This is a genomic window from Hafnia alvei (assembly GCF_900095695.1).
Taxonomy (GTDB): Bacteria; Pseudomonadota; Gammaproteobacteria; order Enterobacterales; family Enterobacteriaceae; genus Hafnia; species Hafnia alvei_B.
Map to the genome: position 1 here is coordinate 1 of NZ_FMIQ01000081.1, position 115,343 is coordinate 115,343.

93 protein-coding genes, 1 tRNA gene and 6 pseudogenes (1 of these 100 running past the window's edge) are annotated in these 115,343 nt (G+C 47.7%); 39 read left to right on the plus strand and 61 right to left on the minus strand.

All coding sequences use genetic code 11. The annotated features are described in order from the left end of the window. The 3 genes from BN1044_RS21255 to BN1044_RS21265 form a co-directional block, all read right to left on the minus strand. Positions 1–2,061, minus strand: a 2,061-nt coding sequence (locus BN1044_RS21255) for a type VI secretion system Vgr family protein (RefSeq protein ID WP_072310351.1), incomplete at its 3' end; no start/stop codon positions are given. Between the two features lie 222 nt (positions 2,062–2,283). Then, positions 2,284–3,105, minus strand: a complete 822-nt coding sequence (gene ppsR, locus BN1044_RS21260; protein WP_072310352.1) for a posphoenolpyruvate synthetase regulatory kinase/phosphorylase PpsR — start codon at positions 3,103–3,105, stop codon at positions 2,284–2,286. Between the two features lie 117 nt (positions 3,106–3,222). Beyond that, complete coding sequence (locus BN1044_RS21265) at positions 3,223–3,570, minus strand: DUF3024 domain-containing protein (protein ID WP_061554605.1); 348 nt, start codon at positions 3,568–3,570, stop codon at positions 3,223–3,225. 528 nt (positions 3,571–4,098) lie between these two features. Here BN1044_RS21265 and ppsA point away from each other — a divergent pair. Further along, positions 4,099–6,474, plus strand: a complete 2,376-nt coding sequence (gene ppsA, locus BN1044_RS21270) for a phosphoenolpyruvate synthase (RefSeq protein ID WP_072310353.1) — start codon at positions 4,099–4,101, stop codon at positions 6,472–6,474. Positions 6,475–6,991: 517 nt separating this feature from the next. On the opposite strand, the gene ydiK is transcribed toward ppsA, so the two are convergent. Next, a complete protein-coding gene (ydiK, locus tag BN1044_RS21275; RefSeq protein ID WP_072310354.1) occupies positions 6,992–8,092 on the minus strand; it encodes an AI-2E family transporter YdiK in 1,101 nt (366 codons plus the stop codon). 696 nt (positions 8,093–8,788) lie between these two features. Between ydiK and ydiJ the strand changes: the two genes are divergently transcribed. From ydiJ to zntB, 3 genes are all read left to right on the plus strand, one after another. Then, positions 8,789–11,845: a D-2-hydroxyglutarate dehydrogenase YdiJ gene (ydiJ, locus tag BN1044_RS21280; protein WP_072310355.1), complete on the plus strand. Its 3,057-nt coding sequence runs from the start codon at positions 8,789–8,791 to the stop codon at positions 11,843–11,845. Further along, a complete protein-coding gene (gene menI / locus BN1044_RS21285; RefSeq protein WP_072310356.1) occupies positions 11,842–12,261 on the plus strand; it encodes a 1,4-dihydroxy-2-naphthoyl-CoA hydrolase in 420 nt (139 codons plus the stop codon). The genes ydiJ and menI overlap by 4 nt, the downstream gene beginning before the upstream one ends. A 134-nt stretch (positions 12,262–12,395) precedes the next feature. Further along, complete coding sequence (gene zntB, locus BN1044_RS21290) at positions 12,396–13,403, plus strand: zinc transporter ZntB (RefSeq protein ID WP_211095773.1); 1,008 nt, start codon at positions 12,396–12,398, stop codon at positions 13,401–13,403. A gap of 383 nt (positions 13,404–13,786) precedes the next feature. On the opposite strand, the gene ttcA is transcribed toward zntB, so the two are convergent. Continuing rightward, the gene (gene ttcA / locus BN1044_RS21300) at positions 13,787–14,725 is read right to left on the minus strand and encodes a tRNA 2-thiocytidine(32) synthetase TtcA (protein ID WP_072310359.1); all 939 of its coding nucleotides are present in this window, start codon (positions 14,723–14,725) and stop codon (positions 13,787–13,789) included. A 138-nt stretch (positions 14,726–14,863) separates the two neighbouring features. Continuing rightward, a pseudogene (locus BN1044_RS24245) lies at positions 14,864–14,965 on the minus strand (site-specific integrase); the annotation flags it as partial. A gap of 256 nt (positions 14,966–15,221) precedes the next feature. On the opposite strand from BN1044_RS24245, the gene BN1044_RS21305 reads away from it, so the two are divergent. Next, positions 15,222–15,602, plus strand: a complete 381-nt coding sequence (locus BN1044_RS21305) for a hypothetical protein (RefSeq protein WP_139130991.1) — start codon at positions 15,222–15,224, stop codon at positions 15,600–15,602. A gap of 168 nt (positions 15,603–15,770) precedes the next feature. On the opposite strand, the gene BN1044_RS24140 is transcribed toward BN1044_RS21305, so the two are convergent. Beyond that, positions 15,771–15,902 (minus strand): hypothetical protein, encoded by a 132-nt coding sequence (locus BN1044_RS24140; protein ID WP_282100183.1) that lies wholly within the window; start codon positions 15,900–15,902, stop codon positions 15,771–15,773. A 388-nt stretch (positions 15,903–16,290) separates the two neighbouring features. Between BN1044_RS24140 and BN1044_RS21310 the strand changes: the two genes are divergently transcribed. The 4 genes from BN1044_RS21310 to BN1044_RS21325 all read left to right on the plus strand — a co-directional run bounded on the left by BN1044_RS21310 (position 16,291) and on the right by BN1044_RS21325 (position 18,901). Next, entirely contained in the window at positions 16,291–16,797 is a 507-nt protein-coding gene (locus BN1044_RS21310; RefSeq protein WP_072310361.1) for a GNAT family N-acetyltransferase, read from the plus strand. Between the two features lie 140 nt (positions 16,798–16,937). Beyond that, on the plus strand, positions 16,938–17,699 hold the full coding sequence (locus BN1044_RS21315; protein WP_072310362.1) for a helix-turn-helix transcriptional regulator: 762 nt from the start codon (positions 16,938–16,940) through the stop codon (positions 17,697–17,699). Continuing rightward, positions 17,699–18,499 carry a PhzF family phenazine biosynthesis protein gene (locus tag BN1044_RS21320; RefSeq protein WP_072310363.1) on the plus strand — a complete coding sequence of 267 codons (801 nt, stop codon included), beginning with the start codon at positions 17,699–17,701 and terminating at the stop codon, positions 18,497–18,499. Before BN1044_RS21315 ends, BN1044_RS21320 begins: the two co-directional genes overlap by 1 nt. Before the next feature lie 27 nt (positions 18,500–18,526). Further along, positions 18,527–18,901, plus strand: coding sequence for a RidA family protein (locus BN1044_RS21325; RefSeq protein WP_072310364.1), 375 nt, complete (start codon positions 18,527–18,529; stop codon positions 18,899–18,901). Positions 18,902–18,957: 56 nt separating this feature from the next. Here BN1044_RS21325 and BN1044_RS21330 read toward each other — a convergent pair whose 3' ends face one another. The 6 genes from BN1044_RS21330 to BN1044_RS21355 form a co-directional block, all read right to left on the minus strand. Then, positions 18,958–19,374, minus strand: a complete 417-nt coding sequence (locus BN1044_RS21330) for a DUF2000 domain-containing protein (protein ID WP_072310365.1) — start codon at positions 19,372–19,374, stop codon at positions 18,958–18,960. 220 nt (positions 19,375–19,594) lie between these two features. After that, positions 19,595–19,876, minus strand: a complete 282-nt coding sequence (locus tag BN1044_RS21335) for a hypothetical protein (RefSeq protein WP_072310366.1) — start codon at positions 19,874–19,876, stop codon at positions 19,595–19,597. Between the two features lie 268 nt (positions 19,877–20,144). Further along, positions 20,145–21,287, minus strand: a complete 1,143-nt coding sequence (gene ompC / locus BN1044_RS21340; RefSeq protein WP_072310367.1) for a porin OmpC — start codon at positions 21,285–21,287, stop codon at positions 20,145–20,147. Between the two features lie 349 nt (positions 21,288–21,636). Beyond that, positions 21,637–23,688 carry a formate-dependent uric acid utilization protein AegA gene (gene aegA, locus BN1044_RS21345; protein WP_072310368.1) on the minus strand — a complete coding sequence of 684 codons (2,052 nt, stop codon included), beginning with the start codon at positions 23,686–23,688 and terminating at the stop codon, positions 21,637–21,639. 434 nt (positions 23,689–24,122) lie between these two features. Then, positions 24,123–27,656, minus strand: a complete 3,534-nt coding sequence (gene nifJ / locus BN1044_RS21350; protein ID WP_072310369.1) for a pyruvate:ferredoxin (flavodoxin) oxidoreductase — start codon at positions 27,654–27,656, stop codon at positions 24,123–24,125. A 318-nt stretch (positions 27,657–27,974) separates the two neighbouring features. Next, complete coding sequence (locus tag BN1044_RS21355) at positions 27,975–28,631, minus strand: MgtC/SapB family protein (protein ID WP_072310370.1); 657 nt, start codon at positions 28,629–28,631, stop codon at positions 27,975–27,977. Positions 28,632–28,922: 291 nt separating this feature from the next. Between BN1044_RS21355 and BN1044_RS21360 the strand changes: the two genes are divergently transcribed. Further along, positions 28,923–29,186, plus strand: coding sequence for a putative hemolysin (locus BN1044_RS21360; RefSeq protein WP_072310371.1), 264 nt, complete (start codon positions 28,923–28,925; stop codon positions 29,184–29,186). A gap of 88 nt (positions 29,187–29,274) precedes the next feature. Here BN1044_RS21360 and BN1044_RS21365 read toward each other — a convergent pair whose 3' ends face one another. The 5 genes from BN1044_RS21365 to BN1044_RS21385 all read right to left on the minus strand — a co-directional run bounded on the left by BN1044_RS21365 (position 29,275) and on the right by BN1044_RS21385 (position 34,501). Beyond that, positions 29,275–29,703, minus strand: coding sequence for an META domain-containing protein (locus tag BN1044_RS21365; RefSeq protein ID WP_072310372.1), 429 nt, complete (start codon positions 29,701–29,703; stop codon positions 29,275–29,277). 118 nt (positions 29,704–29,821) lie between these two features. Continuing rightward, positions 29,822–30,670, minus strand: coding sequence for a 4Fe-4S binding protein (locus BN1044_RS21370; RefSeq protein ID WP_072310373.1), 849 nt, complete (start codon positions 30,668–30,670; stop codon positions 29,822–29,824). Beyond that, complete coding sequence (locus tag BN1044_RS21375) at positions 30,670–31,512, minus strand: dimethyl sulfoxide reductase anchor subunit family protein (protein WP_211095759.1); 843 nt, start codon at positions 31,510–31,512, stop codon at positions 30,670–30,672. Before BN1044_RS21375 ends, BN1044_RS21370 begins: the two co-directional genes overlap by 1 nt. Beyond that, positions 31,509–32,129, minus strand: coding sequence for a DMSO/selenate family reductase complex B subunit (locus BN1044_RS21380; RefSeq protein ID WP_072310374.1), 621 nt, complete (start codon positions 32,127–32,129; stop codon positions 31,509–31,511). The genes BN1044_RS21375 and BN1044_RS21380 overlap by 4 nt, the downstream gene beginning before the upstream one ends. Beyond that, positions 32,126–34,501 carry a DMSO/selenate family reductase complex A subunit gene (locus tag BN1044_RS21385; RefSeq protein WP_072310453.1) on the minus strand — a complete coding sequence of 792 codons (2,376 nt, stop codon included), beginning with the start codon at positions 34,499–34,501 and terminating at the stop codon, positions 32,126–32,128. The genes BN1044_RS21380 and BN1044_RS21385 overlap by 4 nt, the downstream gene beginning before the upstream one ends. Before the next feature lie 302 nt (positions 34,502–34,803). Here BN1044_RS21385 and BN1044_RS21390 point away from each other — a divergent pair, with 302 nt between their 5' ends. Together BN1044_RS21390 and BN1044_RS21395 are read left to right on the plus strand one after the other, a co-directional pair. Further along, positions 34,804–35,343, plus strand: coding sequence for a GNAT family N-acetyltransferase (locus BN1044_RS21390; protein WP_072310375.1), 540 nt, complete (start codon positions 34,804–34,806; stop codon positions 35,341–35,343). Positions 35,344–35,450: 107 nt separating this feature from the next. Next, positions 35,451–35,672 (plus strand): glycogen synthesis protein, encoded by a 222-nt coding sequence (locus BN1044_RS21395; RefSeq protein WP_072310376.1) that lies wholly within the window; start codon positions 35,451–35,453, stop codon positions 35,670–35,672. A 111-nt stretch (positions 35,673–35,783) separates the two neighbouring features. Here BN1044_RS21395 and BN1044_RS21400 read toward each other — a convergent pair whose 3' ends face one another. Further along, positions 35,784–36,776 carry a 2-hydroxyacid dehydrogenase gene (locus BN1044_RS21400; RefSeq protein WP_072310377.1) on the minus strand — a complete coding sequence of 331 codons (993 nt, stop codon included), beginning with the start codon at positions 36,774–36,776 and terminating at the stop codon, positions 35,784–35,786. Positions 36,777–37,001: 225 nt separating this feature from the next. On the opposite strand from BN1044_RS21400, the gene BN1044_RS21405 reads away from it, so the two are divergent. Genes BN1044_RS21405 through BN1044_RS21415 form a run of 3 tightly spaced genes read left to right on the plus strand, consistent with a single transcriptional unit; the run spans position 37,002 to position 40,144 of the window. After that, entirely contained in the window at positions 37,002–39,626 is a 2,625-nt protein-coding gene (locus tag BN1044_RS21405) for a YdbH family protein (protein WP_072310378.1), read from the plus strand. Further along, positions 39,613–39,807, plus strand: coding sequence for a YnbE family lipoprotein (locus BN1044_RS21410; RefSeq protein ID WP_025801325.1), 195 nt, complete (start codon positions 39,613–39,615; stop codon positions 39,805–39,807). Before BN1044_RS21405 ends, BN1044_RS21410 begins: the two co-directional genes overlap by 14 nt. A gap of 10 nt (positions 39,808–39,817) precedes the next feature. Continuing rightward, positions 39,818–40,144 carry a YdbL family probable chaperone protein gene (locus tag BN1044_RS21415; RefSeq protein ID WP_025801326.1) on the plus strand — a complete coding sequence of 109 codons (327 nt, stop codon included), beginning with the start codon at positions 39,818–39,820 and terminating at the stop codon, positions 40,142–40,144. A 136-nt stretch (positions 40,145–40,280) separates the two neighbouring features. Here BN1044_RS21415 and BN1044_RS21420 read toward each other — a convergent pair whose 3' ends face one another. Next, the gene (locus BN1044_RS21420; RefSeq protein WP_072310379.1) at positions 40,281–40,886 is read right to left on the minus strand and encodes an FMN-dependent NADH-azoreductase; all 606 of its coding nucleotides are present in this window, start codon (positions 40,884–40,886) and stop codon (positions 40,281–40,283) included. A gap of 354 nt (positions 40,887–41,240) precedes the next feature. Between BN1044_RS21420 and hrpA the strand changes: the two genes are divergently transcribed. After that, a complete protein-coding gene (gene hrpA, locus BN1044_RS21425) occupies positions 41,241–45,128 on the plus strand; it encodes an ATP-dependent RNA helicase HrpA (RefSeq protein ID WP_072310380.1) in 3,888 nt (1,295 codons plus the stop codon). On the opposite strand, the gene BN1044_RS21430 is transcribed toward hrpA, so the two are convergent. Continuing rightward, a complete protein-coding gene (locus tag BN1044_RS21430; RefSeq protein WP_081329643.1) occupies positions 45,106–45,954 on the minus strand; it encodes a trypsin-like serine peptidase in 849 nt (282 codons plus the stop codon). The two genes, hrpA and BN1044_RS21430, sit on opposite strands and share 23 nt — an antisense overlap. Before the next feature lie 449 nt (positions 45,955–46,403). Between BN1044_RS21430 and BN1044_RS21435 the strand changes: the two genes are divergently transcribed. Further along, positions 46,404–47,174 carry a class I SAM-dependent methyltransferase gene (locus BN1044_RS21435; protein ID WP_072310382.1) on the plus strand — a complete coding sequence of 257 codons (771 nt, stop codon included), beginning with the start codon at positions 46,404–46,406 and terminating at the stop codon, positions 47,172–47,174. 175 nt (positions 47,175–47,349) lie between these two features. Here the strand turns inward: BN1044_RS21435 and BN1044_RS21440 are convergent, their stop codons facing one another. From BN1044_RS21440 to folM, 4 genes are read right to left on the minus strand one after another with little or no spacing between them, the layout of a single operon-like run. Beyond that, positions 47,350–48,834 carry a carboxypeptidase M32 gene (locus BN1044_RS21440; RefSeq protein ID WP_072310383.1) on the minus strand — a complete coding sequence of 495 codons (1,485 nt, stop codon included), beginning with the start codon at positions 48,832–48,834 and terminating at the stop codon, positions 47,350–47,352. 55 nt (positions 48,835–48,889) lie between these two features. Continuing rightward, positions 48,890–50,212 carry a two-component system sensor histidine kinase RstB gene (rstB, locus tag BN1044_RS21445; protein ID WP_072310384.1) on the minus strand — a complete coding sequence of 441 codons (1,323 nt, stop codon included), beginning with the start codon at positions 50,210–50,212 and terminating at the stop codon, positions 48,890–48,892. 6 nt (positions 50,213–50,218) lie between these two features. Beyond that, on the minus strand, positions 50,219–50,932 hold the full coding sequence (gene rstA, locus BN1044_RS21450) for a two-component system response regulator RstA (RefSeq protein WP_072310454.1): 714 nt from the start codon (positions 50,930–50,932) through the stop codon (positions 50,219–50,221). A 52-nt stretch (positions 50,933–50,984) separates the two neighbouring features. Beyond that, positions 50,985–51,707: a dihydromonapterin reductase gene (gene folM, locus BN1044_RS21455; protein ID WP_072310385.1), complete on the minus strand. Its 723-nt coding sequence runs from the start codon at positions 51,705–51,707 to the stop codon at positions 50,985–50,987. 846 nt (positions 51,708–52,553) lie between these two features. Here folM and BN1044_RS21460 point away from each other — a divergent pair. After that, complete coding sequence (locus BN1044_RS21460) at positions 52,554–52,985, plus strand: hypothetical protein (RefSeq protein WP_072310386.1); 432 nt, start codon at positions 52,554–52,556, stop codon at positions 52,983–52,985. Between the two features lie 75 nt (positions 52,986–53,060). Here BN1044_RS21460 and BN1044_RS21465 read toward each other — a convergent pair whose 3' ends face one another. Both BN1044_RS21465 and ydgH read right to left on the minus strand, forming a co-directional pair. Continuing rightward, positions 53,061–54,452 carry an amino acid permease gene (locus BN1044_RS21465; RefSeq protein WP_072310387.1) on the minus strand — a complete coding sequence of 464 codons (1,392 nt, stop codon included), beginning with the start codon at positions 54,450–54,452 and terminating at the stop codon, positions 53,061–53,063. 282 nt (positions 54,453–54,734) lie between these two features. After that, complete coding sequence (gene ydgH / locus BN1044_RS21470; RefSeq protein WP_072310388.1) at positions 54,735–55,685, minus strand: DUF1471 family protein YdgH; 951 nt, start codon at positions 55,683–55,685, stop codon at positions 54,735–54,737. A gap of 620 nt (positions 55,686–56,305) precedes the next feature. Here ydgH and pntA point away from each other — a divergent pair. Together pntA and pntB are read left to right on the plus strand one after the other, a co-directional pair. After that, positions 56,306–57,835 (plus strand): Re/Si-specific NAD(P)(+) transhydrogenase subunit alpha, encoded by a 1,530-nt coding sequence (pntA, locus tag BN1044_RS21480; RefSeq protein WP_072310390.1) that lies wholly within the window; start codon positions 56,306–56,308, stop codon positions 57,833–57,835. A gap of 10 nt (positions 57,836–57,845) precedes the next feature. Continuing rightward, on the plus strand, positions 57,846–59,237 hold the full coding sequence (pntB, locus tag BN1044_RS21485) for a Re/Si-specific NAD(P)(+) transhydrogenase subunit beta (protein WP_025801339.1): 1,392 nt from the start codon (positions 57,846–57,848) through the stop codon (positions 59,235–59,237). A gap of 78 nt (positions 59,238–59,315) precedes the next feature. Here the strand turns inward: pntB and uspE are convergent, their stop codons facing one another. Together uspE and BN1044_RS21495 are read right to left on the minus strand one after the other, a co-directional pair. Continuing rightward, on the minus strand, positions 59,316–60,275 hold the full coding sequence (uspE, locus tag BN1044_RS21490) for a universal stress protein UspE (RefSeq protein WP_072310391.1): 960 nt from the start codon (positions 60,273–60,275) through the stop codon (positions 59,316–59,318). 192 nt (positions 60,276–60,467) lie between these two features. Beyond that, positions 60,468–61,223: an FNR family transcription factor gene (locus BN1044_RS21495; protein WP_038502821.1), complete on the minus strand. Its 756-nt coding sequence runs from the start codon at positions 61,221–61,223 to the stop codon at positions 60,468–60,470. A gap of 573 nt (positions 61,224–61,796) precedes the next feature. Between BN1044_RS21495 and BN1044_RS21505 the strand changes: the two are divergent. After that, positions 61,797–62,375 (plus strand): annotated as a pseudogene (locus BN1044_RS21505) (LysR substrate-binding domain-containing protein); the annotation flags it as partial. Between the two features lie 44 nt (positions 62,376–62,419). Here the strand turns inward: BN1044_RS21505 and BN1044_RS21510 are convergent. From BN1044_RS21510 to BN1044_RS21530, 5 genes and pseudogenes are all read right to left on the minus strand, one after another. Next, positions 62,420–63,478, minus strand: a pseudogene (locus BN1044_RS21510) (methionine ABC transporter ATP-binding protein); the annotation flags it as partial. 2 nt (positions 63,479–63,480) lie between these two features. Beyond that, complete coding sequence (locus BN1044_RS21515) at positions 63,481–64,293, minus strand: MetQ/NlpA family ABC transporter substrate-binding protein (protein WP_072310394.1); 813 nt, start codon at positions 64,291–64,293, stop codon at positions 63,481–63,483. A 39-nt stretch (positions 64,294–64,332) separates the two neighbouring features. Continuing rightward, positions 64,333–65,704, minus strand: a pseudogene (locus tag BN1044_RS21520) (LLM class flavin-dependent oxidoreductase). Next, the gene (locus BN1044_RS21525; protein ID WP_072310395.1) at positions 65,704–66,909 is read right to left on the minus strand and encodes an SfnB family sulfur acquisition oxidoreductase; all 1,206 of its coding nucleotides are present in this window, start codon (positions 66,907–66,909) and stop codon (positions 65,704–65,706) included. Before BN1044_RS21525 ends, BN1044_RS21520 begins: the two are co-directional and overlap by 1 nt. A 23-nt stretch (positions 66,910–66,932) precedes the next feature. Further along, positions 66,933–68,102 (minus strand): SfnB family sulfur acquisition oxidoreductase, encoded by a 1,170-nt coding sequence (locus tag BN1044_RS21530; protein WP_247650384.1) that lies wholly within the window; start codon positions 68,100–68,102, stop codon positions 66,933–66,935. A 411-nt stretch (positions 68,103–68,513) separates the two neighbouring features. Here BN1044_RS21530 and BN1044_RS21535 point away from each other — a divergent pair, with 411 nt between their 5' ends. Further along, positions 68,514–68,771, plus strand: coding sequence for a class I SAM-dependent methyltransferase (locus BN1044_RS21535; protein WP_072310397.1), 258 nt, complete (start codon positions 68,514–68,516; stop codon positions 68,769–68,771). Between the two features lie 17 nt (positions 68,772–68,788). On the opposite strand, the pseudogene BN1044_RS23185 reads toward BN1044_RS21535, so the two are convergent. Together BN1044_RS23185 and BN1044_RS21550 are read right to left on the minus strand one after the other, a co-directional pair. Then, positions 68,789–69,082, minus strand: a pseudogene (locus BN1044_RS23185) (Tn3 family transposase); the annotation flags it as partial. Between the two features lie 199 nt (positions 69,083–69,281). After that, positions 69,282–69,536 carry a hypothetical protein gene (locus BN1044_RS21550; protein ID WP_072310399.1) on the minus strand — a complete coding sequence of 85 codons (255 nt, stop codon included), beginning with the start codon at positions 69,534–69,536 and terminating at the stop codon, positions 69,282–69,284. A gap of 209 nt (positions 69,537–69,745) precedes the next feature. Here BN1044_RS21550 and BN1044_RS21555 point away from each other — a divergent pair, with 209 nt between their 5' ends. Further along, positions 69,746–71,761: a peptidase U32 family protein gene (locus BN1044_RS21555; protein ID WP_072310400.1), complete on the plus strand. Its 2,016-nt coding sequence runs from the start codon at positions 69,746–69,748 to the stop codon at positions 71,759–71,761. A 79-nt stretch (positions 71,762–71,840) separates the two neighbouring features. Here the strand turns inward: BN1044_RS21555 and BN1044_RS21560 are convergent, their stop codons facing one another. Further along, complete coding sequence (locus BN1044_RS21560) at positions 71,841–72,047, minus strand: DUF1127 domain-containing protein (protein WP_081329644.1); 207 nt, start codon at positions 72,045–72,047, stop codon at positions 71,841–71,843. 194 nt (positions 72,048–72,241) lie between these two features. Here BN1044_RS21560 and BN1044_RS21565 point away from each other — a divergent pair, with 194 nt between their 5' ends. Both BN1044_RS21565 and BN1044_RS21570 read left to right on the plus strand, forming a co-directional pair. Continuing rightward, positions 72,242–73,684: an aminotransferase-like domain-containing protein gene (locus tag BN1044_RS21565; protein WP_072310402.1), complete on the plus strand. Its 1,443-nt coding sequence runs from the start codon at positions 72,242–72,244 to the stop codon at positions 73,682–73,684. A 147-nt stretch (positions 73,685–73,831) separates the two neighbouring features. Continuing rightward, the gene (locus BN1044_RS21570) at positions 73,832–75,124 is read left to right on the plus strand and encodes a type III secretion system effector (RefSeq protein ID WP_072310403.1); all 1,293 of its coding nucleotides are present in this window, start codon (positions 73,832–73,834) and stop codon (positions 75,122–75,124) included. Here BN1044_RS21570 and BN1044_RS21575 read toward each other — a convergent pair. Together BN1044_RS21575 and BN1044_RS21580 are read right to left on the minus strand one after the other, a co-directional pair. Continuing rightward, the gene (locus BN1044_RS21575) at positions 75,121–75,588 is read right to left on the minus strand and encodes a tetratricopeptide repeat protein (RefSeq protein ID WP_072310404.1); all 468 of its coding nucleotides are present in this window, start codon (positions 75,586–75,588) and stop codon (positions 75,121–75,123) included. The genes BN1044_RS21570 and BN1044_RS21575 overlap by 4 nt on opposite strands. A gap of 13 nt (positions 75,589–75,601) precedes the next feature. Next, a complete protein-coding gene (locus BN1044_RS21580) occupies positions 75,602–76,789 on the minus strand; it encodes a sugar transporter (RefSeq protein ID WP_072310405.1) in 1,188 nt (395 codons plus the stop codon). A gap of 253 nt (positions 76,790–77,042) precedes the next feature. Between BN1044_RS21580 and BN1044_RS21585 the strand changes: the two genes are divergently transcribed. Further along, complete coding sequence (locus BN1044_RS21585; protein ID WP_072310406.1) at positions 77,043–78,830, plus strand: methyl-accepting chemotaxis protein; 1,788 nt, start codon at positions 77,043–77,045, stop codon at positions 78,828–78,830. Positions 78,831–78,874: 44 nt separating this feature from the next. Here BN1044_RS21585 and BN1044_RS21590 read toward each other — a convergent pair whose 3' ends face one another. Continuing rightward, positions 78,875–80,800: an aliphatic sulfonate ABC transporter substrate-binding protein gene (locus BN1044_RS21590; protein ID WP_072310407.1), complete on the minus strand. Its 1,926-nt coding sequence runs from the start codon at positions 80,798–80,800 to the stop codon at positions 78,875–78,877. A 278-nt stretch (positions 80,801–81,078) separates the two neighbouring features. Here BN1044_RS21590 and ssuD point away from each other — a divergent pair, with 278 nt between their 5' ends. Together ssuD and tehB are read left to right on the plus strand one after the other, a co-directional pair. Then, positions 81,079–82,260, plus strand: coding sequence for an FMNH2-dependent alkanesulfonate monooxygenase (gene ssuD, locus BN1044_RS21595; protein WP_072310408.1), 1,182 nt, complete (start codon positions 81,079–81,081; stop codon positions 82,258–82,260). Positions 82,261–82,361: 101 nt separating this feature from the next. Next, complete coding sequence (gene tehB / locus BN1044_RS21600) at positions 82,362–82,976, plus strand: tellurite resistance methyltransferase TehB (RefSeq protein ID WP_072310455.1); 615 nt, start codon at positions 82,362–82,364, stop codon at positions 82,974–82,976. A gap of 78 nt (positions 82,977–83,054) precedes the next feature. Here tehB and BN1044_RS21605 read toward each other — a convergent pair whose 3' ends face one another. Both BN1044_RS21605 and BN1044_RS21610 read right to left on the minus strand, forming a co-directional pair. Further along, positions 83,055–83,327 (minus strand): hypothetical protein, encoded by a 273-nt coding sequence (locus tag BN1044_RS21605; protein WP_072310409.1) that lies wholly within the window; start codon positions 83,325–83,327, stop codon positions 83,055–83,057. A gap of 120 nt (positions 83,328–83,447) precedes the next feature. Further along, complete coding sequence (locus tag BN1044_RS21610) at positions 83,448–84,287, minus strand: DMT family transporter (protein ID WP_072310410.1); 840 nt, start codon at positions 84,285–84,287, stop codon at positions 83,448–83,450. Between the two features lie 96 nt (positions 84,288–84,383). Here BN1044_RS21610 and BN1044_RS21615 point away from each other — a divergent pair, with 96 nt between their 5' ends. The 3 genes from BN1044_RS21615 to BN1044_RS21625 all read left to right on the plus strand — a co-directional run bounded on the left by BN1044_RS21615 (position 84,384) and on the right by BN1044_RS21625 (position 87,320). Further along, entirely contained in the window at positions 84,384–84,875 is a 492-nt protein-coding gene (locus tag BN1044_RS21615; RefSeq protein WP_072310411.1) for a MarR family winged helix-turn-helix transcriptional regulator, read from the plus strand. 75 nt (positions 84,876–84,950) lie between these two features. Further along, positions 84,951–86,411, plus strand: coding sequence for an AMP nucleosidase (locus tag BN1044_RS21620; RefSeq protein ID WP_072310412.1), 1,461 nt, complete (start codon positions 84,951–84,953; stop codon positions 86,409–86,411). 291 nt (positions 86,412–86,702) lie between these two features. Then, positions 86,703–87,320: a CatB-related O-acetyltransferase gene (locus tag BN1044_RS21625; RefSeq protein ID WP_072310413.1), complete on the plus strand. Its 618-nt coding sequence runs from the start codon at positions 86,703–86,705 to the stop codon at positions 87,318–87,320. Between the two features lie 303 nt (positions 87,321–87,623). On the opposite strand, the gene BN1044_RS21630 is transcribed toward BN1044_RS21625, so the two are convergent. The 4 genes from BN1044_RS21630 to BN1044_RS21645 are packed head-to-tail and all read right to left on the minus strand — an operon-like array spanning position 87,624 to position 91,164. Beyond that, positions 87,624–87,893 carry a YdgH/BhsA/McbA-like domain containing protein gene (locus BN1044_RS21630; RefSeq protein WP_072310414.1) on the minus strand — a complete coding sequence of 90 codons (270 nt, stop codon included), beginning with the start codon at positions 87,891–87,893 and terminating at the stop codon, positions 87,624–87,626. Between the two features lie 22 nt (positions 87,894–87,915). Then, positions 87,916–89,046, minus strand: coding sequence for an ABC transporter permease (locus BN1044_RS21635; protein ID WP_072310415.1), 1,131 nt, complete (start codon positions 89,044–89,046; stop codon positions 87,916–87,918). Then, complete coding sequence (locus tag BN1044_RS21640) at positions 89,039–90,199, minus strand: ABC transporter permease (protein WP_072310416.1); 1,161 nt, start codon at positions 90,197–90,199, stop codon at positions 89,039–89,041. The genes BN1044_RS21635 and BN1044_RS21640 overlap by 8 nt, the downstream gene beginning before the upstream one ends. Then, on the minus strand, positions 90,181–91,164 hold the full coding sequence (locus BN1044_RS21645; RefSeq protein WP_072310417.1) for an HlyD family secretion protein: 984 nt from the start codon (positions 91,162–91,164) through the stop codon (positions 90,181–90,183). The genes BN1044_RS21640 and BN1044_RS21645 overlap by 19 nt, the downstream gene beginning before the upstream one ends. 248 nt (positions 91,165–91,412) lie before the next feature. Between BN1044_RS21645 and ompC (BN1044_RS21650) the strand changes: the two genes are divergently transcribed. Further along, entirely contained in the window at positions 91,413–92,528 is a 1,116-nt protein-coding gene (ompC, locus tag BN1044_RS21650; protein WP_072310418.1) for a porin OmpC, read from the plus strand. 49 nt (positions 92,529–92,577) lie between these two features. Next, on the plus strand, positions 92,578–93,009 hold the full coding sequence (locus BN1044_RS21655; RefSeq protein WP_072310419.1) for an adenine nucleotide alpha hydrolase family protein: 432 nt from the start codon (positions 92,578–92,580) through the stop codon (positions 93,007–93,009). 198 nt (positions 93,010–93,207) lie between these two features. Here the strand turns inward: BN1044_RS21655 and selB are convergent, their stop codons facing one another. From selB to BN1044_RS21715, 11 genes are all read right to left on the minus strand, one after another. Then, complete coding sequence (gene selB / locus BN1044_RS21660) at positions 93,208–94,989, minus strand: selenocysteine-specific translation elongation factor (protein WP_072310420.1); 1,782 nt, start codon at positions 94,987–94,989, stop codon at positions 93,208–93,210. Beyond that, a complete protein-coding gene (selA, locus tag BN1044_RS21665; protein WP_072310421.1) occupies positions 94,977–96,380 on the minus strand; it encodes an L-seryl-tRNA(Sec) selenium transferase in 1,404 nt (467 codons plus the stop codon). The genes selB and selA overlap by 13 nt, the downstream gene beginning before the upstream one ends. Positions 96,381–96,428: 48 nt before the next feature. Then, positions 96,429–96,519, minus strand: a tRNA-Sec gene (locus BN1044_RS23635). Positions 96,520–96,573: 54 nt separating this feature from the next. Continuing rightward, positions 96,574–96,978 carry a GrdX family protein gene (locus BN1044_RS21670; protein ID WP_072310422.1) on the minus strand — a complete coding sequence of 135 codons (405 nt, stop codon included), beginning with the start codon at positions 96,976–96,978 and terminating at the stop codon, positions 96,574–96,576. Between the two features lie 67 nt (positions 96,979–97,045). Continuing rightward, on the minus strand, positions 97,046–98,344 hold the full coding sequence (gene grdB, locus BN1044_RS21680; protein ID WP_081329646.1) for a glycine reductase complex selenoprotein B: 1,299 nt from the start codon (positions 98,342–98,344) through the stop codon (positions 97,046–97,048). 12 nt (positions 98,345–98,356) lie between these two features. Continuing rightward, complete coding sequence (locus BN1044_RS21685) at positions 98,357–99,646, minus strand: glycine/sarcosine/betaine reductase component B subunit (RefSeq protein ID WP_072310425.1); 1,290 nt, start codon at positions 99,644–99,646, stop codon at positions 98,357–98,359. A gap of 10 nt (positions 99,647–99,656) precedes the next feature. Continuing rightward, complete coding sequence (gene grdD, locus BN1044_RS21690) at positions 99,657–100,802, minus strand: glycine/sarcosine/betaine reductase complex component C subunit alpha (protein WP_072310426.1); 1,146 nt, start codon at positions 100,800–100,802, stop codon at positions 99,657–99,659. 1 nt (position 100,803) lies between these two features. Then, positions 100,804–102,402, minus strand: coding sequence for a glycine/sarcosine/betaine reductase complex component C subunit beta (gene grdC, locus BN1044_RS21695; protein WP_254663945.1), 1,599 nt, complete (start codon positions 102,400–102,402; stop codon positions 100,804–100,806). A gap of 30 nt (positions 102,403–102,432) precedes the next feature. Continuing rightward, positions 102,433–102,909 carry a glycine/sarcosine/betaine reductase complex selenoprotein A gene (gene grdA / locus BN1044_RS21700; protein WP_081329647.1) on the minus strand — a complete coding sequence of 159 codons (477 nt, stop codon included), beginning with the start codon at positions 102,907–102,909 and terminating at the stop codon, positions 102,433–102,435. A 60-nt stretch (positions 102,910–102,969) separates the two neighbouring features. Further along, positions 102,970–103,284 carry a thioredoxin family protein gene (locus BN1044_RS21710; protein ID WP_072310430.1) on the minus strand — a complete coding sequence of 105 codons (315 nt, stop codon included), beginning with the start codon at positions 103,282–103,284 and terminating at the stop codon, positions 102,970–102,972. Further along, positions 103,277–104,533, minus strand: a complete 1,257-nt coding sequence (locus tag BN1044_RS21715) for an FAD-dependent oxidoreductase (protein WP_072310431.1) — start codon at positions 104,531–104,533, stop codon at positions 103,277–103,279. The genes BN1044_RS21710 and BN1044_RS21715 overlap by 8 nt, the downstream gene beginning before the upstream one ends. An 848-nt stretch (positions 104,534–105,381) precedes the next feature. Here BN1044_RS21715 and BN1044_RS21720 point away from each other — a divergent pair. Together BN1044_RS21720 and BN1044_RS21725 are read left to right on the plus strand one after the other, a co-directional pair. Next, a complete protein-coding gene (locus BN1044_RS21720) occupies positions 105,382–106,779 on the plus strand; it encodes an alanine/glycine:cation symporter family protein (RefSeq protein WP_072310432.1) in 1,398 nt (465 codons plus the stop codon). A 503-nt stretch (positions 106,780–107,282) separates the two neighbouring features. Further along, positions 107,283–107,630, plus strand: coding sequence for a hypothetical protein (locus BN1044_RS21725; RefSeq protein WP_072310433.1), 348 nt, complete (start codon positions 107,283–107,285; stop codon positions 107,628–107,630). A gap of 70 nt (positions 107,631–107,700) precedes the next feature. Here BN1044_RS21725 and BN1044_RS21730 read toward each other — a convergent pair whose 3' ends face one another. The 3 genes from BN1044_RS21730 to wzzB form a co-directional block, all read right to left on the minus strand. Further along, complete coding sequence (locus tag BN1044_RS21730; protein ID WP_072310434.1) at positions 107,701–109,197, minus strand: C69 family dipeptidase; 1,497 nt, start codon at positions 109,195–109,197, stop codon at positions 107,701–107,703. A gap of 205 nt (positions 109,198–109,402) precedes the next feature. Next, positions 109,403–109,930 (minus strand): GNAT family N-acetyltransferase, encoded by a 528-nt coding sequence (locus tag BN1044_RS21735; RefSeq protein ID WP_072310435.1) that lies wholly within the window; start codon positions 109,928–109,930, stop codon positions 109,403–109,405. An 88-nt stretch (positions 109,931–110,018) separates the two neighbouring features. After that, positions 110,019–110,978 carry an LPS O-antigen chain length determinant protein WzzB gene (gene wzzB / locus BN1044_RS21740; RefSeq protein ID WP_072310456.1) on the minus strand — a complete coding sequence of 320 codons (960 nt, stop codon included), beginning with the start codon at positions 110,976–110,978 and terminating at the stop codon, positions 110,019–110,021. 300 nt (positions 110,979–111,278) lie between these two features. On the opposite strand from wzzB, the gene ydfG reads away from it, so the two are divergent. The 3 genes from ydfG (at position 111,279) to BN1044_RS21755 (ending at position 112,879) form a co-directional block, all read left to right on the plus strand. Next, on the plus strand, positions 111,279–112,025 hold the full coding sequence (gene ydfG / locus BN1044_RS21745) for a bifunctional NADP-dependent 3-hydroxy acid dehydrogenase/3-hydroxypropionate dehydrogenase YdfG (protein WP_072310436.1): 747 nt from the start codon (positions 111,279–111,281) through the stop codon (positions 112,023–112,025). Positions 112,026–112,213: 188 nt separating this feature from the next. Then, positions 112,214–112,561 (plus strand): DUF1283 family protein, encoded by a 348-nt coding sequence (locus BN1044_RS21750; protein WP_175421637.1) that lies wholly within the window; start codon positions 112,214–112,216, stop codon positions 112,559–112,561. 45 nt (positions 112,562–112,606) lie between these two features. Beyond that, a complete protein-coding gene (locus tag BN1044_RS21755; RefSeq protein ID WP_072310437.1) occupies positions 112,607–112,879 on the plus strand; it encodes a DUF1161 domain-containing protein in 273 nt (90 codons plus the stop codon). Between the two features lie 49 nt (positions 112,880–112,928). On the opposite strand, the pseudogene BN1044_RS21760 reads toward BN1044_RS21755, so the two are convergent. Then, a pseudogene (locus tag BN1044_RS21760) lies at positions 112,929–114,418 on the minus strand (MDR family MFS transporter). Positions 114,419–114,737: 319 nt separating this feature from the next. Between BN1044_RS21760 and BN1044_RS21765 the strand changes: the two are divergent. Continuing rightward, a protein-coding gene (locus BN1044_RS21765; RefSeq protein WP_072310438.1) for a cytochrome-c peroxidase crosses the window boundary here: on the plus strand, positions 114,738–115,343 show its start. 783 nt of this gene lie beyond the right edge of the window; the window shows 606 of its 1,389 coding nt (coding positions 1–606); its start codon is at positions 114,738–114,740; its stop codon lies beyond the right edge, outside the window.

A 115,343-nucleotide genomic window follows, 5' to 3' on the forward strand; every position in this document is an offset into this window, starting at 1 on the left:
GCCGCTTCCGCCGCTTCCGCCGCTTCCACTGCCTCCTCCGGATCCTCCGCCATCACCAAATCCACAGCCGCCGTCTTTGCATTTTTCACACTCTTCACAATAGGGGGCTTCGGCTTCAAATGTTTCTAACTGGGCCGGCGTCAGCGGTGGCGGCACGGCTAATTTCAGCGCCTCGAGAGGGGATTTTATCGAGAGCGCAGAGCCGCTTCCCGCGGAGCCCGAGCCGATGTGTACCCCTGCTGACATATAGATCCCAGACGGGTTGAGCGTGATAAATTTCCCACCGGCTTTGAGGGTTAACTCGGTTCCTGCGTCAATGACTACTTTGCTGCCTGCGCTGTAGTGAATTTCTTTACTGGCCTTCACGATGTGCGATTTGCCGATTTTTTGTTGCAGGCTTGCGCCGATCTCTAATGAGACATCACCGCTGATTTTGCTGCGCATTTCTCCTTGAATGATTTCATGGCGGTCGCGGGTTAGCTCGGTGATCTGGTCTCGTTCTATTTTGTGGTGCTGGTCGCGCAGAATTTGCCATTGCGCATCGTTTTCAACGCGGGCGTGAAAGTCTTTTTGGGCGCGTAAATAGAGCTCTTCTTTGCCTGAGCTATCTTCGAAAGAGAGTTCGTTATAGCCTTGGCCTTTTAGCGTTTTACTGCGCAAAACCGTTTTGGTTTTATTAGCAGGCAAGGCATACGGTGGATGATTGAGCGCGTTGTAGGTCATTCCGGTGACGATAGGGCGATCGACATCGCCGTTAAGGTAAGAAACGATCACTTCTTGCCCGATGCGCGGGATCGCCATCATGCCGAAGCCGCTGCCGTTCCAGCCTTGTGATACGCGTATCCAGCACGAGGCTTTTTCATCTGCGGGGTTGTAGCGATCCCAGTGAAAATGCACGCGAATGCAGCCATCTTCATTAACGTAAATCTCTTCACCGGCCGGCCCCACCACGGTCGCCACTTCATCGCCATCGGCGGTGGGTTTGTAGCGGTAGGGCGCGCGCCAATCAGTTTTTCCCGGAATGAAGCGAAAATGATTCGTCAGCGTGGTTCCCTGATGACGCTCGCCGTTATCTTGCTCAAGCGCTTCAGGCATTTTGCCATGATGTTCAATGGCGATGATTTGCCATTTGTCGTTCATCGCAGCGACGGGATGCTCGGTAAGCGTGAAGATTTCTCCGGGCATCAGGGCGGCACAGTTAGACTGACCGGTTCCCGTGCGGCTGTCGGCTTGCAGCTGCTCAATACGATATTTGGTTAACGGGGTTGCCTCGCCGTCGTTTTGAAAACGGCCATAGCTTTCAAACACTGAGAACGAAGTGGGCTTACGCGCGCTGCCGCTAGGCCAGCCATCGAGCTGCAAACGGTCGGCAGGGTTGAGATAGTTACGGTCTTTTTGCACGGTTTTTTGCGGGCGCATGTGGGCCCCAAAGCGCCATTGAGAGACGATATCGCCAGAAACTGCGCCTTTGGGATGGGGGTTATAGGTCAGCGTGCTGCCCGTTACCATGCCTAAATAGCTGTCGCTATAGCACAACCCTTTGGGTTCAAACCAGAAGACAAAACCTTCTTCTGCTGCCATGCGGGTGAAGAACTCGAAGCCCGACTCGCGTTTTTGTGTCACATACTCATGAACTGGATGGGTATCCTTCATCATCACGCAACTGGCCTGGACGCAGTGCTGCTTGAGTAATTCCGTTAGCAGGTCAGGTACGGATTTTTGGTGATAAATGCGGCTGTCTTGGTCGAGCGTCATCACCCACATGGCGGGGCGTACGGTGAGATAATAATAGGTGCGGCGAAAACCAGAATCGCCCTGTTCGGCGCTGGTGACCACGCCGGTGACGATGCGTTTAACATCGCCATCTACGGTAATGGTCAACACGGCACTTTGTAGCAGTTGTGACTGCATATCGATGCTATCCGACGTGCTGACCAACGTGAGGGTGAGCGTGAACAGCTCAGATAGGCCCTCGCTCAAATTGAATTCAGCAACGTCAAACGTCTCAATCGGCAGGTCGCCGATTTGACAAGAAAAATAGAGACCCGTATCCATTGGCATGGTGCAACGTTCCTTATAGAAACTCTATTGGGGAAGTAGAAAATCGTGAGGGGGAAAATATCGTGCTTGGTGGGCTTTGTATGCAGTTAATTAATTATGCTAATGATTTTAACTATTTGATTGTAATGAATATTAATGATTGTTTAATGCAGATTTAATGATGGGGCAGCAAAGGTATAAACGCCGAGCAGCCAACCTCGGCGTTTTTATAGAATAGATGAACTAATACATCCGCCGGCTCAGCCCCAGCGTATCGAGGATCTTGGTGGCAATCTCTTCAACTGAATGATTGGTGGTGTTGAGGTAGCGGATTTGATTTTTGCGATACAAGGCTTCAACTTCGGCTAATTCTAGTCGGCACTGGCGCATCGAGGCATAGCGGCTGTTTTCTCGGCGGCCTTCGCGGATCGCGGCAAGTCGGTCAGGGTTTATCGTTAGGCCGAAAAGCTTATGTTGATAGGCTTTAATCGCGGGCGGCAGTTGGAGGTTATCCATGTCATCGGCGGTAAAAGGGTAGTTTGCGGCGCGGATACCGAACTGCATGGCGAGATAAAGGCTGGTAGGCGTTTTTCCACAGCGAGAAACGCCGAGTAAGATGACCTGAGCCTGATCGAGATTACGCAGTGAAATGCCATCATCGTGCGCTAACGTGTAGTCAATGGCGGCGATACGGGCATCATACTTTAATAAGTTATGCTCAGTCAGACCGTGGGTGAGGTTTGCGACGTGAACCGGATTCATCCCTAGTTCATCTTGCAACGGCGCCACCAGCGCCCGAACGATGTCCTGACAAAACCCTTTGCTACTGTGAATAATTTCGCGAATTTTGGGTGAGACAATGGAATAGAACACCAGCGGGCGTGATCCGGTGCGCTGGTAGATATCGTTAATTTGCTGGCACACGGCTTCGGCGCGAGTTTCAGTTTCTACAAAGGGTAAGGTAAATGAGGTGATGTCGACGGGAAATTGTGACAGTACTGCGTGTCCGAGAACCTCGGCGGTGATTGCCGTACCATCTGAAATATAAAATACGCTTCTTTCCACTCCGCGCTCCTGTAGGGACTTTTCTGACGTAGTTCCTACTCTAGCGCACTCACATTTTATTTACATATTTTATATTTCAAACTGCAGGGTGCGAAAGCATGCTTTAGCGCGAGGCTTTTAACCGAAGAAGCAGCCAAATTCATCGCGATCGACAATACGCATGGCAATGCTGAAAGACGGTACGGCATCGTCTTGATAAAGATGCCACTCGGCATTAGGGCGCATCCAGTAGAGGGTCCATTGTTTGGAGTCTTCTACATAGGTCACCTTTATAGAAGGCTGTTCAACCATTTTGGTTTTTTTACCTTCGTCTGAGGCGTGTAGCTCAAAAATGTCGATGTCATGGCCCGTAATCCGATATGAAAGGTCGTTTTCATGGCGCAAATTTTCTGCAGGGCGACGCTTCGATAAAAATAAATCCATACAGCGTTTAATATCTTGGAGCTCTAAATCGGTAAAAATCATGGCAATAACCTTAAATGTAAAATCTTTTGCTGTGATGTTTAAATAGCTAACTCGATAGAACGGGATAAAAACAGATACGGGTGGTGACGGACCGATCAGCCAGAAGGATAACGTTCGAGGGGAAAACGTGTCAGGAACTCATTCACTGATGATAATTATTGAATGCGTTTAATTACTGAAATTGACTAATCACGCAGTAAATTAACACTAAAATTGATTAATAGCTATCCAAAGCCATCTGTCCTGTGGTTTTTCAGTTTTATCTGTTTGGATATGGACTAATTAACCAAGGAAATCGTTTGCTTGTATCAAACCGATTGTCCTTCAGCTTTCTATGGCTTTTTGCTGACGGATTTCAGCCATCCTGAGTATAAAAGTGCGGTTTGAAGAAAATTCATGATATTCACCAATAGGTGGATCGATTCACCTGTCTTGGCGAAACCCCACATTGTGCTAGTCTGAAAACGCCGGATTTACGGCCACAATTATTTTCTGTACCCATCTTTGAATGTGAAAAGGATTGTCTCGATGTCTAGTAATGGCCCTGACTTGCATAACGTGCTTTGGTACAACCAGCTCGGCATGCACGATGTTGATCGGGTGGGGGGCAAGAATGCCTCTCTGGGAGAAATGATCACCAATCTGTCTGAACTTGGTGTTTCGGTGCCTAATGGTTTTGCTACTACCGCACAGGCATTCAATGATTTTCTGGAACAAAGCGGTGTTAACCAACGTATTTATGATTTGCTGGATAAGACAGATATTGATGACGTGACACAACTGGCCAAAGCGGGCGCACAGATCCGTCAGTGGGTAGTAGAAACGCCATTTACTCCAGCCTTAGAGCGTGACATTCGCAGTGCCTATCAGCAATTGGCACAAGATAATGCCGATGCCTCTTTTGCCGTCCGTTCATCTGCAACGGCTGAAGATATGCCTGACGCATCGTTTGCCGGTCAGCAAGAAACTTTCCTCAACGTTCAAGGTATCGACGCGGTGATGGTCGCGGTGAAGCATGTTTTTGCCTCGCTGTTTAACGATCGCGCCATTTCTTATCGCGTGCATCAAGGCTATGACCACCGCGGCGTAGCGCTTTCGGCGGGTGTTCAGCTGATGGTGCGTTCCGATTTGGCGGCTGCGGGTGTGATGTTCACCATTGATACCGAGTCAGGCTTCGATCAGGTTGTTTTCATTACTTCAGCCTACGGTCTGGGTGAAATGGTGGTGCAGGGGGCGGTAAACCCTGATGAGTTTTACGTTCACAAACCGACGCTGCAAAAGGGTAAACCTGCGATTGTGCGTCGTACGATGGGATCGAAGAAAATTCGGATGGTGTATGCCGCAAGCCAAGAGCACGGCAAACAGGTTCGCATTGAAGATGTTGAAGAAAACGCACGTAATCGCTTTAGTTTGAACGACCATGAAGTGGAGCAGTTGGCGCATCATGCGCTGATGATTGAGCAGCACTATGGCCGTCCGATGGACATTGAATGGGCGAAAGATGGGCACACTGGCAAGCTGTTTATCGTTCAGGCACGGCCAGAGACCGTTCGTTCCAACGAACAAGTGATGGAGCGCTACCAGCTGACGGGCCACAGCGAAGTGCTAACCGAAGGCCGTGCCATCGGTCATCGTATTGGTGCTGGGCCGGTAAAAGTGATCCATGACATCAGTGAAATGAACCGTATTGAACCGGGCGATGTGCTGGTGACAGATATGACCGATCCCGATTGGGAGCCGATCATGAAGAAAGCATCGGCCATTGTCACTAACCGTGGTGGACGTACTTGTCACGCGGCGATTATTGCGCGTGAACTGGGTATTCCTGCGGTGGTGGGCTGCGGTGATGCCACGGAACATCTGCGTGACGGCCAGAAAGTCACGGTTTCCTGTGCCGAAGGCGATACCGGTTATGTTTACAGCGATATGCTGGACTTCACGGTGCATAGCTCTCAGGTTTCAACCATGCCCGATTTGCCGTTGAAAATCATGATGAACATCGGTAATCCCGATCGTGCCTTTGACTTTGCTCGTTTGCCTAACGAGGGCGTTGGTCTGGCGCGCTTGGAGTTCATCATCAACCGCATGATTGGCGTGCATCCACGTGCGCTGCTCGAGTTTGACCAGCAAGACGCTGAGACTCAGGCCGAAATTAAGCAGATGATGCAAGGCTATGATAGCCCAGTCGAGTTTTACATCGGCCGTTTGACGGAAGGGATCGCGACGCTGGCGGCTGCATTCTGGCCAAAACGCGTTATCGTGCGTCTGTCTGATTTTAAGTCCAATGAATATGCCAATCTGGTTGGCGGCGAACGTTATGAGCCACATGAAGAAAATCCAATGCTGGGGTTCCGTGGCGCTGGCCGTTACGTTGCAGAGAGCTTTAAAGACTGCTTTGCGTTGGAATGTGCAGCGGTAAAACGCGTACGTAATGAGATGGGACTGACTAACGTTGAAGTGATGATCCCGTTCGTTCGTACGGTGGCGCAGGCCGAAGCGGTGGTTAAGCAGCTGGCTTCGGAAGGGCTTAAACGTGGCGAGAACGATCTTAAGGTCATTATGATGTGTGAAATCCCATCAAATGCCCTGCTGGCGGATCAGTTCCTTGAACATTTTGATGGTTTCTCTATTGGTTCCAATGATATGACTCAGCTAACGCTGGGGTTGGATCGCGATTCCGGTGTGGTTTCTGAGCTGTTTGATGAACGCAATGATGCTGTTAAGGCATTGCTTTCCATGGCTATCAGAGCGGCTAAGGCTCAAGGGAAATATGTTGGAATTTGCGGGCAAGGGCCTTCAGATCATGAAGACTTCGCACGTTGGTTGATGGATGAAGGTATTGATAGTTTATCCTTAAATCCAGATACGGTAGTTCAAACTTGGATTAATTTGTCAGAGAAATAGATTCGGCTATAAATTAGACGAATCTAAAATCGAGCGACTGTTTTATACAGTCGCTTTTTTAATTTAAGATGTTTTTGATGATTTGTTAGGCTGGGAAAATTATAAAAAAAAGCCCATCATAGGGAGATGGGCAAAGACTACACACAGCAATTCGGTAAGAAGTTACGCTTGAACAAAGCGGCTCTTTTAGGGGTACTTAGCAATCTAAGTTACTGAACATGATAGGTATGCTGGCTTAGATCGTCTTTAAGAATCATCTGAATCAGAATGGGTTATATTATATAACCCATTTTTAGTTATTACGATAGTTTGTTTTTGGCATATTTAAGAATAATCTCTAATGGTTGGAAAATTAATCATAAATAAAAAAGACAAATATTTATTTATGATTAATTTAAGAGAGAACTTAAGGATATTCTTAATTGTGTCGCTTGCTGTTGCAAATAAGCGTTATGCGGAATCTTAATTAAAAACGGGGCCATTGGCCCCGTTGCAATATATCTGCTATTAACTGTTGTTACAGTTGGTCTAATTCACGTGCCACCTGTTCGGCGTCTTTTACCGGCTCCGGTGCTTCATGTACCCATGCAGAGACCAAGCGATAAGAAACGGCAAGCACCACCGGACCGATAAATAGACCTATCATGCCGAAAGCCAACAGGCCGCCGATAACGCCAGACAAAATGAGGATCATTGGCAAATCTGCACCCATGCGAATAAGTGCAGGACGCAGGAAGTTGTCCAGCGTACCTACCACACAGCTCCAGACTAATAGCACCGTCCCCCATGTGGTATCACCGCTCCAATATAGCCAGATGATGGCGGGGATCAGTACTAACAACGGTCCAAGCTGCGCCAAGCAGCAAATGAACATGAGCACCGTGAGCAGCGTGGCGTAGCCAATCCCGCTAATCGCCAAGCCAATACCGCCGAGAACCGATTGAACAAGGGCGGTAACCACCACCCCGAGCGCAACGGCGCGGATCGCTTGAGCTGCAAGCACCACCGCCGCATCGCCACGTTCTGAGCCTAGACGAACCGCAAAGTGGCGAATACCTAAGGCGACATCTTCGCCGCGGCTATAGAGCAGTGCGCTAAATAGCAGCATAAGTGAACAATGCAATACGAATGAACCGACATGCGCGGCCTGCGCAACAAACCACGTGATGGTTTGGCCAATGTAAGGCTGTATTTTGGCGATAATAATGCTGCCGCCACCGGCTAGCATTGAATGCCAGCTGTTATACAGTTTGTGCCCAACGGCAGGAATGCTTTTTAGCCACAGCAGATCGGGAATAGACCAGTTTTTCGCGGACGATGCCCACTCAAGAACAGGGCCGCTATTATCGATAAGGCTGCCTATCACGAGTGCAATAGGAATAATGAAGAGTAGCAGTAATAATAATGTCATGAGCAACACCGCAATCCAGCGTTTGCCCCAAAATATATTCTGCAATTTAATGAGCACTGGCCAAGTTGCGATAACAATCATGCTGGCCCATGCAAATCCAAGAATAAATGGTCGTACCACCCAAAGGCAGGCGACAATCATTAACGATACAAACAAAACCCCGAACATAATGCGGGGGAGATCGTATTTGTGCTGCGGTTTATACATTTGAAATCCATCCTAAAATAGAACATTGAGTTCCCTATGCCTATGATGACCCATCATGGGTAAAAACCCTAGCGTCACTATGTAAGAAAGCATAGCAGGTGGATGTTATTTAAGCGTGGATATTCAATCTAATAAGCCTATACCTCACTGCAGATGAATGCGATGAGCGAGAGACTTCCTGAGTTGTCATTTAGTTGCTGGTGAAATAATGGACGATAAACGCCACCGTAGTGACTGCTGCAAAAAGCTGAGCACAAAATTCCACAGAGGTTTTAGGGAAATAAGACATAAAATGCACCTAATGAGATAATCAGAGTTGCAGTATCCATTTCGAACCTTAAAGAAACATTAAGAAAACTGAGATTCCGATTTTATATGCAAAGTGAGAAGGCGCAGGCGTTCAGTCGAATGTTCGACTAAGCTCCCGCTTAGGCAGTGATATGTTTTGCATAGTTGCAATCGCATTGTTATCAAAGGGTAAATTTTGTTGCTACTGACATCGGCATCCACGCTTTTTTTGTGATAGCTTCTAAGGCTCACGCTTTGTACTTAAGCCATTCAGCGAAGCGCATGAATAATAAAAAAGGGTGGATCTGCCTTTCAGATTCAGGAACTGCGCATAGGTGCAGACAGTTTTGATGTAAGCAAGCTTTGATAAGCCTTATTTGATAAGCAACCATGACAGGGTTGAGACGGATGATCCCACAAATTTCGCAGGCACCAGGACTCGTTCAGCTGGTGCTAGATTTCTTGCAAACGCTGAAAAATAACGGTTTTACCGGCGACATGGACACCAGCTATGCGGCGCGCCTAACCATGTCCACCGATAACAGTATTTATCAACTGTTGCCCGATGCGGTGTTGTTTCCGCGCTCCACGCCGGATGTGGCATTGATTGCTCGCGTAGCAGGAGAAGAACGCTATCGTTCGCTGGTGTTTACCCCGCGCGGCGGCGGTACGGGAACGAACGGACAATCGCTAAACCGTGGCATTGTGGTGGATATGTCTCGCCACATGAACCGTATTTTGGAGATTAATCCGCAAGAAGGGTGGGTAAGGGTTGAGGCTGGGGTTATCAAAGATCAGCTTAATCAATATTTAAAGCCTTTTGGCTACTTTTTTGCCCCCGAACTTTCTACCAGTAATCGTGCCACACTCGGCGGAATGATAAACACCGATGCTTCAGGGCAGGGTTCACTGGTGTATGGCAAAACCTCTGACCATGTATTGGGGCTGCGAACCGTGTTGCTAGGCGGTGAGCTTCTCGATACAGCCCCCGTTCCGGTTGAGCTGGCGGAAAACCTTGCACAAAGTGGCTCGCAAGGAGGGAGAATCTATCGCGTAGTGGTGGACTCCTGCCGAGAAAACCGCGCGCTGATTATCGATAAATTCCCCGTGTTAAACCGCTTTCTAACGGGCTACGATTTGCGTCACGTGTTTAGCGATGATATGCAAACGTTTGACCTGACACGCATTATCACAGGCTCTGAAGGAACCTTGGCGTTTGTGACCGAGGCCAAACTCGATATTACCCCGATCCCGAAAGTGCGGCGTTTGGTGAATATTAAATATGACTCCTTCGATTCTGCGCTGCGTAACGCTCCCTATATGGTTGAGGCGAAAGCGCTGTCGGTAGAAACCGTGGATTCACGGGTTTTGAATCTGGCGCGTGAAGACATTGTTTGGCACTCCGTTAGCGAAATGATTTTGGATGTTCCCGATAAAGAGATGCTGGGACTCAATTTCGTTGAGTTTGCCGGTGACGATCTCATGTTGATTGATGCGCGTGTTGCATCATTATGCCAACGCATGGACGAGCTGATGGCGGCACAGCAGGCCGGGGTGATTGGCTATCAAGTTTGCGAGGATCTTGCGGGTATTGAGCGTATCTACGCGATGCGGAAAAAGGCGGTGGGATTACTGGGAAATGCGAAGGGGCAGGCCAAGCCGATCCCTTTCGTGGAAGACACCTGCGTGCCACCACAGCATCTGGCCGATTATATTGCTGAGTTTCGCGCGTTGCTCGATAGCCACAATTTAACCTATGGCATGTTTGGTCACGTGGATGCGGGCGTTCTGCATGTTCGACCAGCCTTAGATATGTGCGATCCTCAGCAAGAAATGCTGATGAAAACGCTATCCGATAAGGTCGTTGAGCTCACGGCCAAGTACGGCGGCTTGCTGTGGGGTGAGCATGGTAAAGGTTTTCGTGCTCAATACAGCCCTGAGTTCTTTGGCGACGCGTTGTTTACCGAACTGCGTCGTATTAAAGCCGCATTTGATCCTGACAACCGCCTGAATCCGGGGAAAATTTGTTCTCCACTCAACTGCGATGAGCCAATGATGCAGGTCGATGCCCAAAAGCGTGGAACCTACGACAGACGCATTCCGCTTCAGGTACGAACAGAATATCGTGGTGCGATGGAGTGCAACGGCAATGGCCTGTGCTTTAACTTTGATGTGCGTAGCCCCATGTGCCCGTCAATGAAAATCACCGGCGATAGAATTCATTCCCCTAAAGGCCGAGCAACGCTGGTGCGTGAATGGCTACGGCTGCTTTCCGAGCAGGGAGTAGACCCGTTAACGCTTGAGCAAAAATTGGGTGAGCGCACTACAGTACGCGGAATGATCGAAAAAACGCGTAATTCTTGGCACGCCAAAAAAGGCGAATACGATTTCTCGCATGAGGTCAAAGATGCCATGTCAGGCTGTTTGGCCTGTAAAGCCTGTTCAACCCAATGTCCGATCAAAATTGATGTTCCCGGCTTTCGAGCCAAGTTTTTACAGCTGTACCACACGCGTTATCTGCGGCCTGTACGCGATTATTTGGTCGCCGGTGTTGAAAGCTACACACCGCTGATGGCGAAGGCACCGAAAGTATTTAACTTTTTCTTCAGCCAGCCGTGGCTACGTAGTATGAGTGAAAAACGTGTTGGCATGGTGGACTTGCCTTTGCTGTCGACGCCGACGCTTAAGCAGTCGCTAGCAGGGCACAGTGCCTATCAAACCAACTTGGAACAGCTCGAAAAACTGGGTGAGCAAGATCGTCAGCGCCATGTGTTGATCGTGCAAGATCCCTTCACTACATACTATGACGCTCAAGTGGTGGCCGATTTTGTCCGTTTGGTTGAACGCTTAGGATTTCAGCCCGTTCTGCTACCGTTTTCGCCTAATGGTAAGGCGCAGCATATCAAAGGCTTCCTGACTCGTTTTGCAAAAACCGCACAAAAAACGGCAGATTTCCTCAATCGCGTTGCGCGCTTGGGCATGCCGATGGTGGGTGTCGATCCTGCTTTGGTGCTGTGCTATCGCGATGAGTATCGTGAGATTTTAGGTGAGCAGCGCGGAGATTTCAGCGTGCAGCTGGTTCATGAGTGGCTGCAAAAAGCGCTGCCTCAGCCGCAGGAAACACCGCCACAAACGGGTGAATCGTGGTATTTGTTCGGTCATTGCACTGAAACGACGGCCTTGCCCGCCAGCACACAGCAGTGGCAGAAAATATTTGCCCGTTATGGCGCGACTTTGGAAAATGTTAGCGTTGGATGCTGTGGAATGGCGGGAACTTACGGCCATGAAAGTAAGAATCTGGCTAACTCGCTGGGCATTTATGAGCTATCGTGGCATCAGGCACTGCAACGCTTGCCGCGTCAGCGCTGTCTTGCTCCGGGATATTCTTGCCGCAGCCAGGTTAAACGCATTGAGGGAAATGGATTACGCCATCCTTTACAGGCACTTTTGGAGATTGTTCGATGATTTGGAAACGTGCAGCAACGCTTGAGCAGCTTAATCAAACCGGTGCGGATTGTATGGTCGGCCATCTTGATATCCAAATTACCCGCATGGGTGATGATGAACTCGAAGGAACGATGCCGGTCGATCGCCGTACGACGCAGCCTTTCGGTCTGCTGCATGGCGGGGCTTCCGTGGTATTGGCTGAAACGCTAGGCTCGCTGGCTGGTTATCTGTGCAGTGAAGGCAAGCAGCAGGTAGTTGGGCTTGAAATTAATGCCAACCATATTCGCTCGGTGCGTGAAGGTCGAGTTCGTGGGGTGTGTAAAGCAGTACACGTTGGCCGACGCCATCAGGTATGGCAGATTGACATTTTTGATCAGCAAAATCGCCTATGTTGCACGTCTCGGCTAACGACAGCGGTGATTGACCCCGCCTAAAGAATGATAATTATCGCTACGCCCTTTAGCCAAACTGAAGGGCGTATTTATTTGCGTGATATGTTGAGCGAAATTTCTCTGAAGGTTTAAATTTCAAAACGTTAAGGCTAGTATTAGATATAGTTTTTTTGCTACTGAAAGAGGGTGCCGTGACAGATACTAATGTCATTTCGGGTGAACAGTTAAAAATTCAGGATGCTGTTTATGCTTTGCAGCTCGACGGCAAAGGCGGCAGCGTTCCTGTTACGGATCTCACGCAGGCAACCTGCGAACATCCTTGCTGGCTGCATTTGGACTATGCTCGCCAAGAAACCCAGCGCTGGCTGACAAACTCTGTGCTGTTACCTGACTCCGTTCGCGAGTGTCTGGCTGGTGAAAGCATGCGTCCACGGGTGACTCGCTTGGGCGATGGCACCATGATTACGCTGCGTAGCATTAACTTTAATAATGATTCGCGCCCCGATCAATTGGTGGTAATTCGCCTGTATATGACGGGTAAATTGGTGGTGTCGACCCGCCATCGTAAAGTGTATGCCATTGACGAAGTGCTGACCGATCTGCAAAACGGCACCGGCCCGGTGAGCAGCGGTGATTTGTTAGTACAGGTCGCCGATGCGTTAACTGACCATGCCAGCGAATTCATTGAAGATCTGCATGACAAAATTATCGATCTGGAAGACAACCTGCTCGATCAACAGGTTCCTGAGCGTGGACAACTCGCACTGATCCGTAAGCAGCTGATTGTGCTACGTCGCTATATGGCTCCACAGCGTGACGTTTTTGCCCGCTTGGCCAGCGAACGTTTGCCGTGGATGACCGATGACGACCGCCGTCGTATGCAGGATATTTCAGATCGTCTTGGCCGTGGCTTGGATGATTTAGACGGCAGCATTGCGCGTACCGCAATTTTGGCCGATGAAATTTCGAACCTGATGGCGGATGCGATGAACCGTCGCACCTATACCATGTCGTTGCTGGCCATGCTTTTCCTCCCCACCACGTTTTTAACCGGGTTGTTTGGGGTAAACTTAGGCGGTATTCCCGGTAATACTTCGCCGGTTGCGTTTGCCACGTTCTGCTTTTTGCTAGTTTTATTGTGTGTTTTCGTTGTGGTCTGGTTAAAACGCAGTAAATGGTTGTAAATACTCTCGGCGGAATTTTTGTGGCAAATCAAAGAAATCGGCATGAATGACCAAAACAGCCCGCGATATTGAGCCATATCAACATTTATCCTTTAGAGGTAGGGCAAACTTCATTTCGCAGGTGAATGCAACGCCAAGCGATGGGCGTTGCGCTCCATATTGTCTTACTTCCTAATTTTTTGAATTATTGCATAGCACATTTAATTCGTAACATGCCGACTTTTAGTCGGCATTTTTTTTGCCTGCACGGAGTAACTGTATATAAATACAGTTACCCGAGAAAAAGAGACAAACAACGTGAATTTAGCTCTTATTACGCGCTGTTTTGAATTTTAAGTATAAAAAAACGCCACATAAGCGGCGTTCACTTTATCAAAAAGTCTTTATTTCACTTCAACGACGTCCAAACGTACCGCGTTGTCAAAGTTTGGTGCATCTTCATCATCGGCTAATCCAACGGGGATTAGCGGCAGTTCTTCGCGGTCAAACGCCAAATCACCGCCGTCGACAACTTCGCCGCCGTGCTGAATGCCTTTAAAATCAAACAGATTAATATCAGCAAGATGCGAAGGTACTACGTTCTGCATCGCGCTAAACATGGTTTCGATGCGGCCAGGGTGACGACGATCCCAATCACGCAGCATATCTTTGATGACCTGACGCTGTAGGTTCGGCTGTGAGCCACACAGGTTGCAAGGAATGATTGGGAAAGCACGCGCCTCAGCGAAACGTTCAATATCTTTCTCGCGGCAGTAAGCCAGCGGGCGAATAACAATGTGTTTACCGTCATCGCTCATCAATTTAGGTGGCATACCTTTCAGCTTGCCGCCGTAAAACATGTTTAAGAACAGCGTTTGCAGCATGTCATCACGATGATGGCCTAACGCAATCTTGGTAGCGCCCAGTTCGGTCGCGGTGCGGTATAGGATCCCACGACGTAAGCGAGAGCAAAGTGAGCAGGTGGTTTTACCTTCTGGAATTATTTCTTTCACTATTCCATAGGTATTTTCTTCTACGATTTTATATTCCACGCCGATGCTGTCTAAATACGCAGGCAGGATATCTTCGGGGAAACCGGGCTGTTTCTGATCAAGATTCACAGCGATCAAGCTGAAATTGATAGGGGCGCTTTGTTGCAGGTTACGCAGGATTTCCAGCATGGTGTAGCTGTCTTTGCCACCGGATAAGCAAACCATAATACGGTCGCCTTCTTCGATCATGTTGTAATCGACGATGGCTTCACCCACATTGCGGCGCAGGCGTTTTTGTAGCTTGTTAAGATTGTATTGTTCTTTTTTGTTGATGGTTTGTTCTTCTGACATTGAATATGTATCCGGTGTTATGAGGCTCGCAGGGCTAGGCTCCCAACGCGCAATAGTCATTTTCTGGTCTGGCAGGCTCAGGCTTGATGAGCAAAGCCCACAGCATCCAACCTACGCGTTTATCGCCAGTTCTACTTCGTGGCCTGTATGGTACGGATTACGGCGACGAATTCCAGCGAGTTTTACTGCTTTGTTCCACAAAGCACTGATAGCAGAAATGGAAGCGTGCGGGTTTTGCTTGTGTATGGTTGGTCTGAGCATCATTTTTAAACCCCAGAGCTGTGTTATTCGCCGTGTTGGAATGCTATCTGCTGCAATCAATGTCCACAATCGGTGAACTAACATTGATCTGCCTAAGTAAATGCTGCACTGCTTCATTTGTTTTCGGTACATCGCGGATAATTAACAAAAAAATGCCTACACAAAAAATGTATAATTGGGCTAATAGCAATAGCATGGTTGTCATATTGATATGATTTATAGGGTTTTAGTTATATTGCTAACGTTGTTTACACTCAGTGCTTGTATCGTACAAGAGCCTAAAGATATTTCGCTAGACGATGCTGCAATTATGGTTAATGACACTGATGTGAAAAATGACGGTATGGTAAAAAATCAATTTGGTGTGACAACGGGAGCCCGTTGTTTAGAGACTTTAAGCTTTTTGATTAATGAAGATCCAAAGAAATACAATGGGTTTGCTGGGGCCTACCATGACCTAGCTGAGAGATATCGATTTTTAAATGAAAACAGCGCTGTTATGGATCCTGATGCTCGTGAAATGTACTCGATGTCACTCAGTATGAGAAAAGACTTACTTTGCTCTAAGCTGAGATTTGCAGGTTATCAGCTTATAAAAGATAAAATGAATTTTTAACAATATATGCCATGCTCTTTCAACTAATATGAAAGCAATAAAAATTCACTACTAGGCTAAACAGGCTATAGAGTGGCTTTGGGTTTTAGATAAAAATTTTTGCTCTATGTTTCCTTCACTTTATGAATAATTACTATTCAAACCCTCCCGCAAGAGGGCTTATATATGTTACGCGCAATACCCGCCTTTATGATGAGAACCTGAACCACCATACGGATGTTCGCCTTTTGGGCACGCAATTGCTGATGCAGAAGCGGTTCCAAGGATTGCTACGATCAATAATGCTAAAACTTTTTTCATTAATCCGTCCTTAATTAATATCGAATTCATTTGCAATGGATATGTTTTATTACTAACTATAAATATCCACACAATGAGTGTATAGATTTATTGCTTAGCAATCGATTAGAAAGTAGTAAATAAATTAATATTTAGTTATCTAATTTAAGTGGTGAAATCATTGATCACTCATAAATTAATTCTTGTGGTGAATTTGTTATCGCGATAATTATTGTTAAATGGATTAGTTACTGTGGGGTAATAAGAGCAGTGCTCGGCTACATAAGCTTAATGAATAACAAAATGGAGAGAGCGATCGTTGTTTGGTGACATCCAATTACTGACGTAAAAATAGATAAAATGTATAATTTAAGTGTTTTTTATATAACTCACACAGAGAAACACACCAATGACCATAACGCTTCGTCATGAAACGCCGCAGGATATCGATACCATAGAATCAGTCACTGCCAGTGCATTTTTAAACGCGGAACATACCGATCATAACGAACATTTGATTGTTAACGCACTCAGAAATGCTGGGGCACTCACGCTTTCGCTGGTGGCGTTGGATGCTCAACGCATTGTGGGGCATGCTTCTATCTCGTCTGTCATCATTAGCAGCGGTGATTCAGGTTGGTATGGTCTCGCTCCGGTTTCCGTTGTCCCAGATTATCAGGGGAGAGGGATTGGCTCTGCGCTGGTTGAGCAAATTCTGAGTGAGTTAAAATCCCTCGATGCCGCAGGATGTGTTGTACTCGGCGATCCGGCGTTCTATGGCCGCTTTGGATTTGTTGCCGACGATTCATTGGTCTTGCCTGGGGTTCCGGCTGAATATTTTCAGGCCTTGGCATTTAAAGGGCGGGTTCCTGTTGGCGACGTTGAGTTTCATCCTGCTTTCAGCGCAACGAACTAGATTTATCCGAACTTACGCGCCACAAGGCCTGAGCGGTGGCCTTAGGGCTTTTTCAACATAATGTTGAAAATATGATTTTTCGTTGATATTGTATTCATCATTCTCTGTATGCGTCTCGGCGCTATCTGGTATTAGCCTCTATGAAGACTTCGGTTAACAATGCTTGTATTTCTGATGTCACTGATCCTGTCATCATCAGTGAACGTACACTAGTTGTTAAAGTATTACGCAGTGCGTTGCAAATGCTGGGGTGCGTTGTTGGGCGCAATACCGAAGTCGTATTGCATGATCTGACGAATCCTCAGAACTCAATACTGGCAATTGCGAATGGACATGTTTCTGGGCGTCAAATTGGCAGCTCTGTTTTGGCTGGGCCGCAAAATGACAGGGGCTTTTCTGCCGTGATGCAGGAGATCCAGGATGTTTCAAACGATGAGCCTTCTGTGGTGGGGGGTTATGATACGTTGACTCGTTCTGGCAAAAAGCTGCGCAGTGCAACTGTGGTTTACCGTGACGCCCAGGGACATCCATTTGCCAGTTTGTGTGTTAATTCTGACATTAGCGGTATTGAAGCGGCTCAGGCGTGTTTAGCTCAGCTTTTAGCGACTGGCATGCAGCCTGAAAATCAGGTGTCGGAACCGCCCGACATGGAATATCTGATGACGGAAATTATTCAGGGTGCAATGCAGCATAGTGGCACTAAAAACGGTGTCATGAATAAGAAGGCCAAGCTTGAGGCTGTTCGCCAAATGCAGGATCGCGGCATATTTATCGTGAAAGGTGGAGTAGAGAAGGCCGCAAAGGCGCTGGGCGTGACTCGCTATACAATTTATAACTATCTGGAAGAAATCAGACAGAGCCAAACTGTCGCCAAGACTCAGACATCATCGAGGAAAAAATAATGCAAATTGAAATCTTTCAGGTAGATGCTTTCACTGCTCGTGCGTTTGGGGGTAATCCTGCAGCCGTATGTCCGCTAGAAGAATGGCTGGATGACAACACGTTGCAGCAGATTGCGACTGAAAATAATTTGTCTGAAACTGCGTTTTATGTGCGTAAAAATGAAATTATAGAGCTTCGCTGGTTTACCCCGTTGGTTGAGGTTGATCTCTGTGGCCACGCGACGCTAGCGACGGCTTGGGTCTTGTTCAACCAGTTCGATGAAAAAAGCCGTGTATTGAATTTTTCAACGCGCAGCGGTGTGCTGAGCGTGACCCGAGACGGCGATTTTTTAGCAATGGATTTTCCTGCTAAGGATCCTATTCAGGTTGATATTCCTGATGGGCTTGCTCAGGCACTCAATCTATCCGTGCCTATTCGTGAAGTTTACAAAGCAGATGACTACATTGTGCTGGTGGATTCGCCAGACGATATTGAAACCCTTGAGCCAAACTTTTCTCAGCTCGCTAACTATCCCGTGCGCGGCGTAGTCGTTACGGCGCAGGGAAGTCAGTTTGATTTTGTTTCGCGTTGGTTTGGGCCCAACGTTGGTGTCAATGAAGATCCTGTCACCGGCTCTGCGCATACGTGTTTGGCTCCGATTTGGGCTCGGAAAATGGGTAAGAGCGTACTGACAGCTCAGCAAGGCGGAAAAAGAAAAGGGCAGTTACGTTGCCAATTGCATACCCACACCAACGGAAAGCCACGCGTTATTATCAGTGGGCAAGCGGTGCTTTATCTTCATGGGACGATAACAGTTTAATTTCTAACTTGCCTATAGGTGAAAACAATGACGACAAATATTCATCGCTTTGCCAGTGAATTGCCTTTTCCGTTCGCTAAAGCCGTACAAGCTGGGGATTTTCTGTTTTTATCTGGACAGGTATCGATGTCTGCAGAAGGCAAACCGGTTTACGGTAGTGTTGCTGAACAAACTGAAAATATCATGCAAAGCATCGTGAAAACATTAAGCGAATGTGGCTCAGATTTAGATTCAGTGGTTAAAGTGACAGTCTGGCTATCAGATATGAAACATTTTGCAGAATTTAATCAAGTTTACGCTACCTATTTCAAGCACGGTTTCCCTGCTAGATCGGCAATAAGCTGTGATCTTGTTATGGGATTAGATGTTGAGGTCGAAGTACAGGCCGTCGTTAAAAAGTAATCGAGAATTAAAAAATAAAGGTCTGCTAATTTGCAGGCCTTTATTTTTTGGTGATGCTATTTATAAACTGAAAACTTCTTGGTAATAGGTTTTAGTGCTTCAGTATCACCAAACAATGCAATTGCAATAAAGTCTAACTTATCAAGTTCAGTATTAAGCGTGTCTGAAATCTGCTGTTCAGCGGAGTGGGAAAGCATGGTGCTGGTGAAGAAATTATAAGTAATTCCTGCTTCGTTAGCCTTTTGAGTTGCCGTGGCGAGTTGACTGCTATTTTTAGCCTGTAAGACAACCACTGGATAATGGCTCAAATTAGCTTTTAATCTGCTGCTGGCATTTTGATATTCATCAAAAATATTTTCATCGGTGCAATTCGTGATCCCGGAACTAAGATGGCAGGCCGCATTCATCAATGTGCTGACTTCATGGTTTCGATTAAGAATAACATAAAGCTTCTTTTCGTTATCTTCGTACATTTTGTTTTCTCATCTAGATATATACCATTAATATATACAATCAAATGAACTCATTCAATTATTATATTTAAATTCTCATTGATGAAAACTTTATCTTGGATGTAAGAACGAGGTGTTTTAAAAAGGATAATCGTTTTTAGTTAGAATGTTAGTAGGGGGATATAACGGTGTACAAAAAGGTAATCCGCAGCAAATATAGGATATAAGCTGCGGCATAAAATCAGCCTTGATGTGGCATCAATGAGGGATCTGCAACCACGGCGGGTTTATGGCTAGTCAGAGACTGCTCATCTTGAGCAATACTTCCGCTATTATCGGCCCAGGTGCCTTCCATTGTTTTTGTAATGTTCTGATGCTGGTAGTTTAAATCTTGGTTTTGGGCTGCAATGTGCGTGCTTTCTGTACCGCCGCTGTTATCAGCCCATGGGATCTGCATGTCTGCGGCGAAGGCGGTACTGGCTGTTACTGTAGCGAATACCACAGATAAAATGAGCTTTTTCATATAATACCTTATTTTCGTAGTTACAATATATTTACAAGGCATCCATTGCTGTATTAAGAAATTCCGTATTTGATGCGTTTATTTTCGCGCTTATCGACTATGAATAAAATCCATTAAATGTAGCCTTGTGTATGTATTCGTTTCATTTATGAAATATATAAGTCTATTGTATTTTTAAATCTAAAACCCATTGAGTATTTGTTTAGGTAACGCAGCGAAAATAAAAAAGCCACCCGAAGGTGGCTTTTAGTCGAACGTAGGAAATAGGTTAGAACTGGTAAACTAAACCAACAGCGACGACGTCATCGGTAGAAATACCGTTGTCTTTGTAGAAGCTATCGTCGTTGTCCAACAGGTTGATTTTATAATCAACATAGGTAGACATGTTTTTGTTGAAGTAATACGTTGTACCCACAGATACGTATTTCACCAGATCTTTGTCGCCAATGCTGTTTGCTGCTGATTGCGTGTTGGCGGTGTACAGATCTTTACCCTTTGACTGCAGGTAGGAAACTTCAGGACGCAGACCAAAATCAAACTGGTATTGTGCGGTGACTTCAAAGTCTTGAGTTTTGTTTGCAACCTGATTGGTGTCGCCATCGCCATATGGCGTCATGTTGTTAGTTTCAGCATACATAGTTGCTAAATAGACGTTGTTAGCATCGTATTTAAGACCGACAGTCCATGCGTCAGCTTTGTCGCCGCGAGCGGTGGATAAGTTACTTTGCTGGTCAGTACGATCGGAAGAAGCGTAGCTTGCGCCAGCGCTAATACCCATACCGAAATCATAGGTTGTTGATAAACCGTAACCGTCGCCGTTTTGGTGCTGAACATCACGCGAGTTGTTGCTCAGTTTTTCATTGTCATTGTTAGTACCGTCGTTTTTACCTTGGTACTGTACAGCAACGTTCAGGCCATCGGCTAAACCGAAGAAACCGTTGTTACGATAGGTTGCAACGCCGTTTGCACGACCCGTCATGAAGTTATCAGCCTGAGTATAAGAGTCGCCCCCGAACTCTGGCAGCATATCGGTCCAGCCTTCAACGTCGTACAGCACGCCATAGTTACGGCCATAATCGAATGAACCGTAGTCACCGAACTTCAGGCCAGCAAAACCCAAACGAGTGAAGTTGCCGTCGCTGCCGTTGCCTTCCGTATTATTAGCCTGAACGTTATATTCCCACTGGCCGTAGCCGGTCAGTTGGTCTGTAATCTGAGTTTCGCCCTTGAAGCCAACACGCACATATGACTGGTCGCCATCTTTGCTTGAGTCATCAGAGAAATAGTGCAAACCATCAACTTTGCCGTACAAGTCTAATTTATTGCCGTCTTTATTATAAACTTCTGCTGAGTGAGCTGCGCCTGCTGCCAACAGAGCGGGAATAACCATCGCCAATACTTTTCTTTTCATGATAAAATCCTTGTTATTTTTCGTGTGAATAATAAGCACTTAATCATAGGTTTTAATAAATCATTACAGCCATTAGATGCTAACGATTAAGTTCCATTTATCTGAAAGTGTAATTTGTAATAAGATAGATGAAAGTAATAATGAAAATGTCATTAGTTACCTTGATTGATTTAATGAATGTTTTAGTGCTAATTAATTAAGAGATAATTTTTAGTTAATTCAATGTGAATTTATTCTTGATTGCAAATAACTTACTTCTTATTTTTGTATTCTTGGTCACAATTTATTTTTATTTTGACAATAAAAAAGCAGACCGAAGTCTGCTTTTATTTAGTATTGAAATGTAAAATTAAGCCGCATTTTCTGGCGTGATAATAGGGCGCTGAACAGGAACGTTTAGATACGTCATTATACCGTCAGCGGCATGCCGACCTTCGGCAATGGCTGTTACAACTAGGTCAGCGCCGCGCACCGCGTCACCGCCGGCAAATATTTTTTTATTGCTGGTTTGATAAGGAATAGCGGTCTCGACGCTGGCGATAATTCGGCCCCATTGGTCCAGTTTTACGTTTTCTGCTTCGAGCCAAGGCATTTTATGTGGATTAAAACCAAAGGCGATCACCACGGCATCGGCAGGCATGACGAACTCGGAACCAGGGACCGGCTTAGGTCGACGACGTCCTGCGGCATCAGGCTCACCCATAACGGTTCTTAGCATGCGAATACCGGTGACGCTTCCATCATCATCGATTTCAATGCTCAGCGGTTGGACGTTAAATTCAAATTCAACGCCTTCTTCACGGGCATTTTTAACCTCTTTTTTCGAACCAGGCATATTGGCTTCATCACGGCGATAGGCGCAGGTTACCGTTTCTGCCCCGTGGCGAATGGAGGTGCGCACGCAGTCCATTGCCGTATCTCCGCCGCCCAGCACCACAACGCGCTTGTTTGCCATATTGATGTAGGGCTCTTCTGGGAGTTCAGGTAATCCCATAACCTGTTTAGTATTTGCAATCAAGAAAGGTAGGGCATCGTATACGCCTGCTGCGTCTTCATTTTCCAAACCGGCTTTCATTGATTGGTAGGTGCCAGCACCGACAAACACCGCATCGTAGCTCTCGAGTAATTCATTGAGTGTAATGTCGCGGCCAATCTCGGTATTTAAATGGAACTCAATTCCCATGGCCGTAAAAATCTCACGGCGGTGCGCCAAAATAGATTTATCCAATTTGAACGAAGGTATGCCGAAGGTCAGCAGCCCGCCGATTTCAGGATGGCGGTCATAAACGACGGCTTTAATCCCGTTGCGTGCCAGAATATCCGCGCAGCCTAAACCCGCAGGGCCTGCACCGATAATCGCAACACGCTTATCCACCGGTTTTACGTATGAAAGGTCGGGCGTCCATCCCATTTCAAACGCTTTGTCTGAGATGAAACGTTCGATGTTGCCCACGGTGACTGCTCCGAACTCTTTACCCAGCGTGCAAGAGCCTTCGCACAGCCGATCCTGTGGACAAACTCGTCCAGTGACTTCTGGCAGACAGTTTGTTTGATGCGAAAGCTCAACGGCTTCCAAAATACGGCCTTCTTTAACCAGTTTTACCCAGTGCGGTATCCGGTTGTGCAATGGGCATGTCCATTCACATACACTATGACTTCCGCATGACAGACAACGACTGGCTTGCCCGCTGGCTTCTTCTTCACTGAAGGTGGGGTAGATCTCAACGAACGTTGCCTTGCGTATCGCAATCGGCTTCTTCACCGGATCATGACGTGCAGGAGTGTTCAGCATCTGCGGTACTTTGCTGGGTTTTGCTGAGCGAATTGGCATCACGATAGGCGCTGCTGATTGGAGTGCTTTACTGGCGCTGCCGTCAAAGAGTAATCCTGAGTCATCGTTCATCATGGCGCGTAGCTGGCGCTGGCGACGCAGATTATTCAGCGTTTCATCATCGATCAGCTTTAATGCATTGCTTGGACAACTGGCGACACAGGAGGGGGCATCGGCGACGCCTGCGCACAGATCACATTTGTGGGCGTTAGCGATAACGCCGTCGGGTAATGTTTCTGTGGGCGCGGGCTGGGTAATCACTTCCATGGCGCCAAAGGGACAGGCCACGACGCAGGTTTTACAGCCAATGCACTTCTCTTGAATAACTTGAATACTGTTGTCGCGCTTTTCGATCGCGTGGTTAGGACACACGTTGGCACAAGGCGCATCTTCACAGTGACGGCATAATACCGCCGTGTGTTTGTGCTCAAGTTTGAGCACGTGAATTCTTGGTTGGAATTGTGCAGGGGTTAGCACATGTTCGCCGTGATTATGTGCCATGACACAGGCAACCTCACAGGCCCGGCAACCGATGCAGTTTTTAGCATCAGCAATAACAAATCGATTCATAACGACCTCACCCACGTCCGGTTAAAATTATTAGTTTTGTTCCGGTGATGCACATAGCATGCAAAGATTAGGGAAAATGACTTATTGAAGGCTAAGGAATTAGCCAATTGTGCAACGTATCACATTTACCCTATGCGTATCGCTCAAAAGAACAGCAATAACCTAGCGAAGATGCGCTGAGTCAATTTTCAATCGCAATAGATTTGGGATTTGTTTATTTGCGCTATCAAAATGACACACCAATGTCATGTGGCGTGCAGCTATTGATAATCAAAACAGATAATTAATTATTTCAGACTGAAACCTTTCAGCCGTGAAATAATAAATAGGAATATTAGGAAACTCGGCTGTGGTTTATTAATTCATCTTCATGATGGTAATAAAAAAGCGATGCCAAAATGACATCGCTTTGGTATTTATTAGCCAACGAATGCTTATTCGTCGCTATCCGAAATAGGTTTACCGGCCATTTGGCTTAAGAACTCAAAGCGTTTTTTCAGGTCGGCAGCGGCATCGCGGTACAACTGCTGAGCGACTTCGGGCTCTTGCGTATTCAAACGGCGGAAACGCTGTTCCTTGAGCAAGGTGTCGGCTAGATCGATGGACGGCGGGCGAGAGTCCAACGCTAACGGCAGCTTGCCTTCATCACTGCGGCGCGGATCAAAGCGATACAGCGGCCAGAAGCCGGTGGCGGTGAGCTGCTTCATTTGCTCATGGCTGTAGGCGAGATCGTAGCCGTGTTCTTCGCAAGGGCTGTATGCAATGATCAGGGATGGCCCCGGATAAGCCTCAGCCTCCTGAATGGCTTTCACCGTTTGGTTAAGCTGCGCACCCAAAGAAATTTGTGCTACGTAGACATGACCATACATCATCATACTGACGCCCAAATCTTTGCGTGCTTTACGTTTGCCGTGTTCACCAAACTTCGTCACCGCGCCCAACGGCGTAGCCTTGGACTGCTGGCCGCCGGTGTTGGAATAGCATTGCGTATCCAGCACTAAAACGTTGATGTTTTCAGTCAGGCTTAACACATGATCGAGCCCACCAAAGCCAATATCGTAGGCCCAGCCATCACCACCGATAAGCCAAACCGATTTATCAACCAGATAATCGGCGTCGGTGATTAACTGACGAGCGTCAACGGAGTCGATTTTTTGCAATTCGGCGCGCAGTTTTTCAACCTGAATACGGCGTTCTTCGATCGGCAGATCGGGCTGATGTAGCTCATTGAGCAACTCTGATGGCAACTGCTCAGCTAAGCTGTCTAACAGTCGGTTAACGCGCTGGCGATGCTGATCGATAGTTAAACGGAAGCCAAGACCAAATTCAGCATTGTCTTCAAACAGCGAGTTTGCCCATGCAGGGCCGCGGCCATCCGCGTTAGTGGTGTATGGCGTGGTAGGCAGATTACCGCCATAAATCGATGAACAGCCCGTTGCGTTAGCAATCAGCAGGCGATCGCCATACAGCTGAGTTAGCAGCTTAATGTAAGGCGTTTCACCACAGCCGGAACACGCACCGGAGTACTCGAACAGCGGTGAAATCAGCTGTGAAGTACGGATATCAATACGTTCGATTTTGCTGCGTTCGATTTCTGGCAGTTCTAAGAAGAAGTCAAAGTTCGCTTTCTCTTCGGCCAAATGCTCTAAGCGCGGCTTCATGTTGATCGCTTTAATCTCAGGATTCTGGCGATCTTTCGCAGGGCACACTTCGACGCACAGATTACAGCCGGTACAGTCTTCAGGCGCGACCTGCAACACGTATTTTTGCCCACGCATGTCGCGTGCTTTGACGTCCAGCGAATTCAGCGAGTCAGGCGCATTTTCCATCTCATCAGGAGCGACGACTTTGGCACGAATCGCTGAATGCGGACAGGCTGCAACGCAGTGGTTACATTGGGTACACAGCGGCGCTTCCCAAATCGGGATCTCTTCGGCGATGTTGCGTTTTTCCCAGCGAGTGGTGCCCGTTGGCCAAGTGCCATCAGGCGGGAAGGCTGATACTGGCAAAGCATCGCCCAAGCCAGCCAGCATAGCGGCGGTAACGGTTTTCACAAAATCAGGTGCTTCATCGGAGACTACCGGTGGGCGCATTGCGCTGGTGTCATCGATTGGCTGTAGCGGAATTGCCGTTAATGCGGTGCGCGAAACCGCCAGTGCCTGCCAGTTACGCTCAACGATTTCATTCCCTTTGCTGCTGTAGCTGCGTGTGATGGCGTCTTGCAGCAGTTTAAGCGCGTCGTCGCTCGGTAACACGTTGGTGAGATGGAAAAATGCCATCTGCATAACGGTATTGATGCGGGCTCCGAGTTTACATTCACGGGCAATTTTCGCCGCATTGATGATGTATACCTTGGCCTGACGCTGATGCAGCAATGCTTGCACGTCTTTAGGCAGGTTATGCCAAATTTCATCGGCGCTGTAGGGGGTATTGATAAGGAAAACACCGCCCGTTTTCAGACGTTCAACCATCTGATATTTTTCAATGAACTGCCACTGATGGCAGCCAATGAAATCAGCTTGGCTAATCAGGTAGGCTGAGTTGATCGGGTTATCGCTCACGCGCAGATGAGAAACCGTCAAACCACCGGCTTTTTTGGAGTCGTAAACAAAATAGCCCTGCGCGTAAAGTGGGGTACTGTTACCAATGATCTTGATGTTGTTCTTGGTGGCGGAGACCGTGCCGTCGCTGCCTAAACCATAGAAGAGCGCTTCCAAACGCGTGCGTTGTGGCAGAAGTTCGTCGCTCAGCGGCAGTGATAGTCCGGTCACATCATCAAATATGCCAACGGTAAAGCGCGGACGTGGGTTATCGAGTTTCAGCTCGTTAAATACGGCTAACGCGCAGTCTGGGCCAAACTCCTTGGAGGAGAGCCCGTAGCGCCCGCCGATAACGCGAGGCAATGTCTCACGCTCGCCGCGGCTAAATGATTCAGCCAAGGCCGTCATCACATCAAGATAGAGTGGCTCAGCCAATGCGCCTGGTTCTTTGGTTCGATCCAATACCGCAATGCGTGTAGCGGTGTTTGGCAGCACTTTCAGCAAATGTTCGGCAGAGAACGGGCGGAACAAGCGCACTTTCAGCACACCGACTTTTTCATCTCGGCCTAGAAGGGTATCAACCACTTCTTCACAGGTGCCAATGGCGGAGCCCATCAGGATCACGACGCGCTCAGCTTCGGGGTGACCGTAATATTCAAATGGCTGATAGTGACGACCGGTCACCTCACCGAATGCCTGCATGGCATTGGCGACGTGCTGATAGGTTTCTTGGTAATAAGGATTGGTTGCTTCGCGTGATTGGAAATAGGTATCTGGGTTAGCTGAAGTTCCGCGGATCACCGGATGATCCGGTGTTAAAGCCCGTGCGCGGTGCGCATCGATGGCGTCTTGCGGCATCAATGACTTAATGGTGTCGTCCGAAAGCGGAACGATTTTATTAATCTCGTGAGAGGTACGGAAACCATCAAAGAAATGAATAAAAGGCACACGGCTGTTGAGCGTTGCTATATGGGAAATCAGCGCGAAGTCTTGGGCTTCCTGTACGCTATTGGCGCACAGCATGGCACAGCCGGTTTGGCGAACCGCCATGACGTCTGAATGGTCACCAAAGATAGATAATGCGTGTGTTGCAACGGTTCGCGCTGCCACGTGCAGGACGAAGGGAATAAGCTGTCCCGCCACTTTGTACAGGTTGGGGATCATCAGCAGCAATCCCTGCGATGAGGTAAACGATGTCGCCAAAGCGCCCGTTTGCAATGCCCCATGAACGGTGGCTATTGCGCCGCCTTCAGACTGCATTTCAACGACGCGTGGGATGTCGCCCCAGATATTGCGGCGTCCATCGCCTGACCAAGAATCTGCTTGTTCCGCCATGGTTGAGCTTGGCGTAATAGGGTATATAGCAATAACTTCACTGGCTCGAAAAGCCACTGAAGCCACTGCGTTATTACCATCAGTGGTGATCATTAAATGTACCTTTTGTTGCTCACAACGTAATACCGTCGGTCATTCAAATGGCAAGCGCAGGCTGCTCTTGAAATCTCTAAGATATATTGCACCGGACGCAGCAATGACAATCGAGCCACGTCTCATCATGGCATGATGATAGCAAAACATAATTAGCGAGCTTGTCAGTTTCATGGCATAGAGATGGATGCGAGAAGACAAAAAATAGGGGAAAGGAGGGCAGGATTAATATTAATTTACATTCTGTCACGTTCTCCAATAAGGTGATTAAAAACGCTTATTGGAGAACGAAATAACGTGAAGTGGCGAGATAGGCGGCTAGCGAATATCAATAAAATGCACACCATCGACCTGCTGTAGTTTTTGATAAATCTCGCTGATATCCTGCTTTGGCCGCAAAGTAACATCGAGCGACATTTCGCACAGTTCGGTATCAGCATCGTGCTGGTTAACGGTTAAATAGCCTGGTTTGAGTCGCATTTGCTGTAACGCTAATAAAATGCCGGACACGCTGGCAGGTACCAGTTGAATAATGATGGAGTGATGATGACCGATCAGGCGATTACTCAACTGACGGAAAACTTCGAGCACAATCAACGTCATTAATGTGCCGTAGATGCCAATCTCATACATGCCGCTCCCGATGACTAAGCCGATGGCGGCGGTAACCCACAGCCCTGCGGCAGTGGTTAGTCCTCGCACGACCTGTTTTTGGATCATGATGGTGCCTGCGCCAAGGAAGCCCATTCCGCTGACCACCTGAGCCGCAATACGACTTGGGTCTAATCCAACATGTGATTCCATCAGAATGTCATTAAAACCGTACTTAGAGACAATCATAAACATGGCGCTGCCAATACCGACCAATACGTGCGTACGCAATCCGGCCTCTTTGGCTCGCAGCTGGCGTTCAATGCCAATCAGGCCGCCAAGAAATCCTGCTAATACGACGCGTAGCAATAAATCAGTAATCATTTGTTCCTCTCGCTGTAATTTTATTGTTTTGCAGAACGATTAAGCGTAAAAACGAATAATTATTTCACCGTACGCCCAGCTTGATGCAGCCAGCAATTTTATCTTAACCAGCCTACGAGAAAAACAGCCTTAAAGGCCATATTTTCGTGCTATTAGCTTTCTGTAGAGATTCAGTTGATAAATTAAGCTGACATACGGTGAACCTGTGTAAAAATGAGCCCCAAGCAATAGCCAACATTGATCGACATATTAAAATCTTGGAATAAAACTAGGCGAGAGGAGTGAGTAGAAATGATAGCAAAGTTAAGTTTAGCCCTTGCGATAGGTCTTTTGCTGTCGGGATGTAGCAGTGAGCCTGAGCAGCAGGCAACCAGTGCCAACGTTCATCAGCGTATCGGGATGTCAAATGCGGCGGCTGAAAATTGCGCGTTGGCGGGGGGGACTCTGGCTCTTTCTAGTCAACTCGATGGGAGTTCGGTCGGCATGTGCCAATTACCGGATGGCAAACGCTGCGGCGAATCCGCATTGATGCGTGGTGCCTGTCCCGCCAACTAATCTTGATTTACGCTTTCGCTATCAATCGTTGAGATCGACAAATGCTGATGCCGGCTATGATTTCAGCCGGCAGGGCCTATTCGCGAAGTTACATCCAATCTCGCTGCTGGTACACCAGCGTATGCTTGGCATTTTTCAAGACCAGTTGCTCCTTCACTAAAGAAATATCCGCACCTTTACTCAATACATCGCTAATAATGGGATCTAACTCTGCACGAGCGGGATCGATACACGCCATACGGGTTGAGGCTAAATTCGCCACCTTCAATGTATTATTGTTCAGCTCACCTTGGCCCATAAAGCGGTTACACATCGCCCCAGAAACATGCATTTTTTCGCCAAACTCAATTCCGGGTTCCATACGCGTTTTTGCACCGGTGATGACTTTTCCATCTACGCTTTGTAAGACAAAATGGCGATGTAAAAGATCGCTTTGCTGCAACGGCTGTGGTGCCTGAGTCGTACATGCGGCAAGTAAAACTGAACTTAATGCCAGAGATAGTGTTTTAAATTTCATTGTAAAGGCCTACTTATTCTTGCGAAAACGCACATCAAGTTCGTTTTCTAAACTATTGAACCGTTAAAAACTTCTAATTCGCACTGATTAGGTCTCGTGCCCCGCAATCGAAATTATTTTAGGCTTCCCGCATACCGTACGTATGACGCTTGCAGATATGACATCTGTCGACATCCTCTCGCCAGCTGGCAAATGTCTGTTGGCATGAGGAGCACGTTGCTTTGAAAACGGCATAATTTGTTAGGAGGGCAGTGGCAGAGAGTTTAACTTCTATTGCCTTTGGAAAACAGACGTTTTCACAGGCTTTACAGCCGTTGCAGCGGTGCGGATCGAGCGTCAGTTCTTGTTCTGATAGCGTAATTGCCTGCTGTGGGCAAATTTTAGCGCATGCGCCGCAAAGGTAGCAGCTGTTGGTGTCCATGATGATAGCCAGCGTTGCCGTGGGTGAAGCGGCAGCGGGTGAGACAGCCTTAGTGCCAGCCGTTACCCGATTAATTTGCAGCCAGCGGCGGCGTCCGGCATTGATGTTGTTTTGCGGTGGCGGGGCCAGAGTCCACATCGTTTCACCAACAAGATCCAGATGCCGGTTGAGTTCAGCAATGGATACCAGCCAGCCATGGTGTTCATCGGGATGAATTTCTACCGAGCGGATGTGATGCTGGCTGTGCCAGAGTCGTAGTTCTTCAGTTGTGGGGGGAATAAGACTTAAAGGGGCGACCAGAGCGCTGTCCCGATAAGCGCGCTGTGGAGGAGCCAGATTCTCAATCGCGGAGGCAGGACAAACGAAAAGACATCTCGCACAACCGATACAGCTATCTGCATCAATGTCTGCCGACCCGTTATTGAGACGGATTGCCCCAAGCGGACAGGCATCCTGACAGGCTTGACACACGCTATGGCGAAGTCGGTTTCTTAAACAAGCCCGTCCCACGGAAGGACGGGCTTTTTTGAGGGAAAGAAAATCCATCAGCTCAGCGTGAAAAACACGACGCGCAGTAGGACTTCGGCAACAATTACCGCACAGCCTCCCAGCACCACCATAGAGCGGCGTTTGCAGGCGTAAATTGACATGCCCATCAGCGCAATACCCACTAACAGCAGCACCCACGAAGCGAAATACAAGGTGCGTAGTTGGTCAAAGATAACCAGTGGCTGGTGAGGGAAGGTCACCATCTGGCTGATCTTAGCCTGAGATAGATAGCTGAAATAACTCATCTGCTCCAGCAGTCGCACCAAGATGCTGACGGTCATAACCGCCAGTGCAGACGCTGTGACACGCTGACGAAACTTATCGTTCAGCTTGGCAGACAGCCAGATACCCACCGCCGAGCCAATACTCAACACGGCCCCGAAGAACATGAACCAAGTGTTTAAATGGGTCCACGTTGCGATGGTGGTATGGGTATAGATCGCCCCCATGCAGTAAACGTCGATTAAGCCCAACACGGACCCGACCAGCAGCAGTGGCAGGCACACTTTCCGCAGAAATAGCGCCAGCACCGCAGCGATACCTACGGCTGCCAGATAGAGGCTGGCAAAAATAATTTCCCGGCTTAGCCATGAGCTGCTGAAGTGACGCAGCGCGTTAAAAGCGTTAAGCGGATAGCCAAGGTGAAGGGTGGAAGCAATCAATCCACATCCACCAGCCACAACGGCGATAATCAGCGGTGCCAGCAGGAAACGACGGCGTTGGGCTTGGTCTAATGAGTGACCAGCAAACAGCAGGATTAACGACAGCAGTACGGTCGTACCAACGGAACCCTGTACCAGTAACGTAAAGAAAATCAGTGGCCATTCTTGCACAATCATTTACCTCCCTGTTCTGCACCCTGATGCGGTTTGATCACCAAATTCGGATGTGTAATGGACGAGTCTGGCAGCCCCTGAACGTCGCAAATATTGCCATACTGCGCGCGAAGTTCGTCAATTGGCCCAAATTTGATTGCCCCTAGTGGGCAGGTTGCCACACACATTGGCTGTTCGCCTTTTGTCTGCAGATCGACACAGAAATCACATTTCGACATTTGACCCGTCTGTGTATTCATCTGCGGTGCGCCATAAGGGCAGGACCAGGCGCAGTAGCCACAGCCGACGCATTTGTTGGTATCGACCAGCACGATGCCGTCACCGGGACGCTTGTGCATCGCTTTAGTTGGGCAGTTTTTGGTGCAAATCGGATCGCTGCAATGGTTGCAGGAGATGGAGAGGGTATAGGCGTAAACGTTATTCAGCATCCCGCCGTTACCGGTTGGCGTGAATCCGCCGCCTTTTACTTCATAAACGCGACGAAACCGGCGACCCACTTCCAGATTATTTTTATCTTTGCATGCCACCTGACACGCTTTGCAGCCGGAGCAGCGGGAAGAATCAATAAAGAAACCGAGTTGTTTGGTGCTCACCGGAGCCAGCTCTATAAATTTGCTCATGCTTTTGCTACCTCAACCAGCATAGTCTGATGTGAATTTCCTTTTGCCAGCGCTGTGATACGTGATGAACTCAGCACGTTGGCGCAGCCTCCATGGTCTATACCGTTGGCATCCGGCTGCCACCAAGCCCCGGCCTGCATGGCGACCACACCCGGCATAATGCGGGGGGTGACTTCAGCCGGTACCAGACTGATGCCTCGATCGTTGTGAATCTTCACTGTGTCGCCTTGGACGATGCCACGTTTTTCAGCATCCAGCGGGTTAATCCACAGTCTCTGGGTCTGCACTTCCTGCAGCCATGGGTTGGCATATTGCGTGGAGTTAGCACGGTTTTTACCTTTCCAGGTGATCAATTGCAGAGGATATTTCTCCGCCAGCGCATCTTCAGGACCTTCGTGTGCGGGAACGTAGTGGGAAAGCGCAGGGATTTCCGGGTGGTGCATGTCGTAAAGACGTTTAGAGAAAATCTCAATTTTGCCCGACGGCGTTGCGAAAGGATGATTATCCGGATCACGAATATTGTCTTCAAAAGCAACGTATGGCTTACTCTTAAATAGATGACGACGCTGTGTCTGCAGGGCCGCAAAGGTCGGCAGATTTTCATCTGGCATTGACAGCCGAGTCGCCTCCCAGATTTGTTCAATCCACTGCTTTTCATCGCGGCCAAGGCTGAATTTTTCCTCAACGCCTAGCTTAGCAGCGACTTCACGTAGCCAGTTATAGTCGGTCCGGGCCTCGAACAGAGGCTCGATCAGCTTTTCTGAAAGCACCAGATAGTTGCCGGTTCCCCAGGTTTCGCCGATGTTCCAGCGTTCCATAAAGCTGGTTTCCGGCAGCAGCAGGTCGGCGTATTTTGCACTTGGCGTGAGATACAGATCGGTCGCCACGATGAATTCAATTTTCGACTCATCCTGCAAAACGCCAATGGTTTTGTTGATGTCCGGGTTTTGATTTGCCAGATAGTTACCGGCATGTGAGAACAAAATACGAATATTGCTGTTGAGCTTATCGGCCCCGGTCAGACCATCCTGCTGAGTGACTTTGCTAGCGTCGTCGGCGGCCTGAACCCAGTTCATGACGGAGATTTTCTCTTTCACTGGATTGTCCGGCATCTCCGGGCCTGTCGTGAATTTCCGGTTACCGATGCCGCCGTAGCCTGCTGCCCATCCGCCTTTCACACCGACGTTGCCGGTCAGCGTCGCCAGCAGCGTTGAGCCTCGAGCAGTGCGTTCGCCGCAGTTGTGCCTTTGTGGGCCCCAGCCTTGGATAAGAACAGCAGGTTTAGTGGACGCATAATCTCGTGCCAACTGGCGAATAGTTTGCGCTGGGACGTGAGTGATGCGTTCGGCCCATTCAGGGGTCTTCTTAACGCCGTCTTTTGCGCCGGTCAAATACGCAACCAACGATTCGTTCTCAGGAATGCCTTCAGGCATTGAGCTTTCATCAAAACCAAGGGTATAGCGATTAATAAAGGCTTGGTCGTGCAGATTTTCAGTGACGATGACGTACATCATCGCGTCCATCATCGCGTTATCCGTGGACGGGCGTAGCGGGATCCACTCATCGGCAAGGGAGGAAGCGGTATCCGAGTAACGAGGATCGACCACGACGAATCGCGTCCCGTTTTGCTTCATCTGCTGAAAATAGTGGTTGCTGTGGCCAAATATAGTTTCTGTGGTGTTATGACCCCAGAGAATAACCAGCTTGGTGTCGGTGAGCGTATCTAGGCTGCTGCCGCTGGCGGCGACGCCATAAGTATAAGGCGTGGCGGCTGCGGTGTTGCCCATACTGACGGAATGATAATACTGGAGGTGTCCACCGGTCAGGTTTAACAGGCGGCGCACCATAGCATCGCCGCTAAAGGTGCCACCGCTGACCGCGGTGCCAACATGCACGTAGCGTGAGGATGGGCCGTACTTCTCCGTGATGCGTTTAAGATTGTCTGCAATCAGCGTTGTTGCTTCATCCCAACTGATACGCTCGAATTTGCCTTCACCGCGTTTACCTACGCGCTTCATCGGGTATTTCAGGCGGTCAGGATGATAGACGAATTTACGATAACCGCGTCCGCGAACACAGGCTCGCATGATCGGCATTTCTTCATCCAGTTCGTTATCGGGACGTGTGGTGATACGTGTTACTACACCGTCTGCAACATGCGCGCGAATATCGCATTTACCGCCGCAGTCAAAAGTACTGCATGTAGGAACCACACGCTCTTCAGGTGCTGAAGGAACTAGGGTGGGGCTGGTCTTAAGTTGCGAAGCGGTGGCGCTACGATTAAAAAACAGTGGCGTTGCAGCCAAGGCTGAGGTCGCTTTAACAAAATGTCGACGTGATATCCCTGACGGTGTTTTATCTGTTCCTGACATGACATTGACCCAAAAAAAAAGAAAATCATTCTGGCAGAATTTTTTTTTGGTTCGTTGTTTTATATCAATGCCCCAAGGAGGAAAAATCATACTAATTTAAAAGTAAGTATCACTTAACTCATCGTTTCCCCGCGTGATACATCACTGACTAAAAGAAGTTTTTTCTTTGACTTCACAAAAGCGCTTTAGTGATAGGTTTTTTGTTTGCCTGCCACGTTTCTTTCGGTTTATAAATCATCAGAAGTAAAAAAAGAAAATATCCCATAAATAAGATATTGAAAGATAAACATACAGAGGATGTTATGGTGCTGGATACGCCGGTCTTAATGACCGATCGACTAGTTTTACGGACCCATCGGCTAGAGGATTTTCCCGACCTTTGCGCCATGTGGTCAGATCCTGAAATTGTGAAATTTGTTGGTGGTTCGCCACAAACTCCCGAGCAAGTTTGGCAGCGTCTGTTACGCTATACAGGTAACTGGGCACTTTTCAATTATGGCTACTGGGCCGTTTTTGATAAGAGCACACAGCAATACATCGGCAATATTGGCCTCGCTGAAAATCATCGTGAAATTGAACCTAGCCTACGCTATCCCGAAATGGGATGGACGTTTATTCCTTCTTTTCATGGCAAAGGTTACGCGTTAGAAGCCGCAAAATGCGTTCTTGCTTGGGCGGATGAAGTGCTAAAAACGCCGGTGTGTTGCATCATCGATGAAGAAAATGTTCGTTCGGTTCGCTTAGCTGAAAAATGTGGTTTCACGTTACGTAAAGAGACGGGTTATCACGGCAACATGATTTATATCATGGAGCGCAATAATGTGATCTCCCGCACGGTCTAGATTAACAAACAAGCACGCAGTGTTCAGTCTCTAGCGCCTGAGTGGGGGATACTAAGTCAACGCAGCATATTAGCCTTTTTTCATAATCAGAAAGAGGAGTGTGCCAGATGGTAAAGACTACCGCACAGCGTGTTTCAACGAGTGATGGAAACAATTTTGGCGAAAATAATATGGATTTTTTAGCCAGCAGCATTGCATTAATGGAGTCTCAAGGACGTGAGATGGATGCCAGCAAAGTGTGTGGCAACATGTCGACCAAGCAGCGAGAGCTGTTTAATCAGCGTTTAGCTCATTATCGTCAGGCACTGCTGGTGGAGCATATCGCCTAAATTCGACGAGGGTTTTATCGCACTGTTAGTGTGAAGCTTTCAATAGACAACCTTAAACAGAAAACCCCAGTTTGCACTGGGGTTTTGTTTTGGTAGCGCGGCAATCAAAACCTATGCGGTGATCCGATTTTCACAGTGCTCACCGTTGGTCAGCGTGCGAATGTTATTCAGCGTGGTTTCAGAAATACTGGTCAGCGCTTCTTCGGTCAAGAAGGCCTGATGGCCGGTAAACAATACGTTGTGACAGGCCGACAGGCGACGGAATACGTCATCTTGAATCACGTCATTAGATTTATCTTCAAAGAACAGATCGCGTTCGTTTTCATAAACGTCCATTCCCAGCGAGCCAATTTTCTGCTGTTTCAACGCCTCAATCGCAGCATCAGAGTCGATCAGGCCGCCACGACTGGTGTTGATGATCATCACACCGTTCTTCATCTGGCTAAACGCAGACGCATCCAAAAGATGATGGTTTTCTGGCGTTAACGGGCAGTGCAGGGTGATAACGTCAGATTTCTCATACAGCGTTTTCAAATCCACATACTCTGCGCCTAATTCTAACGCCTGTGGGTTTGGGTATGGGTCATAGGCCAGCAGTTTCATGCCGAAGCCTTTCAGGATACCCATTGTGGCAACGCCAATCTTACCGGTGCCAATCACGCCCGCGGTGCGGTTATGCATATTAAAGCCAATCAATCCCTCCAGCGAGAAGTTGGCGTCGCGGGTACGTTGATAGGCGCGATGAATGCGGCGGTTAAGGCTCATCATCAACCCGACGGCGTGTTCTGCGACCGCTTCCGGTGAATAGGCCGGTACGCGTACCACCTCTAAGCCAAGCTCTTTGGCTGCGTCAAGATCAACGTTATTAAAGCCAGCGCAGCGTAGTGCGATAATTTTAACGCCTAGCGCAGCCAGTTCGGTCAGCACTTCGCGGCTCGCATCGTCGTTGACAAAAATACACACGGCTTCACAGCCCTGTGCCACTTTTGCCGTTTTAGGGCTTAACAGAAAGTCAAAAAACTCCAGCTCGAAACCGAATTCTTTATTTACTAGTTCAAGATATTTGCGGTCATACTGTTTAGTACTGTAAATCGCGAGCTTCATAGGGGTTTCTCCACCAGAAAAGTGTGATCATGATAGCAAAAATGAACAAAACAGACAAAGCGAACGACATTTAGTATGACAAATAAGCTGATGGCCTAAACGTGCACTTTCGCTGAACTAAAATTCAACACAACGACTAGATTTATCTAGGATTTTGCCCGATTCGTTCAGATGTATCCATTATTATGATATGTTGCGGCAGATTATTAAAAAGCAAGGCGAATTATGGTCAAGTGGCTCAAAAGGTTATTTGCAGCGCTGATCGCCATATTATTGGCATTAACGTTTCTCTGGTTAACGGTGGCGCATTGGCTGCCGTGGGTAATTAAACAGTGGCTTCCTGCCGGAACGCGCGTTGAGTTTAGCGCTCGTCCGTATTGGTCGAACGGTGCATTGCATCTGCCGGGGCTAAGCTATCTGGCGGAGGATTGCCGTTTGGGCGATCTGTCTGCGGCACGCTTACGCTATCAGCAAGGTCGCTGGCAAATGCTGGCAGACACGCTTGACGTAAATACCCAGTGTTTGGAAAAGCTCCCTTCATCTGATACTCCCTCTGCACCGCTTGAGCTGGATAAAATTCAGCGCTCTTTACCGCTGTTTGACGTGGCGATAAACCATCTCATCGTGAGCCCATGGCAGGACTATGCCGGAGCCATCAGCGTGGTCAATAACGCCGATGGGCAGACGGTACGCTACCGTAGCGACCGCCTTAGCCTTGATGCACGTCTCGATGACACACAAAAACTCACGGTTAAAAAGCTATCACTGAAAGTCCCGCAAACCGATCAGCCGATTGAGCTTGATGGAGAGCTACAAATACCGCTGGATGTAGCTTCACTACCGCGCAGCGGCAACATGCAGGCCCAGCTCAAAACGCCGTTTGTTGAACAACCTCTGCTGTTGATTTCTGAATGGAAGAACAAACAAGGCAATTTGAAGATTGTTGCTAAGGGTGATAAAACGCCGTTGGCCGATTTGCCGTGGACGGTGAGCCGCCATGAAATCCACGTTAATCAAGGTCAGTGGCGTTGGCCTTATGTGCAGCAACCGTTGCAGGGCGGTATCGATCTCACCCTGACCAACTGGGATAAAAATTACCAGCAAACACAAATTGAAGCGCGGATGAACGTGCTCACGCAGGGCAACCACGGGAAGGGTAACGTGGTTGTCAATCTCGGACCGGGTAAGCTCAGCGTGATCGATAGCAGCATGGCATTCCGCGTGACCGGTCTTGTTAACAGTCAAAACCTGTCTTTAACGGCCTCGATCCCCGGTCTACTAACCGGCAGCGTGCTAAATCCGGTGCTGACGCTAGATAGTGGATCGCTACTGCGGGCATGGGGGCGTTTAGACGATCAAACTACGCTGCAAGAAGCGCGTTGGCCGCTGGCGGGAATTAAGCTAAACGCCGAAGGTGTTACCGGTCGTTTACAGGCCATCATGAAAGTAAAAGACAGCTACTGGGGTAATTTCAAATTGCACCTAGATGGTCAGGCGCAGCAATTCTTGCCTGATAAAGGACAGTGGCAGTGGCAATATTGGGGTAACGGTGATTTACCCCCGCTGGCGGCGAAATGGGATGTGGGTGGCCGTGGTGAATGGCTAGGGAATACTATCCGCCTTAATCAGCTTTCGACCGGATTTGATAAAATCCACTATGGCATGATGACGGTGGTTAAACCGCGTTTAACCATCGGCCAGCCGATTGTTTGGGTGAGGGATGAAAAACAGCCGAAATTTACCGGTGCTTTTATTCTTGATACCAATAAGGTGGAGTTGGAAAACGGCGGTTATCTCCCGCATGCCATTTTAAACCTTGCTGCTGCGGGAACTGCACCGGATCAGTTCTTATTAAAAGGCGATCTTCACGCCGAACGTATTGGCCCCATCAAGCTAAACGGCCGCTGGGACGGAGAACGACTGCGCGGCGAAGCCTGGTGGGCAAAACAACCTACGGCAGTATTCCAACCGCTGCTATCGCCTGATCTGAATATCACGCTGCGTGACGGTGATTTTTATGCTCAGGCCGCATTCTCGGCAGCGCGAGAACAGGGCTTCGAAGCGGGCGGGCACATGGTGGTGAAAAACGCCGGTATGTGGCTGAAAGATGGGGAGATGAGTGGCTTAGATTTCATCATGGCCTATCGTCTGAAAAATGATGTGTGGCAGTTAGGTGCTAAGCAGCCGATTAGCCTGCGGATTAAACACCTGTCTAACCTGTTTGAGATGAGTAATATTTCGGCTGACCTACAGGGCTACTATCCCTATAGCGATCGCGCCCCGTTGGTGCTGTCAAACGTCGGTGTCGATATGCTGAAAGGCCATATTGGCTTTGATGCACTGCGTCTCCCGCAACCGGCATCAACGGTCTTGAGACTGAAAGATATCGATCTCAGCGTGCTGTTTACCGCGCTAAAACCAAAGCAGTTTGCGATGTCGGGCCGGGTAGACGGTGAACTGCCGTTATATCTGAAAGATTCTCAATGGCTCATTCGTAACGGCTGGATTGACAACGCGTCTATGCTGACACTGCGTCTCGACCCTGATATGGCTGATGCAATGGCTGCCAACAACATGGCTGCGGGGGCGGCGATTGAGTGGCTGCGTTATATGGAGATAAGCCGTTCGCGAGCCGAAGTGAATTTAAGTAATTTAGGGGTGCTCACCATGGCGGCGACGATCCGTGGTGTGAATCCTCAGCAAAGCGCACACCGTGAGGTCGTGCTTAACTATCATCATGAAGAAAATATTTTCGAGCTTTGGCGGAGTTTACGTTTTGGCGATAATTTACAGGAGTGGTTGGAGCAAAGCCTCTCAACCCCTGCGAGGAGTGAGCATGAGCAACCTTAAGGTTTGGCTACTGGCAACGGCAGTCTGTGTACCATTGACGGGATGCATTCCCCGCATTGAGGTAGCCGCGCCAAAAGAGCCGATTACCATCAATATGAACGTCAAAATTGAACACGAAATTCATATCAAAGTGGATAAAGACGTCGAGAATTTATTAAAAACCCAATCGGGGCTGTTCTAAGGAGAATCCGATGAGAAAGTCGTTAATCGCTCTATTGGGTGCCGGTTTACTGTTTAGCAGCGCCGTTTTTGCGCTCACCCTCGATCAAGCCAAACAGCAAGGCCGCGTGGGTGAAACCTTGAGTGGCTACATTGTGGCTATTAAACAAGACAAGGAAACGTTGGCGCTGGTGCAACAAATCAATACCGGGCGCGCCGAGAAATATCAGGAAGTGGCAAATAATAACCATATTAGCCGTGAAGACGTCGCAAAAATGGCGGGGCAAAAGCTGGTGGAACGCGCCGCTTCTGGTGAATATGTGCGTGGTATCAACGGACAGTGGCTGAGAAAACCCTAGATTTCGCGATAGAAACAATAATCACAAAAAAAACCACAAAAAAACGCGCTTCTGCTTAAACAGAGCGCGTTTTTTGTTTCTTGCTTACGACGTTATCCAGACACAGGCATCAGAGGATAAGCAATACAGATAATACTTAAGCTGTGGCCAGCTGATTAATCAGTGCCTTAGCATCTTGCTGCGCTTTGGTTGCCATATCTGGACCGTAAGCGATCCCTTCTTCAAACACGAATTCAACGTCGGTTAAACCAATAAAGCCTAAGAACACGCGCAGGTAAGGGGTGACCAAATCGGTATTGGTATCTTTATGGATACCGCCACGGCTGGTCAGAACATACACTTTTTTGCCTTTCAGCAAGCCTTCTGGACCTGCTTCGGTGTAGCGGAAGGTCACACCGGCACGCGCTACTAGGTCAAAGTAGTTTTTCAACTGAGTGGAAATGTTGAAGTTATACATTGGCGCTGCAATCACGATGACGTCTGATGCTTGCAGCTCTTCAATCAGCGTATTGGATAATTCCAACGCATCCTGCTGACGTGGCGTCAATGGCGCGTCTGAAGGGCGCAGCGCACCGACTAATTCACCATCCAGCACCGGAATTGGGTCTGCGGCAAGGTCACGCACCTGAATGTTGTCATCGCTGTGCTGCTGACGCCATTGGTCAACAAAGTAATCAGCCAGAACGTTAGACTGAGAGTAGTTTGCCAGAATGCTAGATTTAAGAACCAATACGTTGCTCATGGTGATTTCCTTGTGACCTAATCTCTTAGGCTATTTCAGACTATTTGTTGATATCAGGACGTTGTGTCCATCGCATAGAAGACACTTTATTCATAAAATCCCACCAGTGATAGCGCAATAATTCGAGCCCTTTGTTCAGTTTTATTGAATGTAGTTATGCGAGGCTAACATTCACATAAATAGGGGACGTATGCGGTGACGAGAGAATGCTTGCCTCAGGCTGCTGACAAACGCAGGCCTGTGGTACAATTACAGACAGAATCCGTCATTAGAATGACGTTATTAAAAACAACAAATAACGATGGTTTTACATTTTCACCTGTTGTTCGCCATTCGTTTCAAGGAATATTGATTGTGACATCCCCGCTAAGCGCCATCGCCTCGCAGCTTGATGAACTGATGCTGCGCGATAAACAGCGTCTGATGCGCCGCATACAGGGCGCCAAAAAGGTCAAAAAAACCGAAAGCCAACAGGCGATTGCCGATACCTTGGCTATCGATCTTGCCAACGCCATGCAACGCGTTGAAGCGCGCCGTGCTGCCTGTCCTAAAATTACTTACCCAGAAAGTTTACCGGTTAGCCAGAAAAAAGATGACATTCTGGCGGCTATCCGCGACCACCAAGTGGTCATCGTGGCGGGTGAAACCGGTTCGGGGAAAACCACCCAGCTACCGAAAATTTGCTTGGAATTAGGGCGCGGAATCAAAGGGCTGATTGGCCATACTCAGCCGCGTCGTTTGGCTGCACGCTCGGTCGGCGATCGTATTGCCCATGAGCTGGATACCTCGCTCGGCGGTGCCGTTGGTTATAAAGTTCGTTTTAACGATCAGGTGAGTGATACCACGCTGGTTAAGCTGATGACAGACGGTATTTTGCTGGCTGAAATTCAGCAAGACCGCATGCTGATGCAATATGACACGCTGATTATCGATGAGGCGCATGAACGCAGCCTGAATATCGATTTCATTCTCGGCTATCTACGTCAGCTGTTGCCTAAACGTCCCGATCTGAAAGTGATCATTACATCGGCGACGATTGATCCCCAGCGTTTCTCTCGTCATTTTAACAACGCGCCGATTATTGAAGTTTCAGGCCGAACCTATCCGGTAGAAGTGCGTTATCGTCCGGTGGTTGATGATGCCGATGATGTCGACCGTGACCAGCTTCAGGCCATTTTTGATGCCGTAGATGAAATGGGACGTGAGAGCCCCGGTGACATTCTGATCTTTATGAGCGGTGAACGTGAAATTCGCGATACGGCTGATGCACTGACCAAGCTAAATCTGCCGCATACCGAGATTTTGCCGTTATATGCGCGCTTGTCTGCCAGTGAACAAAACCGCGTCTTCCAAAGCCATCACGGGCGACGCATCGTGCTGGCTACCAACGTGGCGGAAACGTCGCTAACCGTTCCTGGGATAAAATATGTTATCGATCCGGGAACGGCGCGTATTAGTCGATACAGTTTTAGAACCAAGGTTCAGCGCTTGCCGATTGAACCTATTTCTCAAGCCTCGGCCAATCAGCGAAAAGGCCGCTGTGGACGTGTTTCTGAAGGTATCTGTATTCGGCTCTACAGCGAACAAGATTTCCTTTCACGGCCAGAATTTACCGATCCAGAAATTCTTCGCACCAACCTAGCTTCGGTTATTCTGCAAATGACGTCGCTGGGACTCGGCGATATCGCGGCCTTCCCGTTTGTGGAAGCGCCAGATAAACGCAATATTCTTGACGGCGTACGTCTGCTGGAAGAGCTTGGCGCGGTAACCACCTCAGAACAGGGGCACCAGCAGCTGACGCCAATGGGTCGCCAACTGGCTCAGTTGCCTATCGATCCCCGCTTAGCGCGTATGGTGCTGGAATCACAGAAGCATGGCGCGGTACGAGAAGTGATGATCATCACCGCTGGGCTGTCGATTCAAGATCCGCGTGAGCGCCCAAGTGAGAAGAAGCAGGCTTCTGATGAAAAACATCGTCGCTTTGCTGACAAAGAGAGTGATTTTATGTCGCTGGTGAATCTATGGGATCACCTGAAAGAGCAACAAAAAGAACTCTCTGCGAACCAATTCCGTCGCCAGTGTAAAACCGACTACCTTAACTATCTGCGCGTGCGTGAATGGCAGGATATTTACACCCAACTCCGGCAAGTTGTTAAAGAGCTGCGTATACCGATTAACTCGGTACCGGGGGATTTTCGCGGCATCCATTGTTCGTTGCTCAGCGGTTTACTCTCGCACATCGGACAAAAAGATGCGGATAAACAGGAGTTCACCGGGGCGCGTAATGCCCGATTCGCGATTTTCCCTGGCTCGGCATTATTCAAGAAACCGCCAAAATGGACCATGGTGGCAGAGCTGGTGGAAACCTCCCGTTTGTGGGGGCGTATCGCGGCACGTATCGATCCTGAATGGATCGAACCGTTAGCACAGCATCTGATCAAGAAAAGCTATAGCGAACCGCATTGGGAGAAAGCCCAAGGTGCGGTGATGGCAACGGAAAAAGTCACGCTATATGGCCTGCCAATTGTGGCGGCGCGTAAGGTGAACTATGGCAGTATCGACCCGCAGATCAGCCGTGAACTGTTCATTCGTCACGCGCTGGTGGAAGGTGATTGGCAAACGCGCCATGCCTTCTTCCTAGCGAATCAGCGCCTGCGCTCAGAGGTTGAAGAGCTTGAACACAAGTCACGTCGCCGCGACATTTTAGTCGACGACGAGACATTGTTTAGTTTCTACGACCAACGCATTGGCCATGATGTGGTTTCTGCTCGTCATTTTGATAGCTGGTGGAAAAAAGCCAGCCGCGAAGAGCCTGAACTGCTTAATTTTGAAAAATCGATGCTGATTAAGGACGGTGCGCAAGGCGTCAGCGCGCTTGATTATCCTAATTTTTGGCATCAAGGTTCATTCAAACTGCGTCTTTCCTATCAGTTTGAGCCCGGCACTGATGCTGATGGGGTCACGGTACATATTCCGCTGGCGATCCTGAACCAAATTGAAGAGTCTGGTTTTGATTGGCAAATTCCGGGTATTCGCCGTGAGCTGATTATTGCGCTGATTAAATCATTGCCAAAACCGATCCGCCGTAATTTCGTGCCAGCGCCGAACTATGCAGAAGCCTTCTTGGGCAGGGCGACACCGCTTGAAATGCCGTTGCTAGAGTCGATGGAACGAGAACTGCGCCGCATGACCGGTGTGACAGTGTCACGTGAAGAGTGGCAGCTCGATCAGGTTCCCGATCATCTGCGTATGACGTTCCGCGTTATTGATGACAAAAAGAAAACGTTAGCGGAAGGCAAATCGCTGGAGGCGTTGAAAACCGAGCTTAAAGGGCAAGTACAGCAGACGCTGTCGGAGGTCGCGGACGATGGCCTCGAGCAACAAGGCTTGCACGTATGGAGTTTTGGTTCGCTTCCACAGAGCTATGAGCAAAAGCGTGGCGGTTACTCCATGAAGGCGTTCCCCGCGTTGGTGGATGAAAAAGACAGCGTCGCTATTCGTCTTTTTGAAACCGAGCAGGAGCAACAGCAGGCAATGTGGCAGGGTTCACGCCGCTTATTACTGCTGAATATTCCGTCTCCAATTAAGTATTTGCATGAAAAGCTGCCGAATAAAGCCAAGCTAGGACTGTACTTTAACCCTTATGGCAAAGTTTTAGACTTGATTGATGACTGTATCGCCTGCGGAATTGACTCGTTGATTGCCAAACATGGCGGGCCTGCATGGAGTGAAGAAGGGTTTACCCAACTTCATGAGCAGGTACGTGCGGAACTCAACGATGAAGTGGTTTCTATTGCGCGGCAGGTCGAGCAAATCCTGACAACGGCGAACGGCATCAATAAACGCCTGAAGGGGCGAGTTGATATATCGCTGGCGTTGGCGCTGTCTGATATTAAAAATCAGGTGGGCAACCTCATCTATCGTGGCTTTGTCACTGCAACAGGGGCGGCGCGTTTACCTGATGTAGAGCGCTATCTGCATGCGATTGAACGACGCTTAGAGAAACTGGCCATTGACCCACATCGGGATCGTGCGCAAATGTTGAAAGTGGAGCAGGTGCAGCAGGCATGGAAGCAGATGCTCAACAAGCTACCGCCGCAGCGAGCCAACGAGCCCGAAGTGAAAGAGATTCGCTGGATGATTGAAGAACTACGGGTGAGCTATTTTGCGCAGCAATTGGGTACACCGTACCCAATTTCAGAAAAGCGCATTATGCAGGCTATCGATCAGATTCTGGCTTAGCGTTTTGTTGCATCAGGCGTTTTAGGCCGTCACTGAAAGCGGTGACGGCCACCGCTCGATTGTCGGCCAAATCACGATTCTCAGCGGCAGGCGCCGAGCTTTGAATCGCTATCAGTCGCCAACCTGTATCCGTTGACATCAGCAGCGGAGAACCGCTGTCGCCAGGCAGCGTATCACACTGATGGCTCAGCACGCCTGTTTGCGCCCAGCCCGTCACCAAGCAGTTCTCATGGCTATATAAATCATCCAGATGATCCTGCGGATATCCGGCCTGCGTCACTAAGCGCTTGTTGGTCTTCAACGCTGCCGTGAGCTGTTTGCTGGTGCCTTGCCATAATGGTAACGGTTCAATCGCCGGTAACTGGTCGCTTTCGATTTCAACTAAACCATAATCTTGCTGAGCAGCAGAAGAGGGAACAATCCATCCTTCGCCGTCGGCTTTAAGCCGTTTACCTAATTTAGGATCAACCAGCGTGCGCAACTGGGTAATTTCGTAGCGCCATTTTTGATTGTGAGAAGAGAAACGCAGCGCAATCGCTGGATCAACTTTTCCTGGCGGCGCTAATAAGCAATGTCCCGCAGTCAAAACCAGACGTGACGTAATCAGCGTGGCGGTGCATAAATTCCCGCTCTCGGTTTCGATTTGCCCTATAGCATCCCAAGGGGAGTGGGTCACATTGGTAATTTTGACGCGGTTATCTTTGCCATAAAAGAGTTGAATTTGCTGCGCGGGTGTTAAAACCTCATCATCAGCGACAGCAGGCTGGGCGGTAATGGCACAATATAAAACCGGAACGCATAACGTAACAGTACGTAGTAATCGCATAGAGCGGAACCTAATTGCAGTCATCCATTTACCCAGTAGTTTAACCAAATGATTGATTACGGCGAGAAATATTTGCGAAGCAGATGTGAAATTCAGTTTTTTTCATGCACGGCCGGCTACAAATAGAAGTATGCAGTGATAATTCCGCACAGGATCAGCGATATTAGAAGAAGTTCAAAACCATAGCGTCGAAACATATGCCATCTCCGAACCCTTCACGGCCGCTGAAACCTATTATTGTAATGGCGCGTACGGCTGAATTATTCTCAAATTCAATAGATGATTTATCTTAGAGGATAGCGGCTATAACGGCTGTGAGTGATTGGTTTCGGCATGTAACGCTTTGTACTCAGGATGAAAATATTTCAATAGCTCGCTATTGAATCGCTCTAGATGCCTAACTATAGTGAAAAAAACATCTTCTATACAAGTGAATAGCCGGAGAGTGCATGACCAATAAGCAAAGCCACCATAATGCCGTCGATCGTCAATTTGCCGAACAGGCGAACGCTTATCTCAGCAGTGCGGTACATGCTCAGGGCAACGATTTGAAACGTCTCGCTCATTTACTCGATGGTGACGAGTTTGCTAGCGTGCTCGATCTCGGTTGTGGGGCCGGCCATGCAAGTTTTGCGGTGGCGGCTCTGGTTAACGACGTTGTGGCTTACGATCTCTCCGAAAAAATGCTCGCGGTGGTAAAACAGGCGGCAAGTGATAAAGGGCTGACTAACCTGAGTACCGCGCAGGGCGTTGCTGAATCGCTGCCGTTCGAGAATGAATCCTTTGATGTGGTTATTAGCCGCTACTCGGCGCATCACTGGTATGACGTTAGTAAGGCACTGCGCGAGGTGAAGCGCGTACTAAAACCAGGGGGAAGGGCGATCTTTATGGATGTTGTTTCGCCTGGTCATCCTCTTTTAGATGTTCATCTGCAAACGGTAGAAATACTGCGCGATACGTCGCACGTGCGTGACTATACGCCGGGGGAGTGGTTAACATTTTTCACCGAAGCTGGGCTACAAATCCAAACCGTAACGTCTGACCGTTTGCACCTCGAGTTTGGCAGTTGGATTAGCCGCATGCGCACGCCTGAACCACTGGTTACGGCCATTCGGATGGTACAGGAAAGTGCATCAGAAGAGGTGAAACAACACTTTGAAGTACAGCCCGATGGCTCGTTTACCAGCGATATCATGATGTTCGAAGCGATTAAAGCATAAACCCCAGCCGGAGCAAGTCTCCGGTTTAATTGCACATCAATTTAGTTACAACATACATTGTATGCGTTATTTAAATACCATGAGACTTCAGTGCAGCTATTGAATAAAGCAGAATATGAAAACACGCGTCGCCTAGCAAAACGAATAGCCCCTCACAAACGAGGGGCGTGAGAGATTAGCCCAAATAGCGTTGTTCTAAATGACGGCGGAAGAAGCTAGGGTTGAGCGTTTCCCCGCTGGCATTTTGAATCAACGTATCGGTATCGAAGCGCGAGCCATGCTGCCAGATATTTTGGCGTAACCAACCAGAAAGCGCAGAAAGATCGCCGCGCAAGATCTGTTGGTCGAGGTCTGGTAGTGCAGTTCGAGCAGAGGCGAACAGCTGTGCCGCATACATCGCACCTAAGGTGTAGGTTGGGAAATACCCAAAGGCGCCGTCGGTCCAATGAATATCCTGCATACAGCCATCGCGGAAATTACCTTGGGTATTTAAGCCGAGGTAAGATTGCATTTTTTCACTCCACAGTTCTGGAATATGCTGCACCTCAATCTCGCCCTCAATCAGTGCACGCTCAATTTCATAACGTAAAATGACATGGGCGGGGTAGCTAACTTCATCGGCATCAATACGTATAAAGCCGGCCTCAACACGCTGATTCATGCGCAGGAAATTACCTTGTTCAAAAGCGGGTTGATCGCTGAACGCTTTTTGCACATAAGGGCGCAAAAAAGTGAGGAAAGGCTCGCTACGCGCCAGCTGCATTTCAAAAAATAAGCTTTGTGATTCATGGATTGCCGTTGAGCGAGCTTCGCCAATCGGTTGGCCGGCCCACTGTTTTGGCAAGTTTTGCTCATATCGGGCGTGGCCGGTTTCATGCACGATGCCCAGTAACGCGCTGAGAAAATCATCTTCTGTGTAACGCGTAGTTATACGAACATCCTCAGGCACGCCGCCACAGAATGGATGCGCGCTCACGTCTAATCGACCGTGATTAAAATCAAAACCGAGTACCTGCATGATTTCTAAGCCCAGAGCGCGCTGTTTATCAATAGCAAAGGGCCCCTGTGCGGCGAGTGTTGATTCTGTTTTCTGTTTTTCGACGATATTTTTTAATAAATCGGGCAGCCAGCTTTTTACGTCAGCAAAGATCGTATCCAGTCGAGCACTGGTCATGCCGGGTTCATACAGATCGAGCAAGGCATCGTAGCGGCTGACATTGGTTTTTTCAGCGCGTATTTGTGCTTCTTCTCGGCTTAATTCCACGACAGGGGCAAAGTTTTTTACGAATCCATCCCAGTCGTTATTAGGGCGCTGAGTACGCCATGCGTGCTCACATTGCATACCGGCTAATGATTTCGCCGAGACAAACTTTTCCGGCAAGATGACAGCCTGCTGATAGCGACGTGCGATTTCTGCGAGATTCGCCTGCTGTTCTGCATTTAAGTCTTCACTTTTTGCCTGCTCTATCCAGTCAGCAACCTGCGGAGCGGTTAACGTTTGGTGCATCAAAACGCTTAATTCGGCTAACGCTTCAGCTCGTGCCTGACTTCCGCCAGCAGGCATTTGTGTTTGCATATCCCAACCGGTAATGGCCGAAAGATGTGAAAAGCGAGATAGGCGAGTCAATGTGTCGCGCAGATGCTGATAGGCGTTTGTCATCGTAGGCTCCAAATGCCATCTATACCCGTCAAACGCGGTTATAAAGGCAATAAAATTATAAATGGTTATCGCTGGATGTATTGATAACCGGCAAGGTATCAACCTGACGGCGTGGCCAAGTAAATAGCATGGAAGCACCACCCAGAGAGCTACCGTTTACTGAGATAGTGCCTTGGTAAGCTTGAGCAATGCTGTATACAATCGCGAGTCCAAGCCCACAGCCACCGGTTGCCCGATCGCGGCTTGGGTCTAAGCGAACAAATGGCTCAAAGACTCTTTCGCGTTCTTCTGGCGGAATGCCAGGACCATCATCGTCAACCTGCAAACAAGCGACATCACCATCCAGCCAGAGTCCAATGCGCAGTTTTTTCTGGCTGTAGCGTAGGGCATTATTGACTAAATTATCTAATACACGCTCCATTAGCCGCAGATCGACCGCGCCGAAGTCGCCGACGTGAGGAATATCGAGCGTAATTTCATGTTCCGGATGAATCATTTGAAAGTCTGTGATGCGTTCGGCTAACCACTGAGGCAGATCAATGGCTTCTAAATTGGTTTCGACCTGAGGACGGTCAAGTCGAGCATAGGTCAGCAGTTCGTCTATAAGCCCTTCGAGCTGCGCAATATCACGATTCAACGCGGTTTGTTCTGATTCAGACAGATTTTCACTCATCGCTAAGCGGTAGCGCAGACGAACCAACGGCGTACGCAGCTCATGGGCAATGCCATCTATCAGCTGCTTTTTGCTGATAATGAGCGTGTTGATATTGTCGGCCATTTGGTTGAAAGCCACTCCCAGCCGATGCAGGCTCGACGTAGGTTCAAAATGCGTTCGCTCTTCGAGATGGCCTTCACCTAAACGCTGAGCCGCATTCTCTAATTTCAGTAAATCCTGCCAATGTGGGCGCATCCAGAGAAAAACTGGCAGGGCTAAAGACAGTCCGATGAACAGTAGTAAAGCCAAATCCAGCAGGCGCATTTCATGCAGATAGAAAAGGTATGGAATCGGGCCGACGGCTAAAACGTAGTGGCTACGCGGGATACGTTGAATAAATGAATATTCGCTATCCAAAGCCACAATTTCGCCGTTTCTCAATTTTTTTTCTAAATCGGAAGGAAGTTGACGTTTACCCAATGGTTCAATATGGAATTTAAACGAGAGATTCCAATCGAGCTTGTTGATGGTTTTATTCCAATCACGCGGGGGTATTTCTCGTAATTCGCTGCGGATGAGATAGAGCGAGCTTTTCATCAGGTCATCCATTGATTGACGTCCGGCGCGCTCGGCGGTGACTTTGTAAACCAATCCAACCAACATGGCCATAACCAGAAAACAGACAAACAACAACAGGTAAAACTGAACAAAAAGCTTTCTCATTGAAAATTATTCCCACGCATTCGGCGCAAACAGATAGCCTTTATTGCGCACGGTTTTAATACGAAACGGGTCGATTGCGTTGTCATCCAGTTTACGACGTAGGCGAGAAATCGCCACGTCGATGCTGCGATCCATGCCGTCATAGCTCACGCCACGCAGGGTGAGCAGCAGGGCGTCGCGATCCATAATGGTTCCTGCATGGGTGGCCAGTTCCCACAGCAGGTCGAAATCGGAGGTCGAAAGGTTAATATTCTTATCTTTCAACGTGACCTGACGATTTACTGGGTCAATACGCAACTGCCCAAAATGAATACCGTTGCGAGTATTCACCGGTGCAGCTTCGCTTTCCACCGGCTGTGGCTGGTGCTGGCGTAAATGCAAACGTAATCGCGCCAGCAATACAGCCGGTGGCGTCGTTTTCAAAATATAGTCATTGGCCCCCATCTCGAGCGACAAAATGTGATTCATATCGCTATCGAGTGAGGTGAGAAGTACGATGGGGCCTTTGTACACAGGGCGCAAATCGCGGCACAGCGTCATACCATCTTTACCGGGTAACATGATATCCAGCAAAACCAAATCAGGATTAAGGCGAGTAATCGTTTCCATTGCCGTATCACCGCGTGGCTCGATGGTGACATCAAGGTCGTGCTTGCCAAGGTATGCCGCAATAAGTTGCCCAACCTCTTGATCATCTTCAACAAATACAATGTTGTTCATAACGATTTCTGTGCCTTCGCGTGATAAAACGATTTTATATGAGTCTTGCAAATTAACGCAGTGGACGCCCACCATCCACGCTAATAGTACGTCCAGTCACGAACCTGCTGTTCAACAGAAACTCAATGGTATTCACTATTTCATGCTCGCCCGGCGCTATTTTCATCAATGATTTGTCGAGCGCTTTTTGACGGTACTCATCATCATCCAATGAGTTGAACATGATTAGCGCAGGAGCAATCGAATTCACTTTCACTTCTGGCGCTAATTTAGCCGCAAAAGAGCGGGTCATATTGTCTAATGCCGCTTTACTCGCTGCATACGCGATATGCTTGGCACTGCCGCGTTCCACCACATAGTCTGTGATATGGATAATATCGGCGCCGGCTTCGCCTTGCCCAATCAGCAATGGCTCTAACAGCTGATTAAGAAGATAGGGGGTGTAGACATGAATTTGCAGCATGGCGGCTAACGTTTGCTCGGGCGCGGTCTCTGGTGACTCGGCTAGCCATGCACTGGCGTTATGAATAACCGCGCGCAGCGTCGGTGTGTGAGCTTTTACCTGTTCGGCAAAACGATAGATTTCGTCAGTTTGGGTGAAATCACCTTGAATGCACACCGCACCCGCGTTGCGCAATCCTTCTAGCGCTGGATATTCGCTGCGATAGGCCACAATCACAGACGTTCCCTGTGACAACAATGCATGCGCTAATGCCAGCCCGATTCTGCGGGCACCTCCAGTGATTAAGACGGGGGAGGAGTAGGCATTGGTCATGTATTCGGTCCCTATGTTTATTGGCTTTGGCATAATGCAAATGTTGCCACAGATTATGCCACTTGTTGCAGTTGTTAGCACATAGAGAAACGTATCTGGAAAACTCATGGCGCTGTTTTTAATCGTTAAAAATTCCACTATAAACCGCGCAAGACGCCGATAGCTTTTCGCGCTCTCCGCTGCTGGCTCCCGCGTTGTCCATCGCCGTTCGCTTTTCTATCTAATGCTCCTGTAAAAAAAGAAAATACTGCATATCAGGATTTCGAATTTATAGAACAAACTTATTATGTCTTGAATCTAGTGATATTCACTTTAAAAAAATACTCTGACGGGAAAGTATAGTGCTAATTAAATATAAGTTGGGTGAATTAAAATAAATGTTTTATTGGGTTGAATGGAATCACCGCGCGCAAAATTTATTTTATATAGCGAGTAGTTACTTAACGTTATAAAAATTGAAACTCAATGTGGGTAAGCTGAACTCGAGTCAAGCCAGACAGCGCCTGATGTCACGCAGAGAAAGGCTGTGGACGTTACCCATAACATCCGCGGTTTCACTGGCGCGCTCACTGGTACTATGAAGGTAATATATTAAGTGTTAATAATGTAAAATCAAATTAACAATTAAGTTAAATTTTTAATGAGAGGATAAAATAATGAAACGACGATGATGATATTTATATTTATTATATTAAGTTTCATTTTGCATATGGTTTTCTATTTCAGAAAATGCCATTATGGTTTGGTCGTTAACATATAAATATGACTGATTTCGTCTGCATTTTTAAAAATTAAATTATTCTTTGTGCGTATGTGTCGCTGTCTTATAGAGGGGAGGCTAAGGGAATGTCCGGTATTCATTCGACCGTCGGTGATAGAGAAACGCTCTGTTTTGATTATACTCGGTTTCTGTCAGCCTCCTGTGACAAACACTGGAGCTTTTTCGACGCAATCTACGGCGTGATGCCGTTATTTGGTATGGTAACGCGCTCCCAAAATCGCTGTTCAGAATTCAAATCGATCGAAAACCTTAATGTGCAGATCCGACAGCTCGCGATGCAGGTGCTTTCTACGCAGGTTAGCGATGAAACCAATATTGTTCGTCTCATTGAGCTGGTGAAAAGCCAAGGGCTGCAGGAACTCGATATCCAACTGCCTTATGCGCTTGAAGATGAACAGCTAAAAGTGATTAAAGCCGAGTGTCGTAATGCCGTTAGCATGACTCAAGATGACGAGCGCTTACACGTTGTTATTGCGGAAAATATTACGGCAAAATGAGCGAACAATAACGAGATTTCCCCAAATTAAAAAAGGTGGCCTGAGCCACCTTTTTGCGTTTTTGCGACAGACCGATTAGCCAAACATAAACCAAGCGGCCGGGAAGGTTGCAAGTAATAGCAGGAAGATACCCATGCGCTCCATTCCACACAGATCTTTCTTGCTCTCTAAACCACGGCGGGCAAACATAAAGACCAATAGACCGGGGGCATACAGCATCACAGACATCAGCAGGTGAGCAATGCCGGAAGCATAAATCAGCCATAGACCATAAGCACAGGCACCGTAGGCAGCAAACATAATTCGTTTATCTTGTTTCTGACGCCCGACTTTCAACAGGAATGCACCGACTAAGAAATAAGGCACCAAAATCATCTCTGAGGCGATAGTCAGCAAGTTATTATAGTTCGCGCCCGTCAACCAGATGATAATCAGCGTAACTTGAACAGCACCATTAGTCAGCCAAAGTGATGAGGCCGGCGCTTCCTTGCTATTTTGTTTACCGAAAATCTTAGGGAACGCCCCATGCTGAGAAGCCAAGAAAGGCACTTCCGCAGCCATAATCGTCCAACTCAAATAGGCACCGCACACCGATACAATCAGCCCGGCGGCAATAATAATTTCACCGACTGATCCCATCATGTTCACCATCAAACCGGCCATCGATGGATTGCGAATTTCGGCCAGTTCAGCGCGAGGCATTACACCCAGTGAAAGCAGGGTAATGAGCAGGTAAACCACCAACGCAGAAATCACCGCCAGCATGGTGGCTAAGCCAACATCTTTCTTATGCTTAGCGCGTGCAGAAACGACCACTGCGCCTTCAACCCCGATGAATACCCATAACGTGTAGAGCATCGTGTCTTTTACCTGTTCCCAAACAGGAACGCCCAACTTCATCCCGGTAAAATCAATCTTGAAGGTATCAAGCTTGAATGCCATCGCAGCTAAAACCACAAACAGGCCCAACGGCAACAGTTTAGCCAGCGTGGCGGCAAGGTTAATACCCGCTGCTGTTTTCACGCCGCGCAGGATAAGGAAGTGAACCACCCATAGCAAAATAGACTCGCCAACAATAGCCTGCCATGTATTACCGTCGCCAAAGACGGTATGACCCGCCGAATCAGTAAAGAAACTCAGGGCGGCAAATACAATCACCAGATACGATACGTTGGCAATAACCGCGCATAGCCAATATCCCCACGCCGAGCAAAAACCGATGAGCTCACCGAACCCTTCTTTGGCGTAGGTAAAAATACCGCCGTCTAAGTCTGGTCTAAGTCTGGTCAGTAGCAGCATGGCGAAGGCGAGGAACAAAATGCCAACGCCGGTAATCGTCCAACCGATCAGCAATGCAGCGGGACTGGCTACGGCAGCCATATTTTGCGGCAGACTAAAAACGCCAGCCCCCAGCATAGAGCTGAGTACCAGAGCCGTTAGGGCGGTAAGTCCGAGTTTTTTATCCAATGCGAAGTCCTGAAACCAGTGTAATTAACTGTTTGATAACATATGATTAGTTTAAATACGGTTATGCGTTCAAATACGCAAAACATTAAACCGTAAAAGTGGCGCAAATTGTACGAGTTGAGGGGTGGGGGTGCAATGGATGAATATGCGTTTTATGCAAAAAAGTATGCAATTGTTAGCTAATGTTTTTCGCAGATACGTTTCGTTGCGATCGCGTGAATAATTGCGCCAATAAGAAAGGGCAGCCAATGGCTGCCCTTTGAACGACATATGAAAGATTTATTATTTGAACAGATCAGCACTAATGGTGAGGTTACCGCCGCTTTTGTTCTGCCACTGACGCGTAATGTGGTAGTACTTCGCCCCTTTCTTCGCAGCGCGCTTAGCCACTTCAGAGGACACATCGGTCATGCTGTTGAAGTGACCAGTAAAGGTCACAGAATCAAATGGAACCATTTGAGCCGCGGTGGTGTTATTCACTTCCTGAATTTGCGTACCGTCTGGCAACGTCACGGTATAGCGCTTACCGGTAGAGGACTGTGTTTCGAAGAAACGACCTACGCCAGTGCTTGGCGTGCCTGATGAAGCCACACCTGGGATCTCTACGTTGGCAGCTGCAGCGCCACCGGCTGCCAATGCAGCTTTACCTGCTTCAGAATCGGCAGGGATGGCATCTGGGCTCTGTACCTGACGCTTCGGCGCATCGGCTTTATAAATGTAGGCCGTGATGTATTGGTTGCCGCCGCTGTTGGCGTCAATCTGGCGAACGATAAAGTAAGAGTCGGCGCCTTTCTTGGCCGCTGCACGGCTAATGGCATCGGTCACATCTGGCTGGCTGCGGAAGAAACCGCTTACGGTCACGGTGTCATAAGGCTGCAGCAGGTAAGCTTCTGTCTTAGGCAGTTCTTTTACGCCGTTGAATACGCGGTAGCTCGTGGTTTCTTTTACGGTCTCAGCATCTTTCTTATACACATCTGCCGTTACGCGCCAGTTACCGCCGTTATTACTGTTATTGATATCTTGGATATAGAAATAATCAGCGCCCATGCTATCAGCACGACGAGAAACCGCGCTTGCCGCATCGTTGATCGCATTAAAGCGTCCGCTGATGGTTACTCGTTCAAATGGCTTCAGTTCGGAGGCTTTCTCTGGTGTGAGTTCCTGTGCAGCCTGAACAGACAGCGCAGTAAGAGACAATAACGCTGATGCAATAATGGTGGTTTTCAGCTTCATAAAAAATCCTTTACGCCTTTTTGCATTGACGAGTATTGCAGGCAGAACCGTTTCATCTTTTAACAGTTGTTTCTGCTGATGCTCAACTTATCGTAGTGACAATGTATGTAAAAAATAATGGGGCAGATTATTACATGTAATAAGTTGTCATGCCTCAGTAATTTATGCGTACTCAGTGATATGGTTACCAAATCGCATTTTTGCTTCATGTTGGATTACGCTGAATAAATCAGCACGGCGTCCAGAATAGCACTCAAGTGTTAAGTTTGTGTTAACGAGAGATTCAAGTTCATGATTAAACGGCCCCATACTAATAGTCTGGCTAATATCTACCCACTCTTTTGACCGTGAAATCAAGATATTAAGGCTCGCTTTCACAATCTTTCTACTAATCCTGAACATAAAGCGATAAATTTTATTAAATATGGCCTGCAAACGCATGGGAATAGTGGATCATCGGTTCTATTTTCAGTAGGTTATAGGTAGCTATGTATACCTAAAGTAACGAGAGTTTCTACTCTGTGTAAAAAAGGTATAGCAAACACTGAGCTGTAAGGCTCTGTCGGTCATTGCTTACTCAGGATGACGCTCATCTTATTGACAGGTGAAAAGGGAAGATTATGCGTATTGGTATACCCAGAGAGCGGTTGGCCAATGAAGCCCGTGTAGCAGCCACGCCGAAAACGGTAGAGCAGCTACTAAAATTGGGTTTTACCGTGGCGATCGAAAACGGTGCTGGCAAATTAGCGAGCTTCGATGATGCGGCATTCCAGCAGGTTGGAGCCGAAATTGTTGGTTATGAAGATATTTGGCAATCTGACGTCATTTTAAAAGTGAATGCGCCAGAAGATGAAGAAATTGCCCTGATGAATCCGGGCAGTACTTTAATCAGCTTTATTTGGCCTGCACAAAATCAAGATCTGCTACAAAAACTGGCAGAGCGTCAGGTTACCGTCATGGCGATGGATTCCGTGCCGCGTATTTCTCGCGCCCAGTCCCTCGATGCCCTGAGCTCCATGGCAAACATCGCGGGTTACCGTGCCATTGTTGAAGCCGCACACGAATTCGGACGCTTCTTCACCGGACAGATCACCGCCGCAGGTAAAGTTCCTCCTGCCAAAGTGATGGTCATCGGCGCAGGCGTGGCCGGTTTGGCGGCGATCGGCGCCGCAGGAAGCTTAGGTGCCATCGTTCGCGCCTTCGACACCCGTCCTGAAGTGAAAGAGCAGGTACAAAGCATGGGCGCCGAATTCCTTGAATTAGATTTCGAGGAAGAAGCGGGCAGCGGCGATGGTTACGCGAAAGTGATGTCTCCAGCGTTTATCAAAGCCGAGATGGAACTGTTCGCCGCTCAGGCAAAAGACGTGGATATTATCGTCACCACGGCGCTTATTCCGGGCAAACCAGCTCCGCGTTTGATCACCAAAGAAATGGTTGAGTCGATGAAACCGGGCAGCGTGATTGTCGATTTAGCGGCGCAAACCGGCGGCAACTGCGAACTGACCGTCGCCGATACGGTAACCGAAACGCCAAACGGCGTGAAAATCATTGGCTACACCGATCTGCCAAGTCGTTTACCTACGCAGTCTTCTCAGCTTTATGCCACCAACCTGGTAAACCTATTAAAACTGCTGTGCAAAGAGAAAGACGGCACGCTTAACGTTGATTTTGACGATACCGTTATTCGCGGTGTTACCGTCGTCAAAACGGGTGAAGTGACATGGCCAGCACCGCCAATTCAGGTTTCTGCTCAGCCAAAAGCGAAAGCGGCTGAACCTGTGGCGGCCAAAGAGCCAGAGAAACCGGCCTCACCATTCAAAAAATATATCATTCTTGCCATCGTCATTATCTTGTTTGGGTGGCTGGCGAATGTCGCACCAAAAGAGTTTCTTTCGCACTTCACCGTTTTCGCGCTTTCATGCGTGGTCGGTTATTACGTTGTGTGGAATGTCAGTCACGCACTGCATACGCCATTGATGTCGGTCACCAACGCGATTTCAGGGATTATCGTGGTGGGGGCGGTGTTGCAAATTGGCCACGGCGGCTGGATCACATTCTTTGCCTTTATCGCCGTGCTGATTGCCAGCATTAACATTTTTGGTGGATTCACCGTGACTCAGCGCATGCTGAAAATGTTCCGCAAGAACTAAGGGGTAACACATGTCTGGAGGATTAGTTACTGCAGCATACATTGTTGCCGCAATCCTGTTTATTTTTAGTCTGGCGGGTCTGTCTAAACACGAAACGTCCAAGCAGGGCAACATCTTCGGCGTGGTCGGGATGGCCATTGCGTTGATCGCAACCATCTTTGGCCCCGACTCCAGCAACGTTGGCTGGATCATCGTTGCCATGGTGATCGGTGGTGCAATTGGTATCTATCTGGCGAAGAAAGTCGAAATGACCGAAATGCCAGAGCTGGTTGCCGTACTGCACAGCTTCGTGGGTTTGGCGGCCGTACTGGTTGGCTTCAACAGCTTTATCGAACACCAGCCGGGTTCGATGGAACACGTGATGGAAAATATCCATCTGACCGAAGTGTTCCTTGGTATCTTCATCGGTGCGGTCACCTTCACCGGTTCCATCGTCGCATTTGGTAAACTGCGTGGCACCATTTCATCGAAGCCACTGATGTTGCCAAGCCGTCACAAGCTGAACTTGGCTGCGCTGGTTGTCTCTTTCTTGCTGATGGTATGGTTCGTTAATACCGGTAGCACCAGCGTTCAGGTCATGTGCGTGCTGCTGATGACCATCATTGCGCTGGCGTTTGGTTGGCATTTGGTGGCCTCAATTGGCGGTGCAGACATGCCGGTTGTGGTTTCTATGCTGAACTCCTATTCCGGTTGGGCCGCAGCGGCTGCGGGCTTCATGCTCAGCAACGATTTGCTGATCGTGACCGGTGCGTTAGTGGGTTCTTCCGGTGCTATTCTGTCTTACATTATGTGTAAGGCGATGAACCGCTCGTTCTTCAGCGTCATTGCCGGTGGTTTTGGTACCGACGGCTCTTCAACGGGTGAAGATCAGGAAATGGGCGAGTACCGTGAAACCACGGCTGAAGAAGTGGCTGAGCAGTTGAAAGGTTCTTCTTCTGTCATTATCACCCCAGGCTACGGCATGGCCGTGGCTCAGGCGCAGTATCCGGTGGCAGAAATTACCGCGAAGCTGCGCGCCATGGGCGTGAAAGTTCGCTTTGGTATTCATCCAGTTGCCGGTCGTTTGCCTGGACACATGAACGTATTGCTGGCAGAAGCAAAAGTCCCGTATGACATCGTGCTAGAAATGGACGAGATAAACGACGACTTTGCTGACACCGATACCGTTCTGGTTATTGGCGCGAACGACACCGTAAACCCAGCGGCAATGGAAGATCCACGTAGCCCAATCGCCGGTATGCCGGTGTTGGAAGTGTGGAAAGCGCAGAATGTTATCGTGTTCAAACGCTCAATGAACACCGGCTATGCTGGCGTTCAGAACCCATTGTTCTTCAAAGACAATACCCAAATGCTGTTTGGTGATGCGAAAGCCAGCGTAGAAGCCATTTTACGCGCGCTGTAAACACCCTCTGGTGATAAACAAAAGGGCCGCAGTTCAAATTGCGGCCCTTTTTACATCTATTTTTTATATATCGTCTAGCTACTCATCATCATGTTCATCGTCGTCATCTAATTCTACCGGCGACTGGAAGCCATCAGGCTTAATGGCTAGCAGGTCACATTTCAGATGATCGATCACATGTTCTGCTGTATTACCGATGAATGCCGCGGAGATACCGGTTCGCCCCAGCGTACCAAGCACCACAACACCGGCGTTCAGATGTTCGGCAACGTCAGGAATCACTTCTTCAGGCAAGCCTTTTTCGACATGCGTACATTCTTCTTTCATGCCAAATTTCTGCCTTAACGCCTTCATCGCCAGCAGATGCTGCCCACGAATCGCATCGTTATAAATACTTGGATCAAAGTCAGGCAGTTCGATGGCGATATTAATTGGCGTAACCGGATAGGCTCCAACCAGGTGCAGAGAGGTATGGTCCACATGTTCCGCCAGTTCGATCGACTCCTTCACTAATTTGATGTTTAGCGGGTCGTGGTAGGGCTCTTCACTCGATAGATTCACCGCCACCAGCGCCGTACCGTGCTGTGGCCATGGCTGATCTTTGACCATCCATACAGGGCAAGGGCATTTACGCAATAAATGCCAATCGGTCGGGGTGAAAATAACGGATTCCAAGCGATCGTGCTGATGCGCCATCTTGAGCAGCAAATCGTATTTACCGCTGATGACTTCTTGAATAATCGCTTCAAAAGGACGGTTATGCCAAACCACCTTGATATCAATCGGCACGCCGGCTTCTAAATAGTAGCGGCACTGCTCTTTGATCCACGCCGAACGCTGACTGATTACGCCCTGACGCATAGAGGTGCGCTCATTTGGCGACAACAGCGTTGTCATTTCGTAGGAGAAATCATAGATAGACAGGAACGCGGTAATGCGTCCACCGTTTCGTTGGACCAGATAAACAGCACGACGTAACGCCGGTTGATCATCCTGATTGGGGTCAATAGCCACCAGAAGATTCTGATACTTCGCCATACCGCCTCCTCGCTAACCCAAAAAATGTGCGCAGGGCACTGTTTTATCGTCCAAGGGACAAAACCATACAATAGGCCTTACTTGTTAAGAGTAAACCATGATGGACAAACAAAGTAGGGGAAGGAAGAGAACCGGATCAACTAATCAGAAAAAATGCTTTTAGAATAATGATCCGGCTTGACGTTCTGAGGATTACTCGTTGGTCGAGCGAGGGTTACCCGCCAACAGCGAAAGGGCGTCTACGTCTTGAATGGTGATGTATTTGCCTTTAACGCTTAAAATTTCACTTTTCTGGAAACGACCCAGCAGACGGCTGATGGTTTCAACGGTCAGACCCAGATAGTTACCAATGTCGCCACGCGTCATGGTCAAACGGAACTCACGTGGAGAAAAACCACGCTGGGCAAAGCGGCGAGAGAGGTTATAGATGAAAGCAGCCAAACGTTCTTCGGCATTTTTCTTCGACAGCAACAGGATCATGTCCTGATCGCCTTTAATTTCGCCGCTCATTAAACGCATCATCTGCTGACGCAGGCTTGGCATTTTACCGGAGAGATCGTCCAGCGTTTCGAATGGGATCTCACACACCATAGAGGTTTCAAGTGCCTGAGCAAAACTAGGGTGTTGTTGGGTACCGATAGCATCAAAACCAACCAGATCGCCCGCAAGATGGAATGCAGTAATCTGTTCATCACCTTGTTCGGTAATGGTGTAGCTCTTGATGGTTCCGGAGCGAATAGCATACAGCGATTTCAGCTCGTCACCGGCTTTAAACAACGCCTGGCCTTTCTGAATCGGCTTTTTACGCTCAATGATGTTGTCGAGCTGATCCAGCTCGTGCTCATTAAGCGTAAAAGGAATGCACAGCTGACTAATGCTGCAATCCTGACAATGGATCGCACAACCGCCAGACTGGATACGACGAATGACGCGCTTTTCCGGAATCATAGGTAATGCCCAAGCAATATTGATATTGGTCAATTTTAACATCTTTTAGGGTAGAGAATAAACCCTGTTGTTGATCCAAACGATAATTCGACGATTAAGTTGGCCTAAATTTTAGAAATGTGACCGGAATTAAGTTCTTTTTATGTGACGGTGTCACTCAATAAGAATAGTTTTGTTGTCATTGTGTGAGTTTATTGTTCTTGATGTTAAATTTTAGCAAAGGAAATAACTGTTTAGTTTTCTGCATGAAGCCAAGGTTTCACCGATGAAAGTCAATGGTGGTGCGGTTTTGCGCTTAACATGAAAAACCGAAAGGTTAATAATTTGTCTCCATGCGTGGAATGTCGGCAGCCAAGCCTAAATGAAGTTTAAATAATTTCACTTAATGAGCATTTTTTTCGTTTTTTGCGAAGTCGCGACAAAAACGAACAAAAGAGAAACGGGAAACATGACTGTTTGGTTCACGTTTAGCTTACTTAGCTCAATCAGCTATATCAGGCCATTTTTGATTATTTGGCCCGTTCAGCAAAACGCTTTAAAACTGGCAGATGTTTTCTCGTTTAAAGACCAATCATGAACTTCCAACAACTGAAGATCATCCGCGAGTCGGCGCGTTGCAACTTTAATCTCACCGAAGTTGCTAGCATGCTCTATACCTCCCAATCGGGAGTAAGTCGCCATATTCGTGAGTTAGAAGATGAACTGGGGCTGGAGATTTTCGTGCGCCACGGCAAGCGTATTCTAGGGCTTACAGAACCAGGGAAGGCGCTACTGACGGTGGTTGAACGAACGTTGGATGAAGCCAGCAATATTCGGCGCATTGCAGAGGATTTCACCCAGCAATCGTCTGGCGTTCTCGTCATCGCCACCACGCACACCCAAGCGCGTTACAGTCTACCGCCGGTATTAAAAAGTTTTCGCCAGCGGTTCCCGCAGGTACGCTTAGTGCTCAATCAAGGCTCGCCGCAGGAAATTCGCACCATGCTACATAACGGCGATGCGGATATTGGCATTGCCAGCGAGTGTTTAACGCAGTCGCCTGCCATTGCCGCTTTTCCATGGTTTAACTGGCAACACGCACTGTTAGTTCCGCGAACGCATCCGTTGGTTGACTTGCCGATTACGCTGGAAAATGTAAGCCAATTTCCCTTAAATGCCGTAGCCCCAAATTGCGGGATAGCAGTCAGCAAAACGCTGCCGACGGTACGCTGTTGGATAACATCCAGAGAGCTGCTGATAATCTGCACATCATGGCCTAAGGCCTTCACCAACGCGCTTAGGTTTGGGCGACTGGCTTCAAATCCGCTGTAGCTGAGCCGCAATAACAGCGCGTCACGTGCGGATTTAGGGTGCGGATGCAATTGAGCTTGGAGATCCTCCGGCAGATTCTGTCTCCTCGGCGTAAGCAAAGTTTGCGTGACTTCATGCTGCGGCTCACCAAAAACCTGCCAAACATCGCCAGACTCAATCATTTCACCGTGTTCGAGTACAACCACGCGGTCGCAGATTTCACGGATCACTTCCATCTCGTGGGTAATCAGTACAATCGTGAGTTTTAACGTTTGGTTGATGCTTTTAAGCAAGGCCAGAATGGAATGGGTCGTTTCAGGATCGAGCGCCGAAGTGGCTTCATCGCACAGCAAAATTTCGGGGTCATGCACTAAGGCTCGGGCGATACCCACGCGCTGCTTTTGGCCTCCAGAAAGCTGTGCGGGGTAAGCATTATGCCGCGCTTCCAAACCGACCAACTTCAGCAGGCTATCGACCTTTAATTTTCTTGCCGCTGCGCTCACGCCAGCTACCTTAAGCGGCAGCTCGATATTTTCACGTACGGTCTTGGCCGAAAGTAAATTGAAGTGCTGGAAAATCATGCCGGTACGCCGTCGAAAGGCAACCAGCTGATCTTCATTTAATGCGCCAATATTGACACCGTTCACCGCTACGGTTCCCGATGACGGATTTTCTAAGCGATTCAGCGTGCGAATCAGGGACGATTTTCCTGCTCCGCTGCGGCCGATAATGCCGAATATTTCACCGCGCTGGATAGTCAGGTTAATGCCTTTAAGCGCATTCACGCCGTTGGCATAGGTTTTATTCAGATCCGCTAAAACAATATGATTGTAGGGAACCTCTGGCGTGTTTTCGGTTTCTTGAATCTCTAGCACCGCAGGTTCACGCAGGCTTTCTGCCAGCATCGCGGTGTTGAACATCGAGAGTTGAAGCGCCGATAGGCGAAGCATAGAAAGATTCATCATCGTTACGCGCTCCAGCCTGGCTGATACAGCTTGCCGTAAAATGCGTCCAGCTTGGCGCGCACAACCGGAGAATGCTGATAGATATCAACGAACTTGCGCAGCCTCGGGTCGGCCTGATGCCCATCGCGGATCACGAATTGAATGATGTACTGTGGATGGTCAATGCCGTCAAACAGCAGGGCGCTTTCCGGAGCCACGGTATTGGCCTGACGCAAATAGCTAGGATAGCCCTGAGCTAAGTCCACGTCGTCGAATGAACGAGACAGCTGCACGGCTTCGATTTCTATAATCTGAATTTTCTTTGGATTACTGATGATGTCATCTTGAGTCGCTTTATAATCCACGCCGGGTTTCAGCGTAATCAATCCCGCTTTCTGTAACAGCAATAACCCGCGTCCGGCGTTTATTGGATCGTTAGCGATAGCGACTTTAGCACCCACCGGAAGATCGGAAATCTTGCTGTATTTTTTTGAATACAGGCCAACGTTATTAATAATTGCGGGCGCGTACGGCACGAGATGCAAACCCCCTTGCTGATTAGCATTTTCCAAGAAAGGCTTGTGCTGGAAGAGATTAACGTCGATATCACCATTTTCTAAGCTGACGTTAGGCGCGATCCAATCACTGAACTCGATCAGCTCAACGTTTAAGCCCTGTTTTTTGGCTTCGGCAACGGCCACTTCAAGCGGCGGTGCGAATGCAGCCGTGGTGCCTAGTTTTAACGGCCCTTCGAACTGCGCGGCGGCAAATACGCTCTGAACACTCAACAACAGCGTAACGGCAAATGTCCCGAGTTTTACGTGCGCTAACTTCATGTTCCCACCCCTGTAAATACCAAAATTAAGCTGCTTGTTTTAACCTGCAAAAGCTTGCAAAGGCTGCGGTTGATAACGTCGTTTCGCGGCTGGGTGCAATGAATTAAGCTGCGCACCTTGGCCAAAAAGTTTGTGGCGCAGCGCGCCTTCGGCATACTTGGTTTTGTAGACGCCGCGTGATTGCAGCTCGGGCACCACTAAATCGATGAAGTCGCGGTAGCTGCCCGGATTAACGATGCGCGTGAGGTTAAAACCATCCACGTCGGCCTCATCAATCCACACCTGCAATGCATCCGCGACCTGTGACGGCGAGCCAATAACGCGCCCCTAGCGCATGTTGTTCAAGCAGGCGACGTTTAGTCCAGCCGCTGAAAGCCTTGGTCACCGACTCGATAGCCTCAACGTTTCCTGCCACGATAGGTTCATCCAAATCAAACGAAGCCAAATCGATACCGGTTGAGCTGGAGAAATGCGCCAATCCGGCTTCAGGGCTAGCATAGCGCAGGTATTCCTGGTGCTTTTCTTTCGCTTCAGCCTCGGTTTTAGCCACGATAACGCCCACGCCCATGAACACTTTTAGTGAATCTGCGCGACGGCCCGCCGCAATAGCGGCATGGCGCAGCGTATTGACCTGAGCTTTCATCGCCTGCGGCGTAGCGCCATTTACAAAGGTGCATTCCGCATGGCGAGCCGCGAATTGAATACCGCGTTTGGAACTTCCCGCTTGATAAAGCAGCGGGGTGCGCTGCGGTGATGGCGAGGTGAGGTGATAACCTTCAACGTCGAAGAATTCACCATGATGTTGAATACAGTGAATTTTATCGCTGTTTGCATAGACTCGGTTTTGGCGATCGGCCAGCAACGCATCCTCTTGCCAACTGCCTTCCCAAAGCTGGTAAAGCACGTCAAGGTATTCATCAGCCATGTCGTAGCGGCGGTCATGCGGGATCTGCTGAGTTTGCCCCATCGCCCGCGCAGCGCTGTCGAGATAACCGGTCACAATATTCCATCCGGCGCGTCCTTGGGTCAGATGGTCAAGCGTGGACATACGGCGTGCGAATAAATAGGGCTGTTCGTAGCTAAGATTGGCGGTGACACCAAATCCCAAATGTTGCGTGACGCTCGCCATGGCGGGCACCAACAGCATGGGATCATTCACCGGCAGTTGAATCGACTCCCGCGCCGTTAAACCAATACCCTGCTGGTATACGTCGTAAACGCCCACGATATCGGCAATAAACAGGCCGTCAAACAAACCGCGTTCGAGCAGTTTCGCCAAATCAAGCCAATAGCTCAGGCTATTAAAATCAGTAGAGCGATCCTCGGGATGCGTCCACATACCGTGATGAATATGCCCAACGCAGTTCATGTTGAAGGCATTCATCAAGATCTGTTTTTTCGGCTGGCTCATCAGATTGTGCCTCGGCGCGGTGGGCGTTGCCCATTGAGATAGAAATTCCCAACCGCATGGTATTTCCAGCGCACTGGATCGTGCAGGGTATGGGTACGCGCATTACGCCAATGGCGATCGAGGTTATATTCGCGCAGCGTGGAACGGCTCCCGCCTAGCTCAAAGAGAAGGTTACTGGCCGCCAGCGCCGCCTCAGTGGTATAAGCACGCGCCTGTGCAACATCGATGGAGGCCTGCGCCACGCTATCCGCCGTTGGGTTATGCTGGGCGGTATCAACCGATAAACCAGCAATTTCCAACAGCGCATCACCCGCGCTCAGACGAGCGGAGATACGTCCGATGCGCTCCAGCGTTAAAGGGTCGTCAGTGGCGGCACTCATCCCCGAGTCAATCCACGGGCGCCCATGTTCACGCACAAACGCCAGCATATCTTCATACGCCGCGCGAGCGATGCCTTGATCGATGGCGGCATGCAGAAGCTGTGCAAATGGACCAACGGTGGTTGGACGCTCAAATGCGGTGTGGAAAGGCACCACGTCTTCAATATCAACCTCACAATTATTGAGCAACACCGTCCCGCTGCCGGTGGTGCGCTGACCGAAACCTGACCAGTCATCAATAATGGTCAGCCCTTCAGTCTCTCTAGGTAAGAAAATCAGCACTTCGTTGCCGTCTTCTCCCAGAGCCAGAACCGGAATACGCTGGGCATAAATTGCGCCGGTGGCATAAAATTTGCGCCCAGAAAGTAGCAATTTACCGCCGCTGCGATGCAGATGAGTACGACGCGTATGGGCATTCGGTGTGCCAAACTCAGCCAAGGCATTACCCAGATGCACGCCGTCTAAGACTTCTTGATAGAGCCGTTGCTGCTGTGCCGCAGTGCCATTGATACGCAAAACTTCCAAGGCATAAAAATGATTTTGCGGCACTTGACCAATAGAGCCGTCGGCCTGAGCCAAACGGCTTACCACCTGTGCCAGTGTGGCACAGGACACATCGGCGCCGCCGAATTGAGCGGGCACGGTAATACCGCCTAAACCACTGCTGAAAAGCGTATGCAGTTCACTATCTGGAAGGCGTCGTTCCCGGTCACGCAGCGCCGATTCGAGGGCAAATGACTCGGCTAAGCGTTGTGTGAGTGCCAATATTTGGTCTGTAGTTTCTAATCTGGCCGCAGGCGTTTGCGGCAGCACGTGTGTTGTCATAGCAAAATCATCCTATGGTCGAATTAAATCCAAGAGTGGCGGGCAGGGAAGATACCGTTGAGGCGATACTGACCAATGGCGTGAAACTTCCAGCGCACCGGATCGTGCAGCGTATGGGTGCGCGCGTTACGCCAGTGACGATCTAAACCAAATTCGGCCAGCGTCGAGCGACTACCCGCCCACTCAAACAGTTTTTCACTGGCCGCGAGGGCAATATCCGTGGTCAAGACTTTGGCTTCTGCCACCGCAATCGAGGCAAAAGCGGCGCTTTCTGCCGTTATTGGCGCGGATTGCGTTTGATCCAAGATACTCGCGGCTCGTTTCAACAGGGCGTTGGCGGCATTCAGTTCGATAGTTAAGCGGCCAACGTCGGCAATGATATAAAGGTCGTCGCTGTTACGTTCTACGTTGGCATCAATCCAAGGGCGTGAGCGTTCGCGCACAAATGATTTGGCTTCTTCTAAGGCACCGTGGGCGATACCTGCGTCGATAGCCGCCTGAATAAGTTGAGAAACGGCGCCTTGGATATTGGGCTGCTGTGAAATAGGGGCGAGGGCGATCACGTTCTCTGGGGCAACTAACACGTTATGCAGCTTAATCGTTCCGCTGGCGGTAGTGCGTTGTCCCATACCTGACCAATCATCGACGATGTGCAGACCTTCCGTGTGTTGAGGAATAAAAGTGATTACCGGTTGTTGGTTATCATCGATAGCTTTAATTGCCACCCAATGAGCAAACAATGCACCGGTAGAATAAAATTTCTCACCGTTTAAAACTAAACCCGCAGTGGTTTTGGTCAGACGCGTGCGCATGTCTAAAGTATCTTTCGTACCACGTTCAGGGCCGCCATTGCCAATTCGCCACCCCGCGAGAACAGAACCATACAACCGTTTTAATTGTTCTTCTGAGGCCGTAATACTTAATAGTTGCAAAATGCCAAAGTGATTTTGTGGTATTTGACCAAGCGCCGGATCAACGGCAGAAATAAGACGAAATACCTCGGCAACGGTGGTAAAGGAGAGCTGAGGCCCACCAAATTTCTTCGGCACAGTAATGCTACCAAGGCCGCTATGCGTGAACAAATCGAGCGCCGCGTGCGGTAATACGCGGTGCTGGTCGCGGTGCTGAGCCTCTTCTGCGGCAAACTTTGCTACCAGCTTGGCGGCTTCTATCGCCTCGCGCTCAGTGGTCATTATTTTGGCTGGAAATACCGCCGAATTGGTTTGGTATTTATTTTCATCAGGCGTTAATACGGGCATATATTATTCCTTGTGGTTCTTATCCAAAATTTAGGCAATGGCAACCCGCATATTGAATATATGAAAATTTAAATAACGCTAGATATTGGGTTATGACTTATTACGTTTGGTTATTTCTCTTGCATTAAGCTTATGCCGCACCACGAACTCTTAATTCGATAAAGATATAATTAACGTAATAATGTAATCGGATAGTAATAAGTATTAACGCTTTATGTAAAGCAGTTGCTTAGCCTTATTTCAGCAATGCTTAGTTAATTTTTGATTTTAGATTGTGTGTTCGCTTAAGATTTTGTTCACAACACATGACTTCGCGATGGGCAAAGATCATCGGTAAGGGCCGTTATGACGTCTCCTGCAGACAACATTATTCCGTTATACCAGCAAAATTCCGCGTTCTGGGACTCCCAGCGTAATGGTTCTCAGGGGGATTTGCCGTGCAGTGAAATTCCTTGGCTAGAACGGTTTCTCGCTTTGCTTCCGGCCAATGGTCATATTCTGGATATTGGCTGTGGCACCGGAGAGCCCATTGCGGGTTACTTTATTCGGCAGGGATTCAATGTCACGGGGTTTGAGGACCAATGGAACGAAAACGTACGTTAAGGAGATAGTCCATTGTTTCAAATGAAGTTTAATACTCTCAGATCTCCATTTAAAATGTCATCCGATAACATGAACGTATAATGCCCCAGCATATTGATATGCCCCTGCATCAGTTGAAATAACCGGGCGATATCCTCATCCCTGGTTTATTCTCCATTACCGAGTATCCAGCTCAGTGCTTCCTGCATAAAACCGTGTTCCACAGTACCACTGCGTTAGTGACCAGCCCCAGTGCACCCAGTTGATCTTCCTGCCCCTCGCGGTAGCGTTTTCTGATCTCACCGCGTTGCCCATAAAATTGCACGCTCCACGTCCATGATGGCCCGAGCTAGCCCTGATGGTCGTGAGCTTTTCAGTAGAGAGCTGAATCATGGATGCTACCCAGCTTTAGTGGTAGGAAAGGTGGTAAAATTGGCCGTTGATGCAAAGAAACTGCACTAAGACGTTATTGCAAATTCGACCCCAGCATTTATGGAGTCGGATTTGCAGAGACATTCGAGGGCAGATATATCAGGCACCAGCTGAGGATGTTTCTCTGAGCCACTTTAGGATGGTGTGGTCGATGGGCTTGAGTATATTCAAAATGGTTTCAGGACACCCACCCGCGATGATATTTCTTGAGGATACTCCATCAACATTAATTATCTCATCGCGAAAGAGGGTGATTTTCGCCCCTTCAGCTTTAAGCAATGGTGAAAAGTCATCCGCCAGCTGTCCGCCAATTTGCACTGCACCGTTCTTGGTGAAATCTTCCGACAAGTCCAACAGAGTATATAAGCCTGCTTCATCAGCACCAATTCAGCGTGGTAGAGCACCGCGTTGAAGATCCTGAATGTGGTTTTCATACCGTTTGGTTGGTGGTTCGCGGCGCTTAAGCTGAATAAATCACACATTGTGAGCGGGGATTTCTTGTGATGTGCGAATTCCCGACTACAATAGCCACGTTTTCGCCTTTTCACTAAGACGGTTTATTCATGCTACGAAGCGATGTTTTGCCTAAAATTACTCATAAAAACAAAATTGAATTATTAAGTCCCGCACGCGATGTTGCTATTGCTCGCGAGGCAATTCTACACGGCGCAGATGCTGTTTATATCGGCGGCCCTGACTTTGGCGCACGCCATAATGCAGGCAACTCGCTTAGCGACATCGCTGAATTGGTGGGGTTTGCCCATCGGTATGCGGCAAAGGTTTTTGTTACGCTAAACACCATTCTGCATGACGATGAACTGAAACCGGCGGAACGTTTGATCCATCAGCTTTATGAAGCCGGCGTGGATGCCCTTATCGTTCAGGATTTGGGTATTCTCGAATTGGATATCCCGCCGATTGAGCTACATGCCAGCACTCAAACCGATATTCGTAGCGTTGAAAAAGCCAAGTTTTTATCTGACGTCGGCTTTTCGCAAATCGTTTTAGCCCGCGAGCTCAACCTGAATCAAATTAAAGCCATCAGCGATAACATTGACGCCACGGTTGAATTTTTTATTCACGGTGCACTATGCGTGGCTTATTCCGGCCAGTGCTATATCTCGCATGCCCAAACCGGCCGCAGTGCGAACCGGGGCGATTGCTCGCAGGCATGCCGCTTGCCTTATACGCTTAAAGACGATCAGGGCCGCGTTGTCGCTTACGAAAAACATCTTCTGTCGATGAAAGACAACGATCAAAGCCAAAACCTGATCGCATTAATTGATGCCGGCGTGCGCTCATTCAAAATTGAAGGGCGCTATAAGGATATGAGCTATGTGAAAAACATCACGGCTTACTATCGCCAACACCTTGATGCCATTATGACAGCAAGGCCAGAGCTGGCTCCGGCGTCAATGGGGCGCACCGAGCACTTTTTTGTCCCGTCGCCTGATAAAACTTTCCATCGCGGCAGCACCGACTATTTTGTTAACCAGCGTCAAATGGACATCGGCGCATTCGATTCACCGAAATTTGTGGGTTTGCCTATTGGCGAAGTGCTGAAGGTCGGGAAAGATCACGTCGATGTGAGCGTAACGGAGCCATTGACCAATGGCGATGGTCTGAACGTATTGATTAAGCGTGATATTGTCGGCTTCCGCGCCAGTAAAGTGGAAAAGATTGCCGCCAATAGCTTCCGGGTATGGCCAAACGAAATGCTGGATGCGCTGAAAAATGTGCGTCCGCATCATCCGTTAAATCGCAATCTGGATCATAACTGGCAACAGGCGTTGCTGAAAACCTCAAGCGAGCGTCGAATTGGCGTCAAACTACGCCTGAGTGGAAATGAAAATCAGCTGATGTTAACGGCCACTACGGCAGACGGCGTTAGCGTTACCCAAACGCTGGAAGGCTGCTTTGAGATTGCCAAACAGCCTGAGAAAGCCTTCAATAATTTGCACGATGGTCTGGCTAAACTAGGGCAGAGTATCTATTTCTCTGAGGGCATTGAGATTAACCTGCCAGCGGCGTATTTCGTGCCTAATGGCTTACTCAATCAGCTGCGCCGCGACACCATAGACATGCTGACCGAAGCGCGTTTGCATGCCTATCAGCGTGGCAGCCGTAAAGCGGTTTCAGAGCCAGCGCCGGTTTACCCCGAAACACACCTGACGTTTTTAGCTAACGTATATAACCATAAAGCGCGTGAGTTCTATCAGCGCTATGGCGTGCAGTTGATTGATGCGGCCTACGAGGCGCACGAAGAGAAAGGCGATGTTCCGGTGATGATCACCAAGCACTGCCTGCGCTTTGCCTTCAACCTATGCCCTAAACAGGCCAAAGGCGTGCAGGGTGTGAAAGGGCGAGCGTCACCGATGCAGCTGGTGCATCAGGATGAAGTGCTAACGCTGAAGTTCGATTGCAAACCGTGCGAAATGCACGTGATTGGCAAAATCAAAAACCACATTCTGAAAATGCCGCTGGCTGGCAGCGTCGTGGCATCGGTAACGCCTGACGAATTGCTGAAAACGTTGCCGCGCAAGTCAGCGACCGCGCCTAAAACTAAAGCTCGTCGCTAGCTATTTGCGCTAAATTGGGCTGCGTTCCATAGAACCTTGATAAGAGCCTCTCCACCCACCGGAGAGGCTTTTTTGATAACTATTTTCTCTGGCGGGTTATATGGTCAATATCCGCGCAGGATAGGCCAATATCTTTCAGCTGCTGCGCACTCATACGATGTAAATCGTTATACGCTTTTCTCCGCATACGCCACGTTTGCCAATGTTGGTACAGCCCCATGAAAAACAGATAAAACGGCGACTGTAAAAACGGTTTTTTGGCTTGGTTTTCGTCATATCCCATCATGCTACTCCTCGCGGTTTCGATACCAATATCATTGCGCGAAGCCAGCACACATCACAGATACAAAAATAACTTTTATTTAACATACAGATTGCGCATTATGCGATCTGAATGGTCAAAATCGTGGCCAACTGTACTGGTTTTCGCCTGAAATTTTAGCGAATAACGATCTTAAGCAATGATAGAGAAGGGCAACCATGACGCGCTATCAGCATCTCGCCGATTTATTAGCACATCGAATTGAAGCTGGGCTGTATCAAAGCGGAGAGCGCTTGCCCTCGGTTCGCACGCTGAGTGAGGAACATGCCGTCAGCATCAGCACCGTGCAACAGGCCTATCATTTGCTTGAAGATAGACAGCTCATCACGCCGCAGCCACGGTCGGGATATTATGTTACCCCCCGCAAACACACGCCGCCCGCGCCGGCGATCAGCCGACCCGCCCAACGTCCGGTTGAAATAACGCAGTGGGGGTGTGTTCTCGATCGCCTTAATGAAGAACCCGATAACGATGCTATTCCTTTCGGCAGCGGTTCGCCGGATATGTGCCAGCCCACAATGGCACCGTTATGGAAAGCGATGACTCGACTTATGCAGGCGCAAGACAGCCGAGTATTAAATTACGATCCTGTGTATGGTTCTCAGGCCCTGCGGGAACAGGTTGCGCGCTTGGCCATTGATTCGGGGTGTCATTTAAACCCTGCTGATATCATCATCACCCATGGTTGTCATGAGGCGCTGATCGTGGCAATACGTGCGGCGTGTCAGGAGGGCGATATCGTGGCGGTGGAATCACCTGCGTTTCATGGGATCATGCAAAAGCTGCGTGGTTCCAAAATAAAAGTGATCGAAATTCCGACTGACTCAAGCACCGGTATTAGCGTTGAAGCCTTAAAATTGGCGCTTGAGCAGTGGCCGATTAAAGCAGTGATGTTGGTGCCTAACTGCAATAATCCGCTGGGATTTATCATGCCTGAGCAACGCAAGCGGGAATTATTGTCGCTGGCGCAATGCTACGATATCGCCATTATTGAAGACGATGTGTATGGCGATTTAGCCTTTGAGTATCCTCGCCCGATCACCATTAAATCACTGGATACCGATGGCCGCGTATTGCTGTGCAGCTCCTTCTCTAAAACGGTTGCTCCGGGGCTTCGCGTTGGTTGGATTGCACCAGGGCGCTATTTTGATCGCGTGGTCTACATGAAATACACCGGAACCGGCGCATCAGCTTCCCATCCGCAGTTAGCCATTGCGGAGTTTATCAAGTCCGGGGGGTATCAAACTCATCTGCGCCGCATGCGCAAATATTATCAGCAGAATCTCGAGAAATTTACCTGTCGAGTGAGAGAGTACTTTCCCTGTGGCATATGCGTTAGCCGCCCGCAGGGTGGATTCATTATGTGGATTGAGCTCCCTGAACATTTTGACTCCGTGCGTTTAAGCCTCGAACTCAGCGAAGCCAAAGTGCAGTTTGTCATTGGCTCACTGTTCTCTGCGTCGGGGAAATATCGAAATTGTTTGCGATTAAATTACGGACTGCCTTATAGCGATAAAGTCGATCAAGGCTTACAAAAACTGGCTAAGGCGATTGAGTGCGCCATGTTGGAATGTCAGATGCAAATAGCGGCGAAAGGCTAAAATGGCGTTATCCTAGGTAGCTTCGGTGAGCTGTAATAAAGTAAGTTATTCACAGTACAGCCAAGAAAAAATGATAGGGTGTTAACCTGATTACTGGCTCGCTTCGTTATGAGTTTAATGAGTCGTTTATGTGATCAAGGTGGTTATATGTCTCTCAATATTGAAAATAGTTTTAATACCGCTAATGTAAATACCGAAAGGATGATTAATACCCAGCACAATACAAATCTTCCTGAAACGAATTTATGGGCCGGAGTTAAAGAGTTTTTCTGCTCTACCCATCAGGAAGAGGCCAGAGAATGTATTTATAAAATGTCACATCACGATGAACTCCATTTGGCTCCAGAAGAAATTAAGGATATTTTTACCAAACTATCGAGCTTAATATCTCCTGGGTGGAAAGGGCAGCTTCATATCGACAGTAACTGCGCCTTAAATGAATATACTATCCGCGAGAAAAATGGTGGAGTACTGCACGCCGTTAAGGTCTCTGCTCCTGAAGCAATCCAGAGTGAAACATACACGGATACAGCGTCATCCTTCAGGCTAGCCAAGGAAATACTCAAGTTATATCCTATTGATACCAAAAACTCTTTAGATAATATAGATAGGCTGATCGTGTTTGGCGATAGCCTCTCTGACTCAAAAGGCAGAATGTTTGAAAAAACACACCGCATCTTTCCTTCCTATAGTCAATATTATGAAGGAAGATTTACTAATGGATTTGTCTGGAGCGATTTTCTTTCATCCCCTTCATTTTTAAAAAAAGAGATTATTAATTTTTCTGAGGGAGGAAGTACTTCGGCAAGCTATTCATGTTTTAACGTTGTCGGGGATTTCTTATCAAATTTAGATAAGCAAATGAAATCCTACTCACCGTCAAATAAGGATCTGGCTATTTTCTTATTAGGCGCAAATGATTACATCACACTGCATAAAAGTAATGTAGTGACAGTGGTTGAACAACAAATTCACGATATTGAAAAAATATTATCTCGCGGGGTTAAAAATATTCTTATTATGGGATTGTCCGATTTATCCGCTACGCCTAGCGCAAAAATATCTGGTGATAAAGAGATAATGAAAGACGCGACGGTAGCCCATAACGCATTATTGCAAAGTAAAGTTGAGGAATTGAACAAAGTATATCCAAAAAGTACTGTTTTGTATTTTGATACATTCTCAGCGTTTAACAAAATAACGAAAGTCGCCCATGAGATTGGTTATGATACAAACCATGCCTATACTGAGCATGGCTACATTCATCGTCTTGATGAAAAAGATCCCAAGTTAAATATCAGGCCGCAATATATTTATAATGACCATGTGCATCCGACGCAGGAAGTTCATCATTGTTTTGCGACTATGCTAGAGAGTTTTATACTCAATAATTATGGTACTGCGACACACATAAAGCCTGAGACTCAAAAAACACGCTAATCGCTGATGAAATCTAAGTCTTGTGCATAAAAATCAATGGCTTTGCGAAAGGCTAAAATGGAATCATCCTGTGTGGTGCTGGTGAGCAGTAATAGGGTATCACGCAGGGCGCTTTTAGCATCGCCCACGCTGTATTTAGCCAAGGCATAAAACACCTGTAATGCTTTATCATCAGGAAATTCGGCGGTTGCACGCGTAAGCAAATCCAACGATTGCTGATAGTGTCCGGTCACGCGATAGGTGCTACCGAGTCCAAGATAGGCTTCCTTTAAATCAGCCTCAGGCAATCCTAAGGCAATCGCTTTTTCATAATAAGGGATCGCGCGATTCTCTTGCCCCAAACCATCACAGGCCCATGCCGCATAGTAGTGCATTAACGCGGAGTCCGGCTCGATAACTAATTGCGCGATAGCGGCATCTAATGCAGATGCATAGTTTTTGTTTTTCAAGGCCGATAGAATCATATTTCCTCGCAGGTTAATAACCTTTTGCCAAGATCTCTGCATAGCGGCGGAAAATAAAGACGCACCACATCAGAGAAACCAGTGCCAGAATAGCGCCGATATAACCAATATTTGCCATGCTTAAATGAATACTCACCTGATTTCCCAGTAACGCACCTGCGCCAATGCCGATATTAAAGATGCCAGAATAGAGCGACATGGCCACGTCAGTGGCATCCGGCGCCATTGCCAAGACTTTCACCTGCATGCCAAGGCCAATCGTCATGATGGCGATCCCCCACACGACACACAGTAAAGCAATCCACATTGGGCTTGATGCAGCAGGAAGCAATAAAACTAAGCTCAATGCCAGCAGCACAATGGCACCAATGATCAGCGTGGCAGGGTGCTTATTTCCTAGCATGCTAAACAGTACGCTGCCGATGATCCCTGCGGCCCCGAGCACCAGCAACAGCATAGTGGCGAAGCCTTGACTCATCAGCGCAACGCTCTGAATAAACGGCTCAATATAGCTGTATGCCGTGTAGTGCGCTGTGACCACCACGACGGTGAGTGCGTATAGACACAGCAACGCCGGGCGCTTCATTAAGATTGGAATGCTTTTCAGTGAGCCTGAATGCTCGCTAGGAAGTTTAGGTAATAGCTTAATGACACAAATCAGCGTCATGGTAGCCACAATGCCAATCACCATAAACGTGGTTCGCCAGCCTAAATACTGCCCGATAATGCGGCCAAGCGGCAGCCCAAGCACCATCGCCAAGGCCGTGCCCGTGGCTAATAAACTCAACGCCTGCGCTTTCTTACCTGCTGGGGCTAAACGAATAGCCAGCGATGCGGTAATTGACCAAAACACCGCGTGGGCCAATGCAATGCCGATACGCGAAAGAACGAGGATCCAGAAATTCCACGCCACCACCGAAAGTGCATGGCTGGCGATAAACAGGATGAAGATCTTCACCAATAACCCGCGCCGCTCCATTTGGCTGGTCATCAGCATGAACGGCAGTGACATCAGCCCAACAACCCAAGCATAAATCGTCAGCATCAGGCCGACCTGCGCGGTGCTCATTGAGAAACTGGCCGCGATGTCTGAAAGCAAGCCAACGGGAACAAATTCAGTGGTATTAAAAATAAAGGCGGCAACGGCAAGCGTAACCACTCTTAACCATGCGGTTTTACGGGAGACAGGAGTTGGGTTCATGGCACTTACTAAGGTTAGGAAAACAGGGGAACTTTGCTGGGACTAGCATACTGCGAATTGGTCACAATTTATAGCGCCTAGGCCAATGACATCAAGACAAAGATATCAACTACTTAGCTATCTGATAAATAGTCATTAATTTATTTATAGCGTAAATAACTCAAGTTTTATTTATTCAAGCCGTTATCTAGTGTGCTGTTTCAATAAAAAACATAAGTCTGGCATATCTCTCTTCTAATCAGGGCAAGCTATCATGTTCGACTCTATCCGTTCACGTATTCTGGCAGCTTCTACCGCCATTGTTATTTGCTCTCTTTGTATCAACACCTATCTTAATTACTCAATTGCGAATAAATACAATAATAGCGCAATTGATAGCACGCTTGAGGCCGTTTCCTCCAGCCACAACCGCGCAATTTCCGATTGGGTGGCAAGCAAAAGCCGGTTGGTTGCATCCCTTACGCCGCATGTTACCTCTCCTGACCCAATGCCACTGATGGTGCAAACCGCCAACGGCGGCAACTTCATGGGGATTGATATTGGTTATCCTAATAAGATCGATATTTCATCGGTGCCTAACAGCGTTCCCGAAGGTTATGATCCCACTACGCGACCTTGGTATATCCAAGCCGTAAAAGCGGGTAAACCCATAGTCACTGAGCCTTATGTTGACGCTAACACCAAGAAAATGGTGGTCACGTTTGCCGCACCGCATATCGAAAATGGCATTCTAAAAGGCGTGGTGGAAGGGGATGTGACCATGGACAGCGTGATTGAAAACGTGCGTTCTATACATCCAACGGAAAACAGCTTTGGCATGCTCATTGATGCGGCTGGCAACATTATGGCGCATCCCGATGAATCGCTGACCCTCAAGCCGTTATCTGACATTGCACCTAACCTAGAATTGTCCCGTTTGCTGAATGCTCGTTCACCGATTGAATATGACGTTAACGGCAGCGCCAAACTGTTGCTGGCACAGCCGGTTGCCGGAACGCCGTGGTTTACCGTGGTGGCAATGGATAAAACCGAGGCCACGGCAGGAATGCGTTCGTTGCTGACCACGTCATTGGTGACGCTGTTGGTATTGATCGTCGCCGCCGCCGTGATTATCGGCATCATTGCCCAGCGCGCGCTAACACCGCTGATTAAAATTCGCGATGCGATGGATGCCATCAGCTCAGGCACGGCAGATTTGACCCAGCGCTTGCCAACCAACGGCAAAGACGAGGTTTCACAAATTGCCGGTTCGTTTAACCGCTTCATTGATAAGCTTAGCGACGTGATGAAGTCTATCCGTAGCAGCAGTGAGTCCGTGCGCGTTGCGGCCAATGAAATTGCATCAGGAAACCAAGATCTCTCCAGCAGAACCGAATCTGCGGCGGCCAATCTGCAGCAAACGTCCGCAGCGTTGGAGCAAATCTCTTCCACGGTGGCGCAGTCGGCAGGCGCCGCGAAACAGGCAAACAACGCGGTTCATTCAGCCTCTGCGGATGCCTCTCGCGGTGGTGAGGCGATTGCCAAAGTGATCAGCACCATGCAATCGATTGAAACCGCCTCCGGCAAAATTGGTGACATTACCGGCGTCATTGACGGCATTGCTTTCCAAACCAATATTCTGGCGCTAAACGCCGCCGTGGAAGCGGCTCGAGCGGGTGAGCAAGGACGCGGGTTTGCCGTTGTGGCTGGTGAAGTGCGAACTCTGGCGCAGCGCAGCGCGCAAGCGGCTAAAGAGATTAAATCTCTGATTGAGTCGACGGTGCGCAGCGTCGCTTCCGGCTCAACGCAGGTGCGTCAAACCAGTGAAACCATGACGGATATCGTGACCAGCGTTTCCGCCGTCACAACGATAATGTCGGAGATCACCAACGCCGCCGATGAACAAATGCGCGGTATCAATGAAATCAATAAAGCCGTTACCCATCTTGATACCATGGTGCAGCAAAACGCCGCGTTAGTAGAGGAATCGACGGCGGCCTCCGGTGCGCTGTTGTCGCAGGCCAACGATTTAGTCGGCGCGGTAGGACAGTTCAACGTATAGCTTGGTTATTCATTCGGCTTAACATCCCCATCAAAACGGGGATGTTAAGCTAATCCCTCATTCCAAACGGCATCGCGTATGCTTATTGCTTTCGGCATCAAGCCTAACGCATAAAACCGGTCGGCGATGGTTTGCTGATCGCGTATCACGGTTCTATTAATGGCACGCGGCTCATGTTGACGGCGAGATAATGCCAGCGCCAGTGAAGCCTGCGGCAGGCCTAATTCTTGCGACAATAATTGCGCGGCTTTTTCTGGCTCGGCCGCAATAAACATCCCGGTCTGTTTAAGCTCATCCAAGACAATCTTGATCAGATCGGCTGAACGTTGGGCAAAATCGCGGCGCGAGAGATAAAATTGCTGATTGAGTACCTTGCCGTGACCATCTTCAATAATGCGCATATCGCCGGAAATCTGAGCATCGCTCAGCAAGGGATCCCACATCATCCACGCATCCACAGAATGAAAGTCTGACGGAGTCAGGGGATATCGTAGCGGCGTATAGCTCACGCGCACGTCGTCGAGGGTTAACCCATGTTCATCCAACATTTGCAGCAACAGATAGTGCACGTTTGAACCGCGATTCACCGCAATACGTTTTCCGCGTAGATCTGAACAGTGATGAATAGAACTGTCTTGAGCAACCACCATTGCTACGCTGTGGGGAGACGGCGGTTCGTAGGCGACATAGATAAGCGAGCTATTTTGCGCCTGAGCCAATACAGGGGGAACTTCGCCCGTGGCACCGAAATCGATCTCATTATTATGCAGCGCGTGCAGCAACTGGGGACCTGCGGGGAACTCGCTCCACAGCACACTTACACCCCATTGCGTCAGTCGTTTCTCAAGACTCTGTCGAGCTTTGAGCATGCCTAAATTACCGAACTTTTGATAGCCAATGCGCAGCTCGCGCTCGGCTGTTACGTCCTCAAACGCAGCGTGGCTGCGCGGCGATAAAGTCTCTTTTCTCCGTGATTTGATAAGCCCTTGATTCGCAAGATGAGTGCGTAACGTATTGCGACTGATGCCCAACATAGCGGCGGTTTGTTGCTGGTTGTTATTGTTCATACTAAACGCATGATGTATCAGCGCATCCGTGATTTGCTGAAACAGCTTTGGCGTCTCTTTTTCAAGCTGCGAGCGAATAAAAAGGGCAATTTCATTCTCATCATTAGCGTCGATATTAGTGACGGCGTCACTTTTAAGCGGTGCGAGTTTTAATTCATGGGGGAGTATCTGTTGTTCTTGGCTGAGCAGCACCGCGTTGTGCAGCGTATTTTCGAGCTCTCGCACATTGCCGGGCCAGCGGTAGTCGGCTAACGCCTTGAGCGTATTATCCGCTAAGGTGAGCTGCGGTCGCCCTAAACGGTTGGCATATAAAGCTAGAAAATGCTGCGCCAGCGCAGGGATATCCTGTGGACGCTGGCGTAGAGGCGGCAACGTGACTGCGGCAACGTTGAGGCGATAATAGAGATCTTCACGAAAGCGGCGCTCTTTAATCGCATCGGCTAAGTCAACGTGCGTGGCTGCAATAACACGAACGTTGATAGGAATCGGCGTTCGAGAACCCACGCGGGTGATTTCTCGCTCTTGCAGCACGCGCAACAGCTTGACCTGCAACGACAGGCTAAGTTCGCCAATTTCATCCAGCAATAACGTCCCACCCTCAGCGGCTTCAAACCAGCCCTGATGCCGATTTAGCGCCCCGGTAAACGCGCCTTTCTCATGCCCAAATAACTCGGCTTCGGCCAGACTTTCACTTAATGCACCGCAGTTAACCGCCAAGAAAGGCCGATCGTTGCGTAGGCTATGATGGTGAAGATAGCGGGCCACGACTTCTTTGCCGGTTCCGGTTTCCCCAACGATCAGCACGGTGGCATCGGTGGGCGCAAGTTTATCCAGCACGTTTTTAAACGCGATAGAGGCGGGGTCGACCAACACCGGCTGTGATGAAAGTAACGGCAACGGCATAACTCATTTCCATAATGAATGCGTGATGCAATCGAACATATCTCATCGATGCTCTGGCGGCGAGATGCAGCAAACCGCGTTCTGCTGCAAATGCAGCAGCTTAGGTGCCGATGCTGTTGCATTTGCAGCAAGCCTGAGAAACCGAATTTGTCATAATTAATTGATTTTAATGATAAATAAAAACCAAGCATGTTGGCATATCTTGTGCAGAAAGATTTATAACCAAAGAAGTTATTTCAATAGATATTCTTTAAATATGGTTATAAAGGAAAAGCATAATGAGCGAACAGCATCAATCTGGCATTAACGTTTTTTGGTTCCTTCCAACCCATGGCGATGGCCGCTATTTGGGTACCGCTGAGGGAGGACGCTCCGTTGATCTTCAATATTTACAACAAATTGCGGTAGCGGCAGATTATCTTGGCTACTACGGCGTATTGATTCCAACGGGGAAAAGCTGTGAAGATTCATGGCTTGTCGCGGCGGCATTAGCGCCCATGACGAAACGCCTACGGTTTTTAGTCGCGGTGCGTCCCGGATTGCAACCGCCCAGCTTGGCTGCGCGCATGGCTTCAACGCTCGACCGGCTTTCTGAAGGGCGGCTGCTGATTAATGTTGTCACCGGTGGCGATCCGGTTGAAAACAAAGGTGACGGTATATTCCTGAGTCACGCTGAACGTTACAACGTCACGAATGAATTTTTGCACGTGTACAAAAAATTGCTGCAAGGTGAAAAAGTCGACTATTCCGGAGAGCATATTCAGGTTGAAGGCGCGGAATTGTTGTTTCCACCCGTTCAACAAGATGGCCCTCCGCTCTATTTTGGCGGTTCATCGCCTGAAGCTATCGACGTTGCTGCCAGCCAAATTGATACCTATCTTACGTGGGGAGAGCCGCTAGATTTGGTGGCTGAAAAACTCGCGACCGTACGCCAGCGCGCTGAACAAGAAGGGCGAACGCTGAAATATGGTATCCGTCTACACGTTATTGTGCGCGAAACCGAAGAGGAAGCATGGGCTGCCGCGGAAAAACTGATTAGCCATGTGGACGATGAAACCATTGCCGCCGCGCAGAAAATTTTCGCCCGTATGGACTCATCGGGGCAAAAACGCATGAGTGAGCTGCATAACGGCTCTCGAGACAGTTTGAAAATTGGCCCCAATCTGTGGGCCGGTGTGGGATTGGTTCGCGGCGGCGCGGGCACCGCGCTGGTTGGAAATCCGCAGCAGGTTGCCGACCGCATTGCTGAATACCAAGCGCTGGGCATCGATAATTTCATTCTGTCTGGGTATCCGCACCTAGAAGAAGCCCATCGTTTTGCCGAACTGGTGATGCCGTTGCTGACCTTAAATCACACGCCAGCGCAGCGTGCTCAGAGCATTAACACCGGTCCTTTTGGTGAAACGATAGGAGGCGCTAAACGTCCAACGGCCAAAAAACCGGATGCTGTAAAGCTCTGATTACCGCAAGCGGCAAAATCCACTGACGTGCAGGGAAGCATTTGTGGGTGGAATAAGGGATAATTACCCGATTAATTCTGGTAATTGATATGGACACGCTAATGAATTCTGAAACAACTCACATGACACGCGACAGCGATTACTTCACGAAGAAATATGAACTGACGTCGACGCACTCTGAGGTAGTGAATGCCGCTAAGATCGTTCCTGTTGGGAATGCATTAGATCTTGGCTGTGGCCGTGGTCGCAACTCGCTGTATCTGAACCTGAAAGGGTTTAACGTTACCGCGTGGGACAAAAACGTCATGAGCATCAACAGCCTGAATGACATTATTCAGGCTGAGGGGCTAAAAAACATTACGGCAGAGCAAGTTGACCTCAATACCCATCGCTTCAGTGGAGAGTATGATTTCATTCTTTCAACGGTGGTGTTTATGTTCCTGGGGCGACCAGAAATTCCGGCCATTATTCGTAACATGCAAGACAGCACCCGCATCGGCGGTTACAACCTGATTGTGGCCGCGGTAGATAGCCCTGATTATCCTTGCAACGTTCCGTTTTCATTCACCTTCAAGCCCGACGAGCTGCGCAACTATTACAGCGGTTGGGAGTTTGCAAAATACAACGAAGATGTAGGGGAGCTGCATCGGGTTGATGCCGACGGCAACCGCATTAAAATGCGCTTCGCCACCATGCTGGCGAAAAAAATAAGTTAAAAAAACGGTTAATACAGCGAGAAAGGAGCTTTAGTGATAAAGCTCCTTAATTGATAGGCATTAATAAGTTTGTCTGGCTCAGTAATAAACACACTCGTGTTTAACCTCTGGATTTTGGTGCATGACGGCCAGAATCGCATTCAGCATATGCTCAACATTTTGCGGCGGATCTCTCTGCTCAATTCTGCGCACCCATTCTTTGCCGTCGATATGTTCTCCCGGGCGCACCAGAAAACTGTATTTCTGCACCGCAAGCTGGAAGCTCTCTTCAATATGATCGTATTGCGCACAGTGGCAGCAGTCGACAATCAAAATTCCTGCAAAGGTACGCGTTAGCCCGAAAGTATTCATAAGACACCTCAGAGAGGAATAAATGATTACTCTTTAGGTATAGCATTTTCATATGGCATTTGTGTTACAGGCAATAAATATAGAGCCATTGATAACAACAGCGCGATAGGACACCGGTTGCTAGACGGCTGCGGGCTTGGCCTTTATCGTTTTCATCAGCAATATCGACAAGAAGATCAGGATAATACCGCTCCATTGAACGACAGAAAGCCGTTCGCTCAGGATGATAAAACCGAGTAAGACTGCGGTAACAGGGTTAAACAGCGATATCATTGACATGGTATGCGGGCCAAGAAGCGTCACCGAACGTGTCCAGCACCAGTAGGCAAATGCGGTGTTACACACCACTAACCACGTTAGGCCAACCCAGGTTTTTGGGGTAGGTAGAGCGGGTATTCCCGCAAACATGAATGCAAAGGGCAATAAAAGAATACCGCCAAGGAATAGCTGCCAGGCCGCAAGACCAAGCTGGTCGTTGGTGGGCCAACGTGAGATCCACAGAGACGTTTGCGCCATCAATAACGTGCCCAACAACGCCGCAGCCACGCCGATAATGTCTAAATTAGCCGAAGGATTCAGCAGTAACATCACGCCAACCAGCCCTAATACTGCGAGTCCAAGCTTAGATAACGCCGGTTTTTTTCCCTCCTGAATCCACTGTAACAGCAACACCATCAACGGCAGCGTTGCGCCCAATGTGCCAGCCACAGAGCCGGGTAATCGATGCGCGGCAATAAACAAAAGCACAAAGAAAAGAGATATGTTACAAATGCTTATTGCAAACATTCGGCTCCATTTTAACGGTGACTTGGTGGGGTGGATCAGCAACAGTAAAATACCGGCAGGCAGGGCGCGGAAAACCGCAATCCAGACCGGCGGGATGTCTTGCAGGAAGTAGCCAACAACGGCGTAGGTACTTCCCCACAGCAGCGGAACCATAAAAGCGATGAGTATGTTCATATTTATCTTTTTGAAAAGTTACTTTTGTAAAAGACAAGTTAGTAGCGAAATAAAAATAAAACAAGTATCTTTTTAAAAAGATATCGTGGAGGAGCGATGACACAAGATCACGTAGATAAAATTATCGCGCAGTGGCAGCGCGAGCGACCAGACCTCGACTGTTCTCCGATGGGGATTATTGGCCGAATGGCGCGTATGGGGCAGCTGTTATCGGGCAAAGTCACCTGCGTTTATGAGCAACACGGTTTAGACACCATCGAATTTGATATTTTGGCTACGCTACGCAGAAGCGGAGAATTGATAACGCCAACCGACCTCTATCAAACGGTCATGCTCTCTTCCGGTGCCATGTCGGTGCGCCTCGAACGGCTGGAATCGCGGGGATTGGTGTTCAAGCAGCCGAATGCGCATGATAAACGCAGCTGCAAAATAGGGCTGACAGAAGAGGGCCTGAATGTGATAGATCGGGCGCTAGAACATCACGTTCAGAATGAAAAAGAGATCCTTGAACCGCTTACAGCGACCGAAAGGCAGCAATTAGCCGATCTCATGCGGCGCTGGTTGCTGCATAATGAACCCGCTGAATAATATCAGCGATAAGCAAAAATTTACGAGTAGACCATACTGTTAAACCTGCGCTTTTCGAGTCATTAAGGGGATATTTTGAATAAATCACAAGAGACTATGCATCTCACGGCATCCGAAGCACTTGATCGACTTGAATTACTGTATGAGTCAGCGCTGTCCGCACTGCGTACCGCCATCAGCGATTATATCCATGAGGGGAAATTGCCAGACGTAGGAGAAAGGGCCAAAGGACTGTTTTCTTACCCGCAGCTGAGCGTTAGTTGGGATGGGAAATTTCGCGAACACCTAAGAACACGAGCCTATGGGCGTTTTTCTCGAACAGGCCAATACAGCACGACGGTTGCCCGCCCAGCACTATTTCGAGAATATTTAGCGGAGCAGCTAGCATTATTAGAAACCGAATACGGCGCGAGCTTTGAAGTGACACCGTCACAACAAGAAATGCCGTATCCGTTTGTTATTGATGGTTCTGATCTTATTCTGGATAGAACCATGACGGCAGGATTAGCGCAGCATTTTCCAACCACGGATCTGGCCAAAATTGGCGATGGGATCACCGATGGTTTAGAAACGGGGAGTGATGTCTTCCCGCTGTCACACTTTGACGCGCTACGCACCGATTTCTCTCTGGCACGCCTCAAACACTATACCGGTACGCCAGCCGAACATATTCAGCCCTATATTCTTTTTACTAACTACAGTCGCTATGTTGATGAGTTTGTTAGTTGGGCATGCGAGCAAATTCTTGATCCGAATAGCCCTTACGAGGCGTTGTCCTGCGCCGGTGGCAGCTATATCACCGCTGAAACGGCCGACCCAGAGAAAACCACTTCTGATTTGGCGTGGAAGAAACACCAGATGCCAGCCTACCACCTGATTTCATCGACAGGTCAGGGGATCACGCTGGTTAACATCGGGGTGGGCCCTTCAAATGCGAAAACGATCTGCGATCATCTGGCCGTTATCAGACCACACGTCTGGTTAATGATTGGCCACTGTGGTGGGCTGCGTGAAAGCCAAGCCATCGGCGATTATGTGTTGGCGCATGCTTATTTACGTGATGATCACGTGTTAGACGCCGTTTTGCCGCCTGATATTCCGATCCCAAGCATCGCTGAAGTACAGCGTGCATTATATGATGCCACCAAGGCCGTAAGCGGAATGCCGGGAGAAGAGGTGAAACAGCGACTTCGTACCGGTACCGTGGTGACGTCTGACGATCGCAACTGGGAGCTACGTTTCTCCGCATCGGCGCTGCGTTTTAGTTTAAGCCGTGCGGTGGCGGTAGACATGGAGAGCGCAACAATTGCCGCGCAAGGCTATCGTTTCCGCGTTCCTTACGGCACGCTGTTGTGCGTATCAGATAAGCCATTGCATGGTGAAATTAAACTGCCGGGCCAAGCCAACCATTTCTATGAAGGCGCAATATCCGAGCATTTGCAAATCGGTATTCGCGCGATTGATTTATTGAGAGCCGAAGGCGATAAGCTCCATTCGCGTAAGCTGCGCACCTTCAACGAACCACCGTTCCGTTAAGATTTTTAATATGCTGAAAGCCCACGTCTGTGGGCTTTTTTTATATTCATTGGTGGCCTATTTGCGAAAAATTTATCTCACAGTGAGCCCATGTTTAGCTTCAACATTTACACAATACGGTATGTTCGATACTATTTGACCGAACTTGCCGTAAGGAAATCAGGTATGAACCTTCCACATTTACCTCTGCTAAAACACCCTCGAATCTCTAATGACAGTAATTATCTGAACGAGTAATTACTGCCACGAAATAAAATCGTTCCGTGGCTCTTATATAGAAAAGGACGAGTCATGAAAGAAAAACATTGGTCAAAGACCGAGCTGTTGCACCTCTCGGTAACCAACCCGAATATCATTGTTAAAAGTACCCACAGTTATTACAGCGATTACTGGGACGGCGGATTTGAACGCTCGGTGGTTCGGTATCTGCACGGTGACGCTGTTAGCCAAAATTGGGAACCCTTAGGGTATATAGATAAACTGCTGATTGGTGATTATGTCTGCATAGCCGCAGAATGCGTGATCTTAATGGGTGGGAATCACAATCACCGCACTGATTTTATAAATCTCTATCCCTTCATGGAAACGATATACCACACCTATCAACACAAAGGCGACACCGTTCTTGGCGATGCATGTTGGTTAGGAATGCGCAGTATGCTGATGCCCGGCGTTAACGTGGGCGAGGGTGCCATTATTGCTGCGGGAAGCGTCGTAACCAAAGATGTTCCACCGTATGCCATTGTTGGTGGCAATCCGGCAAAGCTGATTAGGTACCGGTTCTCTGACGCAGATATTGTTCGGATTTTAGCGTTGAATATTTATAGCAGACCTGAAGCAGAGATTGAGAAGATTAAGCTATTGCTCAGTTCAAACGATCTCGACGCATTGGAACGCGTATTGGTTTAGCTATCTGACATGTCGTAACAGTTTCGTTAAAACGAGATCAGCCGTAAAACGCAAAATGAAAAGCCTAGCAAGTGACGCTGGGCTTTTTTGTCTGCTTTATATAGGTTTCAACTGACGAAATCTGGCCGGTAATCCTACTGCTAAATGCTCAGATTTCACGTAGCGCAAGCAGTTGAAATAAGTTAAAAGATGATGAGGTAAGGTGCGCTAAAGTAGCATTAAGTGCGAACGATAGTTATTTGAAAAAATTTAGGGTTCGCACTTGATACGACGTTTTAGATAAAATACTCAAACTGTAAAGCGTTAGTTATAAATAATGGCATCGACATTGTATACGCTAGAATCACCAGCGGTTCCCAGTGCAACGATGTAATAGTATCGCGCCCCCGTTTTATCAACCTTGGCATTAAGCGCATTTCTTGCATCCTCAGGGGAAAGAATTGTCGTATCACCATGTATAGACACATGGCCGACTTTATGTAACGTAGTTGTTTGACTTTTACTCACTTCAACGGCAGAAAGTGAATAGGAGGAGAATAAAACCAAAGACAATAAAAAAATATACTTTTTCATACGATTTTCCTTGTTTGTTAATTTATATCTTTCTTTGCATGAACCGAAACCGTAAACGGTTTCTTTTTCTATATACAAACTCGCCAATGGCCAAATAAAGACTTCCAAGAATAATAAGGATAACGATTTCTTTTGTGACGTCCGCAAGTGGCATAGACATCTGGTTCATTCCGGCCATTGCTTTTGTGGCCCACGTTGACGGCAGCATATAGGAAATAAAACGGACAGTAGATGGCATTGCCTGAAGTGGCCAAATAGTTCCAGAGATAAAAAATACCGGAAGAGTGATAAAAGGGAGTGTAAGGTAGATTAATCCCGAGTGAAGAAGACACTCGGTGATCACTCGGCTAAGGCCAATAACCGCATAGATAAAAGGAATTGTGACGGCTATTAGACTCGGAATGTCGGCGGTTTGCCTGTAGCCTAAGATATTTGGAAGAATGACATAAACCACAAGCGATAATATGATCCATATAGGAAACGTTGCGCTCACGCCGCCCATGTACTCACTGAATAGCATTAAATCGCCATCTCGGCGCTTTAACCCTAAAGTAATTGTCACGCAGGCAACCAGAAGCGATTGTTGCAGTATCATTGATACAAGCCCTGGGAAAATAATGGCAGAAAAACTGATCCCTGCATTATACAGCTCTACCAGAGATGCGCTGATGGGCTGTTCATATGAAGCGAAGTCTTTATCACTCCAGTTATTTTTCATAGCCAGCGTTTTATTATAATTTGAAATAGTATCTTCATATACAGACAGTATATCTTTCTGAATTAACCCATTAGGCAAGCGGTTTGTTGCGTCACCATAGGCTTGAATCGAGATTCCTTTACCATTAAGCGTATTTTTTTCCGTATCCTTGGGAAGAATAATGACAGCAAAGATCTTCTTGTCTGCCAGATCCTTTCTTGTTTCCAGTTCGACAGGGTAATGGATGATCTCCAATCTCGACATAGCATTGAGTTTTCGCGCTAGCGCACGACTCATATTGGAGTGGTCTAAATCAACTAATCCAACGGGTAGTTTCCAGACATGATTTCCATAAACCAAACTCATCATGAGCAAAGAGACCAAAACTAGCAACCACAATGGCTTTTTTATCAAATGCATGAATATATGGTAGAAAGTATGGTAATACTCACGCATAGTGACCTCTAGGATTTCGTTTAATTCTAAGATAAAGTCTGCGACGAATAAGGATAAAAGTTATGATGGGGTAAATAGTGAGTATTGCACATGATTTCAGCACTGTTTGTGCTGAAATATGACGTAAGAATATATCAAACATCGTTTTTAACGCATGGGTTAGCGGCTCCATTTCAGATATTACTTTTCCAATAATCGTCAGTGAAAACTCCGGCATTACCAAACCAGAGAAACTTAGTGCAATACTGACCAGTAACCCAATCAGAGTAAACGCCATATTTGTTGACGGCGTGAGGGTATAGAGAATTAACCCTAAACTTTGAGCTGCAAGAACATAGCAGAAGCCAACGCATATAATATAGAGCGGATTTCCATTCACTTTGGCGCCAGAATGAGTGATGAGTATCGCCAACTCAACAACGAGCAATAGTGTAAATATCACTGTATATGGAATGATTTTGCACATAATCATCATATTGAAGCCAATAATTGAGTTTGTTTTTAGCGTCCCCCCGAGAATATAAATAGTTGTCGTTATAACAAACAGTTGTAAAAGATGTATTGTTGCAGCGAATTGCTGATAATAAACAAAACTCCCGCTTGGATTGAAAAGACTGCTATAAACGAGGTGAAGCGCGGATAGTTTTATTCCTTGGTGCTCATTCTGGGCATTCACGATAGGGCGATAAGTGCTATTAATCTCAGATATCAGTCCTGAAAAATCCTGAGATGAATAGCTACCTGAGGCATAGAAAAGCGCATTGTATAAAAACAGAACGCTTGGACTTTTTCCTGCTAGAACATTTTTTTCAAGATCAAAAGGAATATACAGCACGGCATAAACATCGCCATGTTCAAGAGCCAACTTTGCCTGTTCCAAATTATCATTAAAGGATTTTATCTGTGCATGAGATGCAGCATTAAGCTCACGTGTGATTCTTTTTGATAACGGGCTGTGATCAATGTCGACCACGGCAACAGGAATATCTAATAGTGTTCCACTGGAAAAACTTGCATTAAGCAGTGTGAATAACAACAAAGGAAAAATCCAGCATAGCCAATGGTATATGGGTTTTTTAAACGCTATTTTTATTTCCTTTATTGATAAATAAAAATATATTCCAAGATTGGTTTTTATAGTTTCCATAACCATAATACACTCATCCCTGGGCGTAGCCCTTCAATGGATTCTGATGGATACAATCTGATCTCGAATGTTTTTAAGTCAAAATCGCCGGTCGCTCGCGTGGCTCTTTTTGTCGAAAAATCGCCAAGTGGAGAAATATATCTCACTTGGGCCGTAACTACTTTTTCGTTTAGCGCAGGGATGCGTAGACTGACATTATCGCCTTTATGGATACCGGATAGGATATCCTCACGAATATCAAACACGAAATATGACTGTTCGAGGTCAATTAAAACTAAAAGAGGAGAGAGGGCATTTAATAAATCGCCTTCTTCGGCAGGCATCGTACCAACTTCCCCGTTGATGGGAGAAGTCACTAATAAATCCTTCACAATGACCGCCGTTTCATTCAGTTCGTGCTCGGTTGCACGCAAAGTCGCTTCATAAGCCTGCCGTTGTTCAATTCTGTCTCCATTCTGTGCTTCATCTAACAATGATTTAGCTGATTTTAATTTCTGTCTATCAGATTCTTGGTTACGGAATGATTCATCTAGCTCATCTTTAGATACGTAGTGTTGCGGAAAGAGTTTGGCGATCCTTTGATAGGTCATCTCTGATTTTTTAAAATTCTGTGTTGCCTCCAGTAATTGCGCTTTTGCAAAACGGATCTCTTCTTCACGAGTCCCATTTTGCGACATAGCTAAATTTGATTTGGCTTGGTCTCTTAACGCTTCATACTTTTTTAGTTGGGAAACAAGTTCAGGGCTTTCCAATGAGATTAGGTTCTGGCCTTTGACAACATCATCCCCGCGCTGAACAAAACGATCTATTACTCTTCCTTTAGCCTTAGAGGAAACAATGACTTCTGGGGCATCAACTTCTCCCTGTAGCCACACATCACTGCTATAGGCTCGAAAAAGTAATGATATGGCTATGACCACAATAAAAAAAATCACCACACTAACGACGATTGTTAATTCTCTTCTTTTCATCAAAAACACACCTATAAAACCACTTAGAATTTTTTAGAAGCAGTCAAACCATCCAATAGAAATGAATTTTACGTGATTAAAGACGGCAAACTTTGATCAGGATCATTAGCTTGTTATATGTAACGTGAGTAAATTATTAGCACGCTATATGTATACATAGGGAAAGGTTGCATCAAGGGAAGTGACATCAGATCAGTGCATAAGCGCAAACAAAAAAATCAATCTTTGTAGAGTAGGAGTAGAAAAAGATGAAAGTAAACGCAGTGGTATTTTTAGGTCTAAGTGCGATTTCAGCGTGTCTTGCCTCGGCTAATGCGGCCGAGGTCTACAATTCAGATGGCAACAAATTGGATTTGTATGGTCGATTCGATGCAATGCATTGGTTCTCTGGCGACAACGGAATTGACGGTGATCAGTCCTATTTGCGTTTCGGTTTTAAAGGAGAGACGCAAATTAACTCACAGTTGATAGGATTCGGCCAATGGGAATATCAGGCCAATCTCAACCGAGCGGAAAGTGAAGACAACAAGAACTTCACTCGTGTGGGATTTGCTGGGCTGAAGTTGCTGGATTATGGCTCCATCGACTATGGGAGAAACTATGGTGTTCTCTATGATGTGGCGGCGTGGACTGATGTCATGCCGGAATTTGGTGGGAATACGTATGGTGCTGACAACTTCATGTTCCAACGTTCTAACGGTTTGCTCACATATCGAAACAATGATTTCTTCGGGTTAAATGAAGACCTGAAGTTTGCGATCCAATACATCAATAGTAACGGTGGGCCAAGTGAGGAGAATAATGGGCGTGATGTTTTAGCTCAAAATGGCGATGGCTTTGGTATGTCGGTGGATTATGACATTGGCAGCGGTGTTAGCATATCAGGGGCATTCTTTAATGTAAAAAGAACCGATGAGCAAAATGGTTCTAAAAATAGCGACATTATTGGTCGTGGTAGTAATGCTGAAGCCTATAGTGTAGGGCTGAAATACGATAGTGAGCCATTTTATGCAGCTGTGATATATACGCAGGCATATAATGCGACACGTTTTGGTCGAACGAATAGTGCCGCTTACGGCTTTGCTGATGAGTCTCAGAACGTTGAAGCCGTCATTCAATATGCGTTTGATAATGGCCTTCGCCCATCGATCGGCTATCAGCAATCTCGTGGCACTAAAATAGATGGCTACGGTGCGCAAGACGTTTATAAAGATATCAACATCGGGGCGTTTTATTATTTTAACTCTAACATGTATGCCTATGCTGACTATCAAATTAATTTACTCCATGATAATCAGTTCACAAGGGATGCGCATATTGCAACAGACAATATGGTTGCTGTTGCCTTAAATTATCAGTTCTAAATAAAGTCACATTTTTCATTATTAAATTTTTATAAAATGACGACTAGTAATGTCATATAATAATATTTTACTGGTTCTAGATATTTGTAGCAAAGGTTCAGAGGCTTTACTTGACTTAGCTATATCTATTGCCAAGCCTTATGGCTCACGAATTTCCATTGTTTTAGAAATCTATGAACCAGAACTCTTTGCATTATGTGACTCATCAACGCTTGAGGGGTATAAAAACATATTTCTCTCCGAGGCTAGTCTTTTTTACAAAAGTTTAAGTACGGATATTGGCTATCCAGCAACAGTTATTTACACATATAGTACCGTATATTATGAAAGTGTTTTAAAAATGCAATCAGATTTTGATCTCGTTGTTTGTAGTAATTGTTATTATGATCTCGGGAGAAAGTCTGAGTTATTGACTAATGGCGAAGGTTCTATGCTAGATAATGATGTATTAATTTATCACATACCTAACTCATTAGATTAACCATGTTATGTGCCACTATAATTGTAAGACTTGTCTTGTTTAAGAGTGCTTTGATAAGCACTCTTTTTTTAACTATAGCATGCATGGAGATCAGTTTTTGAAATGCCAATAATAAAGACAATAGGGGATGCGTACGAATAATAACATGCGGGCCCATTAACCCACCTCACAGTGGTGAGGCTGGAATAATTAAGATGATTATTTTGTGTTGGAATACTGTTTTTGAATCATTCTTAAGTCGCCAACACGTTTTACCCAACCATCACGTTCCATTCTATTGAGTAAAGGGATTAGCTGTTTGCGGGCTAAGCCCGTTTTATCTCGCGCCTGAGCAATAGTAAATGTCTCACCAACAGAACCATACACGATAATTTCACCGATCAGCGTTTGATATTCTTCAGCGGTAATAAACAGTTTGTCCTCCATGGGGATAATCCATTTTCTTTCCATCAACGTTTTCAATAAATGCTGCATGCGGGGCTGCTTATGCTGGTTTGCGTCAAAACAGCGGCGTCCTGTGAGATTAATTTCGTGATATAAGGCTTGCTGTTCGGCATTAAGTGCGTTGGCTTTGATTCCAAATCGCGTAATTCCGTTGCTATGACGCTGCCAAAGGTTCGCTTGACACTGTTGCTCAACTAGCCCCTCGATCAGTGAGGTGGGAGAGTGAACCCGTTGTGCCATATCTTCAACGTTCACGGCCGACTCAGTATGTTGTAGGAGGCTGTTGAGTTCATTCAGGCAATATTCATAGTGATGTTGAGCAACCCACCAGGTCTCAACTAGACGGCAGTTCGGCGGCTGAAATAGCCCATCATCAATTTGTGTATAACCGTTCATGGCCGTAGAGATGTTGCAGTGCATTTGTTTGCTATCGTCACTGGTGTCTTCCATCATGGTTTTGAGCAATCGAGGGCGCTGTTCGCGGGATAGCGCATGTGCCCAGATTAATCTGCCCGCACCAATGAGGTGGCTACCGCCGGGAGACATGAGCAGCATCCATTGCCCCCAAAACGCCGGCAATGCTTTGCTCAATAAAAGGCGCGCCAATGTTCCGTCACCCAGCAAATAACAGCGGGCTTGCGTGTGTGTGGTTCCAATGGCAACCTCAAGCACACACTGTTTTTTCATTTCACTAAACTCTGGCCGCAGTTGTACTATCCACTCTGAACTATTGCTTACATCCGCAGTGTGGGTGGTTAGGCAGTCGCCACGAGCGACAGATTGTTTTTTTAACTGGCGAAAACTTAGGGCAATACGTCGATGCGGTTCGACTTGCTCACGAGCACTGTGGTAGCTGTGGAGTGATTTTACCTTCACACTTTGACCGCTAGGATATAGCGTCAAAACGTCGCCAAGCTTTATGCCTCCGCCTCGTAAGGTTCCCGTCACCGTGGTGCCGATGCCGTTGATGGAAAAGACACGGTCAATATAAAGATGTGGTGACGCACTGAGAGGTTTAGATTCCGGTATCTGGCGCACTTGCTGAATAATTGCCCTGCGAAGGTCATCAATGCCGTCGCCCGTTTTGCAACTCACTCTCCAGATATCCGGCAGCGTATCGGTTTGATCAAGAAATTTTTGTAGTATTTGTTCTTCGATACGTTGGATCTGCTGCTCGTTGGCCAAGTCACATTTGTTGATGGCGACCATGATATGTTTAAGACCTAGCGCGTTGACTACCCGCAGATGTTCCTGTGTCAACGCAGCCCAGCCTTCATCGGCAGCAACCACAAACAGCACTAAATCTAATCCCCACAGGCTGCTAACCATATTACGTAAAAACCGCTCATGGCCTGGTACGTCAATCATGCCTATTTCGTCATCTTCGGCGGTAGATAGTGAGGCAAAGCCTAAATCAATGGTCATTCCTCGCGAAAACTCTTGTGGCAGATGCGAAGGGTGAGAGCCGGTTAACGCGTGCAAAAGCGCTGATTTGCCATGATCGACGTGACCAGCGGTGCCAACTACTGCAAGCATAAATTCATCTCCTGTTTCAGGATCGCGTTAACTTCACTAAATTCGCTCTCCAGCAGTGATATAGGGAACAGCAACGCACTTTTCTTTTGTGAAACAGCAATTATTGGCGTCTTCGCTAAGCGTAAGCGATCGAGCCAGTCTGCAGCCGAATGCCAATTGGGTAAGCGTACGGCATAGGTGGGAAACTGTTTGCGTGGGGTGGTACCACCGCCAACCAAACAACGGGCTTTTATAGGCGTGAACTCCTCGCTGAGCCCCGCGCACAGCCGCTGCGCACGGGCCAGATGCCAATCGAGTGGCCGATGTGGCAATTGCTGTAAGCGATCTTGACCTTCGTCTTGCTGATTGAGCCGGTGGATGAGCTGAGCTTCAAGTAGGGCGTACACGGTTTTCCCTGGACGAAAAGCACGCATTAGCGGATGTTTTGCCATCAGACCGATCGGTTTTTGCCGTCCAGCAATCACGCCGCCTTGGGTGCTGTTTAGCATTTTATCCGTTGAAAAACAGACTAAATCTACGCCCTGAGCTAAATACCACGCGACGCTGCGTTCACCAGGCAACCAGTTTTCTTGATTACCGGAACCTTGATCGACCCATACCTGTACATGCTCTGGCAGTCGTGAAACCAGTTCACGTATGTCAGGCTGCGAGGTAAATCCTTCAATATAGTAATTGGAGGTGTGAACCAACAATACTGCGGCCGTATTCTCCGTGACCGCGGCGAGATAATCATCCACGGTGGTGATATTCGTGGTGCCAACGTCGCACAGTTTGGCACCCGAGCAGGCAAGAATTGTGGGGATACGAAAGCCACCTCCGATTTGAACCTGTTCGCCGCGCGAAACGAGCACTTCTTTACCTTGAGCCAGCGCCATCAGCATGAGGGTAAGTGCGGCTGCGTTGTTGTTCACCAGCAAACTGGCAGGTGAAGCGCAGAGCTCATTCAGCAGTGAGGGTAATAGCCCCATGCGGTTACCACGCGTGCCCAGAGCAAGGTTGAGCTCTAGATTAGAATAGCGACACACTTTGTCCTCGGCTTGGCGCCAGACATCCACAGGAATCGGCGCGCGACCAAGATTGGTATGAATCATGATGCCCGTGGCATTAATCACCGGCTGTAAGCGTTGCGACGCTGTGTGTCTTAAGCTTTGTAGTATTTTATTTTCAAGCTGCTTAAGGGTTGAGACTTCGCCGTTTTTGAGGCGCAATCGAAACTGTTCGGTTTGTTCTCGTACTAACGCAGTGACGATCGGCTGGCTAAGTATCGTAATAAACGATGCAATATTCTCTTGCTGCATCAACTTTTCGATCTGCGGAATATCTCTAAAGCTAAACGTTGCATTCTCAATGTTATCGTCGATGTTTACTGGCTGTTTTGTATGTTGAATCATCGCGCACTCACTATTGCAAAGCTCGGTCGCGCCGAGCTTTAAGAAGGGTGGCGGAAGCGGCAGGAATCGAACCTACCACAGCCGATAGGCTGACAACGGTTTTGAGGACCGCAGAGACCACCAGATCTCATCGACTTCCACACAGGCGATATTATTTTTGCTATTCCAGACGTGACGGACAGATGTTCAATTGCTAGGTTTTTTCCATCGTTTGAACAAAGCCTTGTGTCACTAAACTGAGATCGATCGTTTGAAAATCCTGCAGCGTCTCCTGTGAATAATGGTGCTGTTGTGGAATCGCCCGCATTTCTATAAAACCCTGAAAACGGGCAATGGCTTGTTCAATCATCAACAGTGAGTCCATATCCAGCGTGTCGTTGACTTCAAGTAATAGCGAACGATAGGGCGTTTGATAGGGTTTTACGCTGCCGCTTTCAGGATGCATTAATAGATGATGCCCCTGATGGATCGCATTACGTGCAGCCAGTAACACCTGTAAGTATCCCTCCTGTTTTGACAGCGATAATTCGCCATGCGCTGATTCACCATACTTTGCATACACCGCCGGATTGTTGGAAATGATGTAAGGAGCGTTCATCGTATGGGCCTTGTGTTGTATCTCCCTTTAGCGTTTGTGTTGCAACCAAAGGGAGATTGGCTATCAATTAAAAAACAGTTTGTTCATCAATCGGAGTTTCCAGCGCTTTCAATGCCTTAAGCACCAACTGACGGCGTAGTGCCTTCTCACCTTCTGCATCTAACTTCGGATTCCCCAGCGGGTGAGGTATTGCTACGGCGGGCACAATACGATTTGCCCCAACCGTGAGTGAAATTGGCACCACGGTCGCGATATGAACCACCGGCATGATTTTTTCTATTTCCTTAACCATCGTTGCGCCGCAACGAGTACAAGTGCCTCAGGTTGAGGTAAGTATGGCCGCGGTAACTCCTGCTTTTTGCAGCTGCATCGCGATATCAGCGCCATATTTGCGCGCATTAGCCACGGACGTACCGTTGCCGACGGTGGCGTAAAAATGGGAATACAGTTTGCCAATCGCGCCTTCTTTTTCTAAGTCACGTAATACGTCTACCGGCAACACGCGGTTTGGGTCATCGTTGCAGGCAACCGGATCATATCCCCCGTGAGCGGTTTCATAGGTTTGCGATGTCAGTACAGAAACGCCTTCTAATGAATATTCTCCAAACTTAGATGCGCTTGATGACTCGATGTGATCTGGATTTCCCTTAGGTACGACGCCACCGGAGGTCACTAGCGCAATGGTGGCATGGGGCATATCGGTAACGGGTGGCTGTGGAGGAACACGGTCAAACACCGGCATGGGATATTCGGTTGTAAACGGTTCGCCATGCAGTTTTTTCGTCAGCATCTGAACGGCACGCTGTGCGCCGTTGCTTTGGGCAAAATAATTAATACGCACGCCGCGCGGCAGATAGCCATCTTCCTCTGGGCTACCAAGTTTTCCATCGGTTTCGATATAGCGTTTAATCAAGTTGACCATTGCAGGCAGCGCAGTGCGCATACTAGCTGCGCTATTGCCCGTTTCTACGGCATACATCCAAGGGCGATAAAGTTCGTATCCCGGATTCTCAGGGTATATTCCGCTAATAACCGTGAGGCCCATTTCAGCCGCTATCTGGGCAACTTGCCCACAGGCCATACCATAGCGGCCAGCATTGAATGCAGGGCCTGCAACAACAAGATCAGGTTGATATTGTTCCAGTGCGGCCTGCACAAATTTTTTGCTTTCTTCAAGGTTTTCATTGAAATAGCTGTCGCCACAAATAATAGTTGCGACAATTTGATGATCGTCGGACAACATTTTTTGCATTTGTTGACCGATGGCGATAGGCCCGTCATGAATTTCAGGAGGAAGATTGGCGGCCTCTTCACCGCCTTTCTGACCAAAGAACTGATTGATGTAATGTAAAATACGTAGGCTCATGGCTTTTGCTCCTTATCCACTGTGCGCCGAAAGGGTATGAATACCCAGTTCGCTTGTTGCACCCGTGATAGCCTGCAGTTCAACGGTGATACTGCCATCTTCGTGTAAGCTACCGTCAAATCCCCCGGCAATCATGTTGGCATAAACGTTATGGCCAATAAGATGTTTCATGGGCGGCAGGGTGATGAGCTGGTTGGCATTGCCTGCGGTGACCACCGCGTCACCTGCGGGATGTGCATCCGCGAGTGATTGGCTCTCTCCGCCACGCCCAGCATATTCATCGGTGAGCAACACGGTTTTGATGCCGATAGTTTCAAGCTTGCGACAGTTCATCATTAGGTCGGCATCAGGATTACCAAAACCTTCCTCAGTGATAATGACGCCCTGTAGCCCCATCTGCTCAGCCAGTTTTGCCACCATGTTTGATGAGCGAACTTTGTCACTTAACGTCACATTCTCGTTGGTAACAATAACCCCCATGAAGTTGAGATCTTTCCCGTGGCGTTGATAGAGTGCATCGATGACGGGATTATTTTGGTGGCTATAGGTGGTATTTTTGTCACAGGCAGAGACGCAATTCCCGCTCACAATGGCACCATCCATGGTTTCGGTTGGATACATTAATGTGGGTAAAATATTTTTAACATCAATGCCATAGAAATAAGTGTCGTGGAGTAACCCCTGGCTCTGCAACATATATACGTAACCGACCGCAGGGAGTAAGGGAAATTGCGCCCGCTGTTCAGCAGACGGCAGTGTTTCAAAGAATTGGCTGTGTTCAATGGGGGCATTTTTAACCTGTTCAGCAACCCAGCGCGCAGTTTGTAAGCCGACACGTCGTAGTACTTCTTCGTGTTGGTATTGATTGCAGTGCTCATTCACTTCGATGCGTAGCACCAGATTGGTTAACGTTGAGTAGGGCGTGTAGGCGGCACCAGGGCCGCTCATATCAATAATTCCTTCTTGAAAACCAACAACCTTGCCGGTTGTCACCACCGCAATTCCTTTGAGCGCTAGTGTTTTTCCACCTCCGACCATACTTTCTTCGCCGCTGATAAAGCCGGGAAAACAAGCACCTTCAGAAAGCTTAACTCGCGGTTCAATAACATCTTTGACCGGCATGATGCGAACGTTATCGCCGGGTTTTGCAATCGCGGTTTCCACTTCGATAATGTGTGGATGCAAAGAATAAATAAAGGTCTCGAGGGACTGCTGGTTAATTTGTAGATGAGCGCCTTGTAACTGCGTCTGCTCACCAAACGTTAATTGATCAATATGTATAGTGCCAAGTTCCAGTTTCATCGTTGGCTCCTTAATTCAGAAATGTGCGTAAATGTTTAAGTGCGTCCGCACGATTTTGGTGGTGTATCATCAGCACGGGTCCCGTACAGCCCATGCCTGTTTCTGCATAGATACCCTGCAGCCAAAGACAGCGCTGCGCCTGATCCAACTGCAAAATATCGATTCCATGAATCTCATCATCAACGACGGTTTTCACGGGAGTCGGCACGCTATCCTGTGTGTTTAGCGTGGACGTGCTTGATGGATCGTCAACGACAGCGTTACGGGTTAATAACTGTTCGATACCAACGCGTTGGGCATGCTGCCAACGTGCTTGCCACCGTTTTATGACCTCACGTTGTGCCATTTGGGCGCAGAACTGCATAGCACCGGCAATCGTCGCTATGCCACTGGCTCGTGAGATAATGCAGACTATTGCGTGTTGGTGGGGGCCGAGTCCTACGCCATAGCCGCAGCCCGTGGTTTCAACCTCACCACCGCTCAGGCCAGCACTCCACAGTTTGATGAGCAAATTCCCGGTGAGAGTGTCACAAACCATCACATTCGGGATTGCGCGGATGAGATCATTGCCTCGCATTAAGGCTCCGCCGTCAGCGCGAGAAGAGGCGGCAAAATTGATGGGAAATCCCGTAAGCGCTAGGCGTTGCAGAATGCGCTCAGCGGCAGGGGCACCATCGACATTCAGTATCCCAAGCGTTGGGTGTGAGATGCCTAACGCATCAGCAACAGCCAGACCTGCCAGTGCATTTTTCACCAATGCATCAGCTCGACGAGCGTCACTGCTGCCCGTGGTGCTGGACAAAACCATGCGGCGACCGCTGGCAACGGAGTGGATCTGTGTTGCCGTCGTGGTGCCTAGTGCAAAGTTGTAATGCAGCGTTACCGCGCCATCAATGTCACCGTTAGCCAGCAGTCTTTCCATAATCTGATGAGCTTGAGCCAGCGTGTTCGCATGATGATGGATGGATCCTTCCAGTCCTTCTGGGCCAATAATGACGGGATCAATGTTTCCTAGAACATCGCTAGCGGCTTGCATAAGATCGCTGTTGGGTAACTCACTGCCTAGCGCGGTAAGGGCTATTTTCATCCGTGGGGCTTTGCTGCTTAACGTATCGGCGACATCACGTAAAGCCTGTGAAAAGGAGGTATATGTCATGCTATTCCTCCCGCGCGCTATCTAATGTGTCCGCCACTTTACGCATCGCATCGGCGAGCATGGTGGCCAACGGTTGCCCATCTACAGGGCTGGCTAGATCGTCTACGCCGGTGTTTTTTTCGATCAATACGCTCACGCCGTCAAATTGATTGGTCATACGTCCTAGGAACAGACTTCCTTTGCCAACGACCATAAAGTTTTTAATTTCATTCGCGTGTATGGCGCGTATACCATGCCCAATGTAGGGTATTCCCGACGGAATATGTCCCTGCGTTGGCGCAAATCCCGGCATGCCGTGTTGGCTAACAAAGTTGGGTATCTGTGCGCGTTCAATCCAGCCTTCAAGTACGCTTAAAGCCGCTATCATGCGGTAGTTGGCTTCTGGGACATTGCCTGCACCAGCAGGATCGGTAATTTCAGGGTTTTGCATTTCGACGCTGAATTTATCCACGTCTAGCGATGTCATACCTGCGGCTTTGAGGGGAAGAGAAATCAGTGAAGACATCACGGCCTGTGGTGAAGAGCCGGTGCCGACGGTATGCCGGCCAATCACATGGGTGTTTATCCGTGGACTGATCCCGTCATCTTGACTAATCAGCAGGGCAAAACCGCCGAGCATATCTTCCAGCAGCGGCATTTCATGCTTGATATGGTCGCGTCCGTTCATACCCAGTTTGGCGACAGAGCCACCGGCAATAACTAGCACATGTCGGTAGATCCCACTTTGTACTAACGCAGCAGCATTAATAACAGCATGCACAGGGCCGGCACAAAAACCACGCATATCAATCCCTGTCGCCTTTTGGCAGCCAAGACTCTCTGCGATTGCTTTGGCAAGGTTACCGCCACCGCGCTGATTGATGTCACCAATTGCCTCTTCAGAACATTCGATAACATACTCAACTTGTTCCAGCTGTGGCATGGGGATTTGCCAACCAGCCATGACCGCAGTCGCTTTTGTCACGAGATTTTCCAACATGACATGCGCACTAAGATTAATATCCGTATCGTGCGCGGCTTTAACACACCCAACCAGCGCTTTCCCGAGATAAAGCCCCGCCGCATGATGATTAGCGACCGCGTCATACAGTTCTTCGTCATTGAGTAAAATCGCTTTGTCAAAAATCGGCAGACTCGACATCTTTGGGTGTTGCTCAATCAGTTCAGCGGTGCGGGCAACAAAATCTGGGTGCCATGCGGTTAGTTCAAATGAGTCTACGTAGTTAAGTAGGGCATAGAGCAGCTCTTGAGTGAAGATCTCGCCAGACTCAGCCCGAGCGTTCATTGGTTTGTTGCAAGCACACCACGGCATCGCTATTGCTGATAGCTGCGGTGGCGAAATATTGCCGATGTAGCATTGATTTGGCGGATAGTTGACGGCGTGTTCAAAGTTGCGCAGGTGGTGATTCATCTCATCAAGATATGGGTGAGAAGGTTGTTGCTCCCGTATCTGTTGCGCGGTAGAACCGTGCCAAACCAGCAAATCTGGTGCGTGAGCCAAAATGTAGCCCGTATTCAGAATCACTGCATGTCCCATAAAATACTCCCAATATTGGATGGTGACCCCAACCACGCGAACCTTTGCGCCTGATTCATCCACGCAAAGCCACCGTTCCGGTTGGGGGAACGTCTATTGATTAAGGTACTTACAGTATTGCGCTCGGTATTGGCTCACTTCCGCAACGATAGAATCGATATCGAGAACCATCTCCATCATGCCAACCTGCTGTTGATAAACGTCATTGCTGACGGCCTGTTTAATTTCATCTTCAACGATGTGATAACACAGGAGTCCCAACTGAACTCCAGCCAGAGGGCCTGCAAAAGTCGGATCGCCGTTAGTGACAGTTTCACATGCCAGACCAGATGCCTCAGCTTCTGCGCCACCCAGAATTACGACTAAATCTTGTGGTGGGTATTTTTCTGTCAGTGCTTTAATACGACGCTGATTTTCCAGATCCATTGCTCCGGCGCTGGTTCAGACAAAACATTCCGTTGTGCTGAACACGACCTCTGCGCCTGCCGACTTCACGCAGGCTTCGATTGCAGGGCCTGGCACACCATCTCTATCACCTAGTATTATGATTTTCTTGCTTTTTAAATCCACTTATAACCTCCAGTTGTTGTAAGTAACGCTTAGAGTCAAGGCTTAAAGGTCAATGCAGACCTAAGCCAAAAGTGTTGTTATTGCCTGTTCAATTTGCTCCCGGTCGAGTGTTTCCCCGCTGATATGCTGTATACGCTCGCCATTTCGATAAAAGACGATGGAGGGTAGTCCCATCACTTTCTGCTGCATCGCCAAGCGGCGATTCCCCTGAATATTCAAGCTGCAAAATGTCATTTTGTTGGCGTATTTTTCTGCAAGCTGATGTATATCGGGCATTAGCTCTTTGCATCGGGTGCAGTTTTCGCTCCAAAAATCGACTAAAACAAGTCCGTTAGCGGTCTGTTCAGTGAAGTTATCTTTATTCAATTCAAGCATTGAGTGACTCCTCTAATAACTCGCTGAGTTCTGATTCATTGGGATGTTCGAAACGCCGCGTTTCTTTGCCGCGCTCTAGGCCCACTAGCGTCGGTAGCTGACAAACGTGATAACGGTTAGCTAAACGCTGGTTTTTGTAGGTATCGATCGGGACTAACTGCCAGTGTGAATCATCGTGAGTACGTGATTCGAGCTCAGTCATTAACGCTACGCTTTCAGGTTGCAACGGTGACCAGAACAGTACTAATGAGCATTTTTCTGATTGCAGAATATGGTGCGTCCAAAAATCTTCTTGCTCAATGTATTGACTGGCTGCCACGGCGGCGCTGGCACCATCACCAGCGGCGGTAACGACCTGACGAAGGAATTTCTGACACACATCACCCACGGCGAAAATGCCAGGCAGCAGGGTTTCTTGCTGAGTATTGACTTTGATATAGCCCGCAGAAGTCAGCGGCAATTGTTTTCTGTGCGGTTCAAGCCAATCTGTTTGTGGAACGGTGCCTACAAACATAAATACGCCGTTGGTCTCAACAAGACGAGTGACGCCTGTTTTAACATTTTTAATTTCCACACGCTGTACCAACTCATCGCCGATAATGGCCGTGACCACGCTATTCCAGATAAAATGAATTTTAGGATTCGAGAATGCTTGCTCTTTAGCAATCAGATCCGCATCTAAATGTCCTTCAGCATGAATAACAATGAGCGTAACTTGATTGACATAGCGAGTGAGAAATACCGCTTCTTCAATAGCCGTATTGCCAGAACCAACAACAATAATATCTAGGTCAGTATAAAAGTCGGCATCACAGGTTGCACAATAAGAAACACCGCGCCCCGCAAATTCTTTTTCTCCGGGAATACCTAATGTGCGTGGCCGAGTACCTGTGGCAATAATAACGGCTTTGCTGATAATGCTTGCACCGTCTTTAAGTTTGAGGACCTTTTCTTGTCCATCCTTATTAAGGCTGAGTGATATCACTTTGCCTAGTTGAAATTTAGCGCCGAAGTGAACGGCATGTTGATGGAATTTATCCATCAAACCATGACCACTGTCTTGCAATATACCAGGATAATTTTCTAACTCAGCGGTGGTACTACATTGGCCACCCATTTGGCGTTTTTCTTCAATGACCAATGTTTTTAAACGGGCTCTTGCAGCATAAATCGCCGCACTAAGTCCTGCTGGGCCACCACCAATAATAACGATGTCATACTGTGTTATGACGTCAGGTTTTTGATTCATAGAGACTCCTGTATTGGCTGAGCAAATTGAGGTAGATGCCATGAGCACAGCACAAACTGGGAGTGGTTTTTATTGGTATTATTGAATGATGGGTAGCGATATAAATATCGTGAAAAATCAAGGTTAATTACTGCGCCGCAGTAGGATAGGGTAAGTCAGCGAAGTGTTTTTAGCAGGGAATATAACGTGTTAAATAACATCATCGACTCCAGAAAGTTAGTGCTCAACGCCAAGGCATGGTTAGTTGTATGCTTTAAATATAATTGCTTAGCTAAGGTTAAACTGTGATGAGTGTTAGCTAAAATAATTGATTTTTTTAATACTTATCTTTTTGTGATTTAGATCAATCTAACATTTACTTATAGAACTCATCAATAACTCGTTGATGGTTTGTTGTTATACGATTTTTCTTACATCGTGATTTTATGTATTAACTTATTTAAAATGCACAAAATTACCCATCTTCGCTATTAAAACTCGGGTCGGATATATGTGTATTTATGGATATGGTCACATATTTTTATTGGAAATAGGGTGTATATTTTTATAGTTCATACAATCTCCGCACTTCAGATACCAGAATGGAGAATGGGTATCATGATTCTACAGCGCTATATCTATAACCATCTCATCACAGAACAATGACGCTATATTAATGACTGTGGTGCAGTCTCTCTACCCAGCCTAAAAACCGCTTTATTGCAGGTAACTTTTGTACAGCCTAAATCTGTATTATCCCACTTAATTTTCAATAACCTACCTATCAGCATAAGACTTCGCATCGGCGTAGTGCCGATCGTGAGTTTTTTTCAATTATCCTTCGCATCCATAAATATTAGGTGTTTATTATGAATGAGTTAGAGATCATCATCAATTCCATTAATAAAATCTTATGGGACTATTTATTGATTGTACTCCTTTGCGGTATAGGTGTTTATTACACGATCCGTTTACGATTTATACAAATCAGCCGTTTTAAAGTTGGGATTATCAGCCTTTTTAGAGGTGTCTCGCTATCAGGAGAAAAAGCGGGGAAGTCTGGCATGAGTTCCTTTCAAGCCGTGGCGACTGCCATCGCAGGGCAGGTGGGGACAGGCAATTTGGCTGGACCCGCAACCGCAATAATGGCGGGTGGGCCTGGTGCGATTTTTTGGATGTGGGTTTCCTCATTTTTAGGCATGTCGACTATTTATGCTGAAGCTATATTGGCGCAGAAATTTAAATCTACCGATCGCAACGGGCAAGCTGTAGGGGGGCCTGCTTATTACATCGAGCATGGATTGAAAATGAAATGGTTAGCGATAATTTTTGCCGTACTCAATATTCTGGCTTTAGGCCTTGTTGGTAATATGGTGCAATCTAACTCTATTGCGAATGCTTTTCATCTCTCCTTTGGCATCAGTACCTGGATTGTGGGATTGTGCATCGCGATACTCGTTGGCTTGGTTGTGGTGGGAGGACTGCACTATATTGCAGCATTAAATGAAAAACTCGTGCCGCTGAAAGCAACGGTTTATGTGATTGGGGCCGTGCTTATTTTATTGCTTAACTATAACTATGTGTTTCCTGCATTACATATGATTGTCGTTGCTGCGTTTAATCCGCAGGCCGCACTAGGTGGTGCGATTGGAGTTTCAATTCAGCAGGCTGCACGTTTTGGTATTGCTCGCGGATTGTTCTCGAATGAAGCGGGAATGGGTTCCACACCACATGCTCATGCCGTAGCAAAAGTTAAAAATCCAGAGGATCAGGCATTCATTGCCATGACAGGGGTGTTTACCGTCTGCGTGATCGTAACATTAACCGGATTGGCGATAGTCAGCACTGGGCTGAAAATGTTGGATTTACAAGGACTACCGGTATCAGAGTTTTTACCGTTCATGGGGAAACATGGGACAGGTATCGCAGTAACGCAATATGCGTATACGCTGATTTTTGGCTATTGGGGTGGGGTGTTTATCACTGTTTCCCTGATGTTTTTCGCTTTCTCTACGATTATTGGTTGGTACTACTACGCAGAAACTAATATTCGCTATCTTTTTGGCTCCCCGTTATCACTGCGTATATTTCAAGCCTTAATGCTGTGCGCGCTGTTTGGCTCATCTGTGTTTAAGGTCGATCTGATTTGGAATATGGCAGATACGTTTAATGGCCTGATGGTTTTGCCTAACGTTGTAGCGCTAGCGCTGCTTTCACCAATTGTGATTAAGTACACCGAAACTCATGTTTACTTGCGTCAGCCATAACCAAGTCATCATGATAATGTCAGCGATGAGACAGGCATCAAGATTGATAAAACCCATGAGAATTGATTTCAGTATTGGTAGCGCTCTGTAAATTCTAGGCGGTTGATGTACCCATACTTTTTTAGATTTCACAGAGCGCCGCCAAAATCTAATCTACTGATTTCGAGGGTCAGCGAGGCTAAGTTAAACGAAATAAGTATGCAACAAGGAGCAAATGAGTGAGGGGTAGGGAAATGCTGTTTGGATGCCTTATCAGTCAGATACTCAATTTAACATAATATACATTATACGAACCATAGTAAGGATAGGTAGAATTTAAAGGTTTTTGGCCATGGTTGGACTCATCTGCTAATACGCCGCCGGCGTACCTAACCCGACAAATTTTCGGGCACATTCTTCGAGCCTAATGATAAATGTAAGTTAAGCTGTTGAGCTGAGGTTCAGAGCAAGGCTGCTCAAAATCGTTACAATAGTGACACCATCACCAATAGGAGCTTATCAATATGTATGAATCAAAAAATATGCCCGTGATTTCACTTGGTGCGTTTTTAAAACGTCTCTCACTACATTTTGGTGGCGCTCTTGTTCTAATAATCACTACATTACTTATTGGCGTCGTAGGACACATGGTTTTTGATACCAATATCAATTGGCATGATGCGACATTAAACAGCGCGTTTATCGCCAATGGCATTGGCCCATATTTTATTCCTCAAAGCTTAGCCGGAAAGGTCTTCTTTGCGTTTTATGGGATGTTTACCAGCCTAGTATTTATGACAACCTTAGGATTAGTGCTGGCACCTATTGCTCATCGGATATTGCATCAGTTTCACTTGGATGCTGAAAATTAAGCAATATCTAACAAGAAACCCAATCTGATGATTGGGCCTCTTCATTCAAGAACGCTCTATCCGTATATCATCAATCCTTCTTCGCTTTGTTGGCAAAGAAAATGTCAGACTGAATATCTTTGGTGCGGATGGTGAAAATTTCATTGGTAAGATCTTCGGTAAGTTTCTCTGCATCTGCCATGACACGAAGATTGAAATCATTTAGCATTTTATCGGCTGCGGCCTTATCTGTTTTCGCCAATTTTAGATATTGTGCCTCAGTTTCTTTTTGTTGATCCGCAACTTTCGCTTCCCAGTCTAGATATGCTTTCTGGACGACCGGCGCAAGTTTCGGGTAATCCGTCATGACCAATGTTTGTAGTTTGCGATACTTCCAGTAGATCGACTGGCTGTCAGCGTGGTCCGAGCCGGTGGCATAATTAGCAGGGAAAGACGTCAGCCCACTGTAATAAGGAACAAACGCCGTTAGGTCAGCCATTCCTAATCCCACATAAGTCACTTCACCGATTTCTTTTGGTAACTCGGGGCGTACCTGCATCACATGTGCTTCATAGGTTCTGAATACGCTGATTGGTCGCCACTCTTCCTTACCATTTAGCCCGTTCGAATACGGATCGTGTTTGGTGCCTTGGTAGTGATTACGCAGAATGGCTTTAACTTCATCAAGCGTAACTTTCTTTTCTGGTGTTAGGAAAACCGGAGACTGTCGCCCTTCTGCCATAACTTGCTTAACCGACGGGTTTAGCTGTTTCTGTATTGTCCAAACACGCGGATCGTTATAAGTCCGGTCGCGCTCATCATCGCGGGTGTAGGCTTTAGAGAAATTAAATTTGCCGTCTGTTTTAGGCTGATAAAGCCCCTTTTCTACTGCAAATTCAACCAGATTCTTTGACCCCATAACGTTAGGATCTTTAGGGTCATAGTTTTGTAATCGTCCTTGGTTGGCGGTAGCAAAGTATTGATTATTCGGCACTCGCTGTGCCATCCACTGATGGCCAGACCCCGTTTCTAAATACCACAATTCTTTCTCATCTACCACGGCAACGCCAAATCCCTCACCTGCCCCTTTGGTTTCAATAATATGCCCCAGTAACTTCACCGCCTCGCGTGCAGTTTTGGTTTGTGACAGCAAAATATCCGGGATATCGTCCTCAGTAATCCCTGTTTCTTCAACATAAGGGTCAAAAGCAAGCGCTTTAGGTGATGCGAATATAGACTCGGTTCCGCTCACGCCAACACCGGCTTCATTAAATCCAGTCGCGCCATGCAGCTGTGTTTTCCAATTAGGCACCGTTGTATAACGTAATGAATCTTTCGGTAAAGGATAGGTAAAATCATTCGCACCATTATGTGCTTTAGTACTGTATACCCCTGTCTGATTCTGTTTTGCAGGATGAATAACAAAGTGCTGCGCCTTTAATGCATCACTATCCGCACTACGTGCAATAATAATAGAACCATCTGCCGTGGCCTCATTGCCCGCTAAAAATGTCGTGCAGGTAAAACCCGTTGAGATTAATGCCATATTAATGGATAAAGCAATCGCGCACTTTTTCAAAGAATACATTCCTATTCCTTATTTTCCTGGTTTAATTAATTACCCTTTGCTATCAATCATGCTGATGCGCAGGAAAGTTCATGTAATTAAATAAGGGTAGCAATGAGTGGGATGCGATTACCGTGACAATGCTCCCAAGGCGATTGAGCAACCTTAGGATTATGCACACATTTTTAGAGAGGTAGGCTCTTTTGCAGATATAAATATAAGGTGATCAGTTTAAGATCATGACTACGTTTTGTAAGTCATTGAGGAAAGTCACATATTGACTATTGGTAATAATTTTTTTGCTGCTCAGCACCACTAATTCATGGTCGTTAATCTCTGAATGATAGCTTGGATGAGTATGGGAATAGCTGTTTTCAACAAACCCAAGACTTTGGTAGAAACGTAAACGCCTATTCGCAATTTCGGTCGTCAACGGATCTATTTCTAAGATTGTCTGCGGGGGTTGAGACATAAAACATTCTAGAACTTTTTTGCCATATCCCTGAGAGCGCAAGCTTGGATTAATTGCCAGATGCTCGATATAGACATAGTCTTTAAACTTCCAATATCCAATAAACCCAACAAATACATTATCATGATGCCAAGCATTTAGATGGTATTTCTGGTTATCAAGCGCTGCCTGCTTCGCCCTTTCATCTCGCTTTTCATGATAAGGAAAAGCACTTTCATAGAGTTCATCTACACTTTTATAAAGTGGGTTGTCCATTTTTCCTATGCGCGTAATGCTAAACATCGATATCCTTCTTCCTCTAGAAACAATCGAGGGCGATACACCACGTTTTCTTGATGTGCCGCCCTCGTAGGTTAATTCTAATTTACCGTTAAGCCGCTTGCTTCTCTTTTATATTACGGATAAGTCCCTTGCACAATACAATTCCGCTACCGATCAAACCACCTAGTAATACGGATAGGATTAATATTAACGATTTTTTCGGTGCGTCTTTCATGACTGGCAATGACGGCTGTTGTGAGAATGAAAATGCTTCGAATTTATCATTACCGCTATCGCTAAGTTTAATCTCGCGCAGCGCTTGTAATGTTTCTCGGTTAGAGTAATAGCTATCACTTAAATACAACGGCCAAGAAGTTTCATTGGCAATAATTGTTTTTAACGCAGGCTCACCCAGCATAAATAGCATTTCATCAGAAAGTCCGGTGACCTCTTTGACAGCTACGCTCTTAGTGTTTGTAGCTTCTGCAACTTTCAATGCTTCCGATAAGGCATTTAAGCGACGTGCTTTTTTCTCCTCAGCCGTTTTTACCTGAGAATCTAATGCAGTATTAATGGCCTGCATTCTCACTGCCAATGCCTTCTCAGCATTTGAATAAAAGCTGCTGGAAGTTTGCTTGTTAACTTTATTTAAAATGGTAACCAATGATTTCTGTGCGTCCTTCGCCGTTTCAGCGCTAAAGCTCACGGTAAATGAATCTCTGCTCCCGGAGGTTGTCGGCTTAATCTCCAAGGGTTTTTCTGGCAGAAACGTCAGTGTTTCAGCTGAAACACGGGATACAAAGTTAGCAAACACATCATTGCTTATATCTTTGCTATTGCTAGGGTCAATAACGGCCACAGCCGTAGGATAATCCGCCAGCTGGCCTAGCTGCGGAGGCGTAATAATCGCTGTCGATGTCCATTTCTCTTTTGCAACGGCTAGATATCCAATAGCCAAAACGATCGCAATACAAACAGCCGCAATGATTGTTTTCTTTCCGTTCCATAACTGTAATAGCAGGTCAAGCAGATCAATCTCATCAGTACCGTTTTTTTGCTCAAGACTCATAGGATTTCCCATACAAACTCATAATTACATTAGCTGACATTGCTCTTAAACAAATAATATATCGCCATTTCAATTTAAAGCGATTGTTATATCGTGTACGTATATGAATGGCGATAGTACTAAATCTGCAACCGGTTCTCAATGGAATAACTCCCTGTTCTGCCTATATTTTGGCTAGGAATGTTCCGTATTTTCAAGTATAGATGCACGTCATTATCCTGCCCCGTGTCATGGCAATTTAGCTCGCTTCTGGTAGATTGAAAGGCCTGTTCTTTCGCTAAATTAACGAGGCAATTGAGTATGAATATATTTGTAACCGGAGCCACCGCTGGATTCGGTGAGGCGATAACGCGCAAATTTATCAAGAACGGACATTCGGTGATTGCGACCGGTCGTCGTTTAAGCCGTCTCGAAACGTTGAAAGACGAATTGGGTGATGCATTAACTATCGTGCAACTCGACGTTCGCAACCGAGCGGCCATACAGCAGGCGTTAGAGAGTCTTCCGGCAGAGAAACGTAGTATCGATGTTTTAGTTAACAATGCGGGGTTAGCTTTAGGTTTAGAGCCTGCACATAAAGCAAATGTTGATGATTGGGACACCATGATCGACACGAATGCCAAAGGTTTGGTTAACATGACTAGGGCTATTTTGCCCAATATGGTTGAACGCAACGTCGGTCATATTATTAATATCGGCTCGACGGCAGCTAACTGGCCATACGCCGGTGGCAATGTGTACGGTGCGACAAAAGCGTTTGTTAAGCAATTTAGTCTTGGTTTGCGTGCAGACCTACACGGAACCCAAGTGCGGGTTAGCGATATCGAACCTGGACTGGTCGGCGGTACCGAGTTTTCAAACGTTCGTTTTAAAGGCGATGATGAGCGCGTAGGGAAAACATACGAGAATGCCAATGCATTAAGCGCAGATGATATTGCTGAAGCCGTGTATTGGGTCGCTACTCTGCCTCCACACGTCAACATCAATACCATTGAAATGATGCCGGTCAGTCAGTCTTTTGCCCCGCTGTCAGTCTACCGCGGCTAAATTTCACGACATTGTAAACTTCTGTTTTCGCACTAAACCGTACTGAAACCAACATTTTCGCAAACTATCAGCGGAACTGACGGAGTGCTATAGTGTCTTCATATCGAGAATGATGGCCTGAAAGACGGTTATTGTGAAAAGAGGATAGCGAATTGAAACTGAATAAATTGCAACTGAATAAATTGCAAATGGCCGCTCGATGGCTGCCTTTAGCCGTAGCGATCATGATCGGTGGCTGGCAGGCCACGGCTTTAGCCGATTCTTGTGCGTCAGGCAGCACCTGTGTCTTTGGCTCTAGCGGCGGCCAGGATAACTCCCTGACAAAAGAAGATGCTCGTCAGCAGAAAGAACAATGGGACGATACCCGCTCTCTGCGCAATAAAGTTAATACCCGCGTTGAGAAGCAGTTCGACAAGTTCGACACAGCTGTAGATTTGCAAGACTCATGTGAAAAAAGCCTAAACGTTAATGCGTACTGGGAACCGAATACCCAACGTTGTTTAGATAGAAATACCGGACGACCGCTTAATCCATAAGCATTAAGTTTAAACGCTTTTGCAAGGATCCTTGGAGGATATTTCATGAAGAAATTATTGCTTGGCATCATGCTGTTGAGTGCTATTCCACTGGCTGCGCAGGCTTCCTGTGAGACAGTCAAAGCAGATATTAGCCAAAAAATCATCAAAAATGGCGTACCTGAGTCTGGCTTTACGTTGGACGTTGTGCCGAACGATCAGGCTGAAGCAAGCGGTGGTCAGGTTGTGGGTCACTGCGAAAATGACACGCAGAAGATCATCTATCAGCGCACTAGCGGCGCTGAAGACGACAGCGCGCCAGCACCGGCTACTCACTAATTATCAGCGTTATCTCGAAACGGCTGCCTCATGGCAGCCTTTTTTGTCCCTAGCATTCGCCATCAAATTCCACGCAGGTCTCACTTTCAGGCTTTAATTTTGCCGGAATGAGCCACGCAGTGACTAAAGCAAACAACGACAATATTGCCGCGACGATAAACACCCAATGGATAGATGCCGCCACCTGAGTCGTTAAATTGACCATATTGCCATCTGGCTGTATGCCACTCTGGTGCATGCTCATGAGTTTCTGGACCGGATCATGGATATCCGGCAAGCGCCAATCGAGGTTGAGATTGAGCGTCGCACCTAAAATGGCAGTGCCAAGCGCTGAACCTAGCATACGGGTGAACACCGTTGATGCGGTGCAATTCCTCGCATATTAGCGGGCGCAACATTCTGTACCGAAACCAGAAATGTGGTATTGGTCATCCCCATACCGCAGCCAATCACAAAGGCAGCCACTCTCCCCCATAGCAAGCCACTATCCGGCTGCTGCATGAGTAAAATGAAGCTTCCGGCGATAAGCAGAAAGCTGCCTAACATTGCTGTCGTACGATAGGACGTTAGCGACATCATCCGCCCGCTAAGGGTACTAGCCAACGGCCAGCCGATTGACATCATGGCTAACGTGGTGCCCGCCTCTAACGGCGTTCCCCCCATCACGCCCTGCACAAACGTAGGCAGAAATGCGGCAACGCCCATCATGGATGCGCCGACAATAAGCCCGCCAATATTACCCGCGACGATCACGTTATTCCGCCAGAGCGCCAACGGGAATAAGGGCTCGGGGGCTTTTTTCTCTTGCCGTAGCAGAAAATAAGCTGCGACGACAAAGAGTAATAGCAATGGGAACACCCAGTACTTCAGTATATCGGCCTGTAAGAGCGCAACCAGCAACGAGGCCACCGCTATAGTTAGCCAACACGTACCGGCAAAATCGATAGGATGCTGCCGTGGATGTACCGTTTCGGGGAAATAGCGCCACAGCAGATACATCGCCGTGATACCAATAGGAACGTTAACCCAGAAAACCAGTGCCTAGTTGAAGTGCTGAACAATAAACGCCCCCATCAACGGGCCTACGATAGCCGATACGCCCCAGACGCTAGAGAGATAACCCTGTATTTTTGGACGTTCCGCCGGTGAATAGATATCTGCAACGATGGTGAATGCAATCGGGGTGATCGCCCCTGCGCCCATCCCCTGAATCGCACGGAAAACGATCATCCACAGCATATTGTGAGAAAAACCGCACAGCACCGAACCCAATAAAAAAAGCGAGGCGCCGATATAGAACATCCGCTTGCGACCATAAAGATCGGCGAGTCGACCATAGATAGGAATTGAAATGGCCTGTGTTAATAGATATGCAGCAAATACCCAGCCCAGCAGTGAGAAACCGCCTAAGTCACCAATAATCGTGGGCATGGCCGTCGACACTATCGTTACCTCAATAGCCGCCATAAAGGTCGCTAACATACACGCGGTTAGCACAATGCCTCGATGTAAATATTGCTGTTCTACCTGCTCAACCATGCTGCCTCGCGAAAAAGCGAATAGAAATTTAGCTCAACACCTTACCATGAATATCTAGGCTAATAGTGTGAACTCTCGAAGAGAGAATAGGACTGAGATGAATACAAAAGTGACATTGTCACCTATAAGCTAAAATGATTTTTGATTGATTGCTGTTTCCTATCTCAATGATAGGCGCTACCGGCCCCTATCATTGATGATTGTCAACAAACACACGGGATACAACACGCACCATGGATAAGCCAAATTTTGGCCCTCTGAGGGTTGTGTACCCAGCGTTGGCGCAGCCCGAATTCATGCTCTGAAATGGAGTTTTAACATGAAAAAAATAACAAAACTTTTGGGAATTGCAGCCACTGTCGGTGTTGTTGGCTATTTAGGTCTAGTGGGATATGTCTATTACCATGATAAGCAACGAATTACGATGCCCGATCAGACTTCGCTTTTGCCACAAAATGCGGCAATACTGAAAACCCTGAGTGAGAAAGGCTGTGATTACTGCCACACCCCATCGGCACAGCTTCCGTTTTATTCACAACTTCCCATTGCTAAGCAACTGATGGAATATGACATCAATCTTGGCTACAAATCCTTTGATCTCACTCCTATTCGCAATAGCCTCATTAATAATACTCGCCCTCAACAGGGAGACATGACTAAAGTGGAATGGGTCATGCAGCACGACACCATGCCGCCGACTCGTTACACCGCGCTACACTGGGCTGGCGCTCTGAGTGATGAAGAGCGCTCCGGTATTTTGAACTGGGTGAAAGAACAGCGCATAAAATACTATGCCGCGAAAGATATGGCTCCGGCATTAATGAATGAACCCGTTCAGCCATTGCCACGTACCCTTCCCGTTCAGGCTGATAAAGTGGCATTGGGTTTCCGCTTGTACCACGACCCGCGTTTGTCTGGCGATAAT

Coding starts and splice junctions, on each gene's coding strand:
- BN1044_RS21265 (WP_061554605.1), bottom strand. CDS start 3,570: ATGATTTTTACCGATTTAGAGCTCCAAGATATTAAACGCTGTATGGAT.
- ppsA (WP_072310353.1), top strand. CDS start 4,099: ATGTCTAGTAATGGCCCTGACTTGCATAACGTGCTTTGGTACAACCAG.
- ydiK (WP_072310354.1), bottom strand. CDS start 8,092: ATGTATAAACCGCAGCACAAATACGATCTCCCCCGCATTATGTTCGGG.
- ydiJ (WP_072310355.1), top strand. CDS start 8,789: ATGATCCCACAAATTTCGCAGGCACCAGGACTCGTTCAGCTGGTGCTA.
- menI (WP_072310356.1), top strand. CDS start 11,842: ATGATTTGGAAACGTGCAGCAACGCTTGAGCAGCTTAATCAAACCGGT.
- ttcA (WP_072310359.1), bottom strand. CDS start 14,725: ATGTCAGAAGAACAAACCATCAACAAAAAAGAACAATACAATCTTAAC.
- BN1044_RS24140 (WP_282100183.1), bottom strand. CDS start 15,902: ATGAAAAAAGTTTTAGCATTATTGATCGTAGCAATCCTTGGAACCGCT.
- BN1044_RS21310 (WP_072310361.1), top strand. CDS start 16,291: ATGACCATAACGCTTCGTCATGAAACGCCGCAGGATATCGATACCATA.
- BN1044_RS21315 (WP_072310362.1), top strand. CDS start 16,938: ATGAAGACTTCGGTTAACAATGCTTGTATTTCTGATGTCACTGATCCT.
- BN1044_RS21320 (WP_072310363.1), top strand. CDS start 17,699: ATGCAAATTGAAATCTTTCAGGTAGATGCTTTCACTGCTCGTGCGTTT.
- BN1044_RS21325 (WP_072310364.1), top strand. CDS start 18,527: ATGACGACAAATATTCATCGCTTTGCCAGTGAATTGCCTTTTCCGTTC.
- BN1044_RS21330 (WP_072310365.1), bottom strand. CDS start 19,374: ATGTACGAAGATAACGAAAAGAAGCTTTATGTTATTCTTAATCGAAAC.
- BN1044_RS21335 (WP_072310366.1), bottom strand. CDS start 19,876: ATGAAAAAGCTCATTTTATCTGTGGTATTCGCTACAGTAACAGCCAGT.
- ompC (WP_072310367.1), bottom strand. CDS start 21,287: ATGAAAAGAAAAGTATTGGCGATGGTTATTCCCGCTCTGTTGGCAGCA.
- aegA (WP_072310368.1), bottom strand. CDS start 23,688: ATGAATCGATTTGTTATTGCTGATGCTAAAAACTGCATCGGTTGCCGG.
- nifJ (WP_072310369.1), bottom strand. CDS start 27,656: ATGATCACCACTGATGGTAATAACGCAGTGGCTTCAGTGGCTTTTCGA.
- BN1044_RS21355 (WP_072310370.1), bottom strand. CDS start 28,631: ATGATTACTGATTTATTGCTACGCGTCGTATTAGCAGGATTTCTTGGC.
- BN1044_RS21360 (WP_072310371.1), top strand. CDS start 28,923: ATGATAGCAAAGTTAAGTTTAGCCCTTGCGATAGGTCTTTTGCTGTCG.
- BN1044_RS21365 (WP_072310372.1), bottom strand. CDS start 29,703: ATGAAATTTAAAACACTATCTCTGGCATTAAGTTCAGTTTTACTTGCC.
- BN1044_RS21370 (WP_072310373.1), bottom strand. CDS start 30,670: ATGGATTTTCTTTCCCTCAAAAAAGCCCGTCCTTCCGTGGGACGGGCT.
- BN1044_RS21375 (WP_211095759.1), bottom strand. CDS start 31,512: ATGATTGTGCAAGAATGGCCACTGATTTTCTTTACGTTACTGGTACAG.
- BN1044_RS21380 (WP_072310374.1), bottom strand. CDS start 32,129: ATGAGCAAATTTATAGAGCTGGCTCCGGTGAGCACCAAACAACTCGGT.
- BN1044_RS21385 (WP_072310453.1), bottom strand. CDS start 34,501: ATGTCAGGAACAGATAAAACACCGTCAGGGATATCACGTCGACATTTT.
- BN1044_RS21390 (WP_072310375.1), top strand. CDS start 34,804: ATGGTGCTGGATACGCCGGTCTTAATGACCGATCGACTAGTTTTACGG.
- BN1044_RS21395 (WP_072310376.1), top strand. CDS start 35,451: ATGGTAAAGACTACCGCACAGCGTGTTTCAACGAGTGATGGAAACAAT.
- BN1044_RS21400 (WP_072310377.1), bottom strand. CDS start 36,776: ATGAAGCTCGCGATTTACAGTACTAAACAGTATGACCGCAAATATCTT.
- BN1044_RS21405 (WP_072310378.1), top strand. CDS start 37,002: ATGGTCAAGTGGCTCAAAAGGTTATTTGCAGCGCTGATCGCCATATTA.
- BN1044_RS21410 (WP_025801325.1), top strand. CDS start 39,613: ATGAGCAACCTTAAGGTTTGGCTACTGGCAACGGCAGTCTGTGTACCA.
- BN1044_RS21415 (WP_025801326.1), top strand. CDS start 39,818: ATGAGAAAGTCGTTAATCGCTCTATTGGGTGCCGGTTTACTGTTTAGC.
- BN1044_RS21420 (WP_072310379.1), bottom strand. CDS start 40,886: ATGAGCAACGTATTGGTTCTTAAATCTAGCATTCTGGCAAACTACTCT.
- BN1044_RS21430 (WP_081329643.1), bottom strand. CDS start 45,954: ATGCGATTACTACGTACTGTTACGTTATGCGTTCCGGTTTTATATTGT.
- BN1044_RS21435 (WP_072310382.1), top strand. CDS start 46,404: ATGACCAATAAGCAAAGCCACCATAATGCCGTCGATCGTCAATTTGCC.
- BN1044_RS21440 (WP_072310383.1), bottom strand. CDS start 48,834: ATGACAAACGCCTATCAGCATCTGCGCGACACATTGACTCGCCTATCT.
- rstB (WP_072310384.1), bottom strand. CDS start 50,212: ATGAGAAAGCTTTTTGTTCAGTTTTACCTGTTGTTGTTTGTCTGTTTT.
- rstA (WP_072310454.1), bottom strand. CDS start 50,932: ATGAACAACATTGTATTTGTTGAAGATGATCAAGAGGTTGGGCAACTT.
- folM (WP_072310385.1), bottom strand. CDS start 51,707: ATGACCAATGCCTACTCCTCCCCCGTCTTAATCACTGGAGGTGCCCGC.
- BN1044_RS21460 (WP_072310386.1), top strand. CDS start 52,554: ATGTCCGGTATTCATTCGACCGTCGGTGATAGAGAAACGCTCTGTTTT.
- ydgH (WP_072310388.1), bottom strand. CDS start 55,685: ATGAAGCTGAAAACCACCATTATTGCATCAGCGTTATTGTCTCTTACT.
- pntA (WP_072310390.1), top strand. CDS start 56,306: ATGCGTATTGGTATACCCAGAGAGCGGTTGGCCAATGAAGCCCGTGTA.
- pntB (WP_025801339.1), top strand. CDS start 57,846: ATGTCTGGAGGATTAGTTACTGCAGCATACATTGTTGCCGCAATCCTG.
- uspE (WP_072310391.1), bottom strand. CDS start 60,275: ATGGCGAAGTATCAGAATCTTCTGGTGGCTATTGACCCCAATCAGGAT.
- BN1044_RS21495 (WP_038502821.1), bottom strand. CDS start 61,223: ATGATTCCGGAAAAGCGCGTCATTCGTCGTATCCAGTCTGGCGGTTGT.
- BN1044_RS21515 (WP_072310394.1), bottom strand. CDS start 64,293: ATGAAGTTAGCGCACGTAAAACTCGGGACATTTGCCGTTACGCTGTTG.
- BN1044_RS21525 (WP_072310395.1), bottom strand. CDS start 66,909: ATGACAACACACGTGCTGCCGCAAACGCCTGCGGCCAGATTAGAAACT.
- BN1044_RS21530 (WP_247650384.1), bottom strand. CDS start 68,102: ATGACCACTGAGCGCGAGGCGATAGAAGCCGCCAAGCTGGTAGCAAAG.
- BN1044_RS21535 (WP_072310397.1), top strand. CDS start 68,514: ATGACGTCTCCTGCAGACAACATTATTCCGTTATACCAGCAAAATTCC.
- BN1044_RS21555 (WP_072310400.1), top strand. CDS start 69,746: ATGCTACGAAGCGATGTTTTGCCTAAAATTACTCATAAAAACAAAATT.
- BN1044_RS21560 (WP_081329644.1), bottom strand. CDS start 72,047: ATGATGGGATATGACGAAAACCAAGCCAAAAAACCGTTTTTACAGTCG.
- BN1044_RS21565 (WP_072310402.1), top strand. CDS start 72,242: ATGACGCGCTATCAGCATCTCGCCGATTTATTAGCACATCGAATTGAA.
- BN1044_RS21570 (WP_072310403.1), top strand. CDS start 73,832: ATGTCTCTCAATATTGAAAATAGTTTTAATACCGCTAATGTAAATACC.
- BN1044_RS21575 (WP_072310404.1), bottom strand. CDS start 75,588: ATGATTCTATCGGCCTTGAAAAACAAAAACTATGCATCTGCATTAGAT.
- BN1044_RS21580 (WP_072310405.1), bottom strand. CDS start 76,789: ATGAACCCAACTCCTGTCTCCCGTAAAACCGCATGGTTAAGAGTGGTT.
- BN1044_RS21585 (WP_072310406.1), top strand. CDS start 77,043: ATGTTCGACTCTATCCGTTCACGTATTCTGGCAGCTTCTACCGCCATT.
- BN1044_RS21590 (WP_072310407.1), bottom strand. CDS start 80,800: ATGCCGTTGCCGTTACTTTCATCACAGCCGGTGTTGGTCGACCCCGCC.
- ssuD (WP_072310408.1), top strand. CDS start 81,079: ATGAGCGAACAGCATCAATCTGGCATTAACGTTTTTTGGTTCCTTCCA.
- tehB (WP_072310455.1), top strand. CDS start 82,362: ATGAATTCTGAAACAACTCACATGACACGCGACAGCGATTACTTCACG.
- BN1044_RS21605 (WP_072310409.1), bottom strand. CDS start 83,327: ATGAATACTTTCGGGCTAACGCGTACCTTTGCAGGAATTTTGATTGTC.
- BN1044_RS21610 (WP_072310410.1), bottom strand. CDS start 84,287: ATGAACATACTCATCGCTTTTATGGTTCCGCTGCTGTGGGGAAGTACC.
- BN1044_RS21615 (WP_072310411.1), top strand. CDS start 84,384: ATGACACAAGATCACGTAGATAAAATTATCGCGCAGTGGCAGCGCGAG.
- BN1044_RS21625 (WP_072310413.1), top strand. CDS start 86,703: ATGAAAGAAAAACATTGGTCAAAGACCGAGCTGTTGCACCTCTCGGTA.
- BN1044_RS21630 (WP_072310414.1), bottom strand. CDS start 87,893: ATGAAAAAGTATATTTTTTTATTGTCTTTGGTTTTATTCTCCTCCTAT.
- BN1044_RS21635 (WP_072310415.1), bottom strand. CDS start 89,046: ATGCGTGAGTATTACCATACTTTCTACCATATATTCATGCATTTGATA.
- BN1044_RS21640 (WP_072310416.1), bottom strand. CDS start 90,199: ATGGTTATGGAAACTATAAAAACCAATCTTGGAATATATTTTTATTTA.
- BN1044_RS21645 (WP_072310417.1), bottom strand. CDS start 91,164: ATGAAAAGAAGAGAATTAACAATCGTCGTTAGTGTGGTGATTTTTTTT.
- ompC (WP_072310418.1), top strand. CDS start 91,413: ATGAAAGTAAACGCAGTGGTATTTTTAGGTCTAAGTGCGATTTCAGCG.
- BN1044_RS21655 (WP_072310419.1), top strand. CDS start 92,578: ATGTCATATAATAATATTTTACTGGTTCTAGATATTTGTAGCAAAGGT.
- selB (WP_072310420.1), bottom strand. CDS start 94,989: ATGCTTGCAGTAGTTGGCACCGCTGGTCACGTCGATCATGGCAAATCA.
- selA (WP_072310421.1), bottom strand. CDS start 96,380: ATGATTCAACATACAAAACAGCCAGTAAACATCGACGATAACATTGAG.
- BN1044_RS21670 (WP_072310422.1), bottom strand. CDS start 96,978: ATGAACGCTCCTTACATCATTTCCAACAATCCGGCGGTGTATGCAAAG.
- BN1044_RS21685 (WP_072310425.1), bottom strand. CDS start 99,646: ATGAAACTGGAACTTGGCACTATACATATTGATCAATTAACGTTTGGT.
- grdD (WP_072310426.1), bottom strand. CDS start 100,802: ATGACATATACCTCCTTTTCACAGGCTTTACGTGATGTCGCCGATACG.
- BN1044_RS21710 (WP_072310430.1), bottom strand. CDS start 103,284: ATGCTTGAATTGAATAAAGATAACTTCACTGAACAGACCGCTAACGGA.
- BN1044_RS21715 (WP_072310431.1), bottom strand. CDS start 104,533: ATGAATCAAAAACCTGACGTCATAACACAGTATGACATCGTTATTATT.
- BN1044_RS21720 (WP_072310432.1), top strand. CDS start 105,382: ATGAATGAGTTAGAGATCATCATCAATTCCATTAATAAAATCTTATGG.
- BN1044_RS21725 (WP_072310433.1), top strand. CDS start 107,283: ATGTATGAATCAAAAAATATGCCCGTGATTTCACTTGGTGCGTTTTTA.
- BN1044_RS21730 (WP_072310434.1), bottom strand. CDS start 109,197: ATGTATTCTTTGAAAAAGTGCGCGATTGCTTTATCCATTAATATGGCA.
- BN1044_RS21735 (WP_072310435.1), bottom strand. CDS start 109,930: ATGTTTAGCATTACGCGCATAGGAAAAATGGACAACCCACTTTATAAA.
- wzzB (WP_072310456.1), bottom strand. CDS start 110,978: ATGAGTCTTGAGCAAAAAAACGGTACTGATGAGATTGATCTGCTTGAC.
- ydfG (WP_072310436.1), top strand. CDS start 111,279: ATGAATATATTTGTAACCGGAGCCACCGCTGGATTCGGTGAGGCGATA.
- BN1044_RS21750 (WP_175421637.1), top strand. CDS start 112,214: ATGGCCGCTCGATGGCTGCCTTTAGCCGTAGCGATCATGATCGGTGGC.
- BN1044_RS21755 (WP_072310437.1), top strand. CDS start 112,607: ATGAAGAAATTATTGCTTGGCATCATGCTGTTGAGTGCTATTCCACTG.